The sequence below is a fragment of the Ruegeria sp. F12 genome (genome assembly GCF_056533885.1).
Map to the genome: position 1 here is coordinate 1 of NZ_JBQFOV010000006.1, position 109,569 is coordinate 109,569.

Sequence of the window (109,569 nt, forward strand, 5' to 3'; positions counted from 1 at the left end):
GGCCGATCTGGCCCAACCGGAAAAGGGCATTTCAATGCCCGTATGACGGGCGGGAGATTTACGCCTGCTTGTGAATCTCGACCGAATGCGGGTAAGGGATCGAAACGCCCTTGGCGTCGAATGCCTCTTTCACAGCTTTGGTCAGCTCGAATTTCACGTCCCAGTAATCTCCCGCGTCACACCATAGGCGCGCTGTCAGGTCGACCGAGCTATCGCCCAGATTTGTCACACGTACCCACGGCTCCGGGTCGCTGTGAATACGCTTATCGGCTTTGGCCACGTCCAGGATGATCTGCATCGCGGCATCCGCACTGTCGCCATAGTCGATCCCGAACACCAGATCGACGCGGCGCGTGTCATGGGCCGAGAAATTGGTGATCACGCTGCCCCAGGCCTGCCCATTGGGCACGATGATCTGGACGTTGTCAGGGGTGACCAGTTCCGTTGTGAACAGGTTCAGATCCTTCACCGTCCCGGCAGTACCGCCAATATCGACATACTGACCCAGCTTGTACGGCCGGAATACGACCAGCATCACCCCGGCCGCCAAATCGCTGAGCGTCCCCTGCAAGGCCAGACCAATGGCCAGCGAGGCGGCACCCAGAATAGCGACGATACTTGTGGCCTCGATCCCGAAAATGCCCAGAACAGCGACCAGCACCATCGCCAGGATCGCCCACTTCACCAGGCTGGCAACAAAATTCCCTAGCGTCGGATCGATTTGTGGGGTTGCGTTGATGCGACGCCGCACCACGCCCGCGATCATCCCAGCTACGGTCCAGCCCAATACCAGAACAACCAGTGCCTTCACGGCATTCATCACCAGCGGCGCAAAAGCACCGACCTGTGTAGCAACTTCATCCACGCGTTTCTCCTTCTACAAGCCATAAGAAAACCCGCGACGCGCGCGGAGATCACCAAACTGTGAGCGATAAATGCGCGTCAGTCTAGGTGCGGATTTCTCTGCTTTTCCCCGCCTGTTCCCGAATGCACAATATCTGACCAGTAACGCACAGCGCGCGCCACTGGTAGATCGGCACCGCAACACCTAACTGTGTTCGGAACCTTCATACAGGAGCCCCTATGCTGGACGCCGCAAACCACCCGATCACTGCCCGCTGGCCCGCACAGTCACCGGAAAAACTGCAACTCTATTCCTATCCCACGCCCAACGGCGTCAAAGTCTCGATCATGCTCGAAGAGATCGGCCTGCCCTATGAGGCGCACCTGGTCACGCTGGCGGACTCAGACGTAAAAAGCCTCGAATTCCTTTCGCTGAACCCCAACAACAAGATCCCGGCCATCATCGACCCGAACGGACCGGATGGCGAGCCGGTCTCATTGTTCGAAAGCGGTGCGATCCTGCTGTATCTGGCTGAGAAAAGCGGTCAGCTGATCGGAAAAACCGCGGCGGACAAAGCACGTGTGACCCAATGGTTGATGTTCCAGATGGGCGGGCTGGGTCCGATGTTCGGGCAGCTTGGCTATTTCCACAAATTCGCTGGCAGCGAGATCGAAGACCCTCGCCCGCGCGAGCGCTACATCAACGAGGCCAAGCGTCTGTTGAACGTCGTTAACACGCAGCTGGACGGGCAGGACTGGATCGCCGGGGACTACTCGATCGCTGATATCGCCATAGTCCCATGGCTGCGCGGGTTGGACTACTACGGCGTCAAAGACCTGCTCGGATGGTCGGATTTCGCCAATCTTCAGCCTTATGTGGACCGTTTCCTGGAACGTCCAGCAGTCCAGCGCGGATTAACTATACCTGCGACAAGCTAAGGCAGATCGGGGGCGAGGCATTGCCCCGCCCCGACGCCCGCTATCCGGGCAGTTGTCCGGTCAGAACATAGCGCAGCACCTCGACCACCTGAGCGGCGTGCTCGGCGACGGCCAGCGCTGCGGCGTCGACCTCTTTCAACGCGTGCTGATGATCGGAGCCGTGCAGCACGATCAGCGATTTACCCAACGCGGCGGCGTAACCCGCATCAAACGCGGCGTTCCACTGTTTATACTTGTCGCCAAACCGCACAACGACCACGTCGGCATCCGCAATACCCTTTCGGGTGCGAATGGCGTTGACCATCGCACCTTTGTGGTCGTGCCAGTATTTGTTCGACTCTGCCCCCAGAATGGCCACGCCGCAATCGTCGCTGGCGGCGTGATCGGTGACGGGGCTGTTGAAAGTGACATCCAGCCCCTTGGCGCCATCGATGATCTGTTCCCGCCAATCGGTATGGATTTCACCCGAGAGGTATACGTTCAGGCCCATAGTTAACTCCTTGTTATTTGTCTGCGACCCTAGTTAGAAATCGGCGGAAACCCAAGGGGCGTTCAGAAGCGCAACCGCCAGAAAATCGGCTGATCCTCTTTCACCGCCCGCCGGGCTGTACTGCGATGTTTGCTGCCCAGCATTGGGGGCATCTCGCGCGTTTGTTGGAACCCGAATGCACGCGGCAGTCGGGTATAGATCGAACGCGGCGGCAGCCGACCCCATGTAATCCCTTTCAGTTTAGCGCCAGACTCTGGCTGGTGCATCCAGACATCACGCACGGCAAACTCATCCCGCAGCAGCATCAGGACCGACAGCATCATCACATCGGCCCAGATTTTGGCGTATCTCTGCTGCAGGCTTTGCTCATAGTCGCTGGTCAGCCTCAATGCCCGCGACCGGGGCGCACGATGTTGCAACCGCCGCCGGGCGCGACCTACAAAACGCAGCCAATCGGACTGGATCTCTTCGATCAGGCAATGGCCGCTTTGCAGGTCCAGATCCAGACGACACCAAGCCAGTGTCGGGCGCCCGTGCCTGCGAACCGGGTGCAGGCTGCTTTGATAGGCGCCAACCTCAGCACGCTGTTCGAATTGCCACAGTAACGCCGCGTGTTCGCTTGGGAACCCAAGCTGAACCACCAGATTGTGGGCTTTACGTGTCGTCTGCTCGCCGGACCAGATGTCGAAGCTCAGGCAGAAATCCAGCCAATCGGATTGATACGCAACCTCCAGCCCCCTTGTCGCCGCCGGGCCCAAAGCCCCAAGCCGCATCGCGCGATCCGCATGGGCCACGGCCATTACATCGTGCCGCCGCAAGACCCCGCCACAAGACGCAACGATCGGCTGCACCAAAGGGCGCATCAGAAAGCGAGACAGTTCAGACTGTTTAAGGTCCGAAATCGGCATCTCAGCCGGCATCGACTGGCACAGCAACCACGGGCTTTGCCGGTCCGGGTAATAAGGAAAGGGCATCTCTGGCGGCAATATCTGCCGGATCATCGAGATGTCTTGACGTTTCATGACAGCTCTCCAACGGGAAACAAGGCCCGCCGGAATGCTGGCGGGCAATCAGAAAATGAAAGGCGCTTGGGCGCGTTTGGGATCTGACATCTGGCAGACTCCGGGGTTTGATTGCGATAGGAGGGCGTCAATAGGGTGGCTTGCCGATTCTGCTCAACCCCCTGAAAGGGCCCACAGCTTTCTGTTGCGACATGGCAACACCATCCCCAGAAACGAGAAAAGCGCGCCCGCAGGCGCGCTTTGCATTTGGATCAAGGCCGGTTTAACCGCGTAACACGCCGCCAGTGGCCTTGCCGACCTTGGCGATGATCTTCTGGCCAACCGCCTCGATATCTTCTTCCTTCAAGGTTTTGTCCGTCGGTTGCAAACGCACGGTAATGGCCAGAGATTTCTTGCCCTCACCCAAACTACCGCCGATGAATTCATCGAAAACACGCACATCCTCGATCAAGGCCTTATCCGCCCCCGCCGCTGCATTCACCAGCGTCAAAGCCTCGACATCCGCATCGACGACAAAGGCAAAGTCACGCTCGACCGCTTGCAAATCGCGCAGCTCCAATGCCGCACGGGTCGCCCCGGATTTGCGGGGCAGAGGTACCTCGTCCGGCCAGATGGTAAACGCCATCGCCGGGCCCCTGATGTCCATCGCCTGCAAAATACGCGGGTGCAGCTCACCGAACACACCCAGCACCTTTTTCGGCCCCAGGCAGATCTTTCCGTGCCGTCCCGGATGCCACCACGCATCACCATCGCGCTGGACCTGCACCTTGGCGGGCGCTCCGATGGCGGCCAGCACAGCCTCGACATCGGCCTTGACGTCGAACACATCCACGGCGCGCGCGGCCCCGTGCACATCCTTGGGGCCATCGCGGCCCACCAAGAGACCGGCAATCTGGGTTTTCTGATCGCCGGGCTCGCCATCATGGAAGACCGGACCAACCTCGAACAGAGCGACATCCGCAAAGCCGCGCGCCTGATTGCGGGCGGCCGCCTGCAGCAGACCGGGCAGCAGATCGGGACGCATGTGGCTCATTTCCGAGGAAATCGGGTTTTCCAGCTGCGTCGCGGCATCGCCACCCCCAAAAAGGGCGGCCGAGGCCTGATCAATGAAGGTATAGGACACACATTCATTGTACCCCAGCGCCGCGCAGGTCCGGCGCGCCATCGACTGACGGCGCTGCGTCGGTGTCATCACCGCCTTGGGGATGCCATCAGTCACACGCGGCAGCGGTTTGCCCTGCAGCTTGGTCAGGGAGGCGATCCGCGCGACCTCTTCCACCAGATCGGCCTCACCCATGATATCGGGACGCCAACTGGGCACATGGGCCATCTCACCCTCAAGACGGAAGCCCAGACGGGTCAGGGTCTGGCGCTGTTCGCTTTCGGGTATCTCCATCCCGACCAGAGACTGCACCCGCGCCGCATCCAACTTATAGGCACGCGCGTGGTTCGGAGCCTTCCCGGCCTCAACAACCGAAGACACTTCACCGCCGCAGATATCCAAAATCATCTGCGTCGCCTGCTCCAGCCCTTCACGGGTGAATTGCGGGTCAACGCCGCGTTCAAAGCGGTAACGCGCGTCCGAGTTAATCTTCAGCGCGCGGCCCGTCAGGGCGATCTGCACATGATCCCAGAAGGCGCTTTCGAGGAAGACATTGACCGTCTCATCGGTACAGCCGGTTTCCTCGCCGCCCATGATACCCGCGATGGATTCCGCGCCCTTGTCGTCCGAGATCACCATCATACCGCGCTGCAGAGTGTATTCCTTCTCATCCAGCGCCACCAGCGTTTCACCACCCTTGGCGCGGTGAACCCGCAGGTTGCCCTGCACCTTGTCGGCATCGAAGACGTGCAGCGGGCGGTTCTGGTCAAAGGTCATGTAGTTGGTGATATCCACCAACGCCGAAATGGGCCGCAGACCGATGGCCTTCAACTGATCCTGCAGCCACTGCGGGCTGGGACCGTTCTTGACGCCCCGGATCACACGACCGGTGAAATGCGGCGCGCCGTCCAGTGTGTCGTCATCAATCGTCACCTTGATGGGGCATTCGAAATCCCCCGGCACTGGCGCGTGGATATGCTCTTTCAGCGTGCCAACCCCACGCGCTGCCAGATCACGAGCGATGCCAACCACACCCAACGCATCGGGGCGGTTCGGCGTGATCGCAATCTCGATCATCGGGTCGATCTTGGACGGGTCATTCTCGGCCAGCCAGTCGACGAACGTGTCGCCGACCTCACCCGAAGGCAGCTCGATGATGCCGTCATGCTCATCCGACAGCTCCAGCTCGCGCTCCGAGGCCATCATGCCAAAGCTCTCAACGCCCCGGATCTTGCCGACACTGATGGTGATATCCAGACCGGGGATATACATGCCCGGCTTGCAGACCACGACGGTGATGCCTTCGCGCGCGTTGGGGGCACCGCAGATGATCTGCAGATCGCCTTCATCCGTCGCCACCGTGCAGACGCGCAGCTTGTCGGCGTCGGGGTGTTTCTCGGCCTGTTTCACATGGCCCAGCGTAAAGCCTGCCAGCCGGTCCGCCGGGTTCACGATCTCTTCGACCTCTAGCCCGAGGTCGGTCAGCGCCTCGGCGATCTCATCAACCGACGCGTCCGTGTCGAGGTGGTCTTTCAGCCAGGACAAAGTGAATTTCATTGCTCGGGGCCTTTTTTGGCAAACATCCAGTCGGCACAGGCAATGACAAAGAATGCGCCAAGGTGCAAGCGCTGCGGGTCAAGGATAGGTGGGGGTGCGGCCCGAAAGCTCGTCCAATTGCCGCCCGATCCAGCCATGGGGGATAAAATGCCCGCCCGGATGCGTGTCCAGCGTCACCTGCCCGCGTGCGCAATCGGTCCACTCGACCCGGCTGAGGGTCAGGATCGGCACCACACTCCAATCGCCGCGCGGGGTGGCATCGTGGCACTCATACGCCGCCCGCCACAGCGCCACCGGATAGGTCGTGTCGCCATTGGTGCCATAAGGGAAATCCATCACCGTATCGCTAAGGCCGTGCACATGGCGCGCCTCACGCGGGGCTTCGGGACAGTCCTCGGTCTGGCGGATGCTGCCCGCAACGGCCAACAGCGCGGCGACGTCATTTCCCGACTGGCACACATAGCGCCACGCCATCGCGCCACCGAAAGAATACCCCGAGACGTAGATACGTTCAGGATCAACCGGATAGCGCTTGGCCACATCCTCAAGCACCGCATCGGCAAAGGGCACATCGCGTGTGTCCGAGGTCCAGAAATCCCAGCTTTTGCCCAACCCGTTGGGGGCCACCAGCAACACGCCGCGCAGTTTTGTGGCCCCGGCGATGCGCTGATGGTTCACCACCACGGTGCCCTGCCGCGCCCAGCCGTGGAAGTGCAACAGAACGGGCAGAGGGGTCTCCCCGTCCCATTCCTCAGGCTCCAGCACATGGTACGAGCGGTCGCCGAGATCGCAGGCGGTGTCGCCATGGCAATCGGATTTCCATGGACCCATGGCAAAAGCAGGGGTGGCGGTCAGCAGCAGGAGAAGCAGACGGAAAATCATAGGCCGGAGCCTAGCCGCCTGACGCCAACTGTCACGTCACAACCGTGTGGGAAACTGTAACACGCGCACGTGCCGGCCCTTCGGACAGAGCACAAGCCGCGCTATCGCCAGACCGCGGGATGGCGATCCAAGGTTTGTGTTGGGCACTTTATGCCAACCAATTCCGCGCGCTGTTCGAGCGTTGCACTGGCGGAGACAAATCGCCAGCCCGTCCGGGCGGTCTGGCGATAGCGCGGCGGCCTATCGGCCTTTGCTCCGCGCATGGAGACCTATTCTGTGTCTTGTTCGGAACTTTTGGCAGATCTGCTGTAGAGTTCATCCACTTCCCACTGATGGCGCGCCAAGCGAAGAAATCTGAACTTCTTACCCACTCGCTCCAATCCCAGTTCTATTCGAAGGTCATGTCGCAACTGTTGAAGCAGCTCGGTAGTATCTGCACCGGAACTAGATCCCAATGCGTTCATTAATTCTTCGGCGAGAGTGATCTGCTTTGGACTTCCCATCAGAAATACGTCGGCCAAAGCCCTTTCAAAAGCAGTCTTATTGGGAATATTTGGCCAATTGGAACCCGCTTCAATTTCCCGATAAGCTTGGATTAGAAAGTCTACTCGCTTTGTCTTCCTAAGCTGTCGATCATGCAAATAGCTATTCAACGCCACAGCCAAAAGCGCCAACACCGTGGCTGTGAATAGGCTAATCGTATGATCGGCCCAAGGAATATCCATTACCGGCTCAAACCACCATGCAGGTTCGGCATATCTAGCGCCGCAAACCCATAGTGCCGCAGCCAGCGCAGATCGCTGTCAAAGAACGCCCGCAAATCCGGAATGCCGTATTTCAGCATCGCCAGACGGTCGATGCCGATCCCGAACGCGAAACCCTGATACACCTCGGGGTCGATGCCACCGGCGGCGATCACCTTCGGGTGGACCATGCCGGAACCCAGAATCTCCATCCAGTCGTCACCCTCACCGATCTTCAGCTGACCGTTATCCCAGGAACAGCGGATATCGACCTCGGCGGACGGCTCGGTGAAGGGGAAGTGCGAGGCGCGGAAGCGAAGTTCGACATCGTCGACCTCGAAGAACGCTTTCACGAACTCTTCCAGAACCCATTTCAGGTTCGCCATCGAGATGTCCTTGTCGATGGCCAGCCCCTCGACCTGATGGAACATCGGCGTGTGGGTCTGGTCATAGTCAGCACGGTACACGCCGCCCGGACAGATGACGCGGATCGGCGCGCCCTGTTTCTCCATCGAGCGAATCTGCACCGGAGACGTATGGGTACGCAGTACGTGTGGCGGGCGGTCGTCGCCTTCGGCGCGGTGCATGTAGAACGTGTCCATCTCGGCCCGCGCAGGGTGGTGGCCGGGGATGTTCAGGGCGTCAAAATTATACCAGTCGTCCTCGATCCGAGGCCCTTCGGCCACCGAGAAACCCAGTTCGGCAAAGATCGCGGTCAGTTCCTCGGTCGCCTGGCTGATCGGGTGGATCGAGCCCTGACGGCGCGAACGGGTCGGCAAGGTAACGTCCAGCCATTCGGTGCGCAGACGCTCATCCAGCGCGGCATCGGCCAGCGCGGCCTTCTTAGCGGCCAGCGCCGAGTTGATCTCATCCTTCAGGGCGTTCAGCGCGGGGCCTGCAATCTGGCGTTCCTCGGGGGTCATTTTGCCCAGCTCGCGCATCTTCAGCGCGACCTCGCCTTTTTTGCCCACGGCAGCGACGCGGATCGCCTCAAGCGCGTTTTCGTCACCGGCCTCGGCGATTTGGCCCAGATATTTTGCCTTAAGATCGTCCATGACGCCCTCTGAATTTGGTCGCCAACCTGCTATCGGGCCAGCCCTGCGAATGCAAGCGGGACGGTGCGGATCAATAGCTGTATTCGGGATAAATCCGGGTCAGATCGCCGTTCCAGTCGCCATTGTAGTGATCCAGCAACTCATCGGCGGGGACTTTCCCTGTGTCGATGCTTTCTTTCAGCGCGTTCAGGAAATGCGTCTCGTCCGGCACCAGACCACCTGCGCCGGGGAAGGCGCGGGATTTCAGACCGGCCTCGGAAATCGCCACGACCTCGCGCGCCAGATCGTGCATGTTGATAACGCCAACCTGCGCCTGAAGACCCTGAACGGCAGCCTGAACGCGCAGTTCTTCGCGGGTTTCCGCATCCCAGCCTTTGACCAGATCCCATGCCGCATCCAGCGCGCCTTGGTCATATGTCAGACCAACCCAGAAGGCAGGCAGTGCGCACAAACGCCGCCACGGGCCGCCATCCGCGCCGCGCATCTCCATGTATTTCTTGATGCGAGCCTCGGGGAAGGCGGTTGTCAGGTGGTCGGCCCAATCAGACAGCGTCGGGGTTTCACCGGGCAGCGCAGGCAGTTTGCCCTGCAGGAAATCGCGGAAAGACATGCCCAGCGCGTTAATATATTGACCGTCGCGGTAGACGAAATACATCGGCACATCGAGCGCGTACTGCACATAACGCTCGAACCCAAAGCCCTCTTCGAACACAAACGGCAGCATGCCCGTCCGCGCATCATCCAGATGCCGCCAGATATGGCTGCGCCAGCTTTTCTGGCCGTTGGGCTTGCCCTCAAAGAAAGGCGAATTGGCGAATAGCGCCGTCGCGACCGGCTGCAGCGCCAGCGCCACGCGCAGCTTCTGGACCATGTCGGCCTCGGACCCAAAGTCGATATTGACCTGAACCGTGCAGGTGCGCCGCATCATGGCGCGGCCCATGGTGCCGACCTTTTCCATATAGTCGTTCATCAGCCGATAGCGGCCCTTGGGCATCAACGGCATCTCGTCATGGGTCCAGATCGGAGCCGCGCCCAGTCCGATAAAGCCCACGCCGATCTCATCCGCGATATCCTTCACCTCGCGCAGGTGGGTGTTCACCTCATCGCAGGTCTCGTGGATCGTCTCCAGCGGAGCACCCGATAGTTCCAGCGCACCGCCGGGTTCCAGGCTGACATTCGCGCCGTCCTTTTCCAAACCGATCAGGTTGTCGCCCTCGCGCACCTCGGCCCAGCCATGGCGGTCGCGCAGACCTTCCAGCACAGCGACGATCGAGCGTTTACCCTCGAACGGCAGCGGTTTCAGCGTGTCCTTGCAATAACCGAACTTCTCATGCTCGGTCCCGATGCGCCAATCGGCTTTGGGCTTGCAGCCCGATTCCAGATATTCCGCTAGCTGTTCGTGGCGTTCGATCGGCCCGCCGCCGGACTGGGGGATGGACATGAACCGCTCTCCGATCCTGATGTGTCTGTCTTTGGGTGAGTCGTGGGGTGAAATGCCGCCAGTGTCAATGCAGCCGCAGATGCGCCGGTCGCATCGGGCGCTTTTCCCAGATCACCACGGGATGCACCGCACCGCCGTTCAATTCGGCCAGCATCTGTTCGGTTTTCAGCCCCGGCAGGTTCGAGAACACATCAAAAAGCGCCTCGGCCCCTTCGGCATTCACGGGAATGTGAAGCGTTGGCTGGCCCGGCTGAGACAGTACCCAATGCGCCGGGTTCGAGGTCGGGTCCAGTGCCAGCCGTTCGATCTCGCGCGTGGCGACCATGCCGCCGTCCAGCGGGCCCAGATAGGTGATTTGACCTTCGTCGATGGTGACAACGCCGGGGCCGCCTGCCCCAGTGCGAAATCGCGCGCGCTGAAAACCTATGACGGCCAGCGCCACGGCCACGGCAACCAGAACCCAGCCCATCCAGCCCAGCAGGCCACCGGGACCGCCAATCCAGCTCAGGCCAACCAGCAGGACGGCCACGGCAACCAGCACTTCGCGCCAGCGCCACAGGGTCAGTTTGGCTTCGGGTCGGATGAAACTCATGCCGGATCCTTCGGGTTCTTGAACAGGATCAGCGAGAACTGTCCTGCTGGTTTGAATCCGATTGCCATATAGGCACGCGCCGCCGAATTGGAAGCCGCAAACAGCACCGCGCGCGACACGCCGCTGGCATTTGCCTCGAGCAGATGCAAGGAAACAGCCAACCGCGCATAGCCGCGCCCGCGCAGCTTGGGCGGGGTATAGACCCCGCCGATCTGAACCACATCGGGCAGGCGCGCATTGAACCCTGTCATCGCCACGGGCTGACCATCGACCACAAGTACCCGGTGCGAATTTAGGTCCAGATAGGTCACATAGTCCTTGCGCGCTTGCTTCCGCGCGCGGTCAGGAGCGAAATCCATCGCCTCTATCAAATAGTCGCGTCGCCACTCTTCGGTGATGTCTCCGTTGAACCCACCCAAAGGCTCAAGCATCGCACCGGTGGTATCGGGCACCACAAGTTGGGTCAGGTCCAGAGTGAACCCCGGCTCGTCACTATTGAGTGTCGCGGGACGGCCCGCCCAGCCCGCAAGCTGCATGATCCGCCGCGCTTGGGTCGCCTCGGCTGCAATCCCGAACAGCGGCCTGCCGCGGATCAGGTCGATCGCGGCCAGCAGATCGTCGTCGGAACAATCGGGGCATTGTGGCAGAACCATACCTTCGTTGGTGATGGCAAAAACGGCCCACGGATCGTCACCCAACACCCAGGCACTCAGCGCGCGCGGGCTGGTTCCGCCCAAGCCGTATTCGCGCAGATTGGCCAGCGGAAACATCGAGGTCTGGACATGCCGCGACAGAAACCGGCGGATCGCAGGCACGTCCGTCGTATCAGCCGGTCGCCAGTTCATGACCAATCCCCCAAGGCCTGCTGCCACATGGTCAAGGCCGCCACCGCCGCCGTATCGGCCCGCAGGATGCGCGGCCCAAGACTGACGACATGGGAAAAGGACAACCCGGCCAGACGCGCGCGCTCTCGATCCGAAAACCCACCCTCGGGCCCGATCAAAATAGCCCAGGGCTGGCCCGACTCATGGGCAGCCAGACGCAAGGCCGAGCCGACCTCGGCCTCATCACAGAACATCAGCTGACGGTCCTCGGGCCATGCGTCCAACAGTCGGTCCAAACGTTGCAGATCGGCAACCTCTGGCACGTAGGTGCCGCCGCATTGCTCGGCTGCTTCGACCGCGTGGGCCTGAAGACGGTCTTGCCGGATACGCTCGGAATTGGTGAATTCGGTTTGTACCGGCAGAATGCGCGCAGCCCCCATCTCGGCCGCTTTTTCAACGATGAAATCAGTACGGGCCTTTTTGATCGGCGCGAATAGGAACCACAGATCGGGCGGCAGTTGCAGCGGCTTGGTCTGGCGGGCGCAAGTCAGCACACCGCCACGCTTGCCCGCCTCGGCAACGTCGGCCAGCCACTCGCCATCTTGGCCGTTGAACAAGGACACTTGTCCGCCGAAGGCCAGCCGCATGACGCCGAACAGGTAGTGGGCCTGATCACGCGTCAAAGGAACCGATTGCCCCGCACCCAAAGGGTGCTCTACATACAGTCTGATCTTTGCACTCATGAGACCTTAATATGCAAGGCAATGCCCCAACACCAGATGGTCAGGTCGCTGATGCCGTCAGCGGCAACTGGGTCGACACTCACGCGCCCGCCTTTACCCGCCCCTATCTGCGCCTCAGCCGCGCGGATCGACCCATCGGCACATGGCTGCTGCTGATCCCTTGCTGGTGGGGTCTGGTGCTGGCCATCCTCAGCGACGGCTCGCCCCGGTGGGAGGATCTGTGGATCGCCGCCGGATGCGCCATCGGCGCCTTCCTGATGCGCGGCGCGGGCTGCACATGGAATGACATCACCGACCGCGAATTCGATGCGCAGGTCGAGCGTACCCGCTCGCGGCCCATCCCCTCGGGTCAGGTCACGGTGCGGCAGGCGGTGGTCTGGATGGGGCTGCAATGCCTGTTGGCTTTGGGCATTCTGCTCAGCTTCAATCAGACGGCCATAGCAATGGGCGTCCTGTCGCTGCTGCCGGTCACGATCTATCCCTTCGCCAAACGGTTCACGTGGTGGCCGCAGGTGTTTCTGGGGCTGGCCTTCAATTGGGGTGTTCTGTTGGCCTGGGCCGCACATACCGGATCCATCGGTGTGCCTGCGATTTTGCTCTATCTGGCCGGGATTGCGTGGACGCTGTTCTATGACACGATCTATGCCCATCAGGACACCGAAGATGACGAACTGATCGGCATCAAATCCACCGCGCGTCTGTTCGGAAAGGACACGGCCAAGTGGCTGAAATACTTCCTTGTGGCCACCGTTTCCCTGATGGGTCTGGCGATTATTGACGCAATAACCACGCAGGCCTCGATCATGGCGCTGTTTGTTGCGTTGGCCGGGCCGTGGGCAATGGGCTGGCACATGGCGTGGCAATTGCGCGGGCTGGACACCGAGGACAACGCCAAGCTGCTGCAGCTGTTCCGCGCCAACCGCGACACCGGCCTTATTCCGCTGATCTTCCTGTGCGTGGCACTGTTGGTTTGATTGCACCTCGGCGCGGGGCTCTGTAAGAGTCCCCCCAACCACCCGAGGAGTCGTCTGCCCGCACATGCGCCTGCCCTATTTCTTAGCTGCTGCCCTGATTTTCCTCGTTTCGGCCGGGTTGTCCCTGCTGGCCGCTAGCTATGCGGTGACCGCGGTCGAGGAAGCATCGGAATTTGCCGTCCGCCGCGCGCTGGACCTGAAAGGCCATGACTGGGCCGAGGTCGAATCGGACGGGTTGCGCGTGGTGCTGACCGGTACCGCGCAGGACGAGGCCACCCGGTTCAGCGCCCTGACCGCCGCCGGGACCGAGGTTGATACCTCGCGCGTCATTGATGACATGGAGGTGGCGCCGACAACGCAGCTGGCCCCACCGAAATTCTCGGCCGAGATTTTGCGCAATGACAGTGGCATCTCGGTTATCGGCCTAATCCCCGCCACCCAAGATCGCGATGCGCTGATCGAGCGGTTGCGCCGCCTGGATGCCGACAACGTATCGGACCTGATGGAAACGGCCGACTATCCCACCCCTAAAGGTTGGGACGACGCGCTGGATTTTGCCATCGAAGCGCTGGTCCGCCTGCCCCGTGCCAAGATCTCGGCCAGTCCGGGGCTGGTCAAGATCACCGCCATCGCGGATAGTCGCCATGAAAAAGAGCGGCTGGAACAAGAGCTGACGCGCGCAGCCCCACCCAGCTTGCGGATAGGGCTTGCAATCTCGGCCCCGCGCCCGGTGATCACGCCCTTTACCCTGCGCTATTTGATCGGAGCCGAGGGTGGTCAGTTCGATGCCTGCTCGGCGCAGGATGAAGATGCCCGTACCACCATCATCGCCGCCGCGCAGGAAACCGGCATGACTGGGCCCTATAGTTGTACGATCGGACTGGGTGAGCCGTCTCCTCGGTGGTCCGAAGCAGCGATTCTCAGCATTCGGGCGCTGGCACAGATCGGTCAGGGTTCTGTCACCATGTCCGACGCGGATATCACGCTTGTGGCCGCAATGGGCACAGACCCAGGCACTTTTGATCGGGTAGTAGGCGAGCTTGAGACCGCCCTTCCCGACGTCTTTGCCCTGCATGCCGTGCTGCCCGAACCCGAAGAAGACGCCCCTGCTGACCCGCCCGAATTCTCGGCCACGCGCAGCCCCGAAGGTTTGGTCCAGATGCGCGGACGTCTGGGTGACGAAACCCTGCGCGACATGGTCGACAGCTTTGCCCGCGCGGCCTTTGGCTCGGAACAGGTCTATACCGCCACAAGGATCGCACCGGACCTGCCAGCCGACTGGCCCGTGCGCGTGCTGGCTGGGCTGGAAGCATTGGCGCAACTACACAACGGCGTTCTGACGGTGACACCTGATGACGTCGCCCTGAGCGGCGTCACCCATGACCCCGACACACGGGCCGGGATCACCAGCCTTTTGTCGGACAAGTTGGGCGACGCCCAGGAATTTAACCTGTCGATCACCTATCAGGCCCCACCCGAACCCGAGGACACACTTCCTGACCCCGAACAGTGCGAAGAACAGATCGCGCAGGTCCAGTCCTCCAGCAAAATCGCCTTTGAACCTGGGTCTGCCACTGTCGCCGCTGACTCGCGTGATACGGTCAACCAGATCGCCGAAATCCTGCGGGACTGCGGCCCAATCCGGATGGAGATTCAGGGCCATACCGACAGCCAGGGCCGCGAGGAAATGAACCAGCAGCTCAGCCAGGCACGGGCGCAATCCATCCTGAACGAGTTGCGCGGCCGCCGGGTTCCAACCTCAAGCTATACCGCTGTGGGCTATGGCGAAACGCAACCCATCTCCGATAATGACACCGAAGAAGGCCGCGAGGAAAACCGCCGGATCGAGTTTCGCCTGATCCGTCCTGAACCCGTCGCTGCGACGGAAACCGGGCTTGAGGCAATGGAAACGGACGCCGAACCGACAGAAGACGCCGTAGATACCGGCGCGGGGGACCAATAAGTTGAACAGACTGGAATTCATCATCGCCACGGCCATCATCCTGTTCGGCGCGTTCTGTATGGGATGGTTCGCCAATTGGCTGGCCCACCGTCTGTCCCGCGTGCGCCAAAGCGACGTGGCCGATCTGGACCGCATGAGCCAAGAGCTGCACGAGGCCGAGGAAACCCGCGATCAGGCCATAACCTATCTGCAGCAACGCGAGGCCGAGTTGACCAATCAACTGACCCAGACCGAGGCCGAGCTGTCCGCCGCAATGGAAGGCCTACGCGCTGCCCGGCAAGAGGCCGAGGAACTGCGCGGACGCATCAACAACGCGGATTAAGTCACCACCGGCTCAGCGCGTCTTCGTCTTCGTCCTTGGCGGCGACCCAATCGGCGCCTGCGTTGGTGATCTCTTTCTTCCAGAACGGCGCGCGGGATTTGAGGTAGTCCATCAGGTACTCGGCCGCCTCGAACGCATCTTTGCGGTGGGGCGAGGCGGTGGCCACCATCATGATCCGATCCCCCGGAGCCAACCGTCCGTGGCGGTGGATCACCAGCACATCGCCCAGCGACCAGCGCGATTGCGCCTCGGTCGCGATCTTGGTCAGGGCGTGTTCGGTCATGCCGGGGTAGTGTTCGATCTCCATCACGTCCAGATCGCCCGTGGCCAGGTCGCGCACAACGCCGGTAAAGGTCACGATGGCCCCGTTGGCAGCATCATCCCCAGCAGCAAAGGCGTTGGCTTCTGCCCCCATGTCAAACGGGGCTTCCTGTACGACGATCCGCATCTCAGCCGCCTGTCATGGGCGGAAAGAACGCAACCTCGCGCACGCCCGACAGAGGGGCGTCAAAGTCCGACAGTTCCTGATCCAGCGCCACGCGCAGGGCCGACAGATCCGCGAAGGCAGCAGCATAGCGGTCTTCGCGCGCGCTGAGTTCAGCGACCAGATCGCTGACCGTCGCGGCCTGCGTTTCGACCTTTTCCTTGGGCAGGCCGATGCGTTCGCGCACCCAGGCGAAATACAGCACGTCCATCGCTTAGCTCTCCTTCAGATGGGGCATGGCTTTACGTAGGTAGTCATAGCCCGTGATCAATGTCAGCGTCGCAGCAATCCACAGCAGCCACAGCCCAATACGGCCCGACCAGAACATGCCTTCCAAATGCCAACGGAGGTGGTTGTGGTCCTCGACCTCGCCAGTCAGGACCTGATCTATGATCGTGGGGTCCATGCCGAAAGTGGCCATGACGAAATAGTGCTCGAATATCCCCTGCGAGAACAGGATGGCAATCGCCACCATCTGCGCCGTGGTCTTCCACTTGGCCAACTTGGTCACTTTCAAAGTTCCGGCTACATCGCCCAGATACTCCCGCAGGCCCGAGACAAAAACCTCGCGGAACAGGATCACGGTAGCGGGCAAAACCAGCCAAGGCGTCCAGTGTTCTGTCGAATAGCCCACAAGGATCATCAGCGCGATCACTACCATCGCTTTGTCGGCAATCGGATCCAGCATTGCGCCAATCTTTGTTTCCTGCTTCCAAGCACGGGCCAAGTAGCCATCGAACCAGTCGGTGATGGCGGCGGACATGAACAGGATCAGGGCAAACCAATCGGCATAGGGCCGGGTGAAATACAAAAACATCACGGCCAGACCTGGCGCCGCCAATAGGCGAAGCACGGTCAGGATATTGGGCAGGTTCCACTTCATGGTTAAAACTTTACATCGCCGGTTCAGGACATGAAAGATGGCCCGTTGAAAATCTGCCCCGATCACAGGCGGTTGCAGTGATTGCGGTCAAAGGGTCGCAATCCCGTTTCCGCGACTTGGCGCGCACAGTGTTTGCGGCCAGATTGGCGACTGGTTCAGACAGAGCGAAACATGACAACCCACATTCAAACCGACCCACGATCGAACCTGATCGGCAGTGCATGGATGATCGCTGCGATGGCTCTGTTCGCGCTTGAGGACGCGCTGATCAAGGCCGCCTCGGCCGCAATTCCGATCTGGCAGGTGCTGGTGCTGTTCGGCGCAGGCGGCGCGGTGATCTATGCGGTGGTGGCCCTGCTGCGCGGCACGCGACTGTTTCAGCCGGATGTGTTGTCGCGCCCAATGAAAGTGCGCGTGGTGTTCGAAATACTCGGACGGTTGTTCTATGTGTTGGCCATCGCACTGACCCCACTATCCTCGGCTACGGTGATATTGCAGGCCACGCCTCTGGTCGTTGTTGCTGGCGCTGCTCTGGTCTTTGGCGAAACCGTCGGCTGGCGCAGGTGGAGCGCCATTCTGATCGGCCTTGTCGGCGTCGTCATTATCATCCAACCAACCGGAGACAGCTTCTCGGCCCTGTCCATCCTTGCGGTGCTGGGAATGTTGGGGTTCGCAGGCCGCGATCTGGCCAGCCGCGCCGCGCCCGCGTCACTGGGGACCGAGGTGCTGGGGTTCTACGGTTTCCTCTGCATCATCGTCGCCGGGCTGGCCTATCGGTTCTGGGAGGGCACACCGATGCAGCCCCTAAGCACGCAAGTCAGCCTGCACATGGCCGGTGCAATCGTGATGGGCGTTATGGCCTATGCCTCGCTGATGAAGGCGATGCGCACGGGTGAGGTCTCATCAGTCACGCCTTTCCGCTATTCCCGACTGCTATTCGGGATCGGGTTGGGCGTGGTCATGTTTGGTGAGCGGCTGGACCAGACCATGTGGATCGGGTCGGCGCTGATCGTGGCCTCGGGGCTGTATATCCTGTGGCGCGGGCGGCGGGCCTAGCCCTTGTCGTGGAAGAAATCATAGACCTTCTGCGCCAACCCGGCTGAGATCCCGTCCACCGCTCTCAGATCCGCCAGATTGGCCCGGCTGACCGCCTTGGCGCTGCCGAAATGGGTCAGCAAAGCGCGTTTGCGCGCCGCGCCCACGCCGGGGATTTCATCCAGAGGCGTCGCCCCAACCGCCTTGGCCCGTTTGGCGCGATGGGTGCCGATGGCGAACCTGTGCGCCTCATCCCGCAGGCGTTGAATGAAATACAGCACCGGATCGTTGCGCTTCAGCGCAAAGGCGCGTTGGCCGATACGGTGGAATTCCTCTTTGCCGTGGTCGCGGTCCACACCCTTGGCGACACCGACCATCGGGATGTCTTCGACGCCATGTTCGACCATGATCTCATGCACCGCACTCACCTGCCCTGCGCCGCCGTCGATCAGCAGCAGGTCGGGCCACAGCCCCTTGTCACGGTCGGGGTCTTCTTTCAACAGGCGGGTGAAACGGCGGGTCAGGACCTCTTTCATCATGCCAAAATCGTCGCCCGGTGTCAGGTCATCGCCCCGGATGTTGAACTTGCGATAGGCGTTTTTCATGAACCCCTCGGGACCGGCCACGATCATGCCGCCCACCGCGTTGGTGCCTTGGATATGGCTGTTGTCGTAGACCTCAATCCGCTCGGGTGGCGTGTCCAGATCAAACGCCTCGGCCACGCCGCGCAACAGCTTGGCCTGCGTGGCGCTTTCCGACATGCGCCGTGCCAGTGACTCGCGTGCGTTGCGCAGGGCTCCGGCGACCAGTTCTTGTTTCTCGCCCCGTTGAGGGACAAGAATTTCAACCTTGCGCCCGGCTTTTTCCGACAGCGCATCCTGCATCAGATCAGCGTTCTCGATCCCATCTGACAGGATCAACTGACGCGGCGGTTCCTTGTTGTCGTAGAACTGACCGAGGAAAGCCTCCATCACCTCGGCCGGTGACACATCCGCCCCGACCCGAGGGTAAAAGTCCTTGTTGCCCCAGTTCTGGTTGGCCCGGATAAAGAACACCTGCACACAGGCCTGCCCGTTGTCCAGATAGAGTCCGATCACATCCGCCTCGGCCACGCCGCGCGGGTTGATGCCTTGGGACGTCTGCACCTGCGTCAGCGCGCGAATACGGTCGCGCAGGCTGGCGGCGCGTTCGAACTCCATCGCCTCGGACGCGGCCATCATCTGTTTGGCCAGTTCTTCCTGCACCTTGGTTGACCGGCCCGACAAGAACCGTTCCGCATCCTTGACGCTTTCGCCGTAATCGCTTTCCGAGATCAACCCAACACACGGCCCAGAACAGCGCTTAATCTGATACAGCAGACAGGGCCGCGTCCGGCTGTCGAACATGGAATCCGAGCAGTTACGCAGCAGGAACGCTTTTTGCAGCTGGTTCAGCGTCCGGTTCACCGCTCCGGCGCTGGCGAATGGGCCAAAATAGGCGCCCTTTTCTTTCTTCGCCCCACGATGTTTCTTGATCTGCGGAAACCCATGATCCTTGGCGACCAGAATGTTCGGAAAACTCTTATCGTCGCGCAGCAGCACATTGTACTTGGGCTTGAGCTGCTTGATCAGGTTCTGCTCCAGCAGCAGCGCCTCGGTCTCGGTCCGCGTGGTCAGAAACATCATCGAAACCGTCGCGGCGATCATCTTCTCGATCCGCCCCGAATGTCCGGGCCGCGTATAGTTCGATACCCGCGCCTTCAGGTTTCGCGCCTTGCCCACGTACAGAACCCGACTGTCCGCATCCAACATCCGGTACACACCGGGCGAGCTGTCCAGCGTTTTCACATATCGCTGTATACATTCGTATCCAACGCTTTGGGTTTCGGAGTTCGATTCGTTCTGGACGGTCATGTGCCTGAAATATGATTCCCTCACCATGGCTGCAATCTTGAGCGCCTCAGATCAAGAGAAAACAAATCCACGGTTTCTGTGGATAAGTATGAAGATAAGTTTCCGGGTATCGCGATTTTCCCTTAATTCATTAAGGATTCCTTGATTTGCACAAAAAATAGGCAGTAGACTAACTGTTTGTTTTTAATTGATATTTTTTCATACACAGGACAAGTGCATGAAAAACAATACATTTTTGTAACGCGTTGGTAACAGAAATGAGAGCGGTGCAAAACTTATCTGAGAATTACCTATTCAACGCCCAAAACATCCGGTGTTTGCCAACCAAGATGCTGCCCGCCATCCACGCATAAAAGCTGTCCGGTGACGGCGTGGGCATCCAGAAAATAGCCCAGCGCAGCGGTGATATCAGACGGGTTTGCGCCGCGTTCCAACACTGTGTTTCTTCGCTGCGCGCTAAAGTGATCGGCGCTTTGACGATGTCCCTGCATCGTCGGGCCTGGACCAATCGCATTGACGCGGATAGCCGGGGTCAGCGCCTGCGCAGCGGTACGAGTCAGCGCCCAGAGACCCATCTTAGCGATAGTGTAGGACATAAATTCGGGCGTCAGCTTACGCACGCGCATATCCACCATGTTGACGATCAGGCCGGTCGCCACTGGTTCTCCTGCATCGTCTTTCTCAGGCTCCAACCCTTGTTCGGCCAACGCCTGTGTCAGAACGAAGGGCGCGCGAAGGTTGCTGTCCATGTGGCGGTCCCAGCTTGTGCGGGTGGCCGTCTGGATGTTGTCATATTCAAAGATCGACGCATTGTTGACCAGACAGGTGATCGGTCCGCCCAACGCCTCGGCCGCGCGGGGCAACAAGGTCTGAACCTGCGCCTCATCCAGAAGATCGGCCTGTAGGGCGATCGCGCTGCGACCCATAGCCTGAGCCTCGGCCACGACATCCAGCGCCGGTTGTTCCGAGGTCGCATAGTGGATGGCCACATCATACCCGCGCTGTGCCAAATACAGGGCCATAGCCCGGCCAAGGCGAATGCCTGCTCCGGTTACGAGGGCACGGGTCATGATTGGGTCTCCGTAAGGTTAGGCCAGCAATGTGACGATGTAGACCACATACAGCAGGGTCAACAACAGGCCCCACCCGCGGGTGATATCTTTCTTGAAAAAGACGAAGGGGATCAGCAGCAGCGAGGCCGCCAGCATCACCCACAAATCGAAGTGCAAGAATTCGGGATCGACCGGGATGCGCCCGACAAGCGTGGCAATCCCCACAATGGCCAGCAGGTTGAACATGTTCGACCCGATGACGTTCCCCAAAGCAACATCCGCCTGACGGCGCAGCGCCGCCATCACGGTCGTCGCCAGTTCGGGCAGAGACGTCCCGACCGCCACCAGCGTCAACCCGATCACTGTTTCGCTGACCCCATAGGTGCGGGCAATGACCGTCGCGTTGTCGACCAGCAGATGCGCGCCCATCGGTAGTCCGATCAGACCCAGCACAAGATAGATCGAGATTTTCCAATAGGGCATATTCGGATCAGCCTCTTCCAGGCCGTCCAGATCATCATCGTCTGCGCAGGCGTCACCACAGGCTTTGCGGTGTGCATGCGCCTCGCGGAACGCGTTCCACAAGACTAAAGCCAGCGCCGTCAACAGGATGGCCCCGCTGAGCAAGTTGAACACGCCGCAAAAGGCCAACCCGATGAACAGCACCGTTGCCATGATCATGAAGACATAGTTCTTGCGGCTGTCACATTCGCTGGTGTGCAACGTGGCCAGCAGCGCAGGCAGGCCCAGCACCAACAGGATATTGGCCGTGTTTGAACCGACCACATTGCCAAGCGCGATCCCCGGTGCGTTTTCCTGAATCGCGCTGATCGCAATCAACAATTCAGGCGCCGAAGTGCCAAAAGCCACAATGGTCAGGCTGACGATCAGAGCAGGCACGCCCAAGCGCAGGCTGAGGTTCACGGCCCCACGCACAAGCGCATCACCCGCCAGCAGCAGGATCAGCAGCCCGAGCCCCGAAAGCAGCCATGCCGTCATGTACGGCCTCCTTTTTCGCAGGCGCAGGGGCCTTTGCCGATCCTGAACCGCCCGCAGCGCGGACACCGGGATGATTGCAGCCTCTTTTGACCCGGAAAGCGCAGCTTGCCGAACATGGCCAGCACGCCCATGGCAATCAGGAAGAGTGTGACAATCTTGATGATCACGTCACAGACCAAAACGCGCATAGGCCGCGCGCTCCTCAAGCCCTGCAATCGCGTCTTGCGCCACCGACGCACCAACCCGCGACAATAGCGGCTTGCGCAGGCCATAGCGGCGGAATTTGACCTTGTCGCCGAACCGCTCCTGCATCTTGGGTTTCAGATGCGCAATGCCGTCGATCAGACCCAATTCCTGTGCCCGCCGCGCCAGCCAGATCTCGCCAGTAAACAGGTCCTGGCTTTCGTCCAGCTTCCCGTCCCGCCGGGTTTTCACATGGGTGATGAAATTTTCGTGAATGTCGCCTAACAGACGTTCTAGACGAGCCACATCTTCTTTCTTTTCGGGCGAGAACGGGTCGAGCATGGACTTCGACGCCCCGGCTGTATGAACCCGCCGTTCGATCCCCTGCCGTTTTAGCAGCACATGCGCGCCAAAACCGGATGAAATCACGCCAATCGAGCCCAGCACCGAACTGTCGTCGGCATAAATTTCATCTGCAGCTGCCGCCAGCCAATACCCACCCGAGGCGGCGACATCTTCGACAAACGCTATGACAGGAACGTTCAATTCCTCAGATAATCGCCGAATCCGCGCCCCGATCAGTGAGCTTTGAACGGGCGATCCACCGGGCGAATTGACCTCAAGCGCGACGGCTGCCGGTTTGCCTTTTCGAAACGCTTTCTCAAGAACCGGCGCTAGCGAGGTGTCGGACATCGAGCCGCGCCCCGTCATTCCGATGGCGCCAGACAGGCGAATAACGGCCACACAGGGTTGTTTTTTGACGAAGGGCAGGCGCAGTTTCATGGGAGCCGATGTAGAGTGCGGCCCACCGGTAAACAAGGGACGGTTTGAACCTTGGATGCGGGAGGGTCACATTTCTCGGCGTCGATGGGCAAAAATGCAACGTCGATCATTGGCTAGCTCCGGATGCGCCAACCGGTTTTGAAAATCCACCAAATGATGCCAAGGCAAATACCTGTGAAGGCAAGAATGGCCAGCAGACTGAACACGATCGGAACGTCAGCCAAACCGTAGAACGACCACCTGAACCCCGAGATCAGATAGACCACCGGATTAAACAACGTGATCGTTTGCCACACCGGCGGCAGCATCGAGATCGAATAGAACGTCCCTCCCAGAAAGATCAGCGGCGTGACCACCAGTTGCGGCACCAGCGACATCTGCTCGAAGTTACTGGCCCAGATGCCGATGATGAACCCCAAGAGCGAGAAACTAAGGCAGGTCAGCACCAAAAAGGCCACCATGGCCAGCGGGTGTTCGATCCGTAAGTCCACAAAGAACGTCGCGGTGATCAAAATCACCACACCCACGAACAACGCCTTGGTTGCAGCCGCTCCCACATATCCGATCACGATCTCGATGAAATTCACCGGGGCCGAGAGCAGCTCATAAATCGTGCCAAGGAATTTGGGGAAGTAGATGCCGAATGACGCGTTCGATATACACAGCATCACCACTGACAGCATGATCAGCCCCGGCACGATGAACGCCCCGTAGGACACGCCCTCGACCTCTTGAATACGACTGCCGATGGCGGTGCCGAAAACCACGAAATACAACGAGGTCGACAGGACCGGTGACAGAAAACTCTGCGCCAGAGTGCGGAAAAACCGGGCCATTTCGAACCGGTAGATGGCGGCGATGGCGGTCCAGTTCATGCAGGATCTCCTGACACAAGATTGACGAAAATCTCTTCCAGGCTCGATTGCCGGGTCTGCACGTCACGTAACACCAACCCCGCCTCGGCCACGTCGTTCAACAAGGTAGTGATCCCGGTACGGTCGGCATTGGTATCATAGGTATAGACCAGCGAGTCCCCATTGCCATTCAGCGTCAGGTTATGCGCGGCCAGACAATCTGGGATGGCCTCAATGGGTGCGGTCAGCATCACCTCGATCTGTTTCTTGCCCATCTGAGCCATCAAGGTTGCCTTGTCCTGCACCAGCAGAAGCTCGCCCTTGTCAATTACACCGACACGGTCGGCAATGGCCTCAGCCTCTTCAATGTAATGGGTAGTCAGGATGATTGTCACACCCGCTTGCTTCAACTCGGCCACGATCTCCCACATGTCTTTGCGCAGCTCGACATCGACGCCTGCGGTGGGTTCGTCCAGAAACAGCACGCGCGGCTCGTGGGCCAGCGCCTTGGCGATCAGCACCCGGCGTTTCATACCGCCCGATAATTCCTTGATGGCGCTTTTACGTTTGTCCCACAGCGACAGCTTGCGCAGAATTTCCTCAATCCGGGCATTGTCGGTGCCATAGCCAAACAGCCCGCGCGAAAACCGCACGGTGTTCCAAACCTTTTCAAACGGCTCCAGCGCGATCTCTTGCGGTACAAGGCCAATCATCCGACGCGCGGCGCGGAAATCCGTTTGAATGTCGTGACCGCCAACCGTCACACTGCCCGAGGTTGGAGTGGTGATTCCACAGACGGTGGAGATCAGCGTCGTCTTACCGGCCCCGTTGGGGCCCAACAGCGCCAGAATCTCGCCCTGCTCGATATCCAGTGACACGCCTTTCAGCGCCTCAAACCCTCCGGCATAGGATTTCCGCAAATCCCGGATCGACAGAATTGGTGTCATACATATTCCCCGTTCTGGCAGGGACAGTATCGCGCTGCGCCGGAACAGAACAGAGCCATTTCACAAGCGAGGTACAACCCTGCCCGCTCAAAATCCGCCTTGCAATTCTGCCCAGCCCCGGAAACCCTGCCCTGAAAGGGAAAACACCATGCTGACCGGAACACGCATCATCGAAATCGAAGGACTCGGCCCCGCCCCTTTCGCCGCCATGCTTCTGGCCGATCTGGGCGCCGACGTCATCACCATCCACCGCAAAGGCGGCGCAGTAACGCCAGGTATGCCCGAACAATCGCTTTTGGATCGGGGCAAGCGATCCATTGCGCTGGACTTAAAGGACCCCAACGACCTGAGCACCGCCAAAGGCCTGATTGCCACGGCCGATGCCCTGATCGAAGGCTTCCGCCCCGGCGTGATGGAGAAGCTGGGCCTCGGCCCCGAACCCTGCCACGAGACGAACCCTAAGCTGGTCTATGGTCGCATGACCGGCTGGGGCCAGAACAGCCCTCTAGCGCAGACGGCCGGACACGACCTGAACTACATCGCCCTGTCCGGCGCGCTCTGGTATGCATCCTCCCCCGGCGACGCACCGCAAACACCAGCCACCCTTGTGGGCGATATCGGCGGCGGCGCCATGTATCTGGTAGCGGGTCTTCTGGCCGGGCTGTTGAATGCGCAGAAAACCGGGCAAGGCACGGTCGTTGACGCCGCCATCTACGACGGCTCGGCCCATATGATGAACCTGCTCATGAGCTTGCGGCAGACCGGCAACCTGCATGACACGCGGGGGCAAAGCCTGCTGGACGGCCCACATTGGAGCCGCACATACGCGTGCTCGGACGCAGGATTCGTCACCGTCCAATGCCTGGAGCCCAAATTCTACGCCGAATTCTTGCGCAAACTGAACCTGTCTGACGACCCGGATTTCCAACAGCAATACAACAGCGAACTCTGGCCAATGCTCACCAATCGCCTGACCGACATTTTCGCCCAACACCCACGCGATCACTGGGCACACCTGTTACATGGCTCCGACGCCTGCGTCGCCCCGGTCCTCAGCCCCGAACAAGCGCTCGACCATCCCATGAACCAAAGCCGCCAAACATGGACTGCGCAAGACGGCACGCTGCAAGCCACGGCCGCACCACGGTTTTCAACCCATGATTGGCGCCTCAGACCCAGCCCCAAACGCGGCGAACACAATGACGAAATCCGCGCCGAGATCGAAACACAGCCCGAATCCGCCCCTTCATCTGGCTAAAAATATCCCGGGGGATGAATTGGTCAAAGGTCAAGAAGGGGGCTGGCCCCCTCCCTCCTGGCTTACCGCGCGCGCACCGTATCAATCATCAACTGAACATTCTCAGGATTCGCATCCGGCGTGATCCCGTGCCCAAGGTTGAAAATGTGCGGTCCCTTGGAAAACGCCTCTACGATCTTTCGCGTCTCATCCACCAAAACCTGCCCACCCGTCACCATATGAGACGAGGCCAGATTGCCCTGCACGCAGCCATCCACTTGCACATTGGCCGCCGCCCAATCTGGCGCGACCGAGTTGTCCAGCGCCACACAATCCACGCCGGTGGCCCTGGCAAACCCAACATAGCCCTCTCCGGCCTCGCGCGGGAAACCGATGACCGGAATCCCGGGATGGCGTTCTTTGATGGCCTGCGCGATCACCCGGCACGGCTCAACGGCATATTTCTGAAACTCCTCGCCCTTCAGTGACCCGGCCCAACTGTCAAATATCTTGACCACCTCGGCCCCGGCCTCGATCTGGGCCGACAGATACTCGATCGTCGCCAGCGTGATCCGCTCGAGCAACGCCTCGAACAATGCCACATTCCCCTCGCGCAGCGCATGGGCCGGGCCTTGGTCCGGCGTGCCGCGCCCGGCGATCATATAGGTGGCCACCGTCCAGGGCGCGCCTGCAAAACCGATCAAAGTCGTCTCGGACGGCAATTCCCGCGACAGGATACACACGGTTTCATAGACCGGCGACAAAGTCTCATGAATCGCATCCACGGGTTTCAGCGCATCAAACTCGGCCTGCTGGGTGATGGTCGACAAGCGCGGCCCCTCACCGGTGACAAACCACAAATCCGCGCCCAGCGCCTGTGGCACTAGAAGAATATCGGCAAACAGAATCGCCGCATCGAACCCATAGCGGCGGATCGGCTGCAACGTGACCTCGGCCGCCAGTTCGGGGTTATAGCACAGCGACAGGAAATCCCCCGCCTGCGCCCGCGTCGCGCGGTATTCGGGCAGGTACCGCCCGGCCTGACGCATCATCCAGATCGGCGGCACATCCTGCACTTCACCTGCCAATGCGCGCAGTATCTTCTTTGTCTCGGCCATCTTTGCCCCCAATCATCCGGTTTGCGCCACGGGTCGGCCCTCAGTGGCAATTTGTCAAGCTCTGCCCCCATTGTCAGGGCAATGTGACGCGATTAAAGCTTGCGCCATGACACTGACCCTGCCCTCCCCCGACTCACCGCTCAAGATCGGAACACGCGGATCGCCGCTGGCGCTGGCGCAAGCCCATGAGACCCGCCACAGGCTGGGCACCGCATTTGATCTGTCCGAAGAGGCGTTCGAGATCGTGGTGATCAAGACCACCGGCGACAACCGCGCGATGATCGACGCGGACCGCCCGTTGAAAGAGATCGGCAACAAGGGGCTGTTCACCAAGGAAATCGAAGAGGCAATGCTGCGCGGCGATATCGACATCGCGGTGCATTCCACCAAGGACATGCCGGTGGAACAGCCCGCAGGTCTGGTGCTGGACACGTTCCTCCCGCGCGAGGATGTGCGCGACGCCTTCATCTCGCCAAGTTTGAATTCAATTCACGACCTGCCGCAGGGTGCGACCGTCGGCACCTCGTCCCTGCGCCGCCGGGCCCAATTGCTGAACCGCCGCCCCGACCTGAACGTGGTTGAATTCCGAGGCAACGTGCAAACGCGACTGAAAAAACTGGCAGACGGCGTGGCTGATTGCACCTTTCTGGCCATGGCCGGCATCCGCCGCCTGAACATGGAGGACGTCCCCGCCACCGCCATCGCGCCCGAGGACATGCTGCCTGCCATCGCCCAAGGCACGATCGGTATCGAGCGTCGCAGCGACGATTCCCGCACAGCGTGTATGCTTGAGGCGATCCACGACGCCGAAACCGGACAACGTCTGGCGGCTGAGCGCGCGCTACTCGCGGCGTTGGACGGGTCCTGCGAAACGCCCATCGCGGGTCTGGCCGAACTTCAAGGCGGCCAATTGCGCCTGCGCGGCGAGGTGCTGCGCCCCGATGGATCCGAGGCAATTGCCGAGGAGATCTCCGGCGCGGTGGAGGACGGGGCCGAAATGGGCCGCGCCATGGCAAGTACGCTGCTTCAAAGGGCTGGCCCTGGTTTCTTCGACTGGAAAAATTGAGGAAAAATAGCGGTATGTGATCTAGTTCACTGCCAGCGCGCAGAAATCCGCGCATATTGGGATCACACCGATTGAGAGGTCGGGTTGGTCTCGAATAAGTCGAAGTTTTTTGTAAGTCTGTCCATTTTAAGTGGTATTCGAGGGGGCGAGACGCAACCCTGATATCCGATCAGTTAGGGCCGTTGTCAGCGATGACAGCGGCCCGTTTCCGTTCCATTAACCCGCGCGAAGGATCACCTCGACCGCCTTTCGCACCGCATCGCGTGTCAGCTCAAGATCGGCATCTGTCACGGCCAAAGACGGGTAAAGCTTACCCGGTGACTTGAAGACACCACTCGCCCTTAAACTGTTATTGTAGAGCGCGTTGCGCTGGGGGTCATCGTGACGGGCACTGCGATAATCACGGCAGGGGCTATCGGTGAAATAGATGTCGAAAAGGGTTTCATCCCCGCAGATCTGATGTGGAATCTCCGCGTCGGTCAGGGCATCTGTCTGCATTTGCTGCAGGACAGCACCGGTCGCGCGCAGTTGGTCATAGACGCCGTCGCGCCGCAGTACCTCCATCGTTTTCAACCCTGCAACCGAGGCCACCGGGTTGCCCGACAACGTGCCCAACTGCATCAGCCAGCCACCCTCGCCCACCTGATCCTTGTCGAAATGCTTCATGATCTCGGTGCTTGCACCCAGCGCGGCCAGGGGGAAGCCGCCGCCGATGATCTTGCCCATGGTGCAGATGTCGGGGGTGACGCCATATCTCTCCTGCGCGCCGCCGTAGGCTAGACGAAAACCGGTGACGATCTCATCAAAGATCAGCAGGACATTGTGTTTGTCACACAGGTCGCGCAGCCCTTGCAGATAGCCCGGCAGAGGCGGGATGATCCGTTGCAGCGGCTCGACCATGATAGCGGCGATGTCATCATGTTCGCCCAGCAACGCCGCGACAGCGTCCAAGTCGTTGAAGGGCGCGATCAGCATCTGCTCGGCCACGCCAGCAGGAATACCCGCGCTGTCGGGCACTGCTTGCGGGAAGTTGACCTGTCGACTGGGGGCGAGGCTCATTTGCGCCTCGGCGCTCATGCCGTGATAGCCGCCTTCGAATTTCAGAATCTTGTCGCGCCCGGTATAGGCGCGAGCCAAGCGGATGGCGTACATGTCAGCCTCGCCGCCCGAGGCGACAAAACGCACCTGTTCGCAGCACGGCACCGCGTCGATGATCGCCTCAGCCAGTTCGATACCTTTGACGTTGTTGGCGAAAAAAGTCATGCCTTTGGGCAGTTGTTCCAGAACCGCCTCCATCACCTCGGGGTGACCGTGACCCAGCAGCATGGGGCCAGAACCGATCAGATAGTCGACATATTCGTTGCCGTCCTCATCCCAGACACGGCTGCCTTCGCCACGGGCGATGATGATGCCGGGGTCGAAATTGCCAAATCCCCCGGCGGGCAAGGCGGCGTTGGCGCGGGCGATCCATTCGGATTGAGTGTTGATCTTGAGCATCTCAGGCAATCTCCAAAATCGGGGAACCAAGGATTTCCGGGTCGGGCGTCACGCCCAGACCCGGGCCTTCGGGCGGGGCGATGCGACCGTCTTTGCGACTGGGGGCATCCGGGCAGAGGCGCGGGCCCACGTATGAGGACAGATCGCAGGTGTTCATCAGCGAGCCATTCGGGGTTGAAGCCGCGAAATGCAACACGGCGGCGGTGACGATATCGGACCCCCAAGTGCATTCGGCGCAGATCTCGGCCCCCAGATGCACGGTCAGATCGCGTGCGCGGCGCATTGCTGACAGACCGCCGAACTTGGACAGTTTCAACGCCACCGCATCCATGCAGCCCAGTTCATGCGCGCGGAGCAGCGAGGCCAAATCATGCGCGTTTTCGTCGATCTTCATCGGCAGGCCAGTGGCTTGCCGGACGGCGGCGCAATCCTCCAGCGTTTTGCAAGGCTGCTCCAACATCACATCCAGATGCGCCACGGCGCGGCCCGTGCGTGTGGCCTGCAAGCGCGATGCGCCGCAGTTCCAGTCTCCGTAAACGATAGGCCCTGCCCCCACAGCCTCGCGCACTTTGGTCAGGCGTTCGACATCGGCCTGCCAGTCGGCTTCAACACCCAGCTTGACCTGAAACTGGCGAATACCGGTCTGATAGGCGGTCTGCGCGATGCGGGCCATCTCATCGGGGTCTATGCAGGTAATCGAGTGATAGAGCGGCATGTCCTTGCGCGTGCGCCCGCCCAGCAGCGCATAGACCGGCTGGCCTGTGGCCTGGCCGAACAGATCCCATAGGGCAAGATCGACGGCGGATTTTGCGTAGCGGTGGCCCTGTAGAAACCCGTCGAGCTTGCGCATCGGGGCATCGGCCCCGAAGGGCGACATTCCGAGGATTTCCGGGGCCATTTCGGTGATCGCCGCTGGGACGCCATCGGCATAGGCGGGCAGATAGTGGGGAATCGGGCAGACCTCGCCCCATCCTTTAAGGCCAGTATCGGTTTCAAGGCAAAGCACATGGGTTTTGACGGTGGCGCAGGTTTTGCCCTCGGCCATGTGGTAGGTTTCGTGGCTGGTGAGGTCGACGGACCAGAGGGTGATGGCGGTGATTTTCATTCAGGCCGTCCTTGGGGTGTTGATGTCGTGCAGTCTGAGGGGCCAGCCCCTCTCTTGGCCTTCGGCCAATTCACACCCCGAGATATTTCTAGCCAGATGAAGGGGCGGATCATAGCGGGGCCTCGTAGGTTGCGATTGGGAGACCGAGGGTATCTTCGTCGGGGTGGACGCCAAGGCCCGGGGTTTCGGGCAGGTGGAGATGTCCGTTATTGTTGCGGGGACCGCGACCGTTGGCGATGTCGACGGTGATCATATCCTGGCAGGCCCAGACGGCATGGCAGTTCTGATCTGGGATGGTGGCGGCCAAATGCAGGGCCTCGGTATCGGCAAGAACGGTGCCTCCGGTGGCCATGACGAACATGTCGATCCCGTGGGCCAGGGCGATATCGCGCATTCGGGCTGCCTTGGTCAGGCCGCCGACGCGGTTGAGCTTGATGCCAAAGACCTCGGCCAGCCCGTCGCGGGCGATGCGGGCGGCGTCTTGCAGAGTGACGAGGCTTTCGTCCACCGACACCGGCGACGCGTGGCGGGGTGCGATCGCAGCGATGTCATCGAGGGATTCGCAAGGCTGTTCGAAGATCACCTGCAAAGGCTCGCAGGCCTTCATCACGCGCAGCGCCTGTTGGCGAGTCCAGCCCCGGTTCACGTCATAAAGGACAATTTCGCCGGGGCGGCGGAAGCTTTCAACATCTTGAACGCGGGCTATGTCGCGTTCGACGTCTCCGCCGATTTTGACCGAATGGGCGATGTAACCACGGTCGCGGTAGCGGGTCATCACCTCGCGCGTTTCTTCAGCGGTTTTGGCACCGACGGACGAGGCAATCGGGCGCGGGGTACGGGACCCGCCGCCCATCAGGTCGGCAATTGGCAGGCCCGCAGCCTGCCCGGCAATATCCCAACAGGCCATGTCGATAGGGCTTTTGGCATAGAGATGGCCGGGGAGCGCCGTATCCATGGCGCGTTCCACATCCAACACGCGACGTGGATCGAGGCCCATAATAAAGGGGGCCATGGTTTCAATCCCGGCACGGATGCCTGGGCCGTGGGCGGGGACGTAGGTATGGCCCCAGGGCGTGCCCTCGCCCCAGCCGATCAAGCCAGTATCGGTTTCAATCTTCACCAGCGTTGCGTCCAGCGTTTCGAATTTCAAACGCCCGCCAGACAACCAATAGGGATGCTCAAGCGGCAGGTCGATTTGGTAGACGGTGATGGTTTTGATCTTCATAGAGTGTACTCCGCCACGGGCGCGCCGAGGCTTTTGAAATCCGGGGTGACACCCAAACCTGGCGCATCTGGCGCGTAGAGTTTGCCGTTTCGCGACACAGCCCCGCCGCATCCGGTCGAGCGGGTGTTGTAGTTCATCAGGTCTGTGGTGTTTTGCAGGTATTCCTCGGGCGTGGAGGCGGCAAAATGGGCGACGGTGGCAGTGGTGATTTCACCGCCCCATGTATCCTCGGCCACCACTGGAATACGGTTTTCAATCAGAAAATCGCGCACCCGCCGAGCCTTGCTGAGCCCGCCGAGATTGGAAAGCTTCAGGCAGCAGATCTCGGCCCCCTGATCCGCGACGATCCGCTGCGCCATGTGCATTCCTGTCAGGCATTCATCCAGCTTCATCGGCTGTTCGGCCACGCGGCGGACCTGCTGGCATTCCTCGTACGTTCTGCAGGGTTGTTCGAGGATAAAGTCCAGGTCGCGCGTCGCCCGAGCCACCTGGATCGCGTTATCCACGCGCCAGCCCTGATTGGCGTCGGCCATGGCGATCTCACCCGGTTGCAGCAAAGGGACCGTGGCCCTGATGCGGTCGATATCCGTGGTCCAATCTACGCCCACCTTGATTTGGAACTGACGGTAACCCTGATCGCGATAGGTGTTCATCTCGGCCACGGTCTCATCCACTGCCTTCTGAGGTGCCACCCGATACATCGGGGCACCGTCCGTCAGCTTGCCACCCAGCAACATCCAAACGGGCTGCGAGCAGGCCTGCCCCAGAATATCCCAGCACGCCGCATCAAACGACGCCTTGGCATAGCCGTGCCCCTGCACCAGATGGTCCATCAACCGTTCGATCCGCCCAATCTGACGCGGGTCCTCACCCAGCAGAGATGGGGCCACCAAACGCGCCAGCGCGGGCACGCCTTGGGAATGCGCGACCATGTAGTTTTCGCCGCAAGGTGTGAACTCACCGCAACCCTGCAACCCTGCATCGGTGTCGATCACCACAATCGAGGCGATGGCGGTCTCAATCGCGTTGCCCGCACCCCAAACATAGGCCCCGCCGACATAGGGCAGCCCGGTCTGATAGATGCGGATGCGGGTGATTTTCATGCGGCGTCCATTCGGGGCAAGGCGTCCAGCCCTTCGCCGCGCCACAGCACGTAGGTCAGGATGGGGCTGTCGGTGGTCGTCATGGCGTGGCTTTGCCAACTGGTGTGCAGACGAGTTTGGTTGGGTGTTAGTTCGGCGTCATTGCCAGCGACGTGAAACCTCGCACGGCCGGCGGCGATTAGGTACAGTTCTTCGGCCTGATGGCTGTGCCAATCATAGGCTAATCCCTCACCCCAAAAAGCCACGTAACCCCGCAGCTTTGTCGAGTGGAAATGGCCCGTGGGACCGAACAGTTCATAGGAGCCAAAACGGTTCAGGAAGTCGGCACCGACTTCGTCTTCGGTGTAAGTCAGCTTCCAATTGGCGAGATGCGCGGTTGCGCAGATCGCCTTCGTAAGGGCTTGGGTCGGCCCGGCATCGGACTGGATCGCCTGCACGAGAGGAACCGCCGGGATCGCGTTTGGCGACACGTCAACAGCGCACAGATCATCTGGCCAATCACCGAACGCAGCCAGATCAGGATGCGTTTGGTGCAGCTGTCGCGCGGCGTTCAGCACATCAATCAAAGTCATGGGATCACCACGATATTGCCCGTGTGCTGCTTGGCGATGAAAGCTGCTTGCGCCTCGCGCAGCTCCTCCAGAGGATAAGTCGCGGCAAGAGCCGGTTTGATCTCACCCGCCTCGATATATTTCACGAGGTTCTGCATGACCTGCGGGTCAATCACGGTCGAGCCGGTAAAGGTCAGGTCGCGCAGATAGAAGGTGCGCAAGTCGAACTCAACCATCGGGCCCGCGATGGCTCCGGAGCAGGTGTACCTTCCGCCGCGCTCGAGGATGTCGATCAGGGTCGGCCAGTAGGGGCCACCGACCACATCTGCGACCACCGTGATCTGTTCACCGTCCAGCACTTTGCGCAGGTTTTCCGGTGCGCGCGGCAGGATCATGTCAGGACCAAGCTCGGTGACGTCGGCATGTTTCGCCTCGGACGCCATTGCGATAACGCGCGCGCCGCGCCGTTTGGCCAGTTGCACCAAGGCACCGCCGACACCGCCCGAGGCTCCGGGCACCAGAACCGTGTCTTTCTCGGTGACATTGGCGCGGGTCAGCATCCCTTCGGCGGTTGAGTAGGAGCAAGAAAACGTCGCCAGTTCCGCATCCGACAGATCAGAGGTAATCGGCACTGCATTCACGGCCAGAGTGGTGGCGTATTCGGCAAACCCTCCGTCCCGTTCCGAGCCGTAGTAGCCGGTTTTGTCCTTGTTGCCGGGATCATCCGGGTCCCGTAACCAGCCATCGGTGATTACGCGCTGACCGATACGGGCGGGGTCGACACCTGCACCCACGGCTACGATATAGCCACAGATATCCGCCCCCTGGATGCGCGGGAAGGTGATCGGGTTGCCGCCCCAGGTGGGGTCTTCCTCTCCCACCTCATCAAACGCGCCGCCGGTTGTCGCGTCGGTGACTGTCTTGGAATACCAACCCGACCGCGTGTTGACGTCCGTGTTGTTCAGACCGCAGGCGGCGACCTTGATCAATACTTCATGAGCCGCAGGTTCAGGGCGAGGCCAGTCTGGGTGCAGTACCATCTGCTCCAGCCCGCCATGACCCATCGTGACCATGGCTTTCATTGTATCAGGCAGAGTCATTGTGCGGCCTCCAGTACGGCGTCGGTTCGTGGCAGCAGGCTTTGCGGATCATAGGCTGACTCACCCAATACGCGGGCCGCACGGGGTTGACCGTGGATCACGACCTGCAATGCGGTGCCGGGCGTGGCGGCCTCGGGCTTGATGTAGGTAAAGGCGAGGATCTTGCCGACGGTATGCCCATAGACCACTGAAGCGGTCGAGCCGACCACGCGACCATTCAGCATCACTGCCTCACCGCCATGGCCGTCGATCTCACCATCCGGTTCGATTTCCAGATAGGCGCAAATCCACGGAAGGTCGGTGTTCAGGGTCATGTCCTTGCCCAGATACTCCTTGTCGGTGCGCGCAAAGCGCAGCACGTCCGCCTCGGCCAATGTGACTTCATTGGTTAGTTCACCCGCGCCTTTGAAGCCTTTCTCCATCCGCATCACGTTCATGGCAAAGCTGCCGTAGTCGGCGATGCCATGCGGCTCACCCGCACCCCAAAGTGCGTTGTAAACGTCGAGGCAAGCGGCGTTGGGCATGTGCAACTCCCAGCCCAGTTCCCCGGCATAGGACATGCGGAACGCCCAGACCTTGTGGCCTGCGATTGTGATTTCCTGCGCGGACAACCAGCGGAACCCGACATTGGTCAAATCGGCATCGGTGCAGCGCGCCAGTACGTCCCGCGATCGGGGACCGTTCAGCGACAAGGCTGACCAATCGGACGAGAGGGCGGTAATCTGAACATCCTCATCCGTCCGCTGTTGCGTCAGGTGATCCAGCAAGCGCTGTTCGAAGAACGCGGCGCATACCAGATAGAAGCGATCTTCAGCCATGCGGACAATCGTGGTCTCCAACTCGATCCGGCCCCGGCGGTTCAGCATATGGGTCAGCGTGATCGAGCCCACTTTTTGCGGCATCCGGTTGGCCGTCAGCCGATCCAGCAGGGCGTAGGCATCCGGCCCCGAAACCTCGACCTTAGTAAAGGCGGTGACATCCATGATGCCGACGCGTTCGCGCACCGCTTTGACCTCGGCCGCGACCATGTCGTCGGCGGGCGTGCGGCGGAATGAATAATGGTCGCGCTGTTCAACCCCATCGCGGGCGAACCAGCGGGGGCGCTCGAACCCATAGACTTCCTCATGCACCGCGCCCTTGGATTTCAGCAATTCATACAGGGGCGATGGCTTGATCGGACGCCCTTCGAGACGGTTGAAATGCGGAAAGGGGATTTCGTGGCGCAGGCAGTAATCTTCCTCGGCCTTAATCACCTGCCAGTCCTTCGTGGCATAGCTGCCGAACCGGCGCGGATCGAACTCGCGCATAGAGATTTCGGCGGCCCCATGCACCATCCAGCGCGCCAACTCACGCGTCAGACCCGGCCCCCAACCAATGCCGATCTGCGTACCGCAGCAGCACCAGTAGTTCTGCACACCCGGCGCAGGCCCGATCAGCGGGTTGCCGTCCGGCGGGTGCGAGATCGCGCCGTGAACGTCACGCTGAATGCCCAGTTCGGCAAAGATCGGCATACGGTTCAGGCTTTCCTCAAGCCACGGCATCACCCGTTCGTAATCCGCGTCGAACAGCCAGTTCTCGTATTCCCACGGGCAATGATCATGCCAGACCGAGTTTGGGTTCTCTTTCTCGTAAATCCCGATCAGCCCGCGCTGTTGCTCCATCCGGATATAACCAGAGACCTTACGGTCGTCGCGGATCACCGGCAGTTCCTTGTCCAGATTCTGGAACTCGGGCACAGGCTCGGTCACGAAGTAATGGTGCGTCATCGAGGTCATTGGCAGTTGCAGCCCCGACCATTCACCCATCTGACGGGCGTAAGTGCCGCCTGCGTTCACCACATGCTCGCAGGTTATGGTGCCCAACTCGGTCTCAACTACCCACCCGCCATTCTCGGCCTGCGTGATATTGGTAGCGCGGCAGTTGCGGAAGATGCGGACGCCTTTTTGGCGCGCGCCCGTCGCCATCGCCATTGTCACATTGGTTGGGTCCACATGGCCGTCATCTGGTGTGTGCAGCGCGCCCAACACACCGTCGAGATTGTAGAACGGGTGCAGTTCGGCCACCTTCTCGGGGCCCACCAATTCGATGTTGAAGCCAAGCGAGCGGCCCACGGACAGGGTGTGGCGCAGCCAGTCCATCTCATCCTCGGTATAGGCCAAGCGGAACGAGCCGCAGCCGTGCCATGTGACCGGCTGGCCGGTTTCAGCCTCCAACGCGCCGGAATAGAGACCGATATTGTAGTCCACGCATTTGCCCAGCCCAAAGCTTGAGGTCGAATGCGTGATCTGGCCCGCCGCGTGCCACGTGCTGCCGCTGGTCAGCTCGGCCTTTTCCAGCAGGACGGTGTCATCGCCCCACCCCTCATGCGCCAGATGATAGGCCAGACCGACCCCCATGACGCCGCCTCCAACAATGACCACGCGGGCGTCGGTGGGCAATTTCTTCTCGGACATGACATTTCCTCTTCCCGAGTCGCTTTTCTGCTCGACAGGCTAATTCCACATTTGTACCATCGTCAATCATGAATGACACAAATGTATCATCAATCGTTCTCGACCGCCTCACGGAGGAATGGGAGGCCCTGACGCCCGAGGCGCAAAAGGCCGCACGCTACGTGTTGGAAAACCCCACGGATGTTGGGGTTTCGACCGTGCGCGAGATCGCCGAGGCGGCAAAAGTAAAGCCCAACACTTTTGTCCGCATGGCCCGGCAGGTGGGGTTCGAAGGATACGAAGATTTCCGCGCGCCCTTCCGTGATGCGATTCGCCGGGGCGGCGTCTCGTTCCCCGACCGTGCACGTTGGCTGCAGGATATCGGCAAGTCGGGCGAGTTGGGCGGGCTCTATGCAGACATGATCGGTGCCGCGATCCGCAATATCGAAGAGACCTTTGCCGGAATTGACGCCGCCAACCTAAAGGCGGCGGCCGAGGATATCTGGACCTGTCGCCAGATTTTCACGCTGGGCGTGGGCGTTAATAACGCGAACGCACGGAACTTCACCTATCTAGCGTCAACGGGGATGAAGCAATTCCACGCTATTCCCCGCCCCGGATCAACCCCTGTGGACGATCTAGCCTGGGCTGATGAACAGGACGTGCTGATTGCCATCACATGCCATCCCTACCGGACCGAGGTGATCGACGCCATCAAACTGGCTCGGCAACAGGGAATGACTGTCGTAGGAATCTCGGACAGCCCGGCCAGCCCGGTCATTCTGAACGCGCAGCACGGCTTTGTCGTGGCAGCTGATACACCGCAATTCTTCCCCTCCTCCGTCTCGACCATCGCCTTGCTGGAAACGCTGCTGTCCTTTGTGGTGGCCGTCTCCAGCGACGAAATCGTCGAGAGGGTTGAGCGGTTTCATCAACGCAGACACCAACTTGGCCTCTACGCGGAGGAGCCCGAATGAACGCCCCCCTGACCCATTCACTGGACGCGCGATACTATACCGACCCCGCGATTTTCGCGCAGGAGCTGCAGGGGCTGCTGGCCCGAACCTGGCAATTCGCGGGCCACGTGGCGCAGGTGCGCGAACCGGGTGATTACTTTGCGTTCGAGATCGCGGGGCAAAACCTCTTCTGCATTCGGGGTCGCGACGGGGAAATCCGCACATTCTACAATGTGTGCCAACACCGCGCGCACGAGATGGTCAGTGGCGCGGGTAATACCCGCGTGGTCGTCTGCCCCTATCACTCTTGGAGCTATGAACTGACGGGCCAATTGCGCGCCGGACCGAATATCAAATCGGTTCCCGGTTTCGACCGCAGCGCGATCTGCCTGACCTCGGTCCGGACAGAGGTGTTCAACGGTTTCATCTTCGTCAACCTCGACGATGACGCCGCACCCATGGACGACTGGTACCCTGGCGTGCGCGAGGAAATCCGCGCGTTTGTGCCGCATATCGACGCTCTGGAACCGCTGGAATGGGTCGAGATTCCGGAAAACTGCAACTGGAAGGTCAGTATCGAGAATTACTCGGAATGCTATCACTGCCCAACCAACCACCCGACCTTTGCCGAAGGTGTGGTCAAGCCCGAGACCTACGACATCCAGCCCGATGCCAGCGGCGGCTATGTCCTGCGCCACACGACCGAGTGCCAGAGCCTCGACAAGATGACCTACCCCATCGACCTGTCAGTGCCCCACGCGGGCGACTACCAGTCGTGGTTCCTGTGGCCCATGTTCTCGTTCCAGTGCTATCCTGGCAACGTGCTGAACACCTATCACTGGCGCGCCCTCGACGCCGATCGCTGCACCGTCTGGCGCGGATGGTATACCGAGGGCGGATCGGAAAGCGCCGTCATCCGCCAACTGGCCGTGCAAGACCGCGAGACAACGGTCGAAGAGGATATCCGTCTGGTCGAATCCGTCCACCGCGGCCTGAAGTCCCGCGGATACCGCCCCGGCCCGCTGGTGTTGGACCCCGGTTGCGGCGTGATGTCGGAACATTCAATCGCGCGCTTGCAACACTGGATGCGCGAAGCCATTGATGACTGACCTACCCGAAGGCGAAGAAAATTCGACGAATTTTCTCGGCTCAACACACAACAATTGTCCACGACTCCCGAGGTGAAAATGTCAGACCTGTTCAACGAAAACTTGTTTCTAAAAGGACTGGAACAACGCAAGAGCACTCTTGGCGCAGAATATGTGGAAAAGAACCTCGCGGCTGCTGACGACTTCACCCGCCCGTTCCAAGAAGCGATGACAGCCTGGTGCTGGGGTTTTGGATGGGGCGATGATGTCATCGACGCCAAAACACGGTCGATGATGAACCTGTCGATGATCGGCGCCTTGGGCAAGATGCATGAATGGGAGATTCACTGCAAAGGCGCGATCAACAACGGCGTTACGCCCGAAGAGATCCGCGCCATCATCCATGTGATCGGAATCTACTGTGGCGTACCCCAAGCCCTTGAATGTTTCCGCGTGGCGCGCAAAGTTCTGGGGCATACGTAAATCACGCCCCAAGCCCATGCGGATCCGAGCACGCGATGACCGACGAACCCCTGCCACCCGTCCTTTTGCTGACCGGAACAAATGCCGCTGCCTGGACGATGGCGCCCGTCCGCCAAGTCTTCGAACAAGCGGGTTATAGCTGTCACAGCCTGACCTATCGCCACCACGATCTGCCTCCGGGCCCGGATCGGGACGCCAAGCTGATCGGGCTTAGCATTGCCGACTATGTCGAAGATGCACGACGCGCCATCAATGAGATCGGACAAACCCCGATTGTCGTTGGCCATTCGCTCGGAGGCGTGGTCGCTCAGCTTTTGGCGGCACAAGGTCTGATACGTGCCGGAGTTCTGCTGAACAGCAGTATCGTCAATGGTGTCCTGCCCACCACCGACAGAGAGCGCGATCTTGGAAAACTGTTCATCTGTGCCGGAGCTTTCTGGGATCAAGCCTTGGGTCAGGATTTCGAGCTTTTGGCAACCTACGGGTTGAACACTCTGCCAGAGGCGCTGCAACACGACATCCACCAGCGGTTAGGCACCGAGTCCGGTCGGGTGCTGTTCGAATTCGTGTTCTGGATGTATGACAGCGCGCAAACGACCCTGATCGACCCGCACAATGTGACATGCCCGCTCTTGTTCGTTTCTGGCACGGAAGACAAGGCCGTGGCGACCAGCACGGCCAAGGCGATGGCGAACCGCTATGACTCAGCCGAGTTCATGCCCGTCGAGGGGGCCTGCCACTATATACAGTTTGACGCTCAATGGAACAAAACGGCGCAAACTGTGGTGGATTGGGTCGGGCAACTTGACGGAATTAAATGACTCTTTTCTCAGTAAGATGTTTTGTGTGCCGCACACCAACGCGTAACCGGACTCCGGTAATCCGGTGCAACCCCAAATCGCTGACCAAAGGTATTTTTGGCCCCAATGTAAACAAATGGCGGAGACGAAGGGATTCGAACCCTCGAGACGGTTTCCCGCCTACTCCCTTAGCAGGGGAGCGCCTTCGACCACTCGGCCACGTCTCCGCTGGCCGGTATATCCTTGCCGGACGGCCAGATACAAGGCGATTTTCAAAGGGTTTCGCATTTTTCTTCCCAGCACCATCCGATTGCCGGGAACGACGACGAAAACCCAACCGCTCTGGGGTTGGGGTGGGTGCACAGACGACCCAGGATCCCCCCCCTCACCAACATCAATTTTAGAAAACTTGCCAAACATGTGCTGTTTAAGGCATATTTGATCAGACATAAACTTAATAAATTTAATATTTTGAATATGTAGGGGGCACAAAACCGGGCAGTGAGCAATTTGCTCACCATACGAGCTATGGGGGAATGGAAGCTTGGCCTGGTTAAGAGTGCTATTCGTTTTAATGTGTCTATTGCTGGTGCCTGCACAGGTGCTGGCCAATATTGGAAAGGTGATTGGTGTCAAGCCAGGCGCGGAAATCACCCGAGGTGGAAAATCACAACCGTTGCAAGCCGGAATGGATGTCGCGTCGGGGGATTCGATCTCGACCGACGGGAATGGGCTGGTGCAACTGGTCTTTGTCGATGAAACCAAAATCGCCATCGGGCCGAATGCCAGTATGGTCCTGGACGTGACGATGCTGCGCGGCAATCGCAAGGCAAAATCATTTGCGGTGCAGGCATTGGGCGGCAGTTTCCGCTTCATTTCAGGCAAAAGCAAAAAGCGGGCCTATTCGATCAAGACCCCGACGGCGACGATGGCCGTGCGCGGGACAACGTTTGACATGTGGGTCATTCCGGGCGCTCAGAGCGCCATGTTGGTGCTCGAAGGCACGGTCCGCATGTGCGGAAATGGCGGTTTTTGCCACTCGGCAGGCAGACAGTGCAGTTTGTTTGCAACCAACCAGCGGGGTGGAGTCGGGCGTCCGGTGGATCAGGCACAATATGATCTGGCGCTACAAACCGGATTTCCCTTTATCCAATCTCAACAGGACCTGCTGAGCCCTCTGCAGGTCGGTATTGGTGGGTGCGCGGGCGAAGCGGCCCCCTTGCCCGTGCCCAAATCCGATCCGCCGCAGCCACCACAATTCGTGCAAGAATCAACGCCTCAACCGGTTGTGCTGCCTGAACCCCCGGCTCCCGAGCCACCCGTCCCGGATCCAGAACCGGATCCAGAGCCTGAACCTGAACCGGAACCTGAACCCGACGTGAAAGGCAACCGTTCCGGTCAGGCCGACGGTTCCAATCCCGGCGGGCAGAGCGGCAACACGGATGGGTTTGACAATCCGGGGAAAGCCAAAGGTAAAGGTAAAGGCCGAGGCAAGGGCAAACGCGCCTGAATAGAAACGACGCCAGATTTAGTCGGAGGCCGACTTGCGTTTGAAATCCAAAGAGAGAACGGGACGGCGACGGGCGTTTCGCCTGGTCGGGCTTGGCCTGATTCTGTTTGGATGCTTCATCCGGATCATGGACCCTTACCCAGTGCGGATGTCGCGGATGATCTATTTCGATTTGCTGCAACGGATGTCGCCCCGCGAATACACACCTGACCTGCCGGTGCGAGTCGTGGATATTGACGAAGAGTCTCTGGCCAATTGGGGCCAATGGCCCTGGCCACGCACATTGCTGGCGCAGATGGTCCAGAACCTGGGTGAGAATGGCGCAGCGGCTATTGCTTTTGACATGCTGTTTGTCGAACCGGACCGATACTCACCCGCCCGGTTGCTCAACGACCCTGCGCTGGACGGCGTTCTGACCGTGGAACGTCATGCACAGAAGGTGGACTATGACGTGCTTTTCGGGCTCGAAGCCGCCCATTGGCCGGTGGTGATGGGCACGGCGGCTCGTATCTCGCAGGAGGGCAGCAATGTTGCCCCCAAGGCCGGGATCATCGAGATCGGAGAAGCACCGACCTCCGGATTGATCTCAGTCCCTCATTGGACCCCGATCGCGCCTCCCTTGGATCGCAGCGCTGCGGGGATTGGCGGGGTAAACGTCTCGCCACTGGGTGGTACCGGGATCATTAGACGCGTCCCAGTTTTGTGGGGCGGCCCGAACGGTCCGATGCCCGGTTTGGGGATCGAAGCGCTGAGGGTCGCGCTGGACGCACCGTTCATTCTGGCCGAGGGCTCGGCAGATGAGGAGGGGATCATGCTCGCGGTTGAGCTGGGAGATTTCCGCCTGCCGACCACCGAAAACGGTGAGGTCTGGGTCAGGTATCGACATGACCAGCCGGACCTTTACCTATCGGCCGACAGGGTCATGCAAACCCCAGGTGATCCCGCACTCAGGGCGGAGATCGAAGGACGGATTATCCTTGTCGGTACCTCGGCGGCGGGTCTGTTCGACATGCATCAGACCGCGCTGGGCGAGTCGGTGCCGGGCGTGTCGATCCACGCGCAGTTGCTGGAGCAGATTTTTACAGGTGAAATGCTAAACCGGTCGGATGTGACGGCAGCGCTGGAGCTGGTGTCTTTCGTATTGCTAGGCCTGATCGTGATTGCAGTGATGTCCAGTTTTGGCGCGGTCGCCTCATTCGTTGCTGGCGGGGTGGCAGCGGCCGCGGTTTTGGGCACCAGCTGGCTTGCTTTTCAGAACCAGCTCACCCTGTTTGACGTGACCTTTCCGCTGCTGGGTGGAATGGCCAATTTCGGCTTACTGGCGGGGTACCTATTTGTCACGACCGAGCGGGAAAAGCGGGAAATCCGGCAGGTGTTCTCACACTACGTTGCCCCGGAAATTCTGGATGAGATGGAGGTTTCGGGCCATCGCCTGCAACTGGGTGGCGAGACGCAGGAAATCACCGTCATGTTCTCGGACATCAGAGGGTTTACGCCGCTGTCTGAATCCGTGTCGGCCACTGATCTGGTGGCATTGCTGAATGAGCTGTTCTCACAGGTCGGAGATCAGATCCTGCACGAACGGGGAACCATCGACAAGTTCATTGGCGATGCGGTCATGGCGTTTTGGAACGCGCCGCTGCCAGTCGAGGATCATCCCTGCCGCGCCGCCCATTCAGCGCTGTTGATGCGGCAGGCCTTGATCCGGTTCAACGCCTCCGATGTCATGAAGGGTCGCCCACCGATCGCATTGGCGACAGGATGCGCCACCGGTCTGGCTTGTGTGGGCAATATCGGATCGCGCAGCCGGTTCAACTATACGGTCATTGGCGATGTGGTGAATGTGGCCGCTCGGATCGAACAAAGCTGCCGCCACGTGGAATATGACATCCTCGTTTCCAGCTCCGTCTACAAGGCCGCGCGGCAGGATCTGGCGATGCTCGAAGCTGGATTTGTCGATCTGAAGGGCAAGTCCGAGCTTGAGGCTGTTTTTCTTCTGGTTGGTAACACTACGCTGCGCACTTCGCCTAGGTTTATGGAACTCGCGGCGGCGCATGGCGATATGATCGCAGCCATTCGACAGCGGCAATCCTATGTGCAGATCAAGAAGCACTGCAACCTGTGCGCAACGCTGGCGACCGAGGTCGAACCGGGGCTTCGCCCGTTCTATCAAGCTGTTCCGGGTCGGGCGGCTGATTTCCGGTCAGATGTACAATCGGACCAGATCATGTTCAGCCACCGCGCACAGGCGAACCTGCCTTCGGCTTAGATCCGACCTGGTTACATCAGGTCGTTTTCCACATCCTCGGCGGAAATGCCCAAAGCGTCCAAACCGTTTTCCAGATGATCCGACAGATGTGGCGTTCCGATCAGGTAATCCGCGCAGGGGGTCGAGGCCTCGGACTTGGCGGTGGCGATGGCTTCGGCCAGATCTTCGGCGAAAAAGCTTTCGCGCCCGATCCACATGACCGCAACCAATTCGGCCTGCTCATCTTCGCCCATCCGGTCGATGAAAGCGCGCAGCTCGCCCTCGGCCCGGTCCAACTCACGTCCCATCATGGCGACCTGAGCGATTTTTCTTGCCGAGATTTCCAACATGTCCCAACTCCTCGTGTTCGCGGTCTCTATAGTACCACAACCACCCTCGCCGGGCTGAGTCTTTGATCTTACGCAAACTAGGGCCAGGAGCCATTAATCTTGCGCCATTGGTTTGACTGATTTTGGTTCTGACAAGGCACATCCTTGCTGGAATAGTGGTTCTATTTCTAAAGGATGTAACGCAGCTCAGAGGCAAAATCAGTCAAATCCTTCGGACGCATGAACAGCTGCAAAGCAGCGGCTTTGATCGCTTGAAATTGACACCGCCAGTCCCTGCGCGCCCAAAAGCACTGCCTATTTGCCGTTCGCGCGCCAGTGGCGCAAGATTAATGGCTCCTGACCCTAGGGTTCGCGAATGCGCGAAACCGGATGATTGGGCACGGGTGCATGGCGGAACGGACGAAAACGCGCCTTCTTCAACTTAAGCTTCAACGCCTGCCAAAGGATCAGGAAAAACGCGCGCCGCGCGCCGAAGGGACGCCGGACTAAGGACCAAAGGATTGTCCGATCCGACAGCGGTGCGCGTGGGCCGCTGAGGGTCGCAATCAACCCGCCTTTCTTGCGGCCATAATCGATCCAGACACCCACCTTGTCAGGCCGATAGTCGAAGCGAAACGTATAAGATCCTTCGATTTTCTGGAACGGTGATACATGCATCAACTTGTCCGCCACGATCCGGTCCGAGGGCTGAATGGGCGCGAAATTCGGGTTGTGGCACAGATAACTGTGTCGCGTGCCAAAGGTATTCGTTACCTCGGCCACTACAGCGTAAAGCTGATCATCCTCATCGAAACAGAACCAGAAGCTGACCGGGTTGAATACGTGACCCAGCACGCGCGGCTGCGTCAGCAGGGTCAGGGTTGCGGGTTGTGACACACCCAACTGTGTGAACTGGTCGCGCAGCCAAGCCGCCCCCTGGCCTTTCCCCGGCGCACCGCCGTGATCGCGTTTGCGCCAGTTGACGATGTTCGCGCGGTCCAATGAAAACAAACGTGGCGTCTGAACCTCGGCCTCGGGGTTCAGCAGGATATAGTCGACCGAGTATCGGAAGGCATTTTCAATCGCCCCCTTCCGGCCATGATAAGTGTGGCCTGCGATATGGTCGATCCGGTTCATGCCACTTTTTCCAATCTGCCTGTAAACCGTTCAATCGGCGCTGTTTTCGCCCGTCCTTGGATATTCACATTACGCTGAAAACACTGCAACGGATTAAAATTATCTGTGAGAGTGATCCGACTTGGGACCTTCCACGTAATATGGTTATGTTTACCGAGAGCGATACCGCGCGCTTGGATGAACCGGTGGCCGATGGGCCCGTAGTGAGGCCATTGCGCGTCAAGCGACGCATCAAGGGACGACCGGTGAACCACGCAAACGGCAGTTGTGAGACCAGAACCGAATGGGTGGGCCATGTGGCCCGCATCCGGGACGCGCAGGATCAGGCGGCTTTTGCCGAGCTGTTTCAGCATTTTGCGCCTCGGGTTAAAGCGTTCCTGATCAAGTCGGGGTCGGATGCGGCCATGGCCGAGGAATGCGCTCAAGAGGTGATGGCGACCTTGTGGCACAAGGCGCATCTGTTCGACCCAACTCGGGCGACCGTGGCCACATGGGTGTTCACGATTGCACGGAACAAGCGCATCGATGTGCTGCGCAGGCAACGCCGCCCCGAGCCCGAAGATCTGGGATGGGGTCCCGAGGCCGAGCCGGATCAGCACGACGTCATGGCGCTGCAACAGGAAACCGCGCAGCTGCGCGACGCGTTGACCGCGTTGCCCGAGGCGCAAAGAGAGTTGATTGAAAAGGCCTATTTTGGCGACCTGAGTCATCGCGAGATCGCCTCGCAGACCGGATTGCCGCTGGGCACGATCAAATCACGTATTCGGCTGGCGCTGGACCGCTTGCGCCATGCTATGAACTGAGATGACGATGATGAGCAACAAGATCAAACATCACCTGACTGACGACCTGCTGATGGCCTATGCGGCAGGCACCCTTCCCGAGGCGTTCGACCTGATGGTCGCCACGCATCTGACCCTGTGCGACCATTGCCGCGCGCGGGCTGAAAGCTTTGATGCGGTGGGCGGGTGCGTGTTGCAGGAACAGGACGCCACCGTCAGCATGAACGACGGGTCGCTGGCCGCGACTATGGCGATGATCGCCCAAGGTGCCCCTGTTGCCAAGCCGGTGCGTCCGGGCTGTTCGGTCCTGCCGACTCCGTTGCAGGATTATGTAGGCGGCAACGTCAATGACATCAAATGGCGATCGATCGGCATGGGCGTGAAACAGGCGATTCTGCCGACCACCCATGAGGCGACTGCGCGTTTGTTGTTCATTCCCGCCGGGGCTGCCGTGCCGGATCACAGCCACAATGGCATGGAATTGACGATGGTGCTGCAGGGCGCATTTTCGGATGAGGTCGACCATTTCGCACGTGGCGACGTGGAAATCGCAGATGAAGACCTGCACCACACGCCGACTGCAGATATTTCTGAGGATTGCATTTGTCTGGCCGTGACCGATGCGCCACTGAAATTCAACAAGCTGATGCCGCGCCTGTTCCAGCCGTTTCTACGGATCTGAAGATAGGTGTGCATCGTGCTCAACTGACCTTGCTGAACGGAGGGTTCTTGTATGATGAAACACCTGATCTTTGTCGCAGCGACCTTGGGGCTGACCTTCCCGGTCTCGGCCCAGAGTGTTGCCGAGGTCAAATTCCAACCCGGCAACTATGGCACGATGGTAAGCGGCACCATCACCGGGAATGAATATTTCGACTATTTGCTCGGCGCGCAGGCCGGGCAGGAGATGTTTGCCGAACTCAATGTCAGCGACACAAATGGCAACGGCGTGATCTATTTCAACATCCTGCCGCCGGGCAGCGAGGGTGAGGCGATTTATATCGGTTCCATCGACGGCAACACGGCGCGTATCGATCTGCCTCAAAACGGAAACTATACGATCCGGGTCTACCTGATGGGCAATGACCGCGATACCGGCAAGACAGTTGGCTATAATCTGGATCTGTCGATCCAGTAGCGCCTACCCCTCGGTCTTACCCAGGGGCACCACGTTGGTGTGATCGTCCGGAGCCAGTTCCTCGAAATCGAAATTGTCCAGCCGCTGCGCCCTGCGGCCAGCCTTTTCGGCGCTTATTTTGATCTCTGAGATATCCTTGGCGGCCTGCCCGAAGTGTCGATCAAGGTTCGAGACGCGGTCGCCCAGACGTTCGACATCCTTGTGTAGCATGCCCAGCTCCTTGCGAATGGCACCGGCCTGCTCGCGCATCCTGGCGTCTTTCAGGATCGCGCGCATGGTGTTCAGCGTGGCCATGCAGGTGGTAGGTGACACGATCCAGACCCGTTTGCTGAAACTCTCCTGCACCAATTCGGGGAACTTTGCGTGCAACTCGGCATAGACTGCCTCGGACGGCAGGAACATCAGCGCGCCATCGGCGGTTTCGCCGTCCAAGATGTATTTCTCGGCAATGTCGTTGATATGTTTGCGCACGGTGCTTCGGAACATCTGCACCGCCGCTTTTAACTCGGCATCATTGGTGGACCCGATCAGCGCCTCATAAGCCTCAAGCGGGAATTTGCTGTCGATCACGATGGGACCCGGCGGGTTCGGCAGGTTTATCAGGCAATCGGCGCGCCGCCCGTTCGACAGCGTGGCCTGCAATTGGAAACTGTCCGAGGGCAGCGCCTTTGAGACGATGTCGTTCAGCTGAATTTCCCCAAACGCGCCGCGGGTCTGCTTGTTCGACAGGATATCCTGCAAGCTCAACACATCGCCCGACAGTTTGGTGATATTGTCCTGCGCCTTGTCGATGGCGGCGAGGCGCTCCTGCAATTGCGTCAGCGAGGTAGCGGTCTGTTTCGACGAGCCATGCAGCGACTCCTTCATCCGCTCCTGCATTTCGGCCAGCGCACGGGCAGATTTCATCGCGTTATCCGCCAACCGGTCATTCATCTGCTGCTGGACTGAGGACAGGCGCGACTCAACCGTTTGAATCACCTGCACCTGCGCATTGGCCTGCGTGTCTGACACATGCTGGAGCCCCCCGCGCAATTGTTCCTGCCCCTGCCCCAATTGCTGCACATGCTGACCCAAATGCGCCATCTGCCGCGCCAGCGGCTCGGCCAAGCGTGCCGACCGCTGCGCCGCCCGCAGTGACAGAAACAGCAGCAGCAGGATCAGCGCCACCACGCCGCCCCCGATCAAGATCACGGGGTCGTTCAGGGCGATTTGGGTGCCAGCAATCTCAATCATGTCGCCTCGGATGTTCTTGTTTTATTCTTCATATCGCGCGCATGCGGCGGGATCAACTGCGCCCGAACAGACGTTCGATATCAGACAATTTCAGTTCCACATAAGTCGGCCGCCCATGGTTGCATTGACCGGAATGGGGCGTCGCCTCCATCTCGCGCAGCAAGGCGTTCATTTCCTCGGCTCGCATCCGACGGCCCGACCGGACCGAGCCATGACAGGCCACCCGGCTGAGGATCGCCTCGATCCGCGCCTGCACAGTCTGGCTTTCGCCCTGATCAGCCAGCTCATCAAGGATATCCAGGATCATCGCGCGGGCGTCGACTTCGCCCAGAATGGCCGGGGTTTCACGCACGGCGATGGCCCCGCCGCCGAAGGGTTCCAACGTCAGGCCAAGTCGGGTCAGGTCGTCGGCCACGGCCAGCAGCCGCGCGCAGTCGCCGTCGGACAGTTCCACGATCTCGGGGATCAGCAGCGCCTGCGCGGCGACGCCGTTCTCAGCCATCTGGTGTTTGAGCTTCTCATAGACCAAGCGTTCATGCGCCGCGTGTTGATCGACGATCACCATGCCATCGGCGGTTTGGGCGATGATGTAATTTTCGTGCACCTGCCCGCGGGCCGCGCCCAAGGGCAAGTCCTGTGCCGGAGGTTCCTCCGCGGCGACCGGAGCGGGTTCGACAATGCTGCCGCTGTAATCCTGCGACAGTTCCGCAAAGCCCGGCGCCTGGGCCCGGTAGGCCGTGTGCCGCGCCGCTGCTGAGGGTCGATCCATTTGATACACTCGCGCCGGAACGGGCTGCGCAGGCTGCGCCGCTTCCGGCCGCATCGCGCCCAAAGTCGCGTTTGCCACGGTCGAGGAAGCACGATGCCCTGCCTCGGCCAGCGCGTGGCGCAGGGCCGAGACGATCAGCCCCCGCGCTACGCCGGGATCGCGAAACCGGACCTCGGACTTCGCCGGATGCACGTTCACATCCACCAGCGTCGGGTCACAGTCTATGAACAGCGCCGCCGCCGGGTAGCGGTCACGGCTCAGGAAATCGAAATACGCCGCCCGCAGCGCCCCGGTCAGTATCTTGTCCCGCACCGGACGGCCATTGACGAACTGGTACTGCGCCACCGCAGCACCCCGCGAATAGGTCGGCAAGGCGGCGAATCCGTACAGCCTGATCCCCTCACGCGAAGCGTCGATCTGCAACGCGTTCTCGGCAAACTCGCGCCCGATCACGCGAGCCAGACGGGCGTGCAAGGCATCGAACAGATCGCCATTCTCTCGGTCGGCGCGGAAGGTCACGCGCCCCTCTCCCCCGCCCGAGACATCGCGCAGGGTGAAGGTGATCGCGGGCTCTGCCATCGCCAGACGTTTCACGGTGTCGGTGATCGCCTGTGCCTCGGCCCGGTCGGTGCGCATGAATTTCAGCCGGGCGGGCGTGGCAAAGAACAAGTCGCGCAGCTCGACCACCGTGCCCGCGCGCAAGGCTGCGGGTTTCACCGCCTCCATTCTGCCACCCGAGACGTGAACCGACGCGGCCTCGGCCCCCGGCACGCGACTGGTAATGGTTAGTCGACCTACGGCCCCCAGCGAGGGCAGCGCCTCGCCCCGGAACCCAAATGTGTGGATGTTCAGCAGGTCCGAACCGTCGATTTTCGAGGTCGCGTGCCGCGACAAGGCCAGCGGCAGATCATCCGCCGCAATCCCGCAGCCATCATCGGTGACGCGAATCAGCGTCTTGCCGCCATCGGCAATATCAATGGCAATTCGGGTCGATCCCGCATCAATCGCATTCTCGACCAGCTCTTTCACAGCCGAAGCGGGGCGCTCAACAACTTCACCCGCCGCGATACGGTTGATCGCTGCGTCGTCCAATTGCCGAATTACGGGACGGGAATCGCTGATATTGGGGTTTACCTGCGCCATACCCCCAGACCTAGCACAGGCACGCACGATTCTACCACTGGTTTGCAGAGGTCAATTTTCTGATTGAGGGGGCGTTCGGACAATCGTCGTGTCACCCAACAAAGCAACACAGAGGCAACGATTGTCCGAACGGTCCAATGTGAGTGGTGGTCGTTCGCTTGATGCGGCGTTCGTAGCACGAAACGGCTATTGAGGCTTGCGAACTCTGGCCAGTCAGTGGTGTTGGGCAAAGTTCAGCCGACATAAGCGCGCGTTTACGCCGATCCCGGCGCCCCGGCGCGCGTCCGGCATGGCCCCCAGATTGCCGCCACGGCCAGGAACAGCCCAGCTACCGTTGCGATCATGCCAGCCGCACTGACGGCATCCGCCATACCCAACCACAGGGGGCCATATCCGGCCAGCACATAGCCCAGCACGGCCGAGGTCACTGCAAAGGCGACGGACCAGGCGATTTGCGTTTCCAGCCGATTGGTCATCATCCGCGCGGCTGCGGGTGGGCAGATAAACATGGCGATCACGATGATCGACCCCACCGCATCAAACGCTGCTACGGCAGCGATGGCAGCGGTGATCACCAGCGCAAACCCAAGCGGGCCGGTCCGGATACCGATGGTGCGGGCAAAGCCCTCGTCGAAGGTAGAGATCTTGAGCGGCCGCCAGAACAGCCATGTAAACACAGACACCGCAGCCAGCGTCAGTGCGATGCGCAACAGTTCAGGCGGCAGGCCCGCCAGTGCGTCAATATCCAAAAGCGACGACCAACCCACTGCGTCCAGCCAGATCAGGCTTTCCAGATTGCCGTAAAGCGCATGTTCCACGTCCAGATGCACGGTCGAAGTATCGGTCTGCTCCAGCAATAGCACCCCGGCGGCGAACATAGTGGTAAAGACCACACCCATCGCGGCACCGGATTCGATCTGGCCCAGCCTCCGGATCGCCTCGATCATCACCACGGCGACAACCGCGGCCCCTGCCGCACCCAGCATCATGGGCCAGGTCGAGATCGCTCCGGTCAGGATAAAGGCCACCACAATTCCCGGCAGCACCACATGGCTGATCGCATCGCCAATCAGCGCCTGTTTGCGCAGCACCAGAAAGTTGCCCGGTAACGCGCAGGCAATCGCCGCAAAAGTGCCAATCAGCAAGGGCGTTAAGGACAGGGGTACAAACTCTTCACCGCTCATGCCACCACCCCCTGCGGGCCGCCGATCTGGCGATCGATCTCAGCGATCTGGTCGCGGGTCAAGACGGTCTCAATATCGCGCAACCCGTCATAGAGCGCGGCTGTCGCCTCATGCGCCTGATCGGCGCGGACGATTTCCCAGCGTTTTTCATCCCGCAGGGCCTTGGCCGCGCGGGCCTTGCCAGCCTCGGTCGCGACCCCATCGGCGCGGGCCAGGCCTGCGCGTTTCAACAGGCGCAGGGTCAGAGGTTCGTAGATCTTCTGCCCCTGCGCCAACGCCAGCAGGCCTTGACGAATATGAACCCGGCGCTGAAAGCGCAGATGACGCAGCACGGCGGCCAGAACGCCACGCACCGGAGCAAGCAACAGCGACAGGGCAAACAGGGCAAAGCTGACCAGCACGATGATCGGACCCGTCGGCAGGTTCGGGGCCGAGGCCGACAGCGCCGCGCCGACATAGCCCGAGACCCCTCCGGCGACCCCGGCCAACAGGACCACCCGGTCGGACCGTTCAGTCCAAAACCGTGCCGTGACGGCAGGGATGATCAACAATGCCACGATCAGGATCAGTCCGACGATTTTCAAGCCGACCACAGTGACGGCCATCACCAGCCCCATCATCGCAAGGTCGATGCGATGCGCCGGCAGCCCTCGGGCGGCAGCATATTCAGGGTCAAAGGCCACCATCGTCATGGGTCGGCGCAGGATCATCACCAGTACCAGCGTCGCAGCGCCTCCGACAGCGATGATCAGTGCATCCGCCCACAGCATCCCGGCGGTCGAGCCCAACAGGAACCCTTCCAACCCCGCCTGACGACCCACGCCCATAGTCTGGATCACAGTCAGCAGTACGATACCGAAGCCAAAGAACACCGACAGAACCGCGCCGATCGCAGCATCCTCGGCCAACCGCGTGTGGCGGGTCAACCAGTTCATGCACAGCAGGCCCACCCAAGCCGACAGGGCCGAACCAGCCAGCAGTCCCAGCAGGTTGCGTCCGTCGCCGCCAAAGGCAACCAGCACCATGAAGGCCAGACACACACCGGGCAGCGTTGCATGGCTGATCGCATCGCTGACCAGCGCGCGTTTGCGAAGAAACAGGAACGTGCCCGTCACCCCCGCCGACACGCCCAGCAGCGCAGCCCCAATGGTAACAAGCGAGGCGTTATAGCCCAGCTGAAGGGTCAGAGCGTCCCAAAGCATAGATTATCCCAGCGCGCGCGAAATCTGGTCGATCTGAGCGGTGGCCAGACGGCCCCCATAGGCGGCCTGCAAAGTCTCGGCTGTGAAAGCCTGATTCACAGGACCTTCCGCCACCTTGCTGGTATTGATCAGGAAGACATGGTCGAAATAGTCGGTGACGGTGGCCAGATCGTGATGCACGACGACCACGGTCTTCCCAGCCTCTTTCAGCGCTTTCAGCACTGCAATGATGGCCTTTTCGGTGGCCGCATCGACCCCGGCAAAGGGTTCGTCCAATAGGTACAGATCAGCATCCTGCGCCAGAGCGCGCGCCAGAAACACCCGCTGTTGCTGACCGCCCGAAAGCTGACCGATCTGACGGTCCGCGAAATCACGCATGCCGACACGGTTCAGGCAATCCATCGCACAAGCCATATGCCGAGCACGAACACGGCCCAACAGACCCAACTGACGCGACAGACCCATCAGGACCACGTCAATCACGCGGGCCGGGAAATCCCAATCCACGCTGGCGCGCTGCGGGACATAGGCGATGCGAGCGCGCTGTTTCTCAAGCGCGTCGCCGTAAACCGTCACCTGGCCCGACAGCGCGGGCACAATTCCCAACGCAGCCTTCAACAGAGTCGACTTACCAGCGCCGTTCGGCCCAATAATCGCAGTCATAGCGCCAGGCTGCACGGTCATATCCACCGAGAACACCGCCGGCTTCTGGCCGTAGGACACGGTCAGCCCGCGAATGGCCAGAGGGCTACTGCCCAGCCCGTTTTCCTGAACCGAAACTCCGTGATTTGCGGCCAGTTCAAGTGTCATCTCAGAACCCCGCCGACAATTTGCCATTCATGCCCAGTGCCGGTGCATCCGCACCCAGCGCGCTGGCAATGACAGTGATATTGTGATCCAGCATTCCGATATAGGTGCCCTCATACGTGCCGGGTTCGCCCATCGCGTCCGAATACAACTCACCACCCACGGCCACCTGATGCCCCTTAGCCGCGGCACCTTCGATCAGCGCGCGAATGGATCGGTCCGAAACCGAGCTTTCCACGAACACCGCCGTCAATTTCTGATCAACCAGCGTATCGACCAGTTCGCCGATCCGGTTCAGACCAGCCTCGGACTGGGTCGAGATGCCCTGAATGCCCAGCACCGCATAGCCGTATTCCGCACCGAAATAGCCAAATGCGTCGTGGGCCGTCACCAGAATGCGATTGTCCTTTGGGACGGCGGCCAGCATCTGTTTCCCATAGGCTTCCAACTGAGCAATCTCGGCCAGATGGGCCTGGGCATTGGCCGCGAAAATTTCGGCCGCTTCTGGGCGGGTGTCGGTCAGCGCATTTTGCACCTGAGCCACCACGTCGCGCCACAGGGCCGGGCTCATCCACACATGCGGGTCGAATTTGTCGGCGTAATCATCATGGGCGCGCAGCTTGGACGTGTCGATCCCTTCGGCAACGGCCACCACGTTGCGCTTGCGAGACAGGTCGTGGAAGAAATCCTCCATTTGCGCTTCAAGATACAGGCCGTGCCATAGGATAAGATCTGCGCGGGTCATTGCGACGATATCGCTGCGGGTCTGGCGATAAGCGTGCGGGTCTACACCGGGGCCCATCAGGCCCTTGACCTCGACCTGGTCCCCACCGACCTGACGCACGGCATCTGCAATCATACCGGTTGTCGCCACCACTTTAAGCGGCGCTTCGGCCAGCGCCGAGATAGGCAGAGCAACGGCAAAAGCCAGCGCTGCAAGAAAGCTACGACGAATCATGTCAGACCCCGATCTGATATCCCCATGACCGTTAATATGCGAACCATTCGCAACTTAGTCAATGCTATTGCGAATTATTCGCAAAAAAGGCGACAATATTTGTCCATTTGGTCAAAAAAATGACTGAAACGCACTCGCTTGCCCTTTTCTTTAGACGCAACCCATGCGATTTTGGCTCAAATCTCCCAAAGGACGCGATGATGGAAACGCAGAGCCCCGTGCGCACCGCGCATCTGCCGCAAGTGACCGAACCCCGCAATCCGGGTATGGATCTGGATTTGGACTGGGTGCGCGCCGTGCAGGCCAACACCTCAGCCATTGAACGCCGTGCCGCCACCCTGCCCGGTCGTCGTTCTGTAAAGAAAGATTATCAGGCCGCTTGGCTGCTGAAGGCAATCACGATGATCGACCTGACCACTTTGTCGGGCGATGACACGGTGGGCCGCGTGCGCCGCTTGTGCGCCAAGGCGCGTCAGCCTGTAGCCCCCGCGCTATTGCAAGCGATGGACATGCCGCCGATCACCACGGGTGCGGTTTGTGTCTATCACGACATGATCGAACCAGCTGTTGCGGCGCTAAAAGGCACTGGCATTCCGGTGGCTGCTGTCTCAACCGGGTTCCCTGCGGGTCTGTCCCCCTTCCATCTGCGCGTGGCCGAGATCGAAGAAAGCGTAAAGGCTGGGGCCGAGGAAATCGACATCGTGATCTCGCGCCGTCACGTGCTGTCAGGCGACTGGCAGGCTCTGTATGACGAGATGAAGGCTTTCCGTGCCGCCTGTGGCGACGCCCATGTCAAAGCCATTCTGGCGACCGGAGAATTGGGCAGCCTGCGCAATGTCGCTCGCGCCTCGGTCGTGTGCATGATGGCGGGGGCGGATTTCATCAAGACCTCGACCGGCAAGGAAAGCGTTAACGCCACCCTGCCCGTCTCTCTGGTGATGATCCGCGCTATCCGCGACTACTATGACCTCACAGGATACCGCGTCGGCTACAAACCTGCGGGCGGGATTTCCAAAGCCAAGGATGCGCTGGTCTATCTGTCGCTGATCAAGGACGAGCTGGGCGATCGCTGGCTGGAGCCGGACCTGTTCCGCTTTGGTGCGTCCTCGCTGCTTGGCGATATCGAGCGGCAGTTGGAACATTATGTCACCGGGGCGTACTCGGCTGGCTACCGTCACTCCATGGGCTGAGGACAAGAACAATGACAGTCAAAGAGATTTTCGAAACCATGGACTACGGCCCCGCCCCCGAAAGCGCAGCCGAGGCGCTGGCTTGGCTGGTCGATCAGGGTGACAAATTCGGCCACTATATCGACGGGGCCTTTACCAAACCCGGCAAAGGGTTTGACAGCCGTAACCCGGCGACCGGAGAAGTGTTGGCCAAGCTGACTCAAGCCAAACAGGCCGACGTGGACGCCGCAGTGGCCGCAGCCCGCAAGGCGCAACCCAAGTGGGAGAAGCTGGGAGGCGCGGGACGGGCGCGGTATCTCTATGCCATTGCGCGGCTGTTGCAGAAACATTCGCGTTTGTTTGCGGTGCTGGAAAGCCTCGACAACGGCAAACCGATCCGCGAATCGCGGGACATCGACATCCCCTTAGCCCAGCGGCATTTCTATTACCACGCAGGCATGGCGCAGTTGATGGAGAGCGAGTTGCCTGATGCACAAGCTTTGGGCGTGTGCGGACAGATCATCCCGTGGAACTTCCCGCTGCTGATGCTGGCGTGGAAGATCGCGCCAGCGCTGGCGATGGGAAATACGGTGGTCCTGAAACCTGCCGAGTATACCTCGCTGACAGCCCTGCTGTTTGCCGATATCTGCACGCAGGCTGGGTTGCCCAAGGGTGTGGTCAATATCGTCACCGGTGATGGCGCGGTGGGTGAGATGATCGTAAACGCTGATGTGGACAAGATTGCCTTTACCGGCTCGACCGCCGTGGGGCGGCACATCCGCGAGGCAACCGCTGGATCCGGCAAGGAACTGACGTTGGAGCTGGGCGGCAAGTCCGCCTATATCGTGTTCGACGATGCCGATATCGATTCAGCTATCGAGGGGCTGGTCGATGCGATCTGGTTCAATCAGGGTCAGGTCTGCTGTGCAGGCTCGCGCCTGTTGGTACAAGAAGGTATTGCCGACAGGTTCCACGCCAAGCTGCGCGCACGGATGGATGGCTTGCGCATCGGCGATCCGCTGGACAAATGCATCGACGTGGGCGCAGTTGTGGACCCGATCCAGTTGCAGACGATCAAAGGCATGGTCGACAGCAACACCGCAGGTGAGGTTTATCAGGCGGCCTGCGCACTGCCCGAAAATGGCTGTTTTTACCCGCCTACACTGATTTCCGGCCTCGAAACCTCGGACCCTCTGATGCAGGAGGAAATCTTTGGCCCGGTTCTGGTCTCGTCGACCTTCCGCACCCCAGCCGAAGCGCTCGAGTTGGCCAACAACACCCGCTATGGGTTGGCCGCGACGGTCTGGACCGAGAATGTGAACCTCGCGCTGGATATCGCGCCCAAGCTGGTTGCGGGCGTGGTCTGGGTGAATGCCACCAACCTGTTCGACGCAGCCGCCGGTTTCGGAGGCGTGCGCGAAAGCGGATTTGGCCGTGAAGGCGGCTGGGAAGGACTGGCCGCCTATACCAAACCCAAAGGCAAGACCAAGCCGCTGGCCAAGGTCGAGGCTGCAATGGGCCAAGGCGCGCCGGTTGATCCTATTGATCGCACCGCCAAAATGTATGTGGGCGGCAAGCAAGCGCGACCGGACGGAGGCTATTCGAAACCCGTCTGGGGCAAATCAGGCCTTCTGGGTCATGTGGGTCTGGCCAACCGCAAAGACGTGCGCAACGCGGTAGAAGCCGCGGCGGGCGCGAAAGGCTGGGCCAAGACCACCGGCCATCTGCGGGCGCAGATCCTGTATTATATCGGCGAAAACCTCTCGGCCCGCGCAGATGAATTCGCCGCGCGGATCGACGCCATGACCGGCGGCAAGACCGGCGCGGCTGAGATTGAGACCTCGATCCAGCGCCTGTTCACCGCCGCTGCATGGGCCGACAAATATGACGGTCAGGTGCATGGCGTTCCGATCCGGGGTGTTGCCCTTGCGATGAAGGAACCCGTTGGTGTGATTGGCGCGCTGTGCGCGGATGAGGCGCCTTTGCTGGGCCTGATCTCGGCCATGGCCCCGGCGATTGCGATGGGCAACCGGGTGGTGCTGGCGGCCTCCGAGCCCTATCCGCTGGCAGCAACGGATTTCTACCAGATCCTCGAAACTTCGGACGTGCCTGCGGGCGTGGTCAATATCCTGACCGGCAGCCACGCGGAGCTGGCCAAACCCCTGGCCTCGCATCTGAATGTGGATGCGGTCTGGTCATTCTCATCGACCGATCTGTCGGCCGAGATTCAGAAAGCCTCGGCGGGGAATCTCAAGCGGACATGGGTCAACAATGGGGCCGCGACAGACTGGAACGCGGATCAGACGCGCCGCTTCCTGCAAGCCGCGACCGAGGTCAAAAACATCTGGGTACCCTACGGGGAATAGGCCCCCAGAACCAAACCCAGTGGTGCATATGCGCGAAAACACGCGCATATCACCGATTAACATGTGAATTCGTTCATATACAGATAACCCCACGTCCCTCAGCGTGGACCCATTCCAGATGAGGGTGGGCCGATCATGCTGAATATCCCGTTTGAAATTCCTGACTACATACAACTGACCACAATGGTCGGTGTCTTCGGCGCGGGGCTTTATATCCTGAACTATTTTCTGCTTCAGATGGGCATCGTGCGCGGCACTGGTGTGACCTATCCGGTGCTGGTGATTGTCGCTGCCAGTTGCGTGCTGATCAGCATGATGCGCGAGTTCAATCTGGCAGGCTCGATCATCCAGATGGCCTATATCTCGATCTCAGTTCTAGGCTTGCTGCGCGGGTACCTGTCACGTCATCTGGTGCGTTTTTCCGACGCCGAACGACAGTTCATCGCGCATCATCTGGAGACGTTGAAACCGCATCAAGCCCGGCGGCTGCTGAACACCGCAACTATTCAGGAGTTCCCGGCGGGCAGCAAGCTGATCGAAGAGGGCAAGACCACCGATTTTCTGGGTTTCGTCCTCAGCGGACAAACAACCATCCTGAAGGACGATCAGGTGATCAACCGCTGCGGGGCTGACGAAATACTGGGCGAGTTGACATTTAGCCTGGGATTGCCCGCAACGGCCACAGTAAAGGCCACCGAGCCCACCACCTGCCTGGTATTCGACAATATCCAACTCACGCGCCTGCTGCGCCGGAACCGCCATATCGACGATGCGTTGAAAGCCGCGCATTTCAGACATGCGCGGCAAAAACTGCTGAGCAGCAACAAACACACCCTTCGGGCGCAGAACAGCTCGGTCGCAGCCTAGGCGTTAGCCATCCAGACCTTCGGGCTTACCGACGATGGTGAAATGCAGCCCCTCCGGGTCCAGCAGTTCCGAGGCAACACGGTTCACCTCTTCCAGCGTCACTGCATTCACCTGATCATTGCGGGTGGCAATATAGTCGATGGGCAAATCCTCCATCTGCATCCCGACCATGATCCCTGCGATCTGGCTATTGCCATCGAACCGCAAAGGATAGGCGCCCGTCAGATAGGTCTTGGCATCGTCCAGCTCTTTCTGGGTGAAGCCTTCATTGGCCGCACGCGCCCATTCATCCCGGATGACGGACACCGCGTCCGCGATCCGGTCATTCGAAGATGAGACCGAACCCAGATAGACCGAGGCCAGATCCTTGGGCACCAAGAAGGTCGACACCCCATAGGTCAACCCGCGTTTTTCGCGCACTTCCTGCATCAGACGGCTTTCGAACCCACCGCCGCCCAGCATGTGATTGAGGATGAAGGCTGCAAAGAAATCGGGATCGTCACGATCGATACCCGCATGGCCAAACAGAGCCACAGATTGCGGCGTGTCAAACTCGACAACACTGACCCCGCCGGGGATGTTGACTTGCGCCGGTCCGGGGATCGGTTTGCCTGTTTCGGGCAGATCGGCCAGCAGGTGATCCAGCAACCTGCCGAGTTCTTCGGGCGTGATATCGCCCACAGCCCCTACATAGAGCCGATCTTTGGCAAAGACGTTCTCATAGGCATCAACCACGTCGTCTCGGGTCAGGGCGGTCACGCTTTCGATCGTTCCCTTGCCCTCGGTTCCATAGGGGTGATCCCCATAAGCCATTCGCGCAAAATTGCGTCCGGCGATATCGTTCGGGCTGGTCTGATCCGACCGCAAGCCGGACAGAACCTGCGCCCGCACACGATCCACCGCGTCCTGATCGAAACGCGGCTCGTGCAGGGTCACACGCAGCAGGTCGATCACTTCGTCCCGGTTTTCAGTCAGGAACTGCGCCGAGACCGAGACGGTATCGTCACTGGCGTTATAGCCAAACGATGCCGCCAGCGATTCAAGCTCACGCGCATAGGTTCGGGAATCCATGTCGCCCGCGCCTTCTTCGATCAGGCCGCTCATCAGATACACGGCCCCCCGCTTGTCAGGGTCGTCCAGCGAGGTTCCGCCACGGAACCGCAATTCCAATGCGGTGAAGGGGATCGAGTGATCCTCAACCAGCCACGCGGCGATACCATCAGGCGATGTCACCTCCTGAATTTCGATCTCAGCCCAGGCGGGCAATGCGATCACGAATGCAATCAGGGTCGCGAAAATTCGTTTCATTGCGTCACCTCATCGTCGCGCATCAGCCAGCCTGTGACCGAGGTTTCCAGCTGTAGAACCTCGCGGGCGGCAGCGATGATTTCTTCCCCGGTTACGGCCTGCAGGACATCCGGCCAGGCCTGCACGTCCTCGACCGTCAATCCGCTGGTCAGGGCCCGGCCATAGCGATTGCCGATCCCGTCCACATTGTCGCGCGCATAGGTTTGCGAAGCGCGAAGCTGCATCTTGATCCGGTCCAGATCCTCTTGGTTAACACCGTCGGCAATGAACCCGGCCACGGCTGCATCCATGGCTTCTTCGGCCTCTTGCAGGGAAACGCCCTGCGCCGGAACGATAAATAGATCAAAGGTCGTGTCATCCAACGACACGCCGCGATAGAACGCCCCGGTGTAAACGGCTTTCTGTTGCTCGAATTGCAGTTTTTCGGTCAGGTATGACGTGTTCCCACCACCCAGCAATTCGGCCAACATGAACAGGGCTGCGGCCTTTTCCTGTTCGCCCGCGTTGCGTTCAGGCGCCAGATAGCTGCGCTGCACGTAGGGCTGCGATACGCGTGCGTCCTTGAAGGTCAGCCTCCGCGCGGCCGTCTGCGGCGGCTCTTGCGAACGGATGCGCTCGGGCAGGTCCGGGTTGGCGGGGATCACGCCATAGTATTTTTCGGCCAGCGCCTTGACCTCATCGGGCTCGACATCGCCTGTCACAACCAGAATGGCGTTATTGGGCGCGTAGTGCGTCTGGTAGAAGGACAGAGCGTCCTCCATGTCCAGCGTCTCCATCTCGTGCCGCCAGCCGATGATCGGAACCCCGTAGCGGTGGTTGAGGTATTGCGACGCGTTCATCTGTTCGCCGAACAGGGCGCGGGGGTTATTGTCGGTGCGCTGGTTGCGTTCCTCAAGGATCACATCACGCTCGGTCACGATATCATCCTCGGACAGGCGGATATTGCGCATCCGGTCCGCCTCCATTCGCATCATCAGTTCCAGCCGGTCGGCGGCGACGCGTTGGAAATAGGCGGTGTAGTCATACGAAGTGAATGCGTTGTCATTGCCGCCATTGGCCGCCACCGTGGCCGAGAACTCACCCGGTGCCAGCGTATCGGTTCCTTTGAACAGCAAGTGTTCCAGAAAATGCGCCACACCGGACGATCCGACGGGTTCATCCGCCGAACCTGCGCGATACCAGACCATATGCTGCACGACAGGGGCGCGGTGATCCTCGACCACGACGACATCCATGCCGTTTTCCAGCGTGAAGGTTGTGACCGCCTCCTGGCCATCTTCGGCAAAGACCGGGGTGGCAGCAATCAGGGCAGCCGACAGGGCAAGGGCCCGAACCATGGGGCATCCTCCGTTTGTTGTCTGAGTTTCAAACTACGGTGGCGCGGCGCAGGTTCAAGTGTGATGACGAAAAGTTAAGGATTATTCACCTGGCGGCGGAGCCGACGGAGTTTCGACCCCAGCCTGCCGTGCCTGTTCATTTACCTGCGACGAATCCAGCGCCCATCGTTTGTAAACCTGCGAATAGCGGTCCACGTTAAACAGACGCAGTCGGGTAAAACGGCTTTGCTTGCGGCGGAACTCAGCGTCTTCGGCATCGACCACCTGACGAGCATTCTCGGTCACGCCATACCGGCTCGAGGCCGTCACCAATGCGCCATCCGCCGCGGGAATCGCCGTGTTAGGATTCAGTGCATCTGGGTTGCCGCCCAGTGCCGCAATCGCATCCCCCTTGGGGGTCGGGTCGGTTAGATTCCCTGCGCCCGGTGTCGGCGCGGGCAGGAATTGATAATCTTCGGGCTGTGTCAGCGGCTTGACCGGCAGGACCGAGAATTCATCCGGTCCCGGACCCGGCGCCTGAAGGTGGCGCAGACCGATATCGGAACATCCCGCCACCGTGAAGGCAAGCGTCACTGCAAAAATGGAACGCGGCAACCGCATCGTAGTCTCCAGCCTGTTTGAGGCGCTTTTATCGCATTTCCACCGGCGCGTCACGAGGGCTTTTTGCCGTCGAATAGGATCAACCCGATGGCACCGGCGAAAATAAACACATCGGCCAGATTGAAGACAAACGGGTTGTTGATACCGCAACAGGACATGTTCAGGAAATCCAGAACATAGCCGTAAAGCACCCGGTCCAGAACATTACCCAGCGCGCCGCCGATCAAAAGCCCGCCCGAAAGCAGCATGATTTTCGAGGGCGCTGACCGCACCAGCCAGACCAGCACAGCCGCCGAGATCGCAATGGACACGCCGATCAGAACCCAACGTGCCGCCTCGGTATTGCCCTGAAACAAGCCAAAGTTGATGCCGCGATTCTCGCCATATTTGAAGACAAGCAAGGGTGGCAGGACGTCGATATCGCCTTCGGCCACGCGCATGATGTGAACGACCAGAACTTTGCTGATCTGGTCGATCGCAAACGCCGCCATCGCAGCCCAAATGAGCAAGCGATAGCGCATCAGTGGCGGAAGTGCCGCATGCCGGTGAAGACCATGGCCAGATCGGCCTCGTCCGCCGCTGCGATCACTTCATCATCACGCATTGAACCACCGGGCTGGATCACACAGGTGGCACCGGCCTCAGCGGCCTCCATCAGACCGTCGGGGAAGGGGAAGAACGCGTCCGATGCTACGGCCGAGCCGATGGTCAACGGTTGAGCCAAGCCCAACACATCGGCCATACGTTCAGCTTTCTTGGCTGCGATCAGCGCAGAGTCCACGCGGCTCATCTGTCCAGCACCCACGCCTACGGTCGCGCCATCTTTGACGTAGACGATGGCATTGGACTTGACGTGTTTCGCCACTTTCCACGCGAACAGCAAATCGCGCATTTGATCTTCGGTCGGAGCCTTTTTGGTGACGACCTTCAGGTCATCCATACCGATAAAACCATTGTCCTTGTCCTGTACCAACAAACCTCCGGCAACCTGACGGACGGTTTTACCACCGGCCATTACATCAGGTAAGCTGTCGGTGGTCAGCAGGCGCAGGTTTTTCTTGGCGGCGAAAATGGCTTTCGCCTCATCGGACGCGCCTGGGGCGATCACGACCTCGGTGAAGATGCCAGTGATTTCCTGCGCGGTTTCGGCATCCAACGGTTGGTTCAGCGCCACGATCCCGCCAAATGCCGAGGTGCGATCGCAGTCGAACGCCGCCTTATAGGCCTCGATCAGCGTGGCACCTGTCGCTACACCGCAGGGGTTGGCGTGTTTGATGATGGCACAGGCAGCACCCTGCGCCGGATCGAACTCGGCCACCAACTCAAACGCGGCGTCGGTGTCGTTGATGTTGTTGTAGCTCAGTTCTTTGCCCTGATGCTGCACGGCGGTGGCGACACCCGGACGATTTGTGCCATCGGTATAGAACGCTGCCTGCTGGTGGCTGTTCTCACCATAGCGCAGGGTCTGTTTCAACTCTCCTGCAAAAGCGCGACGCTTCGGAGCCTCTAGCTGCAGCGCGTCAGCCATCCAATTCGACACAGCCGTGTCGTAGGCCGCGGTGCGAGCATACGCCTTTTGGGCAAGCCATTGTCGGAAACCATACGACGTCTTTCCGTAATTCTCCTCCAACTGGTCCAGCAGTGAGGAGTAGTCTTCGACATCCACCACTACGTTTACAAAGGCGTGGTTCTTGGACCCCGCCCGGATCATCGCCGGACCACCGATGTCGATATTCTCGATGCATTCGTCATAGCTTGCACCTTTGGCGACTGTGGCCTCGAACGGGTAGAGGTTCACCACCAGAAGGTCGATCGCGCCGATGCCATGTTCGGTCATTGCGGCAACGTGAGTGTCGTTGTCACGCAGCGCCAACAAGCCACCATGCACCATGGGGTGCAGGGTTTTTACGCGGCCGTCCATCATTTCGGGAAAACCGGTAATCTCGCTGACATCCTTCACATCCAGCCCCGCCTCGCGCAGCGCCTTTGCGGTACCACCTGTGGACAACAGCTCGACCCCGCGCTCGGCCAGCGCCTTGCCCAAGTCGATCAATCCGGTCTTGTCGGATACGGAAAGCAGCGCGCGGCGCACGGGGTGAAAGTCGGTCATGGGTCCAAAGGTCCTTTTGGCGTCAGTCGAAATCGGGCTCGTCCCGGTGCACATCGCGCACGGCATAGGCTGTATCCTGCGCCTTGCTCAACGTCCACCGGATGCGCGTCGCATACTCCATTGCGCGGCCAGATAGAACGATCTGTTTTGTCGCGCGCGGCTTTAGCCGCCCTTTTTCAAGGTAAACGCTTGGCTCGACACCCAATTTTCCAACGCCATCATGGCGAAACACCCAGATTTCACCGCTTTTGAGCGCCATCGACACCGCCGCACCGCCCAAATCCAGCGCCGCATCTACGTCGGGGTGCAGGTGAAAGCGGATATCAAAGCCCAGACCTTTCAACCCCGAGGCATCCATCGCCCGGTCAAACTGCCGCTTGGCCTTGTCACTTGTGGCCAGCAGAATATCTTCGCCGGTCAGTTCACGGCCATCAAAGCGCAGCTCGAAGGTACGGGCATGGGTCAGACCGAAAACCTTGGCATAGCCGTCATGCCCAGCCATGAAGCGCGCGCCTTCGAACGCCTCTTCAAACTCATTGGGTACCTCGCGCGGGGCATCCATCAGCGCCTCTTTCTCAGTCCCCGGAACCGGGTCCGCCAGCCGCGCGCTGGAATAACCGTCCAGGCACAGGGTCGAATGCGATGGGGTTGCCCGCCCTGCCCGACGCCACTCGACCCCGAATGTCTCACCCGATCCGCAATTCACGACCAATGGCCGCCGCCCCGAGGTCAGCTCGAAAGCCAGCGTCGATGCGTGGGCGTTGTAAGAATTGGCCCCCTTCGGCGGCGTAGCGGCGTCGATAATCACACTGGTCCGGGCCGCGTAAAGACGCCCGAACCCCATCGACAACCCCTTGGCGCGTTGCGGTTTTACCCCGCTTTGGGCAAGGGCCTGATCCAGCCGCCCTTCAACTCCGCGTCCGCCGCCGTGAAACCGGGCCAAACCGCCATCCGTGTGGCGCAAACTGCGCAGCGCCGGGGCGATGCGCTTGATCGCATTGGCCTGCGCGCCGGGCGTCCCCCGCCCCAGATCGCTGAGCGCAGCCGACGTCCAGGCCAACAAGGTGAAAACTTCCAGCAGTTCTTCGGGATTGCGCGTGGGAATGCCGCCTTGTGCGTCGATTTGGCTGTCGCATTCGCGGGCCAAAGCACGCAGGGCCGGGTCGGCCAATTGTTCGAGCCCCTGCAACGCCAGACCGGCCTGCACCAGACCAGCCAGTGCCTCGAACCGGGGCAAGCCGGGAGTGGCAGCTTTCCACCGCTTGGACAGAAACCATGTCTGCTGCGCCAGCGAACGAAAGAAGAGCTGAGACTGCTTTTCATCCATTCCGCGCAGCAAAAAGGACGCGTGATTGATCCAGCGCATCACCCGCCGTCCGGTCAGATCGGGCACCCAGCCCGGCCCCTGCCCGCGGCCATGCGCCTCGATCCAGCCCCAGACCCATCGCTGGGCCTTGTCGCGTGCGCGCATATCACCAACAGCGGCCAGATCGTCCAGCCAGGCAAAGCCGTGGCGTTCGTGGTCAAAACCGGCGCTCGGGGCAGTCACGTCCCAAAGGCCGGTATCCTGCGCCTCGACCAGAAAACCGGCAAACAGCAGATTTCCCGCCACCAACTGCCGCCCACGTGCGAATGAACCAACCGTGCGCGGCTCGGGCTCTTTCACGAATCCCGCTGCCGCCTTGCGACGCTGGCTCAGCCGCGCATAAAGACGGTTCTGGAACCGGGTCCACCGGCTTGTCATGGAATCGGAGTTAGACATTGCGCTCGTTACTCTGCCCCTTGCGCTCTGTTGGCGCCTGAGACCCAACGATAGACCGCGCCGCACGTCAAGTCACCGAAAAGCGTTGGATTATTCCGATTTGTTCAGACAGGCGATGTAGAAGCCATCCATACCACCGCGATCAGACCAATAATCGGGCCGCAGCCGCAACCCGCCCTCTTCAGTGATCCAGCCCTTTTCAACGCCGGTCACGGCCAGAGCCTGCCGGTTTACCTGCATGTCGGGGAACATAATCAGCGCCTCTTCGATCTGCACTTCGCCCTCATCCGGCAGCAAGGAACAGGTGCAATAGACCAGCCGCCCGCCAGGTTTAAGCAGACCCCACGCATGGGCCAGCATCTGCGCCTGCAATTCGATCAGCCCACCGAATTCCGAGCCATCCTTGGCATAGGGCAGGTCCGGGTGGCGGCGAATAGTGCCCGTGGCCGAACAGGGCGCGTCCAGCAGGATGGCGTCGTATTGGCCCTGATGGTCCAATGCGTCGCCTGCGATGACCTGCGCCGTCAGCCCCGTGCGAGCAAGGTTCTCGCGCACCCGTTCCAGCCGCGATTCCGAGATGTCCAACGCCGTGACCTGTGCTCCGGCGGCCGCCAGTTGCAGCGTCTTGCCCCCCGGTGCGGCACAGAGGTCGAGTATATTCTCTCCGGCCTTCGGGGCCAGCACCTGCACCGGCAGCGCCGCCGCCGCGTCCTGCACCCACCAATCGCCCGCATCGAATCCCGGCAGGGCCGAGACCTGCCCCGCATCCTGCACCCGGCGCGAGCCCGTAGGCAGCGCCTCGCCGGGACCATTGGCACCGGATTTGACGGTAATATCCAGCGGCGCGCCTGCGAAATGGGCTTGTTCAATACCCGTGATCGCATCCGCGCCCCAGGCCATAGTCAGCGGGTCGCGCAGCCATTCGGGCAGGCGCGGCACGCGCATCTTGGGCCACGCATCCGGCCCTTCGGCGGCCACTTTGCGCAGCACCGCATTGACCAACCCCTTGAGGCGACCATGCTTGCGGGACCGGCCGACGATCTCGACCATCGAGTTCACTACACCATGCGCGGCCTCTCCGTGGCACAACTCAACCGCGCCGAGACGCAGAGCATTGTGGACGGTCAGCGCGGGCGTGCGGTTCAGGTGATTGTCCAGCAGACGGTCGGCGCGTTCCAACCCGCGCAGGGTTTCCAGCGTCAGGCGTTGCGCCCGCGCGCGGTCTTCGCGGTCCAACCGATCCAATGCGCCAGCCGCCAGGCATTCGGACAAAAGCCGCCCTTCGCCCAGAATCTGATCCAACAGATAGATCGCGCTGCGTCGCGCTGCTGTTGCGTTGTCGGACATGGAACCGCCTTTGATGTGACCCTCGCCCGCATTGCCAAACGCGGACGGGGGCGTATATCAAGCCATGGAACGGAAAGGAACCCGATCTCATGAGCGACCAGCGCAAAGACCTGCCGCCCGCCGCCCAACGCGCCCTGGCCGAGGCCGAGGACCGTCGCCGCAAGGCCGAGGCTGAGGCAAAGGAACAGCCCAAAGAACTGGGCGGGCGTGATGGCCCTGACCCCGCCCGCTACGGTGATTGGGAAAAGAAGGGCATCGCAATCGACTTCTGATCACTCAGCCCCGCAGCGCGGTCAGGAAATCGGCAATTAACGCGCGCTGTTTTTTGGATTTCGCCCGATCCTCGGGCCATGTCAGCCAATAGCCGTCTTTTGTTTTCAACTCGGGAAGATCCAGACGCCGTAAGCGCCCGGCCTGTAAATCGGCCTGCGCCAGAGGTTCAGACCCCAGCGCCACACCCATCCCTTGCCGCGCCGCCGACAGGGCGTGTTCCATCGAATCAAAGCTGATCACCGAAGGCGGCAGATCGTCATGACCCGTCTTGCGCGCCCAGTCGCGCCAGGCGGGCCGCTCCCCACGCAGCTCGATCAGGGGCGCTCCCCACTCCACGCCCGGGGCGGCCAAGGGCACCAGAACCTCGGGCGCGATCCGTTCAGCCTCGCGCCCCGACCACGTGCCGCGCCCATAGCGGATTTGCAGCCAAGTCCGCTCTTCATCCAGCGATGACCGTCGCGCGACCGAATCCGTCACTACCCGCACTTTCGGGTGCATCCGCTGGAACCGGGATATCGCCGGAACCACAAGCGCATGGATGTTCGACGACAGCCCCGCAACGCGCAACTCACGCGGAGATTTGCCAAACAGATCCTCGGTATTTCGTTCCAGCGCCTGTAAGCTGTCCTGCACCAGCGGCAAATAGCTTTCGCCTTCGACCGTCAACGACACGCCACGTGCTTCGCGCACAAACAGGGTCCGGCCCAGCCAGGATTCCAGGTTTCCAATCCGCTGACTGACGGCCGCTTGTGTCAAGCCGAACTCGCGCGCGGCAGCGGAAAACCCGCCCAGCCGACCGGCGGCCTCGAACACCCGTAGCCAGTCCAGAGGCGGCAATCCGATCTTCTTCTTAGCCATAAGATTTTCCAGCCCTCAGTCGCAATAAGGTTTAATTGTGGTAATGCCACGAGGCGCGTATCACCTCAAGCATAGCTCGCGCCGAACAGGAGAAGCCCCATGTTGCGCACTGCCACTCACACGGCCCAGATCGTGACTGTCGAATTTGCCGATGGCACCCAATCCCGATTTCACTCCATCTGGCTGCGCGACAACGCGTTGGACCCCGACACCCGCGCGCCGAGCAATGGTCAGCGCCTGATTACCATCGGTGACATTCCCGTCGATACCACGATCAGCGCCGCTGAGATGGAAGAGGGCGATCTTCGCGTCACCTTTCAGCCCGAAGACAAGACGGTCACCTTTCCCGCCGACTGGCTTGCCGCACACAGCTATGACCGCACCCAAAGTGCCGAGTTTGGACGCCTCGCCCCCGGCATCACCACGTGGGCGCAGAGCATCGAAGCCCCCGCCGGAGATTGGACGCAGGTTCATTCCAATCCCACTGCCAAGCGCAACTGGCTGGCCGCCGTCGCCGAATATGGCTTCGCCAAGCTGACAAACGGCCCGACCGAGCCGGAATCGCTACTGCAAGTGGCCGACCTGTTCGGCTATGTGCGCGAGACCAATTATGGCCCTTATTTCGAGGTTCGGACTGAGGTGAACCCCACCAACCTTGCCTTTACCGGGCTCGGTTTGCAGGCGCATACCGACAACCCTTATCGCGACCCGGTGCCAACGCTGCAAATTCTCTACTGCCTTGAAAACAGCGCCGAAGGTGGCGAGTCAATCGTGGTCGATGGCTTCCGCGCAGCCGAAAAACTGCGTGATCAAAACCCCGAGGGCTTTGCCCTGCTGACCGGATACCCGGCGCGGTTTGAATACAAGGGCGAAGACGGGGTTTGCCTGCGGTCCCGCCGCCCGATGATCGAACTGTCGCCCGATGGCGAGTTGATTGGCATCCGGTTCAACAATCGGTCGTCTGCGCCGTTTGTTGACATCCCCTTTGACCAGATGGAGGCCTACTATGCCGCCTACCGTCAGTTGGGAGCCATCATCGACGACCCGGCCATGGGCGTGTCGTTCAAGCTGGAACCGGGTGAAAGCTTTATCGTCGACAACACCCGCGTGCTGCATGCGCGGCTGGGCTATTCCGGGGCCGGGTCGCGGTGGCTGCAAGGCTGCTACGCCGACAAGGACGGGCTGCTGTCCACGCTGGCGGCAATGGATGCCCCTCAGCCGGAGGCGGCGGAATGAAACCCGATTTCTCGACCCTGAACCGCGACAATATCGTGGCCTTCATCGGCGACATCTTCGACCGCCGCGGCGGTGAGGAATATCTGGGCGAACCCGTCACCATGGCCGAACATATGCTGCAAGGGGCCACGATTGCTGAACAGAACGGCATGCCCGAGGAAATCATCGTCGGCGCCCTGCTGCACGATATCGGCCACTTTACGTCCGAGTTCGGCACCTATCACCCCGACGACACCGAAGACCGCCACCACGAGGATGCAGGTGCCGAAGTGCTGGAGCAGTTCTTCCCGTCCGTCATCACCGATTGCTGCCGGTATCACGTGGCGGCCAAGCGCTATCTCTGCGCCACCAAGCCCGAGTATTTCAACCGGCTGTCCACCGCCTCGGTCCACACATTGGAGTTGCAGGGCGGCCCGATGAACCCCGAAGAGGTGGCCGCGTTCGAGGCCAACCCGAACCTGAAAGAGATCATTCAGGTCCGCTATCTGGACGAGGCTGGCAAACGCGCGGGCATGGAAACCCCCGATTTCGCCCATTTCGCCCCGATGGTGCAGCGCATGGTCGATAAGCATATGGAGGCCGCATGACCGCGCCTGAGTACATCTTTGAAGCCAGCACCAAGCCGTCCCTGCCGTGGCACGAGGTGCCCCTGATCCGAGCCACCGATGCATCCGTCAAAGGCTACGGTTGTCTGGTCGATGACCCTCAAGGGTTCGAGATCGAGATCACCTGCTGGCCGCAGCAAGGCTGGCGGCCCATCGACGAGGGCACCGGTGACGAAGGCGGCTGGGTTGAAGGCACGTTCAAATGCGACTGGCAAGGCGACGTGCTCTATGGCGAGAACGAGGCGGTCAAAGGCCACTATGTTCTGGGCTGGTCCGCCGATCCGCAGCAGGCGCAAAAGGCACGCCAAACCGCGCCTCGTGATCAGGTCCTGCTGTGGCACATGAACTATCACCCGGATGGCGGTCAGATGTTCTGGCCCCTGGACAACAAGCCCTTCATCGTTCCTGCTGCCCTGCCCGGCGACAACCTGACGCCCGAGAAGGTCGTGGCCTTCTGGTGTGACGGCTCACGCGGGCTCTATATTCATCCCGGCATCTGGCACGAGGGAATTTTCCCGGTCGAAGACAGCCAGCGGTTTCTTGACCGTCAGGGCGCAGTTCATGCGCGCGTCAGCGCCGATATCGGGAAAGAGTTCGGCGTCTACCTGTCTTGCCCGTTGCGCGCGGACAAGATTAAGGACGTGTAGGCAAAGCCCCAGTATGCGCCCGTTGCTTGCGGGTGATCCATAGCTGAACGGCCATCAGATATGGCACGTAGAACGCAAAGTTTTGCACAAGGTCAAACGGGCCCGAGAAATCGGGCTCGGACCCCAGCCCACCGGTCAACAGATACCAGATCGTGTAGTGCACCCGATAAAGCCACGATCCCAGCGCCAGCCAGAACAGGCGCAGGCCCCAAGCCCAATGACCGGCACGGTCTTTGTTCAACGCCATACGCGCCACCATCAGCGCTGCCGTGAACAGGCAAAGCCCATAAAGGAAAAAGGCCGCCGACATGACCGACCCACCGATCGTGCCACGCAGGGGGATATAGGTCATTCCGGCCAAACCCGTGAACAACGCCAATGCGACCAGCACTCTGCCCAGCTGACGATGAAAGCCGGTGAACGTGCGCCGCACCCCTTTCAGCAGTTGCAAAGGAACAAGCGCGACCAAAACAGTTCCGGCGCAAATATGCAGCACCATCGCCAAATTGCCGATAGGCTGCCCATCTGCAAACAAATGGCTTTGCTGCGCAGCGGCTGCGGACAATCCGATACCGATCATACCTACGCCGTGTACAACGAAAGGCAGCAGAGTCAGATAGAACCCAATCAGCAACAGGCCCAAAAGTACTCGAGATCTTACGGTCTGCATAAGCTGACCATAGGGCCGTCGGTTAGCACGTCTATAGCTCAGAGCCCCAGAACATCCACCATATCATACTGACCGGGGGCTTTGCCCTGCCCCCACAGCGCCGCTTTCAGCGCGCCGCGGGCGAAGATGACGCGGTCGGTGGCCAAATGGCGCAGCACGATACGTTCGCCCGGAGCTGCGAACAAAACATCGTGTTCGCCCACGATGTCTCCGCCGCGAATGGCGTGGAAGCCGATATCGCCGCGTTTGCGCGCGCCCGTGATGCCGTCGCGGGCGCGATCGGATACGTCCGCCAGATTGACCCCGCGCCCTTCGGCTGCGGCCTCACCCAGCATCAAGGCAGTGCCCGAGGGCGCATCGACCTTGTGGTGGTGATGACCTTCGATCACTTCGATATCGAAATCCTCATCCAGCGCGGCGGCAACTTTCTTGGTCAGCTGCACAAGCAGATTGACGCCGAGGCTCATATTGCCCGCCCGCACGATCACTGCATGGCGCGCGGCAGGTTCCAGCGCGGCAATCTGCTCATCCGTCATACCGGTGGTGCCAATCACATGTACACAGCGCGCTTGTGCGGCCAGCTCGGCAAATTCCAGCGTCGCCTCGGGCGCGGTGAAGTCTATCACCGCCTGCGCCTGCGCGAATGCTTCCAGTGGGTCATCTGTGACAGTGACGCCCAACGCGGGGCCGCCCATCGCCGTGCCCACATCCTGACCGATCCAGTCATGGTCCGCACGTTCAACAACGCCGACCAGACGCGCCTGATCGCTCTCAGACACGGTCTTGATCAGCATCTGCCCCATACGGCCCGAAGCTCCTGTGATGACGATCCCCGGAATATGGGTCATGGCTTGCTTCCCTCATTGCAATCGGCTCAAAGCCTCCTACCCGGTTCGCGCCCGCTTGGCAAAGGTGGGATTTGGGCTTAGATCGAAGTCATGGCAAAGAACAAATTCCACGATGGCCCCGGCCCGTCCCAACGACAGCTGCGTGTCGGCGAACTGATCCGTCGCACCCTGTCCGAGGTTCTGGCGCGCGGAGATGTCCACGACCCCGACTTGAACCGTATGTCAATCACCGTGGGTGAGGTGCGCACCTCGCCCGATCTCAAGATAGCCACCGCCTATGTGCTGCCCTTGGGCGGGAAGGGGCAGGAGGACGTGATCGATCTGTTGGCCCGCAACAAGGGCGAGCTGCGCCGCATGATCGGCAAGAAGCTGAACCTGAAATTCTCGCCCGATCTGCGGTTCCGTCTGGATGACACGTTTGACCGTCTGGACGACACCCGCCGCATGTTCGAACAGGACGCGGTGCGCCGCGATCTGGACGAGTGATCCGCACGCTGGCCACATTGGGCGCGCTCCTATGGGCCGCGCAAGCCGGTGCGGTGAGCTGTGAAAAAGTCACCCACGACGCCAAGCGATATACTGTGTGCGAAGTGGACGCGGCCAATGAAGACCTGCGCCTGTTTCTGAACGACGACAACGGCGATCTGCTGGGGCATTTCTCCTCGGTGAATGAGGCGTTGGCTCCCGGCGGCGAACGTCTGGCCTTTGCGATGAACGCGGGCATGTATCACGACGACCGTTCACCCGTGGGCCATTATGTCGAGGACGGGCAGGAAAAGATGCGCGTCATCTCCAACCCCGGCCCCGGTAATTTCGGCCTTCTACCCAATGGGGTATTCTGTATCCGCGACGGCCGCGCTGACGTGTTTGAGACGCTAGATTTCGTCGATCAAGCGCCGGACTGCCGCTTTGCCACTCAATCCGGCCCCATGTTGGTGATCGACGGAGAGCTGCACCCGCGTTTTCTGCCCGACTCGACCTCGCTGTTCGTGCGCAACGGGGTGGGCACCAGCGCCGATGGCACCCGCGCGGTGTTTGCGATCTCGGACGATTACGTCACCTTCCACGAATTCGGCAGCCTGTTTCGGGACGTGCTGAAAACCCCCAACGCACTGTTCTTCGACGGGAATATTTCACGCATGTATGACCGGGCCGGGGGCCGCTCAGATATCGGCTTTTCACTGGGGCCCATCGTGGGTGTGGTCGAAATCGCACCTGTAAATTGACAGCGCCCATGTGATCCGCTACCCCGCGCGCCTCAGCATGAATCAAGGTGTAATATGGGACGCAAACGCAAGGGCCGCGACATTTCCGGTTGGCTGGTGGTGGACAAGCCTGCGGGCATGACCTCGACCGCCGTGGTCAACAAGGTGCGGTGGGCGATGGATGCGAAAAAGGCGGGCCACGCGGGTACGCTGGACCCCGAGGCGACCGGCGTTCTGGCCGTGGCGCTGGGTGAGGCGACCAAGACCGTTCCCTACATCACCGACGCCTTGAAAGCCTACACCTTCACCGTGCGTCTGGGTCAGGCCACCAATACCGACGATGCCGAGGGGGAGGTGATCGCCTCCAGCGATGCGCGCCCTTCGGACGACGACATCAAACAGGCGCTAACCCCGTTTCTGGGGGACATCATGCAGGTGCCGCCCAAGTTTTCCGCCGTGAAGATCGACGGACAGCGCGCCTATAAACTGGCCCGCGATGGCGAGGATGTGGAGCTGTCCGCCCGGCCACTGTGGGTTGAGGAGCTGATCCTTGTCGACCGCCTGGATGACGATCATGTGGTGCTGGAAATGACCTGCGGAAAAGGTGGCTATGTGCGCTCTATCGCCCGCGATCTGGGTGCCGCGCTGGGATGTCACGGCCACGTCAAAGAACTACGCCGCATCTGGTCCGGTCCGTTCGAGGTCGAAGATGGACTGTCCGTCGACCAGATCGACGAAATGGCAAAGACCGAAGCTCTGGATGACTACCTCCACCCGCTGGAGACCGGCCTCGCCGACCTGCCCGAGTTGAAATGTACCCCCGAGGGCGCCACCCGTCTGCGCAATGGCAATCCGGGCATGGTGCTGGCCAGCGACGTGGAATATGGCGACGAGGCTTGGGCCTCACTTGACGGCAAAGCTGTGGCCGTGGGCATCTATAAATCCGGCGAATTGCATCCCAGCCGGGTGTTCGTCGCCTGAACGCCGTGCTAGGCGGGGGCATGATCACCCGAACGCACACCAAGGGCGACGCGCCCTCGACCGCCGTCTATTCCGATTGCGAGAAGTATCGCTATAGCCTGACCCGCGTGTGGGATGCGGGCGGGCGCAAGGCGCTGTTTGTGATGCTCAACCCTTCGACCGCGACCGAGGTGCAGAACGATCCCACCGTCGAACGCTGTGAACGGCGGGCGCGGGCGCTGGGGTTTGGCGCGTTTCAAGTGACGAACATCTTTGCCTGGCGCGACACCGACCCCCGCAAGATGCGCGCTGCCACCGATCCGGTGGGCCCTGCGAATGACGCGGCCATTCTCGACGGTGTCGAATGGGCCGATCAGGTCATCGCCGCATGGGGCACGCATGGAGAACATCTGAACCGCGGCCCGGCGGTCGAGACCCTGCTGCGCGGCACCGGGCATCCTCTGTTCCATCTGGGACTTACCAAGGCGGGCCACCCGAAACACCCGCTCTACATCGCCTATACCCAGCAACCCGAGCTATGGTGACAAAGGGTTAACCACAACCCCAAGCAGTCTTTGACCAACCACCTGAACGCATGGGATAAATCATCCTCGGGGCAATGCGTTCGCGGAGGGGTTCCATGTTCATGATCGGGTTTCTCAGCATCGCAGCACTGGGTGGCGCGGCCTATGCGATCAGCGACATTTTTGAACCCGAGGACGAGCCCGAAGAAGACGAAGTCATTGAAGATGACGCCGAAGAGATCTCGGAAGGCAATCTGCTTGAGATTGACGATGTGCCAGACGCACCGTCAACCGGAACTGTCATTTTCGAACACGAAGGCAATCTGATCCTTGCCGGTACTGAAGAGCAGGACATTCTGACCGGTCAGGAGGGCGACGACCAGATCAACGGCTATGCCGGGGATGACACCGTGATTGGCGGCGCGGGCGATGATACCCTGCATGGCGGGGACGGGGACGACACGGTCTTGGGTGGGTTGGACGATGACATTCTGCATGGCGAGGATGGCGATGACCTTCTGACCGGAGAGGACGGGGATGACACGCTCTACGGTTATTTCGGCGTGGATAGTTTGGAGGGTGGCGTCGGAGACGACGATCTTTATGGCGGTCAGGACGACGACAGGCTGAGCGGGGGTGACGGGGATGACGCACTGCATGGCGGCTATGGCAACGACACGCTGAACGGCGGCGCGGGTGAGGATGCGCTGTTCGGGGACGACGGCGACGATGTTCTATTCGGACAAGACGCCGAAGGCGAGGATGAGGTCGATTTCCTCAACGGTGGCGAAGGGGATGACACCATTCTGGCCGACGGGGGTGACATTGTGACTGGCGGCAATGGCACGGATGAAATCATCGTTACCCCGGAAGAAGGCGACGACCCGGTCACAGTGATGGATTTCCAGCCCGGTCAAGACAAGCTGCTGATCTCGTGGACCGGCGAGGAAGACCCCGACATTCAGGTTGAACCCGATGCCGAAGATGACAACCTGACAAATGTCGTGATCAACGGGCAGACCACCGTGCAACTGCTGGCAGCCGAAGGATTGACCGCCGAGGATATCCAACTGATTGGCGAGGGCGCGCTGGCGCAATTGAACGCGCTGGGCTGATCGGGCAGAATCCCTTTGCTATCCGCCGAAAATCCGCTTATACGCGCGCATCCGCATCGGAATCGGTGCGGTTTTCTCCATGGGCCTGTGCTGGACGACATCCCGGCCTGCGCCATTAACCTCAACCTTTTTACAAGGAGACCCCGATGTCGATTACTGCCGCTGAAAAAGCACGCGTCATGAAAGAATTCGCAACCAAAGAAGGCGACACCGGTTCGCCTGAAGTCCAGGTTGCCATCCTGACCTCGCGCATCACCACCCTGACCGAGCACTTCAAGACCCACAAAAAAGACAACCACGGTCGTCGCGGTCTGCTGAAAATGGTCGCCCAGCGCCGTAAACTGCTGGACTACCTGAAGGGCAAGGAAGAAGCACGCTATCAGGACCTGATCAAAAAGCTGGGCATCCGCCGCTAAGCGCTTTTTCGTTCAATTCGAAACGCCCGCCAATTTGGTGGGCGTTTTTTGTTCGGGACGATCTATCGAAGCTATTGTGCTGTCAGTCCGAAGCGGCGCGATCATATTCCATGCGCGCGGTCTTAACCTGATCCATCTGTTCGTGCGACCAGTAGACGAGCGGCCTGAGCAGTTCCAACAAGCTGCGGCCCTGAGGTGTGAGTGCATAAGACACAGCGACAGGCGGACCGGGATCGACAGTACGCGTCAAATATCCATCCCGCTGTAGCCCCCGCAGATTTTCGGTCAGCACCCTTTGCGTGACGTCACCGATACATCGCTTGAGCTCTCCGAACCGCTTCGGCTCGTCTTCTAGCGCCAGAATGATGATCATCCGCCACTTGCCTGTGACATTGGACAAAACGGATCGGATCGAACAGTTCGACGCTTCGGCTTTACTACTAACGCCAATGGGAAGCATAACACCCTCAAGTTCATTATGAATACCAGAAACGACTACAATACCTTATAGCACAAATGCAACATTCTGTTTTTGCTATAGTATCATAAAAGTAACCCGGTGACTTTAAGGTGCGTAATTGCCCTTTGGTGCGTTTTAGATACCTACTATCAACGCAACACGAATCATCAGGAATTCACCATGACCCCCAAAGATCTTGTCCTCGCACTTTTTTCTGCCGCTTTCCTGGACCATGACCCCGAAGCTGCGCGTCAGATGGTAAGCACCGACTATGTTCAGCACAATCCGCAGGTACCGACCGGGGCCGAAGGACTGATGGGCCTGATCTCGTTGGTCGGTCAGGCTGGTATGACCGCGACCACCCATCGCGTGATCACCGAAGGTGATCTGGTCGTACTGCACAACACCTATGACAATGCCGACGCGTTCGGCGCGTCCTCGCTCGCTGCGTTTGACATCTTTCGCGTAGAAGACGGGAAAGTGGTTGAACATTGGGACAACTTGCAACCTATCCCCGAAACCACCGCGTCAGGGCGCGGCATGACGGATGGTGCGGTTGAGATCACCGATCTCGACAAGACCCAAGAAAACAAAGCCTTGGTTCTGGGTTTTGTACGCGACGTGTTGGGCGGGGCAGCACCAGAGAATGTCTCGAAATACATGGACCCCGAAGTTTACATGCAACACAACCCGTCAATCGAAGACGGCCTGTCGGGATTGATGGCCGCGATCGAAGCATTTGCTGCACAGGGAATGGTAATCACCAAGTTTGAGCCTCAATTCGCCGTGGCCGAGGGCAATTTCGTCTTTGTCGCGACCGATGCTGTCATGGGCGGCGAACCCTGGGCCTTCTTCGATCTGTGGCGCGTGGAAGATGGCAAGATCGTAGAGCACTGGGACGTCGTCTCACCTATCCCGTCCGAAATGGCACATGGGAACGGCAAGTTCTGAGTAAGCTTGACCGCCCCTGAAGCGCCATGAGAAAGCGCCCGTCAAACCTGCGGGCGTTTTCCGCTTTCTTCAATCAGGAAGACCCGCATTCCGCCACCCGGCGCGCCAATTTTCCGAAGCATTTGTCATCGAAAACACAGGCAGTTTGGCTTGTTCGGTAGATGCGGTGATATCGGGCCGAAGCGCATTAAGGTCATTGACCGCAGACTTCGCCGCGGCTGTATCCGGCAGTTGCCCCAACGCGGCAATCAGCATCAAGTGGCTCATGACAAAACCGGACCGAACGGCCAGAGCCTCACGCGCTGCGGCGGCGGCTTCTTCGTACCGGGCAAGCTGGAACAAAGCGCTGCATCGGGCAATATGCGCGGCGTGTCGCATTGGGTCCTTGGGGCTGAGTTCAACGGATTGCGTCGCATGATCCAGTGCCTCGTCCGGTCGATTTAGCATGCACAGGTTGATCGAAGCCAGCATATGAACACTCGCGGCATTCGGATTCTCGGCCAGCGCCTGTTTGAAAGCAGACCGTGCGCGCGGTAAATCCCGCGCCAGCATCGAGATCGAGTGCGCCGCATAGGCCATTGCGATTCCGTCAGCCCGGTCGCTCATCAACACGCGTTCGGCGGCAGCTACGGCGGCCTTGGGGCCTTTGCCCACAGGTTCCAGACCCTGCACAAGGCGCTGGATGTGCAGCCATGCCAACAATCCGGCTGCGGCTGCGTAGTCAGCGTCGCGCTCCAGTGCCAGAGTGGTAAGCCGGATCGCTTCGCGATTGTCTTCATCGGTCAGCAAATGGAAATGCGACAGAGCCTGTAAATACAGCTCATACGCCTCCAGACTTTCGGTTGGCTTGGCGCGCGAGCGGGTGGTTTCAGCGTGACGCAGTGACGGCTCGATTGCTGTCACCACCTCTTGCGTGACCTTGTCCTGAAGATCGAAAATATCGTCCAACACACCATCAAACCGATCTGCCCAAAGGTGGCTGCCGTTTTCCGCATCAATCAACTGCCCGGTAATCCGAACACGTTGGCCCGCCCGACGGACCGACCCTTCCAGCACATAGCGAACGCCCAGGCTACGCCCGACCTCGCGGATATCAGTGCTTTTTCCTTTGAAAATAAAAGATGAATTGCGCGCCACTACCATCAGCCACCGAAACCGCGACAGCTCGGTGATGATGTCCTCGGTCATGCCGTCGGCAAAAAACTCCTGCTCGGGGTCGCCGGACATATTGTCAAAGGGCAGCACGGCGATCCCGGGGCGCGTGTCGGCCGAGGTCGACAGATTGGCCGACGTCCCCTTGGGCCAGCACCAGACACCGATGCGGCGCGTGATGTTTTTCAACTCGGTCTGCTCGCCCCCGTCGAACTGGGCCGCATCACCCCGGTCCAGGCTGTTGTGCGACGTGTCCGAGATCAGGATCTGGTCGGGTTCAGCCAATGCCTCAAGCCGCGCGGCGATGTTGATCCCATCACCGAAGATATCGTCGCCATCCGAGATCACCTCGCCCGTGTGGATACCGATACGCAGCCGAATGGTGTCTGCCTTCGGTGCAGATTGGACCGCAATCGCGCAATCGGCGGCGTCAGATGTCGAGGGGAATTCGGCAATCCACCCGTCCCCCATGCTTTTGATCAGGCGCCCCTTATGCGCCCCAAGCAAGGACTTAAACGTGTCTTCACGAAAGGACCTGAGCGCGGCCAACGTGCCCTGCCGGTCCTGATCCATCAGCGCCGAGTATCCAACGACATCTGCCGCCAGCACCGTCGTAAGTCGTCTTTTCATTGACAGCCCCCCCCAACAAAGGCAACTTACCGCGCGGGAGACCGTCTGTCAGGTTATTTGCGCAGGACATCCGCGAAGTTTGTCCGTAGCCTTGGCACATTTCGCTTTCGTTCCAACCTGATTTCACGCGCGCGGTGTCAACTCCCAGTTTGACAAGCATGCAACTAAAGGTCGGTGCTTCGGTTTCGCTTCCCTTCCCCTTCAAACTCATGTATGCGCGCGAGTATCTGAGACGTTGTGCCCTGACCCTGGCACTCGAATGGAAGATAAATGGGGTCGGCGGCAATGGGGCCGCCATGCAAACCGGAGACCCGCAGGGGCGGGAGTGCTCCGTTCTAGGATACGCATATGTTTGATGTAACAAAGAAATCGATTCAGTGGGGCGAAGAGACGCTGACACTGGAAACCGGCAAGGTTGCCCGTCAGGCGGACGGCACCGTGATTGCCACGCTGGGCGAAACCAGCGTCATGGCCAACGTGACCTTTGCCAAAAGCCAAAAGCCCGGTCAGGATTTTTTCCCGCTGACCGTCCACTATCAAGAGAAATACTATGCTGCCGGTAAAGTTCCGGGTGGCTTTTTCAAGCGCGAGGCGCGCCCGACCGAAAAAGAGACGCTGACCGCGCGTCTGATCGACCGTCCGATCCGCCCGCTGTTCGTCGATGGCTTCAAAAACGAAGTCCTGGTCATGTGCACCGTGCTGAGCCATGATCTGGTCAACGATCCCGACATCGTTGCAATGATTGCTGCGTCGGCTGCTCTGACTATTTCCGGCGCGCCGTTCATGGGTCCGATCGCCGGTGCCCGCGTTGGTTTCGTGGATGGCGAATACGTCCTGAACCCGACCGTAGACGACATGCAGGACCTGCGCCTGAACCCTGAACAGCGTCTGGATCTGGTTGTCGCCGGCACCAAAGATGCCGTGATGATGGTGGAATCGGAAGCTTACGAGCTGTCAGAAGCCGAAATGCTGGGCGCCGTGACCTTCGCGCATGAACAAATTCAGCCGGTTATCGACCTGATCATCAGCTTGGCCGAAGAAGCTGCGAAAGAGCCGTTCGAGTTCGAAGCGCCCGATTACTCGGATCTCTATGCCGCTGTTGCCGCAGCCGGTGAAGAGCAGATGCGCGCCGCCTTCGCGATCACCGACAAGCAAGAGCGCACCACCGCCGTTGCCGCGGCCCGCGAAGCAATCAAAGAAGCGTTGACCGAAGAACAGCTAGAAGACGGCAACCTCGGTTCCGCGATGAAAAAGCTGGAAGCCGGCATCCTGCGAGGCGACGTCGTCAAAGGCGGCAAGCGGATTGACGGTCGCTCGACCACCGACATCCGTTCGATCGTTGCTGAAACTTCGATGCTGCCCCGGACCCATGGTTCCGCCCTGTTCACCCGTGGTGAGACTCAGGCACTGGCCGTAACCACGCTGGGCACCGGTGATGATGAGCAGTTCATCGACGCGCTGCACGGCAACTTCAAATCGAACTTCCTGCTGCACTACAACTTCCCCCCCTATTCGGTTGGTGAAGTTGGCCGCGTGGGTGGCCCCGGACGTCGTGAGATCGGCCACGGCAAGCTGGCATGGCGCGCCCTGCAGGCGGTTCTGCCTGCGGCGACCGACTTCCCCTACACGATCCGTATCGTGTCCGAGATCACCGAATCCAACGGATCGTCCTCGATGGCGTCGGTCTGCGGCGGCTCGCTGTCGATGATGGATGCGGGCGTTCCGCTGAAAGCACCTGTTGCCGGTGTGGCCATGGGTCTGATCCTGGAAGATGACGGCAACTATGCCATCCTGTCCGACATTTTGGGTGACGAAGACCACCTGGGCGACATGGACTTCAAGGTTGCGGGTACCGAAAACGGCATCACCTCGCTGCAGATGGACATCAAGGTTGCGGGCATCACGCCCGAGATCATGGAGAAAGCCCTGGCCCAGGCCAAGGACGGCCGGATGCACATCCTGGGCGAGATGGGCAAAGCCCTGTCCGAGACCAACGAATTCTCGGTCCACGCCCCGCGCATCGAAACCATGAACATCCCGACCGACAAGATCCGCGAAGTGATCGGCTCGGGTGGTAAGGTCATCCGCGAAATCGTCGAGGTTTCGGGCGCCAAGGTCGACATCAACGATGACGGCGTGATCAAGATCGCCTCGCCGGACGGAGAGTCGATCAAGAAGGCTTACGAGATGATCCACTCGATCGTCGCAGAGCCCGAAGAAGGCCAGATCTACACTGGTAAAGTGGTCAAGATCGTCGACTTCGGTGCCTTCGTGAACTTCTTTGGCAAGCGCGACGGTCTGGTCCACGTTTCCCAGATCGAAAACCGCCGCCTGAACCATCCGTCGGATGTTCTGAAGGAAGGTCAGGAAGTGAAGGTCAAACTGCTGGGCTTTGATGATCGCGGCAAGGTTCGCCTGTCGATGAAAGTGGTCGATCAGGAAACCGGCGAAGAGATTGTTCCCGAGAAGAAAGAAAAGAAAGAAGACGCCGAATAATCAGCGCCTCTTTTCGAATTACCAAAGACCCCGGTTCTGGCCGGGGTCTTTTTTTTCGTGACCCTACAAGTCCTTGGCAAAGTAATGCAGATGCGGCCGCAACATCGGTTGGTCCCTGTAGGTTGTTGTCTCAATCGGTGTGTCCAGTTCCACAAACCCAAGCTTCGGATACAGGCTGCGCATCTCAACATTCGGGGTCAACGTATCGGCCACCAGCCGTTTCAACCCCATCTGTCTTGCGGCATTCTCTCGCGCCACGATCAACGCGCGCCCGGTTCCGGTGCCACGGGCACTTTCGGTGACAAAAACGCGCTTTAACTCACCGGTCTCTTGATCCAGACGCTTCAGCATCCCGCACCCCACAATCGCGGACTTCCCATCCCGCGCCACGACCAGGCAACCATTGGGTGGCAGGTAATCCTCGGGGCGCGCCCAGAATTCGGCTAAGGCGCTTTCCGGGGCGGATGGATCAATCTCGAACCCCATGGCGCCCATGCGCTCGACGATCAGGTCGTAATATTGCGACAGGATGCCATTCAGCTGATCCTTAGGCGGCAGCGCGGCACAGTGTTCAATTTCAATCATCGGGTCACAGCTCACGGATCAGTTGACCCTGCTGCGGGTGTGAGCACAAGCCATTATTCAATGCGCCACCCCGGACGGTCCGTGTTTCATCACATGCCATTGCCCATAGCTGTCGTTCAGATCCAGCTTGATCGCCGCGTTTGCCGTGGTCGAGGCGCTGCCGATCTCGGCCAGTGTGAATTCGATCCCGCCGGGAATGTCGATCCGAACGCGATGCTCGCCGCCGCCATGCGGGGCCTGAATTGGACGCCCCGTAGATTGCAGCACATCGCCCACTGTGACCTTGGCTTTACGCCCTTCTATGTCGATGTCGAAATCAATTGGCAGATACAGGGTCTCGTGTACGGTTTTGCACATGGCACGGAAGACGAACCAATGGGTAGCCATTTCATCCGTTTCCTCACCGTGAAAGACCTTTTCCAACGCATCGCGCTGCGCATCCGAGGCGCTGGGGTCAATGATCACCTGCATCTCTCCGCCACCTTCGAAAATCGGACCGGGCCACGCGTAGATCAGGGCCGCTTTGGTGCCTGCCAGATCAGTGTCGCCGAAATGCCCCTTGGAGACCTCCAGCACTTCGAAACCCCTGCAATTGCCATTGGTGGGTAATTCTTCGAACTGACAGGGGCAGGCGTAGCCGCAGTTGCAATTCCCGAAGGCTTCGCCCTCAACGTACCAATCTGTGAATGCCATCGTAACTCTCCTGATGTGAAAGCCCGATACCTGTCATCACCCGCCCCAATCCCGGCACCATAGCATATTTGCGCCAAATCCCGAACCGCTGCGGAAAATCGAACAGGAAAGACGCGCGAATGTGTCGAACTTCACAGTCAGAAGGCTTTCGGCATGACAATTTGCGCAAGGGTCGAAAGACCCGCGACCGAGCATGCAGGGCCGACGTCGCACAACCAATAAGTGTGTGCGAAGGAATGGGCCATGACATTAAGATCGTTCAGGGAACGAGTCATCCAAACATGTAGTTTCGAGGTGGTGGGAATCGCGTTCGTCTCGCCGGTTTATGCATATATCGCGGGGGCGTCGATGGTGCATGGGTTTGCGCTGATTTCCCTGCTGTCCATCGTCATTTTGATCTGGTCGCCCATTTTCAACACGTCGTTCGACTGGATAGAGCGGCACCGAACCCGCCGCCTGGCAAGCGCCCGCCCCCACCGGTTGCGGATCGTCCACGCGGTGCTGCATGAGGTCACCGCGATTATTATTACATGCCCGTTGCTGATGTATTTTGGCGGCCATTCCCTGCAGGCCGCACTGGCTTTCAATCTTGGTCTGACGATCACCTATTCGATCTACACCTATGTTTTTCATATCATTTATGACCGGTTACGCCCCGTAAGACCTGTCTCTGCGGTCGAGGGCACACCGCAATGCGATCCCGGCGCGGCGGTCTGCAATAACATCTGAACAAACCCGCGCTGCTTGTTCGATCACTCCACCCCAATAAGCTGTGAATCGAAGTGAAGCTCGCCTGTCTTTCATTTGCGGCGAGTTTGTCCACATGTGGGTTCATAACCATTTGGAACAAAGGACATGGACATGGTTAAGCGAATTATTCTCGCCTCGGCGGTGCTGGGCCTCAGCGCGTCAGCACCGGTTGCGCAAAGCCTCACAGATGACCTCTACGTCCACGGATTTGCTGGCTACAGCAATTTGCAGGACAGCGATTTCACCGGCACCGTCAATGGTGGCCCGGAGTCCGTCGATACCGATTTTGACGGTGGGTTTGGACTGGGTATTGCCATCGGCAAAGAAATCCCACAGTGGAGCAATGACAGCATCGCCACTCGGGTCGAACTTGAACTTTCTTTTCGAGACAATGACGTAGACGGAGTGAATTTTTCTGGCAACGGGCCCGCAAGCGAAGTCAACGTTTCGGGTGATGTGACCCAGACTTCCTTGTTTGCCAATGTTCTGGTCGACTTCAAAACCGCCAGCGCGCTCACGCCCTATGTCGGCTTGGGTCTGGGTGTCGCCTACACCGATCTGGATTTCTCATACGGACCGGGTGTGGAGTTGGATGACAGTGACACCAACTTTGCCGCTCAGATCATCGCAGGCGTTGCCTATGATGTCAGCGAAAACACGGCCCTGACACTGGATACGCGCTATTCGCGCGCCTTCGACGTTTCCTCGGACCGTCTGGCCCCGAACGGCGCGTTGACCGGCACCGTCGAAGATGACATCGACGCGTTCAGCATCAATTTCGGCGTGCGCCAAAGATTTTGATCGAATAGGGGAAGTGTTTCTCTCCGGTTTCCCTTCCCCCGCATGTCCGCGTGCTCTATGCACGAGGACATGCGATCTTTCGTCATCCATATGTCCTCTAGTGCCGCGCGGCGACCCAATGCCGAGAAACTTTGCAGCGACCTTCCGAACGCGGAATTATTCGAAGCGGTAAACGGTCGCGACCCGGCGCAGATCGCCGATGTTGCGCTGTTTCCCGGCAATTTGCACCATCCAGAATACCCGTTTAAATTGCGCCCTGCGGAGATCGGGGTGTTCGAAAGCCATCGTCGTCTTTGGCGCAAACTGGTGGACGAAAAGATCGATATGGCCATCATCACCGAAGATGACCTGCGCATTGACCCCATTCGCATGGCCAAAGCGCTAAAGATGTTGGCGGCCTTTGCTACGCCCGAGCACTATATCCGCATTCCCGTAAAACAACGCGAAGTTGCGGCGCAAGTGCTGGCCAAAACCAATGATCAGCGTCTGATCCTGCCAAAGGTGATCGGGTTGCAATGTGTGTGCCAGCTTGTCGGGCGCCGCGCGGCAGAACGGCTTTTGGCCGCAACTGACAAGATCGACCGCCCTGTGGATACGTTCCTGCAAATGCACTGGCTAACCGGCCAACCAATCCTGTCGCTTCAGGGCAGTGGCAATCAGGAAGTGGCTGGCGAAATCGGTGGGTCCACAATCCAGACTCGTCCTCCGCTGAGCGACAAACTGACCCGCGAGTTCAAGCGCGCAGCTTATCGCGCCTATCTGCACAGCCATCCGCAAAAGCCGGCTTGCTGAACGAAAAAGCGGGGCCTGATGCCCCGCTTTGTTGTTTCTTAGCTCGGCGCTTTGGTTTTGCGCAGATAAGGGAAGATCGTTTCGAACTCGCCAAATTTCTCCTTGGCCTCCTCGTTCGACACCGCAGGCGGGATGATCACGTCTTCACCGGGCACCCAGTTGGCCGGCGTTGCGACGCCCTTGCTGCTCATTTGCAGACCGTCCAGCGCGCGTAGGATTTCCGCAAAATTGCGACCCACGGTCATCGGATAGGTCATCGACAGCTTCAACTGCTTGTCCGGGCCGATGATGAACACAGAACGCACGGTGGCACTGTCCGCCGGGGTGCGGCCATCGGGCAGATAAGCTTCGGCAGGCAACATGTCGAAGGCTTTCGAGACCGCAAGTCCGTCGTCGGCAATGATCGGGAAACCGGGATTGGCATTGCCATAGGCCTCGATGTCTTTCTTCCACTTCTTGTGGTCTTCCACACCATCGACCGACACGCCCAAAACCTTGGTGTTGCGTGCCGCCCATTCGTCATTCAGTTGCGCCACGGCAGAAAACTCGGTGGTGCAGACAGGAGTGAAGTCCTTGGGGTGCGAGAACAGAATAGCCCAGCTGTCACCGATCCAGTCGTGGAACTGAATGGTGCCCTGATCCGTTTCTGCGGTGAAATTTGGGACGGTGTCGTTGATGCGCAAGCCCATAATGCGTCTCCTTCTCCTGTTGGTCAGCCTGGCAGGCTGATGCGAATTTAATCACTTTGTGTGTAAGTTAAACCGTTCTTTGAGGGATCGCTCAAAATTCACGTATCACGATATTATCCTGAAATTCAGGAATTCGCCCCAACAAAAACGCGGCGCGCCTGTCTCAAGCCTCGGCCTGCGCGGCCTCATAAGCCAGCATGGCGCGCTTGACGGGCAGGCCCCAATGATAGCCCCCTAGCCCGCCAGACTTGCGCAACGCCCGGTGGCATGGGATCAACCAACTGACCGGGTTGCGCCCAACGGCCGTACCCACGGCCCGCACCGCCTGCGGGGACCCCACCCGCTGCGCGATCTCGGAATAGGTCGTGACTTGCCCCGAAGGAATGTGCATCAGCGCCTCCCACACTTTGATCTGCAGCGGGGAACCGATCAGGTGCAGCGGGGTTTCAGACCGGGTCGCGCCAAACGACGCCTCGACCCATGGGCGCAGCTTTTCGGCGTTCTCGATGTAGCTGGCTTTGGGCCAACGCGAGGTCATATCCTCCATTGCCGCCGCTTCGCCGGTTTCTGCGCCAAAGGCCATACCGCAAATCCCTTTGTCGGTGCCCATCACCAACGTCGGGCCGAAGGGGCAATCGAACCAGCCCCAGTAAATCGTCAGGCCCGCGCCTTTGCGGGCGTATTCGCCGGGGCTCATGGATTCCCATTTCAGGAACAGGTCATGCAGACGGCCGCTTCCGGACAGCCCCACGTTATGCGCGGTCTCCAGCGTGGTGAACCGCTCGTGCAGCAAGGCCTTGGCGTGGCCCAGCGTCAGATATTGCTGATAGCGTTTCGGCGATACCCCGGTCCAGCGTGAGAACAGGCGTTGAAAATGCGCGGGGCTCATGTCCATCTGGCGGGCCAGTTCGTCCAGCGACAGGGATTCGCCGCCCTGATCAATCAGCTCGATCGCGCGGCGCATGACGTTGTAGTGGTATCCGCTTTCGGGGGTCTGGACGTTCATAACTCACCTCATCTGCTACCCCGGACCATATCCCGCGCGCCACGCCACCGCGACCCGAAACATGCGCATTGGTTTTGGGCTTGTGTCATGCGCCTGCGGGCGGCATTAAGGCCCGGATGGCAAAGCAACTCGATTACCACACGATCCGCGAGATCTTTACGCGTTTTCAGGACGCCGACCCTGAACCCAAGGGCGAGCTGGATCATGTGAACGTCTATACTCTGGTCGTGGCCGTGGCGCTATCGGCGCAGGCCACCGATGCGGGCGTTAACAAAGCCACGCGCGAGCTGTTCAAAATCGCCGACACACCGCAAAAGATGCTGGATTTGGGCGAAGAGGGCCTGACCGAGCATATCAAGACCATTGGCCTGTTCCGCCAGAAGGCCAAGAACGTCATCAAACTCAGCCGCATTCTGGTCGAAGACTATGGCGGCGAAGTGCCCAATTCCCGTGCCGCGCTACAATCGCTGCCCGGTGTCGGGCGCAAGACGGCCAATGTGGTTCTGAACATGTGGTGGCGGCAACCGGCGCAGGCGGTCGACACCCATATCTTCCGCGTCGGCAACCGCACCGGCATTTGTCCCGGCAAAACCGTAGATGCCGTCGAGCGCGCCATCGAAGACAATATTCCCGCCGATTTCCAACTGCACGCGCATCACTGGCTGATCCTGCATGGTCGCTATCACTGCAAGGCGCGCAAACCCCAATGCGGAACCTGTATCATCCGCGATCTCTGTCAATTCGAGGACAAGACCCTATGAAAACCTACCAGCTCACCGGTATTGGAAATGCCGTTGTGGACGTGATCTCTCAGGCCGATGACAGCTTTCTGGAACTGATGGGCATCGAAAAAGGTATCATGCAACTGATCGAGCAGGAGCGCGGCGAAGTGCTGTATGCCTCGATGGAGGGGCGCGTGCAGACGCCCGGGGGCTCGGTCGCGAATACCATCGCGGGTGCCGGGGCACTGGGACTGGATGCGGCATTCATTGGCCGGGTGCATGACGACGCGCTGGGGCGGTTCTATGCGGATGCGATGAACGAGGACGGCGTCGATTTCGTCAACCCGCCGGTGCCGGGTGGCGAGCTGCCGACCTCACGCTCGATGATCTTTGTCTCGCCCGACGGCGAACGGTCAATGAACACCTATCTGGGCATTTCCTCGGAACTGTCATCACAGGACGTGTCCGAGGATGTGTCAGGCAACAGCCAAATCATGTTCCTTGAGGGGTATCTGTTCGACAAGGAAAAGGGCAAAGCCGCGTTTCTTGAGGCCGCGCGCACCTGTCACAAGGGCGGCGGCAAGGCGGGGATCGCCATTTCCGACCCGTTCTGCGTGGAACGTCACCGGGTCGATTTCCTGCTGCTGATCGAGAACGAGCTGGATTTCGTGATCGGCAACGAGGCCGAGATCAAATCGCTGTTCGAAACCGATGATCTCGAGGATGCTCTGGCCAAAACCGCCGCGATTTGCCCTCTGGTCGTATGCACCCGGTCGGGTGATGGCGTCTCGGTTTTGTTCGATGGTCAGCGGGTGGACGTGCCGGTGGAAAAGGTTGTGCCCGTGGACGCCACCGGCGCGGGCGATCAATTCGCCGCTGGGTTCCTGTTCGGTATGGCCACAGGGCGCGATTACGAGACCTGCGCCAAGATCGGAAATGTCTGCGCCCGCGAAGTGATCAGCCATATCGGCCCAAGGCCAGAAGCGAATATGCAGGAATTGCTGCGCGCCGAAGGCTTGCTGTAAGTCGCTGAGTAGCGCCGAGGGCGCCCAGATGACCTTGGCGCAGCTTTTTTACGACCCCGCCGCCGCGTCGTTCAGTGCCCAGTCATAACTATAGGCACTGACACGGGACACATCTTGCAGCCGCGCTTCCAGATCGGGGTCGGCGACCGTTCGGACATAGGTTAGAACCGCCTGTTCGTTCGGTCCGAAATCCTCTCGGAACCAGATGAAGATCTTGGACAGGATCGGCCCGCCATTGTCATTGAACCGCACGCCACGCGGGTCGTTGATATAAGCGTGTTCGGCGGCGGCAAAGTCACGCTCCAGCGTCTCGGCCTGCCAGGCGCGGTCCATGAGGTTGGGGCAGCCCACAGCGGCACAGTTCAGGGCATAGTGAATGCGCGGCTCGTTGAATTCAGGGCGGATGATGCGGTGTTCGATCTCGTTCAGGGTTAAGCTCTGCCCGGCGACCGTCACTATGGGCCGGTTCCACGGCCCGATTGACAGCGGCCCGTCCTTGATGTCGCGGATCGAGGCGACGGGGTAGTTCTCAAGGATCACATCCACCGTCACCGCGTTATACATGTTGATCCAATAGGCCAGCTGTTGATCACGGGTCAGCGCCGCAGGGTCAACTGCTTGCAAATCTTCGATATACCCGTCCAAACGTGCCTTGTCGTCGGCCGAGACCTGCCCGTAAGCCATCCGGTTCACCCCCTGCGCATCAGGCGCGACATAGCGGTTCAGAAAGGTGGTCCAGTCGCGGTGATCAACACGCTCTCCGGGCGGTTGGGCGACGCGGGTCAGGGCGCTGTTCGCCAAAGGTTCGGGCGCGGGAAGGGCCAGTCGTTCGACACTGGCACAAGCCGCAAGCAGGGGCAGCAACAGCAGGATCAGCAGACGTCTCATGAGGCATCCTTTCGGGACTGGCGCAGGGCGCGCATCTGCCCTTTCAGCCGTTTCATCGGAGCAAGCGCCGGATCGCTCAGTTCGGGCAGGTCCGGGCCATTGGACAGACGCGGAACGGCAGCGTTCCACCAGCTTGGACCGGTCGGCCCGTCAATCCGGTCAGGGCTGGTCAGATGCATGTCGCGCTGCGCGTTATGGACACACATCGAAAGCGGCCCGTTCGCCGTAGCCACCATGAACACGCACGAGGCGCAGCGGTCTTCGTCCAACTGATCTGCCGCCATGAAATTGTGAATAAACACCGCTTGCCGCCGCACCGGGCCACGCAGCACGCCAGTACCCAGACGAGCGACGCTCAGCCCAAGTTGCCCCAATGCGCGCAGGGCCAGCAGCGGATGTCGTCGGATCATGCGCCCAACCTTGGGGCGAATACGGATATGGGCGTCCTGATTGTCGTCCACCCCTTCCAGCGCTGTCATCACCCGATGCACCAAGCTTTGGTTAGACAATAGCGAGACCGCGCGCCCTCCGGCCGTCAGGACGCTGGCGTAACGGTTGCATTTGGAATGGCCCACAGCCGCCGTGCCGAAATGCAGCGGCGTCCCATAGCCTTCCTCGACCGCGCGCGCGACACTGTCCTGCGTGATCATCTCGGGCCGTTCGCGCAACACGCCGCGCCCGGTATCGGCCTGCATCTGGAACGAGACAAACGCCACCTCGGGTCGATCCCGCAGATACCGCGCCAGCATGGGCAGTTCGTCGAAATTGCCGGCAAACACCGTGGTGTTGAACAGAATACGCAGCCCCAATCCCCGCGCCCGGCGGATATAGGCGCGGCGGACGGTGTTCAGCTCTTCTTCCGAGGTGAACCCCTTACGCTCTTGCGTCATGTCCACATGAAAGGCCACGTCGTTCAGCCCCGCCGCTGCCAACCGCATCAACTTGGCGCGGCTGGCGCGAATCCCGTTTGTCATCAGACAGGACCGCATACCCAAACGGCGGATTTCCCGGCACAGCGCCTCAAGATCCTCGATCTTGCGCAGGGTCGGATCACCGCCAGTCAACTGCACCGAGACACCGGTGCCGTAGTGGCTTTGAATTGTCTTCAACCGAGCAAACAGAACCGACAGAGGAGGGTCATAGGTAATCTCGGCCCGGTCCGAGAGGTAACACAGCGTGCAATCCAGATTGCACCTTTGCGTGACCTCCAGCGCAACGCAAGCGATGGGATAGAACCGCCCCGCCGTTTGCCCGGCATGGTATTCGCCACAGCCTTGCAAACCCTCGCGCAGAGGCGCGCGGCGGTCAGAACCGATGAACTTGCGACCTGCAGGGACGATGGCGGGGGGGCTGTGCGCGGTATCTCTCATGCGGACCAAGCTAGAGATGCCGTGTGGCCCGAACTATGCCCCCTCACGGCAAGTTGTCGCAGGGTGAGGGGATACAAGATGCGCCCAAGTTTCGCCCCTATACGGTTCTATCAAAATCAGATTGAAACAAGGAATTTCAAGGAAAGATGACAAAGCGAGTTGCCGTATTGGTCGATGGCGACAACCTCAGCGCCGATCACAGTGACGCCATCCGAAAGATCGGGCTTCAGGCTGGCCGAGTCGACGTGGCAAGGGTTTACATGAATGCAAGGCGCAGCTCGTCCTGGCACGAGGCCAGCGCCTATCACCCGGTACACAGCGGCAGTGGTAAGAACGCAACCGACCTGTTACTGGCCATCGACGCAATGGATCTGGCGCTTCGACAGGATATGGACGTCATCGTCATCGCCAGCTCTGACGGAGATTTCGTTCACCTGCACCGCAAATTGCGCGAGCTTGGCGTGACCACAATCGGTACAGGTGAGGCTAAAACCCCTAAAAGCACCCGCGCCTCCTCTGGTCAGTTCTTCGAATTGAAACCCCTGGAACCTGAAACACCTCCAGCCCCGCCCGACGAAGATATGGATTGCCAAATTCGCGGGATCATCGCTGCAAACAGCAAGAATGGGATAGGCATACGCCTGACCATTCTGGGGGTTAAAATGCACCGGCAACATGGGGTCCAAATTAGTACCCACCCCGAGAAAACCTGGCGCCGTTACCTGCAATCGAAACCTGACCTTTACGATCTGGACCCGGCCGGTCAGAACGCGCATGTGCGCTTTAAACCGCACGGGTTTGCCGAATAGTTTTAGCTCAGATAATCCGCAAATGCGTCTATCACCTGCTCATAGACATCGCGCTTGAAGGGTACGATTTCTTCAACCAAGCGTGAGGGCTCCTGCCATTTCCAGCGGGTGAACTCGGGATGATCGGTGTCGATATTGATCTGATCGTCACGGCCCGTGAAACGCAGCAGGAACCATTTCTGCTCTTGCCCGCGATAGCGGCCTTTCCAAATCTTGGGCACGATGTCATGAGGCAGATCGTAGGGCAGCCAGCCGGGAGTTTCGGCCACGACCTCGACCAGATCAGCGGTCACACCCGTCTCTTCCCACAGCTCTCGCAGGGCCGCATCGCGCGGGTCTTCGCCTTTGTCTACCCCACCCTGCGGCATCTGCCAGGCATCGGCGTGGCGGTCATTGCGCTGGCCGACAAAGATATGACCTTGAGCGTTCATCAGCATTAGCCCGACGCAGGGCCGATAGGGCAGTTTGGCGATTTCATCGGGGGTCATGCGCGGCCTCTTTTTCCTGTCACGCCTTGTCTGTATCAAGTGCTGTCAGGACAGCAAAGACCGTGACGCAAGGTTTCGCGTGACAATGTTGACGCAAACGTCAATCTAACGACAAAGAATTCGGGAGGGAGAGTTACCATGACTGCGTACCCAAACATGCTGGCCCCGCTGGATCTGGGCTTTACCACTCTGAAAAACCGGGTCCTGATGGGCTCGATGCATACCGGTCTGGAAGAGACCGGCGACTGGAACCGCGTGGCAGAATTCTATGCTGACCGTGCCCGCGGCGAAGTAGGGCTGATGGTGACGGGCGGGATTGGCCCGAACCTCGAAGGCTCGGTCTTGCCCGGCGCGTCGATGATGACCACCGAGAAGGACGTCGAAAACCACTCCATCGTGACCCAGCGTGTGCATGAGGCAGGCGGCAAGATCGCCATGCAGATCCTGCATGCGGGTCGCTATGCCTATGGCCCCAAATGCGTGGCGCCCAGCCCGGTGAAATCACCCATCTCGCCCTTCCCGCCCAATGAGCTGGACGAAGACGGGATCGAGAAACAGATCAGCGACATCGTCAACGCCGCCAAGCTGGCCCAAAAGGCGGGCTATGACGGGGTCGAAATCATGGGATCGGAAGGCTATTTCATTAACCAGTTCCTCGTGACCCACACCAACAAGCGCGAAGATCGCTGGGGCGGCTCGTATGAGAACCGGATGCGCCTGCCGATTGAAATCGTGCGCCGCACGCGCGAGGCCGTGGGCCGTGATTTCATTATCATCTACCGCCTGTCGATGATCGACCTTGTGCCCAATGGCTCCACCCATGATGAGGTTGTCGAACTGGCGAAACGGGTTGAACAAGCGGGAGCCACGATCATCAACACCGGCATCGGCTGGCATGAGGCGCGGATTCCGACCATCGCCACATCCGTGCCGCGCGCAGCTTTTGCGTGGGTTACTAAAAAGCTGATGGGCAAGGTGAGCATTCCGGTGATTACCTCGAACCGGATCAACACGCCCGAAGTCGCCGAAGAGGTTCTGTCCACCGGCTGCGCCGACATGGTGTCACTGGCGCGCCCGATGCTGGCGGATGCGGATTTCGTCGCCAAGGCGATGGACGGCAAATCGGCACAGATCGCGCCCTGTATTGCCTGTAACCAAGCCTGTCTGGACCACACATTCGGCGGCAAGCTGACCTCGTGTCTGGTGAACCCGCGCGCCTGCCACGAGACCGAGTTGGTGATTGGCAAGGCCGACACACCAAAAACCGTGGCCATCGTTGGCGCGGGCCCTGCGGGTCTGTCCACTGCCATGACCGCCGCCCAGCGCGGCCATGACGTGACTCTATTTGACCGCGCATCTGAGATCGGTGGCCAGCTGAACATGGCCAAACAGGTGCCCGGCAAGGAAGAGTTCTGGGGGCTGGTCGACTGGTTCCGCACCGTGATAGCCGATCTGGGCGTGAAGGTTGAACTGAACCGCGAGGTAACGGCTGACGACCTGACCGGCTTTGACGAGGTGGTCATTGCCACAGGCGTCACCCCGCGCGATCCGCAGATTCCGGGGCAGGATCGGGAAAATGTCATCGACTATATCGACGTGCTGCGCCACAAGGCCGAGGTCGGCAAATCCGTCGCCGTGATTGGCGCGGGTGGTATCGGGTTCGACGTGTCCGAATTCCTGCTGGAGGACGGCCACAGCATTACCACTGACCTGCCTGCATGGATGAAGGAATGGGGCGTCACCGACCCGGCCGAGCATCGCTCGGGCCTTGCCCCCGAGGGCCCCCAACCGGCGGCACCCGCGCGCGACGTTACGCTGTTGCAGCGCAAGAAACAGGCGCATGGCAAGGGTCTGGGTAAAACAACAGGCTGGATTCACCGCGCTACGCTGAAGATGAAAGACGTCAATTTCGTCGGCGGTGTGAACTATGAACGCATCGACGATGACGGCCTACATGTCAGCTTTGGCGAAGAGCGCGCCGACCCAACCGTGATTGCGGCGGACACGATTGTTCTATGCTCGGGTCAGGTTTCCGAACGCAGCCTCGCGGATGCGCTGATCGAACGCGGTATAACTCCGCACGTGATCGGCGGGGCGGATGTGGCGGCAGAGTTGGACGCCAAACGCGCAATTAATCAAGGCACGCGTCTGGCGGCGACTTTTTGAGGCATCGGGCCCGGTTCGCGCCGGGCCTGCTCTACAACGAAAAAATGGCTTTGGTGACACGTTCAACGGTCACAAATTTGCCATCCTCAGATTAACATATGTGTAATGCTGCCGGTAAAACCCCATAGTTTTCGGGTTTGTGGCAAATTTAGAAACCACCGTTTCCACGTTTCCTATCCGCAAACGATCCAGATTAAATCCCTGATATTATCCCATGTCTGCCCAGTTTCCGCCCAGATTGAGCGCCAAGGTCAGTCAACGAACCAAGACTTGGGGTACGAGTATGGACAGACTGACCGAAATGGAAGCCTTTGCCAATGTGGTGGACCAAGGTGGCTTCACAGATGCGGCCAAGAAAATGGGCATCTCCAAATCGGCCGTGTCCAAGCACGTCTCGAGCCTCGAGGCGCGTCTGGGCGCCCGTCTTTTGAACCGCACAACGCGACGCGTGTCGCCTACGGAAATCGGTTTGGCCTATTATGACCGAGCGCGCCGTGTGCTGAATGACGCAGGCGAGGCTGATGCGCTGGTGACGTCGATGCAATCCGCGCCTTCGGGCCTGTTGCGCATCAGTGTGGCCACGGATTTTGGCGTGAATCATCTGTCTCCGGTCCTGTCAGAATTCCTGTCAGCCTATCCCGATATCACCGTGAACATGGTGCTGAACAACCGGTATGTTGAGCTGATCTCGGAAGGGTTCGACGTGGCCGTGCGTATTGGTGAGTTGGAAGACAGCACCCTGCGCGCCCGCAAACTGACCGAAACCGTGAAACGGATGGTCGCGGCCCCCAGTTACATTGACAAATATGGCCGCCCCCAAAAGATCGACGATCTGAACGAGCACAAGCTGCTGCATTACTCCAGCCAATCTTCCGGCAACGTGTGGAAACTGACCGCGCCATCGGGCGAAAAGCGTCAGGTCCGTACCGCCGGCTGGCTGAGCGTGAATGACGGGCAGTCCCTGCTGAACGCAGCGATCTCGGGCCTTGGGATCGCGCATCTGCCCAGCTATCTGTACGCTGACGCGCTGAAGAGCGGCAAGGTTCTGGATGCGATGCCGTCGCTGCCTGATGAGTTGCAGGGCGTCTATGCAGTGTACCCTCCGGGCCGTTTCACACAGCCCAAGGTGCGCGCATTCATTGATTTTCTGGTCGAGTCCTTCAACGACAAGGGCCCGATGGATTGGTAATTTCTCCCCGGTGAAGACTGAACGGCCCGCACACAATTGTGCGGGTCTTTTTTTATTCCATGAAGACCGACAGCCCCATGCCCTTGGCAACGGTGCGCAGGGATTGGATCAGGATGTTTTGTCCGGGCAGGGCGGCTTCCCCGCGCCGCGACAACAGCGCGATATCGCGGTTGGCGTTGGGGATCGTCAAAGGGCGCAGACGCACCTCGTCTCGGTAAATACCCTGCCGCCTTGCATAGAGATCGGGCAAAACCGCAGCCCCCACCCCCGAGGCTGCCATTAGCACGATAGAATCCAGTGTCGTGCCCTCGTATTCATCGGATACCACGCCTCCGCATTCCGCCGCCAGCGCATAGACGATCCGGGACAGACGGTGGCTTTGGTCCAAAGTCAGGATCAGACGGTCGCGCAAATCCTCGGCTGTGACCCCGTGCAGATCGCGCGCCAGTACGTCGTCCACGGCCACCCCAATCCAGAGCGTTTCGTTGAACAGGCGTTGTTGCAGCGTATTGGGGTGATCTTCGGGGGTTGAAATGATCATGTCGAACCGGCCGGATTTCAATCCCTGCTCAAGGTCTCGGGTGTTTTCTTCGCGCACGACCATGCGCAATCCAGGCCGTTCCTGGTGCACATGCTTGATGACTTGCGGCAACAGGTAGGGCCCAATCGACGGCAACACGCCCAAACGCAAACGCCCGCCGACAGGGGTGTCGCTGGTCATCGCATGACGCAGGTCCTGCACCTCGGCCAGGATTTTCTGAGCGCGGGCAATGAACTCCTCGCCCCGCGCTGTAACCTGTACCCCGCCCCGGTCCCGTTCAAAGATACGCAAGCCAAGCTCTTGTTCTACCGTCGCAATTTGCGTCGAGAGGCTGGGTTGACTGACATTGAGAACGTCAGCAGCCAGCCCGAACCTGCCCAAGCGACTGACCGTGACGATATATTCCAGCTGGCGCAGGGTGGGTCGCATTTCATAGTTCCAAACTATTCAGTTGTTAGAAAGATAATATTGGGCTGATTCAATTCTGCAAGGCACTAGGCCCCGGACCGCCGGAAAAGGAGCCGTAAATGCCCAGCGTACTAGAAACTCTGTCCAGCAATCTGCTGGTGCCCACCATTTTGTTTTTTGCCTTGGGGCTGGTGGCCGCGTTTGTGCGCAGTGATCTGTCCATCCCGGCGGGCGCGGCCAAGTTCATGTCGCTCTACCTGCTTCTTGCCATCGGGTTCAAAGGCGGAAGCAACCTAGCCGAGCACGGCATCCACATGGACCTGTTCCTGACGCTTCTGGGCGGGGTGGCGCTGTCCTTTGCCATCCCCTTCGTCGCTTTCGGGCTGTTGCGAGTGATGACACGGTTGGACAGCCTGAACGCAGCCGCGGTTGCAGGGCATTACGGCTCGATCTCGATCGTGACCTTCGTAACCGCGACCAGCCTGTTGGACCTTGTCGGGTTAAGTCATGACGGGTTCATGGTCGCCGTCGCCGCCGCGATGGAGGTTCCGGCCATCCTGTCCGCCCTTTGGCTGGCACACCGGTCCAATGGCAATGGCGTAAAGGATGACGGGTTGTGGCGTGACCTACTGGCCAACGGCTCCATCGTTCTGCTGACCGGAGCGTTCCTGATCGGGGCTATCACCGGCGGTCAGGGGATGCAGATGATTGCGCCCTTCATCGTGACGCCATTTACCGGGATTTTGTGCCTGTTCCTGCTTGATATGGGTCTGTCGGCGGGGCGCAGCCTGCTGAGCAATCGCGACAAGCTGTCGGTCGGCCTGTTCGCCTTTGGGGTCCTGATGCCCCTGATCGGCGCGATGATGGCCTGGGCCGTGGGCGCGCTGATCGGTCTGTCCGAAGGCAGCCTGTTCCTGCTGATGGTTCTGTCCGCCTCGGCCTCATATATAGCGGTGCCTGCGGCCATGAAAATCGCCCTGCCCAAGGCGGAATCCGGGATTTACCTGACCCTGTCTCTGGGCGTGTCCTTCCCGTTCAACATCACCGTTGGCCTGCCGCTTTATCTTTGGTGGGTGATGTAGGCAGGTCAGTTCACCAGCAGAACCGCCTCAACCCGGCGGTTCTGGTCGCGGCCCTCGGGCGTGGCATTTGAGGTCATGGGGGCCAGATAGCCAATGCCGCGCGCCTCAAGACGGTTTCCGGCAACGCCGTGCTGTTCGATCAACCGCACGCGCACAGCCTGCGCACGCCCCGTACTGACCGAAATGTTCGCCTCGAGCGTACCCGTATCGTCGGTATTGCCCACCAGCGCCAATCGGACGTTGGGATTGTCGGCCATATAGGACGCGATCAGCGCCAGCGAAGGAAACGGGCCTTCGCCCAGCGTGATCTCACCGGTTCTGAAATGCAGGTCTTCAAGGATAACGTGGCCATTCTGTTCCAGTGCGTCCAGTAGCCCGTCTGTCTGCTTCACCGTTTCCTCAACGACCAGAGGCGGCGGTTCGGGCGCGTCCACGGGCGTGACACGGATCATCTGCACATATCCGTCGGGCGGATTGCGGCTGACCAGCAGGCTCAGCGCCTCATCCCCACGGGTGGCCGAGAGAAAGCGATAGTCCTGAATGGCCACGTACATATCCGGGGTGGGCACGACCTCGGTTCCAAAACGGAAGTCGAAACCGCCGCAGGTGATCGCCTCGCATTCGAAGATGATGTCAAAGCCCTGATCCATGATCTGTTGACGCAGTGGGGCCAATAGCTGCAACGTGGTGCTGGACCCTGATTGCAGGCGCCATGTCAGGCGCTCGACGCGGCCCTCGACTGTGAGGGCAGGGACTTTGCCAGTCGCGAATCCGCCGGTGGGCAAGTCATAGCTGTCCAGCGGACTGACTCGTTCGCTGACCAGTCGCGAACCCGACGGCAAGGCCACATCCTGCGCCAACGCAGAACCAGCCAGACATAGCGATATCAGGCCCGCGCGCAGGATCATCGGGCCTGCGCGAAATAGGCGTCGTTTGGCACCATCGCCGTGGCGCTGGCGACCCGGTTCGACATGTTGAAAAAGCCGGCCACATTGACAATGTCCCAGATATCACGGTCGCTGAAACCCGCATCACGCAGGTTTTGGCGGTCCGGTTCTTCAATCTCAGCGCTGGCATGGGTCATCTTGGCCGCGAAATCCAGCATCGCCCGCTGCCGCGCATCCAGTGGGGCGACGCGATAGTTCATCGCCAACATCTCACCCAGTTGGGGATCACCCGACATCTGCCGCACGGCTGCCCCATGCGCCACAAGGCAATAAAAGCACTTGTTGATGGCCGAGACGACAACCGCGATCATCTCACGTTCCAGCTTGGTGATGCCGCTCTCGGCCAGCATCAGATCGTTGTACATGGTGGTAAAGGCGTTCAGCTTGTCGATGTCAAAGGCATAGGCCCGCAACACATTGGGCACAAAGCCCAGCTTCTCCACACAGATATCGAAATACCGCTGGGTTTCCGCTGGTAGGGGATCGACCATCGGCAGGTTCAATGCAGTCGGCAGAGAGGGATCGGTCACGTCAGGTTTTTCTCCTTAGATAAGCTGACGGTAATGGTATTCTCCGGCGATCTCCATCCCCAGCGCATGATAGAGACCATTGGCCCCATCATTGACCTTGGTGCAAATCACACTGAGCGTCCGCGCCCCCTGTTCTTGCGCCCAGAAGGCCGCCGCTCGCATCGCCCATTGACCCAGCCCGTGACGGCGGTGTTCCGGCAGGATTTCCAGCGCGTGGACCATGGCGACACCGTCGTGGATAGCGACAAACGCCGTCCCGGCCGGTTTATCCACGCGGCGCATCAGCAGGCCAGTTTTCGGCCCCGACGCGCGTTCCATCACCGCAAGCCGTTCCGGGCCGATGCCGCCTTTGGCCCAGATCTCGACCATGATGGCCAGCGGATCCCAGATGGCAAAGGCAGTCACCCGCGGAACAGGGATGTCGGTCAGATGCGCCACCGGGCAGGTGTAGATGTTGACCGGGTCCAGCACGTCATACCCCCGATCCGAGAGCTGCTGATCCAGCGCCTCGTCCCCCGGTCGCAGGCAAAAGATGCGTTTCTGCCCCATCGCCAGCATCGCGGCTTCGGCAGCGTCGATCTGTGCTTCGGTCGCGGGTCCTCGCGCGCTGGCCGCCGACACGCGTGATCCACCGCCCTGCCCTTGGCGCAATTGGAATGGGCCCTGCTTCGTGTACTGCGCGGCAGGCCATGTGCCATCGACGATGTTGGCCCAATCGGTCAAAGCTCGAACTCTTTCGCCAACCGTGTGACCGCTGCATCAACTTGCGCCCCGTCGGTACCGCGCACCACGATATTCGCGCCAAAGGCCCCGTTGATCTGAAACGGATAGCTGCCAATGGCCAGATCGGGAAAATCCGCAGCCAACGCTGCCAGCGGCCCCGCGATATCGCCCTCGCCCCGATGCACGCGCAGGGTCTGCGACAAAAGCGGGCTGCCGCCGGTCAGGCCGGGCAGCACACTGGCCACCATCGCCTGAAAGACCGAAGGAACCCCGGCCATGACATGCACATTCGCAATCGTGAACCCCGGTGCGGTCGAGACCGGGTTGTCGATCAGCGTGGCCCCATCCGGGATGCGCGCCATGCGCAGGCGGGCCGGGTTCAACTCTAACCCGGAATTCTTGTAGTGCGCTTCAAGCAAAGCGCGCGCGTCGGCACGGATATCAATGGCCGCGTCAAAGGCACGCGCGATGCAATCGGCGGTGATGTCGTCATGGGTCGGCCCGATACCACCGCTGGTGAACACATGGTCATGCGCTTGGGACAGCGCCTTAACGGCGGCTTCAATCGCCGGGGCGTCATCGCTGACGATACGCACCTCTTTCAGGTCGATGCCCTGCTTGGTCAGCTCACCCGCCAGAAAATGCATATTGGCATCGCGCGTGCGGCCCGACAGGATTTCATCTCCGATCACCAGCATTGCAGCGGTTGGATTGGCCATGGCGCATACCCCCTCTTGATCGACCGTTGGGGCAGGTATAGGCCCTAGGCCATGCGATTTGAAACCCCTCTTGTCCCCGCCCACCTGATCCGGCGCTACAAACGCTTTCTGGCCGATTGCACGCTGGAGGACGGGCGCGAGGTAACCGCCCATTGCGCCAATCCCGGCTCAATGATGGGTCTGGCCGAACCAGGCCAGAAAATCTGGTTGGAGCCCAATGACGACCCCAAGAAAAAGCTGAAATATGGCTGGCGGCTGGTCGACCACGAAAATGGGCATTTTACCGGGGTAGACACATCGCTACCAAACAAGGCCCTGCGCGCGGCGTTACTAGGGCGTGAAATCCCGGCGCTGGCCGCCTATGAAACCATCCGGCCCGAGGTCAAGTACGGCGAAAACAGCCGCATCGACTTTTTGCTGACCCAACCCGGCCTGCCCGATGCCTATGTCGAGGTCAAAAGTGTCACCCTGTCCCGCCAACCCGGTCTGGCCGAATTTCCCGACAGCGTGACCGCGCGCGGCACCAAACATCTGGGAGAGCTGGCTGCAACGGCAGCGCAAGGCCACCGGGCGATCATGCTGTATCTGGTGCAACGCACCGACTGCGACCGCTTTGCTCTGGCTGCCGATATCGACCCCGCCTATGCAGCCGCGTTCGAGGCCGCACAAGGGGTCGAGCGGCTGATCTGCGGTACCACGATCACGCCCGAAGGGGTCTGGGTCGACACCGACAAGATCTGGCACGTCGACGGTCGCCCTTAGTCAAGAATTTGGAAGTCGCCCAGATAAGACCCCGTGTCGGGGCTGAACGCCTGATAACCACCGCTTTCTGTCCGGCCCACCGTCGCGCACAGCTTTTCCCCCTGCCGGAACGCGGCCCATTGACTGCATATTGCATCGCCTTCCAGCCACCACGCGCCTGTGTCTTGCCCTAGCCGAGGCACCAGCACCGCGAACTGGCCATCGCGGCCAATCCGCGCCGAGCCCGAGATGTGAAACCGTTCGAATGTGATCCTACGATCCTGCGCCAAAAGCGCGGCCAAATCGGTCGCGGACAGCGTCTGAACCTCTTCCCGACATCCCACAAGGGTCAAAACTGCAAGGATCAGACCCTTTTTCATATTCACCATCCTTTACGCGCCACACATGTCTGTACCGGCTTTCTGCACTTGCGCAGATCACAAGATCGCGCGCAAATTTACTTTTGACACGCTATGATTTAAGATCATAACCCATACTGAAGGTTGAATTTCCAGGCTTTGCGCCTCATCTGAACCATCGATCCCGCCGCGACCGGACGCCCTCTGGTACTTTCTGCACAAGCAGCGTAAAAGGAGCGCTGCGCGAAACATTTGGAGCCTCGCACCGATGAAAGAACATCGTGGCCGTCTGACCAAGGACGGTATCCGCATTTACGAACAGGGTGACTTTGCCGGGATGCACGCGGCAGGGGCCTTGGCTGCGCGGATATTGGATGACATCGCTCCGCATGTCTTTCCCGGCCAAACCACAGGCGCGATTGACGGGCTGATCACTCAGATGGTCGAAGACGCGGGCGCGACCTCGGCAACCATCGGCTACAAGGGCTATCAGCACGCCAGCTGTATCAGCGTCAATCACGTGGTCTGCCACGGCATTCCCGGTGACAAGCGTCTGAAAGAGGGCGATATCCTGAATATCGACGTCACAGTTATCGTGGATGGCTGGTTCGGTGACACCTCGCGCATGTATGTGGCCGGAAAGCTGCCCCGCAAGGCCGAGCGTCTGATCCAAGTGACCCATGATGCCCTGTTCAAGGGGATCGAGATGGTTAAACCCGGCAACACTTTCGGTGATATCGGCCACGCTATTCAGGCCTATGTCGAGGCACACCGCATGAGCGTTGTACGCGATTTCTGCGGTCACGGTTTGGGACGTGTGTTCCACGCACCGCCCAACGTGCTGCATTACGGCCGCCCCGGCACCGGCGCTGTGCTGGAAGAGGGCATGTTCTTCACTATCGAACCCATGGTCAATCTGGGCCGCCCAGAGACCAAGACGCTGGCCGATGACTGGACAGCTGTAACCCGCGACAAGTCTCTGTCGGCGCAGTTCGAACATTCGGTTGGCGTGACGGCAAACGGGGTTGAGATTTTCACCCTGTCGCCGGGTGATATGTTCCACCCGACCTATTCGTCCTGATCTTTGGCCTGATCGCGTAGAAGCTTGAGCAACAGGGTCTCGTCCCGCCACGGAATGACGGCGTCATGGATGAAAACCGGCGCGCGCAGCGGTTTACGCTCGGGGCCGGTGGCCGAGTCTGGGGCAGCATCCTGCTTGGGCGCCCAGAACAATGGGGGTAATGCGCGATCCATGCGGCAAGCCTAGCATGTTTTGCGATCAGAGTCCCAAAAGCTCGGGCAGTTGTGACATCTGCGTGAACACCTCGGCGCCCAAGGCGGACAATCCCGCGCCGTCATCATGGGCGGCATAGGCCAGACAGCGCATCTCGGCCCGGATCGCGGCGGTGACGCCATTTTCGCTGTCTTCGATGACAACCGGGCGGACAGCACCAAAATGCTGCGCTGCGGTCAGAAATAGGGTCGGGTCCGGCTTGGCGGTCCCCATTACCTGGGCCGAGAACATGACGTCCTTGAATCGATCCCAAAGCCCGTTCTGGCCCAGCGTGATCTGCATTTTCTCTGGGCGGCCATTCGAGGCCACGCAATAGGGAACACCGGCGGCATCCAAACGCTCCAACACGTCCCGAACACCGGGCACCAGAGGCGTTCCGGCGCGCAAAGCGGCGTAGACCTCGGTATAGATTTGCTCCACCCAGTCGTCGGGCAGGTCCGCCCCAAGGCTGCGCGCCTGCTGGTGGACGCCGCTCATGGTGCCGCCTACGAACAGAGACATGCATTCCGACAACGACACATGCAGATCGTAACGTGCAAGGTTGTCGACCAGAACCTGATTGGTCAGCCTTTCGCTGTCCACCAGAACGCCGTCACAATCGAAGATGACCAGATCATGCATCGGCGCGGTCCTTCCACATCAGAGTGATATGCGTGTCGCCGTATTTGCGGGCGTCTTGCAGGGTGAACCCCTCGGGCGGTTGCATCGGCGCGTTCTCCTCCCACACAATCAGCGCGTCGTCCGCGATCCACCCTTGGGTCAGAGCCGCGATGGCCTTCTGGCCCATCGACTTGCCATAGGGCGGGTCGAGGAAGATCAAATCATAAGCCGCGTCGGTGTTTTCACCCAGCCGGGTCGCGTCGCGTCGGATTAAGTGAGTGCGGTCTGCGCTGCGGGTCAGCTCGATATTCTTTCGGATCAGACCCTGCGCCACGCGCCCGTCATCCACGAAGGTCACATGGGAAGCACCACGCGACAGTGCCTCAAGCCCCAGCGCACCAGTGCCAGCAAATACGTCCAGCACGCGCAGCCCGTCAAAATCAATCTGATGGCTGAGGACGTTGAACAGGCTTTCGCGCACCCGGTCCGTGGTAGGCCGCAGATGCGCGCCCATGTCGCCTTTGCCGACCGAGGCCAGGGCTCGGCCTCGGAAATCTCCGGCGATAATCCTCACGCTTTGAGCAGCGGTTTCAGGTCCGCAGTCGGGTCGGCTACCACGGCGGGATCAGCGGTCTTGCCCGCGTCGATCAGGCGTTTGCCGACCATATAAGCACGAGGGTCGTTCATCGCGTCCACCGCAATCAGTTGATCGCCTTTGTAGTACCAGAAGGACACGGTTGCGCCCTCACCTTGCCGGGTCACGACGCGGTCATAGCCCGTGTTCAGACCCGCGATCTGCAGCTTGACGTCATACTGGTCGGACCAGAACCACGGTGTTGCAGTGTAATCCTTGGCCGCGCCCAGCATGTTCTGGGCCACGATCTCGGCCTGATCAATGGCGTTGGGCACGCTTTCCAAACGAATGCGCCCTTCGCCATGCGGGAAAGACGCACAATCGCCTGCCGCCCAAATCGACGGATTGGATGTGCGACCATGGGCGTCGGTTTTGATGCCGTTATCAAGTTCCAGCCCCGCCATCTCGGCCAGTTGGGTCGCGGGCGCGATGCCCACTCCGACCACGACGAAATCAACGGCAATCTCGGTGCCATCGGTCAGAACCGCGCGCACCACATTGCCATCCTCACCCAGCAGACGGTCCAGCCCGACGCCTTCACGGATATCGGCCCCGTATCCGGAATGCAGCGCGCGGAAATAATCGCTGGTCTCAGGTGCGGCGACCCGTTGCAGGATGCGGTCGGCCATCTCGACCAAGGTCACCTTGACCCCACGCTTGGCGCAGACCGCAGCCGCCTCAAGCCCGATATAGCCGCCCCCAACGATCAACGCGCGGGCGCCGTCAGTCACGCGCGGCTCCATCTCGTCGATATGGGCCAGATCGCGCACCACATGCACGCCTGCCAGATCGCCACCAATCGAGGCAGGCAAGCGGCGGGGGTCAGACCCGGTGGTCAGGGCCAGTTCGTCATAGGAAATGACTTCATCACCCAGCCACACGGTCTTGGCTTGCGGATCAATCGCGGTCACACGCTGACCCAGACGCAGGGTGATGTTGTTCTCGGCATAAAAGCTCTCGGGGCGCAGGAACAGGCGCTCCAGCTCCATCTCGCCCAGCAGGTAAGCCTTGGACAAGGGCGGGCGCTGATAAGGCAGATGCGGCTCGGCCCCGATCAGGGTGATATCGCCCTCAAACCCGTCTTTGCGCAGCCGCGCCACCAGCGATGCACCCGCCTGCCCGGCACCGATCACGACAATATGGCTCATCTTCCCCTCACCCTGTCGAATTCCCGTGGTCTCCTCCACGCGACCACCTATATTGCGGCTAAGCCCGACTCTGCAAATCCAAACGACAGGAGCACAAAAATGATTTCAACAGGTGATACGCTGCCCGACGCTACACTGACCCAGATCGGTGCGGAAGGCCCCGAGGAGGTCCGGATTTCCGATAAAACAAACGGGCGCAAAGTGGTGATATTTGCCGTCCCCGGCGCGTTCACGCCCACCTGCCATTCAGCCCATGTGCCCAGCTTCATGCGCACCAAGGATCAGTTCGATGCCAAAGGCGTGGACGAAATCATCTGCCTGTCGGTCAACGACCCCTTCGTGATGAAAGCCTGGGGCGAGGCCACCGGCGCGTCAGATGCGGGCCTGACCATGCTGGCAGATGCCGCGTCCGAATTCACCAAGGCCATCGGCATGGATTTCGACGCTCCGCCGGCCGGGCTGATCGCGCGCTCGAAACGCTATGCAATGCTGGTCGAGGATGGCAAAGTCACCGCGCTGAACCTGGAAGAAAGCCCCGGCGCGTGCGAAATCTCTGCTGGTGAGGGCCTTTTGGACGTCATCTGATCCAGTTTGGCCCCGGTTCTGTCGGGGCCTTTGCCCTATTTAACTTGATAGATAACTCTGAACGGCAAATACTCGGCCTAGTTGTTCAGGGAGTCCTTTTATGAAGCTCAAGTCCATTACCCTATGTCTGGGCACAGCAGGCGCACTGGCCGCGTGCGGCCCGGCCCCCACACCACAACAACAAGCCGCCCGCCAACATGAGATCGCCTGCCTTAGCGGCACGGTCGGCGGCGCGCTATTGGGTGGCGTCATCGGCAATCAGTTTGGCGGCGGGTCCGGCAAGACGATCCTGACAGCAGCAGGGGCTGCCGTCGGCGGGATCGAAGGTCAGAAATTCGCGTGCTGAGGGGGACATCATGAAACTTGGGATTTTGACACTTGGCCTGACCCTTTTGGCTGGGTCCGTTGCGGCCGAAACGGTAGCAGAGCTGCATGAGAATGAATTGAAAGCCATCGACGCCAACAACGATGGATTTCTGTCAAAGGATGAGTTCAACGCTTTTTCCGACTATGCGTTTCAGGCGATGGACGAAGACAAGAACGGCACTCTGGGGTTAGACGAAGCCAAGCCCTTTCTGGACATAAAGCAATTCCAAAGCGTTGACCGCAATCAGGATAACATTATCTCTCGGTCAGAGTTCGATGCGCAGATGAACGACGACTTCACGTCTGCCGACAAAGACGGGAACGGCCAGTTGGACTAGGGCCGCCCGAACCCGACAGGAGCGTATGATGAACAAATGGATATCGCTGGGTGTTCTGGGTCTGCTAGCGGCTTGCGACGTGCCGCAGGCGCCGATTGTGACAGGACCAGACGGCCAGCAACGGATTCAGATCAATACCAGCGGGATGACCTGCTATGATACGCGCTGTCTGTATATTGACCCAGCGGCGCGGTCGGTGCGGTCGAACGGCCTGCGCACGACGCGCATCCCCGGCAATATCGACGTCAGCAGCGGCACCGTCACGCCGGATGAGTTCCGTCAAATGGGCGTTGCCGCCTCGCTGGCGGGTGGCGTCGGCTCGGCAAGCGACCGGGGTTAAACCAGACTGTCCATCTTGCGGGCCAGCTTGGCGTCCAGCGCCGACAAACCGCCCACATCATGGGTGGACAGTGTCACCTCGACCCTGTTGTAGACATTGAACCATTCGGGGTGATGGTTCCATTTCTCAGCAAAGATGGCCACTTGGGTCATCCAGCCGAAGGCCTGGACAAAATTCTTGAACGTGAAGGTCTTGGTGATCGCATCCCGGCCTTCAACCATGGTCCAGCCGGTTTGAAACAACGGGTCCAGAAGGGGGCCGCGCGTTTCGGTCGACAAAAGTTCGGTCATTGCTGTTCCTCCGGGTTCGCTTTTCTGAACGGGCCGTAATCCGTCAGAATCTCGATCTCTTCTCCCACTGCGTGGGCCTCGGCGTCCAGATATTTTCGGATCGCGTCGGCAAAGCCAGGGTCGTTGACCCAGTGCAGGCTGTGCGTGCGCGTTGGCAGATAACCGCGGGCCAGCTTGTGTTCCCCTTGCGCCCCGGCCTCGACCCGAGACAAACCCTGCGCGATGGCGAAGTCGATCGCCCTATAATAGCACAGTTCGAAATGAAGACAGGCATGGTGCTCGACGCAGCCCCAATAGCGGCCATAAAGCGTCTCACGCCCGATGAAGTTCAACGCGCCTGCAATCGGGTATTCGTCACGCTCGGCCAGAACCAGCGCCATGTCGTCGGCCATGGTTTCATGGGCAATGTCAAAGAATTGACGTGTCAGGTATGGCATCCCCCATTTGCGCGAGCCGGTGTCCTGATAGAACCGCCAAAACGCGTCCCAATGTTCGGGCCGCAAGTCGTCACCGGTGAGCGCGCGGATTTCTCCACCAAACCCACAGGCCTGCGCGCGCTCCTTGCGGATATTCTTGCGTTTGCGCGACGAGAGCGCCGCCAGAAACCCGTCGAATTCGGAGTAGCCATCATTCAGCCAGTGAAACTGCTGCGAATGGCGCACCATCAGACCCATTTCTTCACCCGCTTCGGCCTCGGCCTCGGTGCAGAAGGTCGCGTGGATGGATGAGACCTGATTATCCGCCGCCAGTTGCACCGCACCTTGTACGAGGGCCGACAGGCCGACGCCCTCGTACCCAGGCCGCACCAGAAACCGTCGCCCCGTGGCGGGTGTGAAGGGCACTGCGATTTGCAGCTTGGGGTAATAGCGCCCACCCGCATTTTCGTAGGCATGCGCCCAGTTGTGGTCAAAGATATACTCGCCTTGCGAATGTGACTTGGCGTACATCGGTGCCGCCGCGATCAGCATCCCGTCCAGATAAGCGGTCAGATATTGCGGCTGCCAACCCGTGCCCCGCCCGACCGAGCCGCTATTTTCCAGCGCCAACAAAAACCGATGCGTGGTAAACGGGTCCATTGGACGACCACCATCCGCAGCCTCGGGGCAGGCACAGCTGTCCCACTCTGCCGCAGGGATTTGCGAGAGCGACCCCAGTACCCGAACCTCGATTTGCGCCTGATCCATGTGCCCTCCGCGTCTTGTCTTTATCTGTGACGGATGGGGTGGGGTTCAAC

The 109,569-nt window shown here is 60.1% G+C and carries 115 protein-coding genes and 1 tRNA gene (1 of these 116 only partly in view); 46 read left to right on the top strand and 70 right to left on the bottom strand.

Going from position 1 to position 109,569, the window contains the following annotated elements; genetic code table 11:
- Positions 1 to 58 precede the first annotated feature (58 nt).
- Complete coding sequence (locus tag ACR0CA_RS10165) at positions 59 to 820, bottom strand: mechanosensitive ion channel family protein (protein ID WP_480504545.1); 762 nt, start codon at positions 818 to 820, stop codon at positions 59 to 61.
- Between the two features lie 263 nt (positions 821 to 1,083).
- Here ACR0CA_RS10165 and ACR0CA_RS10170 point away from each other — a divergent pair, with 263 nt between their 5' ends.
- The gene (locus tag ACR0CA_RS10170; protein WP_480550339.1) at positions 1,084 to 1,782 is read left to right on the top strand and encodes a glutathione S-transferase family protein; all 699 of its coding nucleotides are present in this window, start codon (positions 1,084 to 1,086) and stop codon (positions 1,780 to 1,782) included.
- A gap of 40 nt (positions 1,783 to 1,822) precedes the next feature.
- Here the strand turns inward: ACR0CA_RS10170 and ACR0CA_RS10175 are convergent, their stop codons facing one another.
- From ACR0CA_RS10175 to ACR0CA_RS10220, 10 genes are all read right to left on the bottom strand, one after another.
- Positions 1,823 to 2,272, bottom strand: a complete 450-nt coding sequence (locus ACR0CA_RS10175; protein WP_480550337.1) for a YtoQ family protein — start codon at positions 2,270 to 2,272, stop codon at positions 1,823 to 1,825.
- 62 nt (positions 2,273 to 2,334) lie between these two features.
- Entirely contained in the window at positions 2,335 to 3,294 is a 960-nt protein-coding gene (locus ACR0CA_RS10180) for a hypothetical protein (RefSeq protein WP_480550335.1), read from the bottom strand.
- 262 nt (positions 3,295 to 3,556) lie between these two features.
- A complete protein-coding gene (gene pheT, locus ACR0CA_RS10185; RefSeq protein ID WP_480898780.1) occupies positions 3,557 to 5,953 on the bottom strand; it encodes a phenylalanine--tRNA ligase subunit beta in 2,397 nt (798 codons plus the stop codon).
- A gap of 78 nt (positions 5,954 to 6,031) precedes the next feature.
- The gene (locus tag ACR0CA_RS10190; RefSeq protein WP_480898783.1) at positions 6,032 to 6,835 is read right to left on the bottom strand and encodes a CE1 family esterase; all 804 of its coding nucleotides are present in this window, start codon (positions 6,833 to 6,835) and stop codon (positions 6,032 to 6,034) included.
- A gap of 269 nt (positions 6,836 to 7,104) precedes the next feature.
- A complete protein-coding gene (locus tag ACR0CA_RS10195; protein ID WP_480898786.1) occupies positions 7,105 to 7,560 on the bottom strand; it encodes a hypothetical protein in 456 nt (151 codons plus the stop codon).
- On the bottom strand, positions 7,560 to 8,633 hold the full coding sequence (gene pheS / locus ACR0CA_RS10200) for a phenylalanine--tRNA ligase subunit alpha (RefSeq protein ID WP_480898788.1): 1,074 nt from the start codon (positions 8,631 to 8,633) through the stop codon (positions 7,560 to 7,562). Before pheS ends, ACR0CA_RS10195 begins: the two co-directional genes overlap by 1 nt.
- A gap of 70 nt (positions 8,634 to 8,703) precedes the next feature.
- Positions 8,704 to 10,074 carry a glutamate--cysteine ligase gene (locus ACR0CA_RS10205; RefSeq protein ID WP_170772705.1) on the bottom strand — a complete coding sequence of 457 codons (1,371 nt, stop codon included), beginning with the start codon at positions 10,072 to 10,074 and terminating at the stop codon, positions 8,704 to 8,706.
- Positions 10,075 to 10,138: 64 nt separating this feature from the next.
- Positions 10,139 to 10,666, bottom strand: a complete 528-nt coding sequence (locus ACR0CA_RS10210) for a hypothetical protein (protein ID WP_170772706.1) — start codon at positions 10,664 to 10,666, stop codon at positions 10,139 to 10,141.
- Positions 10,663 to 11,511, bottom strand: coding sequence for a GNAT family N-acetyltransferase (locus tag ACR0CA_RS10215; protein WP_480898792.1), 849 nt, complete (start codon positions 11,509 to 11,511; stop codon positions 10,663 to 10,665). The genes ACR0CA_RS10210 and ACR0CA_RS10215 overlap by 4 nt, the downstream gene beginning before the upstream one ends.
- Positions 11,508 to 12,233: a 16S rRNA (uracil(1498)-N(3))-methyltransferase gene (locus tag ACR0CA_RS10220; RefSeq protein WP_170785038.1), complete on the bottom strand. Its 726-nt coding sequence runs from the start codon at positions 12,231 to 12,233 to the stop codon at positions 11,508 to 11,510. The genes ACR0CA_RS10215 and ACR0CA_RS10220 overlap by 4 nt, the downstream gene beginning before the upstream one ends.
- A gap of 11 nt (positions 12,234 to 12,244) precedes the next feature.
- Here ACR0CA_RS10220 and ubiA point away from each other — a divergent pair, with 11 nt between their 5' ends.
- The 3 genes from ubiA (at position 12,245) to ACR0CA_RS10235 (ending at position 15,492) form a co-directional block, all read left to right on the top strand.
- Entirely contained in the window at positions 12,245 to 13,207 is a 963-nt protein-coding gene (ubiA, locus tag ACR0CA_RS10225; protein WP_170785040.1) for a 4-hydroxybenzoate octaprenyltransferase, read from the top strand.
- A gap of 64 nt (positions 13,208 to 13,271) precedes the next feature.
- A complete protein-coding gene (locus ACR0CA_RS10230; RefSeq protein WP_480898794.1) occupies positions 13,272 to 15,170 on the top strand; it encodes an OmpA family protein in 1,899 nt (632 codons plus the stop codon).
- A gap of 1 nt (position 15,171) precedes the next feature.
- A complete protein-coding gene (locus tag ACR0CA_RS10235; RefSeq protein WP_170772712.1) occupies positions 15,172 to 15,492 on the top strand; it encodes a hypothetical protein in 321 nt (106 codons plus the stop codon).
- 1 nt (position 15,493) lies between these two features.
- Here ACR0CA_RS10235 and ACR0CA_RS10240 read toward each other — a convergent pair whose 3' ends face one another.
- From ACR0CA_RS10240 to pgsA, 3 genes are read right to left on the bottom strand one after another with little or no spacing between them, the layout of a single operon-like run.
- Positions 15,494 to 15,940, bottom strand: coding sequence for a molybdenum cofactor biosynthesis protein MoaE (locus tag ACR0CA_RS10240; RefSeq protein WP_480898797.1), 447 nt, complete (start codon positions 15,938 to 15,940; stop codon positions 15,494 to 15,496).
- 1 nt (position 15,941) lies between these two features.
- Positions 15,942 to 16,187 carry a molybdopterin converting factor subunit 1 gene (gene moaD, locus ACR0CA_RS10245; RefSeq protein WP_170772714.1) on the bottom strand — a complete coding sequence of 82 codons (246 nt, stop codon included), beginning with the start codon at positions 16,185 to 16,187 and terminating at the stop codon, positions 15,942 to 15,944.
- 3 nt (positions 16,188 to 16,190) lie between these two features.
- Complete coding sequence (gene pgsA / locus ACR0CA_RS10250) at positions 16,191 to 16,859, bottom strand: CDP-diacylglycerol--glycerol-3-phosphate 3-phosphatidyltransferase (protein WP_170772715.1); 669 nt, start codon at positions 16,857 to 16,859, stop codon at positions 16,191 to 16,193.
- Positions 16,860 to 17,030: 171 nt separating this feature from the next.
- On the opposite strand from pgsA, the gene ACR0CA_RS10255 reads away from it, so the two are divergent.
- Positions 17,031 to 17,915, top strand: coding sequence for a DMT family transporter (locus ACR0CA_RS10255; protein WP_480898801.1), 885 nt, complete (start codon positions 17,031 to 17,033; stop codon positions 17,913 to 17,915).
- Here the strand turns inward: ACR0CA_RS10255 and uvrC are convergent.
- The 7 genes from uvrC to ACR0CA_RS10290 form a co-directional block, all read right to left on the bottom strand.
- Entirely contained in the window at positions 17,912 to 19,786 is a 1,875-nt protein-coding gene (gene uvrC / locus ACR0CA_RS10260) for an excinuclease ABC subunit UvrC (protein WP_480898803.1), read from the bottom strand. The genes ACR0CA_RS10255 and uvrC overlap by 4 nt on opposite strands.
- A gap of 290 nt (positions 19,787 to 20,076) precedes the next feature.
- Entirely contained in the window at positions 20,077 to 20,856 is a 780-nt protein-coding gene (locus tag ACR0CA_RS10265; RefSeq protein WP_480550310.1) for an SDR family oxidoreductase, read from the bottom strand.
- Between the two features lie 18 nt (positions 20,857 to 20,874).
- Positions 20,875 to 21,837 (bottom strand): calcium/sodium antiporter, encoded by a 963-nt coding sequence (locus ACR0CA_RS10270; RefSeq protein WP_170772722.1) that lies wholly within the window; start codon positions 21,835 to 21,837, stop codon positions 20,875 to 20,877.
- Positions 21,834 to 22,025, bottom strand: coding sequence for a hypothetical protein (locus tag ACR0CA_RS10275; protein WP_170789458.1), 192 nt, complete (start codon positions 22,023 to 22,025; stop codon positions 21,834 to 21,836). Before ACR0CA_RS10275 ends, ACR0CA_RS10270 begins: the two co-directional genes overlap by 4 nt.
- On the bottom strand, positions 22,006 to 22,803 hold the full coding sequence (locus ACR0CA_RS10280) for a S49 family peptidase (protein WP_170789636.1): 798 nt from the start codon (positions 22,801 to 22,803) through the stop codon (positions 22,006 to 22,008). Before ACR0CA_RS10280 ends, ACR0CA_RS10275 begins: the two co-directional genes overlap by 20 nt.
- A gap of 113 nt (positions 22,804 to 22,916) precedes the next feature.
- Positions 22,917 to 23,678, bottom strand: a complete 762-nt coding sequence (locus ACR0CA_RS10285) for an ABC transporter permease (protein WP_170772727.1) — start codon at positions 23,676 to 23,678, stop codon at positions 22,917 to 22,919.
- Entirely contained in the window at positions 23,675 to 24,604 is a 930-nt protein-coding gene (locus tag ACR0CA_RS10290) for an ABC transporter ATP-binding protein (protein WP_480504430.1), read from the bottom strand. Before ACR0CA_RS10290 ends, ACR0CA_RS10285 begins: the two co-directional genes overlap by 4 nt.
- Positions 24,605 to 24,752: 148 nt before the next feature.
- On the opposite strand from ACR0CA_RS10290, the gene ACR0CA_RS10295 reads away from it, so the two are divergent.
- Positions 24,753 to 25,862, top strand: a complete 1,110-nt coding sequence (locus ACR0CA_RS10295) for a CaiB/BaiF CoA transferase family protein (RefSeq protein WP_480898808.1) — start codon at positions 24,753 to 24,755, stop codon at positions 25,860 to 25,862.
- A gap of 62 nt (positions 25,863 to 25,924) precedes the next feature.
- Here the strand turns inward: ACR0CA_RS10295 and hemE are convergent, their stop codons facing one another.
- Positions 25,925 to 26,959 (bottom strand): uroporphyrinogen decarboxylase, encoded by a 1,035-nt coding sequence (gene hemE / locus ACR0CA_RS10300; RefSeq protein WP_480898809.1) that lies wholly within the window; start codon positions 26,957 to 26,959, stop codon positions 25,925 to 25,927.
- Between the two features lie 106 nt (positions 26,960 to 27,065).
- On the opposite strand from hemE, the gene hemC reads away from it, so the two are divergent.
- Positions 27,066 to 28,025 (top strand): hydroxymethylbilane synthase, encoded by a 960-nt coding sequence (gene hemC, locus ACR0CA_RS10305; RefSeq protein WP_480898812.1) that lies wholly within the window; start codon positions 27,066 to 27,068, stop codon positions 28,023 to 28,025.
- A 216-nt stretch (positions 28,026 to 28,241) separates the two neighbouring features.
- On the opposite strand, the gene ACR0CA_RS10310 is transcribed toward hemC, so the two are convergent.
- From ACR0CA_RS10310 to ACR0CA_RS10340, 7 genes are all read right to left on the bottom strand, one after another.
- On the bottom strand, positions 28,242 to 29,522 hold the full coding sequence (locus ACR0CA_RS10310) for an aspartate aminotransferase family protein (protein WP_480898814.1): 1,281 nt from the start codon (positions 29,520 to 29,522) through the stop codon (positions 28,242 to 28,244).
- Between the two features lies 1 nt (position 29,523).
- Entirely contained in the window at positions 29,524 to 30,627 is a 1,104-nt protein-coding gene (locus ACR0CA_RS10315; protein WP_480898817.1) for a mandelate racemase/muconate lactonizing enzyme family protein, read from the bottom strand.
- A gap of 109 nt (positions 30,628 to 30,736) precedes the next feature.
- Positions 30,737 to 31,852: a mandelate racemase/muconate lactonizing enzyme family protein gene (locus ACR0CA_RS10320; RefSeq protein WP_480898820.1), complete on the bottom strand. Its 1,116-nt coding sequence runs from the start codon at positions 31,850 to 31,852 to the stop codon at positions 30,737 to 30,739.
- Positions 31,849 to 32,955, bottom strand: a complete 1,107-nt coding sequence (locus tag ACR0CA_RS10325; protein ID WP_480898823.1) for a mandelate racemase/muconate lactonizing enzyme family protein — start codon at positions 32,953 to 32,955, stop codon at positions 31,849 to 31,851. The genes ACR0CA_RS10320 and ACR0CA_RS10325 overlap by 4 nt, the downstream gene beginning before the upstream one ends.
- A complete protein-coding gene (locus tag ACR0CA_RS10330) occupies positions 32,952 to 33,527 on the bottom strand; it encodes a dimethylsulfonioproprionate lyase family protein (protein WP_480898825.1) in 576 nt (191 codons plus the stop codon). Before ACR0CA_RS10330 ends, ACR0CA_RS10325 begins: the two co-directional genes overlap by 4 nt.
- Positions 33,524 to 34,606, bottom strand: a complete 1,083-nt coding sequence (locus tag ACR0CA_RS10335) for an alcohol dehydrogenase family protein (protein WP_480898828.1) — start codon at positions 34,604 to 34,606, stop codon at positions 33,524 to 33,526. The genes ACR0CA_RS10330 and ACR0CA_RS10335 overlap by 4 nt, the downstream gene beginning before the upstream one ends.
- Entirely contained in the window at positions 34,603 to 37,059 is a 2,457-nt protein-coding gene (locus ACR0CA_RS10340; protein WP_480898830.1) for an FAD-dependent oxidoreductase, read from the bottom strand. Before ACR0CA_RS10340 ends, ACR0CA_RS10335 begins: the two co-directional genes overlap by 4 nt.
- 68 nt (positions 37,060 to 37,127) lie before the next feature.
- Between ACR0CA_RS10340 and ACR0CA_RS10345 the strand changes: the two genes are divergently transcribed.
- The 4 genes from ACR0CA_RS10345 to ACR0CA_RS10360 all read left to right on the top strand — a co-directional run bounded on the left by ACR0CA_RS10345 (position 37,128) and on the right by ACR0CA_RS10360 (position 40,386).
- Positions 37,128 to 38,015, top strand: coding sequence for a MurR/RpiR family transcriptional regulator (locus tag ACR0CA_RS10345; RefSeq protein ID WP_170772749.1), 888 nt, complete (start codon positions 37,128 to 37,130; stop codon positions 38,013 to 38,015).
- The gene (locus tag ACR0CA_RS10350) at positions 38,012 to 39,103 is read left to right on the top strand and encodes an aromatic ring-hydroxylating oxygenase subunit alpha (RefSeq protein ID WP_480898833.1); all 1,092 of its coding nucleotides are present in this window, start codon (positions 38,012 to 38,014) and stop codon (positions 39,101 to 39,103) included. The genes ACR0CA_RS10345 and ACR0CA_RS10350 overlap by 4 nt, the downstream gene beginning before the upstream one ends.
- 78 nt (positions 39,104 to 39,181) lie before the next feature.
- Positions 39,182 to 39,565, top strand: coding sequence for a carboxymuconolactone decarboxylase family protein (locus ACR0CA_RS10355; protein ID WP_170789624.1), 384 nt, complete (start codon positions 39,182 to 39,184; stop codon positions 39,563 to 39,565).
- Between the two features lie 35 nt (positions 39,566 to 39,600).
- The gene (locus ACR0CA_RS10360; protein ID WP_480898836.1) at positions 39,601 to 40,386 is read left to right on the top strand and encodes an alpha/beta hydrolase; all 786 of its coding nucleotides are present in this window, start codon (positions 39,601 to 39,603) and stop codon (positions 40,384 to 40,386) included.
- Between the two features lie 116 nt (positions 40,387 to 40,502).
- On the opposite strand, the gene ACR0CA_RS10365 is transcribed toward ACR0CA_RS10360, so the two are convergent.
- A tRNA-Ser gene (locus ACR0CA_RS10365) sits at positions 40,503 to 40,592 on the bottom strand.
- 347 nt (positions 40,593 to 40,939) lie between these two features.
- Here ACR0CA_RS10365 and ACR0CA_RS10370 point away from each other — a divergent pair.
- Both ACR0CA_RS10370 and ACR0CA_RS10375 read left to right on the top strand, forming a co-directional pair.
- On the top strand, positions 40,940 to 41,875 hold the full coding sequence (locus tag ACR0CA_RS10370; RefSeq protein WP_480898839.1) for a FecR family protein: 936 nt from the start codon (positions 40,940 to 40,942) through the stop codon (positions 41,873 to 41,875).
- A 127-nt stretch (positions 41,876 to 42,002) separates the two neighbouring features.
- Positions 42,003 to 44,144, top strand: coding sequence for a CHASE2 domain-containing protein (locus ACR0CA_RS10375; RefSeq protein WP_480898842.1), 2,142 nt, complete (start codon positions 42,003 to 42,005; stop codon positions 44,142 to 44,144).
- Between the two features lie 11 nt (positions 44,145 to 44,155).
- On the opposite strand, the gene ACR0CA_RS10380 is transcribed toward ACR0CA_RS10375, so the two are convergent.
- Both ACR0CA_RS10380 and ACR0CA_RS10385 read right to left on the bottom strand, forming a co-directional pair.
- Complete coding sequence (locus ACR0CA_RS10380; RefSeq protein WP_170408475.1) at positions 44,156 to 44,473, bottom strand: DUF3775 domain-containing protein; 318 nt, start codon at positions 44,471 to 44,473, stop codon at positions 44,156 to 44,158.
- A gap of 342 nt (positions 44,474 to 44,815) precedes the next feature.
- Positions 44,816 to 45,589, bottom strand: a complete 774-nt coding sequence (locus ACR0CA_RS10385) for a DUF1365 domain-containing protein (RefSeq protein WP_480898845.1) — start codon at positions 45,587 to 45,589, stop codon at positions 44,816 to 44,818.
- 146 nt (positions 45,590 to 45,735) lie between these two features.
- Here ACR0CA_RS10385 and ACR0CA_RS10390 point away from each other — a divergent pair, with 146 nt between their 5' ends.
- From ACR0CA_RS10390 to ACR0CA_RS10400, 3 genes are read left to right on the top strand one after another with little or no spacing between them, the layout of a single operon-like run.
- On the top strand, positions 45,736 to 46,392 hold the full coding sequence (locus ACR0CA_RS10390; protein WP_170773067.1) for a sigma-70 family RNA polymerase sigma factor: 657 nt from the start codon (positions 45,736 to 45,738) through the stop codon (positions 46,390 to 46,392).
- Positions 46,393 to 46,402: 10 nt separating this feature from the next.
- Positions 46,403 to 47,053: a ChrR family anti-sigma-E factor gene (locus ACR0CA_RS10395; protein WP_170789584.1), complete on the top strand. Its 651-nt coding sequence runs from the start codon at positions 46,403 to 46,405 to the stop codon at positions 47,051 to 47,053.
- Between the two features lie 54 nt (positions 47,054 to 47,107).
- On the top strand, positions 47,108 to 47,509 hold the full coding sequence (locus ACR0CA_RS10400; RefSeq protein WP_480898847.1) for a hypothetical protein: 402 nt from the start codon (positions 47,108 to 47,110) through the stop codon (positions 47,507 to 47,509).
- A gap of 3 nt (positions 47,510 to 47,512) precedes the next feature.
- Here the strand turns inward: ACR0CA_RS10400 and ACR0CA_RS10405 are convergent, their stop codons facing one another.
- The 6 genes from ACR0CA_RS10405 to ACR0CA_RS10430 form a co-directional block, all read right to left on the bottom strand.
- Entirely contained in the window at positions 47,513 to 48,742 is a 1,230-nt protein-coding gene (locus ACR0CA_RS10405; protein WP_480898849.1) for a DNA recombination protein RmuC, read from the bottom strand.
- A gap of 52 nt (positions 48,743 to 48,794) precedes the next feature.
- Complete coding sequence (gene mutL / locus ACR0CA_RS10410; RefSeq protein WP_480898852.1) at positions 48,795 to 50,654, bottom strand: DNA mismatch repair endonuclease MutL; 1,860 nt, start codon at positions 50,652 to 50,654, stop codon at positions 48,795 to 48,797.
- Between the two features lie 254 nt (positions 50,655 to 50,908).
- Positions 50,909 to 51,838: a metal ABC transporter permease gene (locus tag ACR0CA_RS10415; RefSeq protein ID WP_480898854.1), complete on the bottom strand. Its 930-nt coding sequence runs from the start codon at positions 51,836 to 51,838 to the stop codon at positions 50,909 to 50,911.
- Positions 51,835 to 53,040, bottom strand: a complete 1,206-nt coding sequence (locus tag ACR0CA_RS10420) for a metal ABC transporter permease (RefSeq protein ID WP_480898856.1) — start codon at positions 53,038 to 53,040, stop codon at positions 51,835 to 51,837. The genes ACR0CA_RS10415 and ACR0CA_RS10420 overlap by 4 nt, the downstream gene beginning before the upstream one ends.
- A 3-nt stretch (positions 53,041 to 53,043) precedes the next feature.
- Positions 53,044 to 53,850: a metal ABC transporter ATP-binding protein gene (locus ACR0CA_RS10425; RefSeq protein ID WP_480898859.1), complete on the bottom strand. Its 807-nt coding sequence runs from the start codon at positions 53,848 to 53,850 to the stop codon at positions 53,044 to 53,046.
- Position 53,851: 1 nt separating this feature from the next.
- Entirely contained in the window at positions 53,852 to 54,805 is a 954-nt protein-coding gene (locus ACR0CA_RS10430; RefSeq protein WP_480898861.1) for a metal ABC transporter solute-binding protein, Zn/Mn family, read from the bottom strand.
- 200 nt (positions 54,806 to 55,005) lie between these two features.
- Between ACR0CA_RS10430 and deoC the strand changes: the two genes are divergently transcribed.
- The 3 genes from deoC to ACR0CA_RS10445 all read left to right on the top strand — a co-directional run bounded on the left by deoC (position 55,006) and on the right by ACR0CA_RS10445 (position 59,207).
- Positions 55,006 to 55,995: a deoxyribose-phosphate aldolase gene (deoC, locus tag ACR0CA_RS10435; RefSeq protein ID WP_480503408.1), complete on the top strand. Its 990-nt coding sequence runs from the start codon at positions 55,006 to 55,008 to the stop codon at positions 55,993 to 55,995.
- 11 nt (positions 55,996 to 56,006) lie between these two features.
- On the top strand, positions 56,007 to 58,340 hold the full coding sequence (locus tag ACR0CA_RS10440) for an aldehyde dehydrogenase family protein (protein ID WP_480898864.1): 2,334 nt from the start codon (positions 56,007 to 56,009) through the stop codon (positions 58,338 to 58,340).
- A gap of 135 nt (positions 58,341 to 58,475) precedes the next feature.
- Complete coding sequence (locus ACR0CA_RS10445) at positions 58,476 to 59,207, top strand: cyclic nucleotide-binding domain-containing protein (protein WP_170789576.1); 732 nt, start codon at positions 58,476 to 58,478, stop codon at positions 59,205 to 59,207.
- A 3-nt stretch (positions 59,208 to 59,210) separates the two neighbouring features.
- On the opposite strand, the gene ACR0CA_RS10450 is transcribed toward ACR0CA_RS10445, so the two are convergent.
- From ACR0CA_RS10450 to ACR0CA_RS10480, 7 genes are all read right to left on the bottom strand, one after another.
- A complete protein-coding gene (locus ACR0CA_RS10450) occupies positions 59,211 to 60,515 on the bottom strand; it encodes a M16 family metallopeptidase (RefSeq protein WP_480898867.1) in 1,305 nt (434 codons plus the stop codon).
- Positions 60,512 to 61,852, bottom strand: coding sequence for a M16 family metallopeptidase (locus tag ACR0CA_RS10455; protein ID WP_170789575.1), 1,341 nt, complete (start codon positions 61,850 to 61,852; stop codon positions 60,512 to 60,514). The genes ACR0CA_RS10450 and ACR0CA_RS10455 overlap by 4 nt, the downstream gene beginning before the upstream one ends.
- Before the next feature lie 81 nt (positions 61,853 to 61,933).
- Positions 61,934 to 62,452, bottom strand: a complete 519-nt coding sequence (locus tag ACR0CA_RS10460; RefSeq protein WP_170789574.1) for a DUF3035 domain-containing protein — start codon at positions 62,450 to 62,452, stop codon at positions 61,934 to 61,936.
- A 50-nt stretch (positions 62,453 to 62,502) separates the two neighbouring features.
- Positions 62,503 to 62,973 carry a signal peptidase II gene (gene lspA, locus ACR0CA_RS10465; protein WP_480898870.1) on the bottom strand — a complete coding sequence of 157 codons (471 nt, stop codon included), beginning with the start codon at positions 62,971 to 62,973 and terminating at the stop codon, positions 62,503 to 62,505.
- Positions 62,973 to 64,562 carry a bifunctional phosphoribosylaminoimidazolecarboxamide formyltransferase/IMP cyclohydrolase gene (purH, locus tag ACR0CA_RS10470; protein WP_480898872.1) on the bottom strand — a complete coding sequence of 530 codons (1,590 nt, stop codon included), beginning with the start codon at positions 64,560 to 64,562 and terminating at the stop codon, positions 62,973 to 62,975. The genes lspA and purH overlap by 1 nt, the downstream gene beginning before the upstream one ends.
- Before the next feature lie 22 nt (positions 64,563 to 64,584).
- Positions 64,585 to 66,324, bottom strand: coding sequence for a heparinase II/III family protein (locus tag ACR0CA_RS10475; protein WP_480858130.1), 1,740 nt, complete (start codon positions 66,322 to 66,324; stop codon positions 64,585 to 64,587).
- A 90-nt stretch (positions 66,325 to 66,414) separates the two neighbouring features.
- On the bottom strand, positions 66,415 to 67,671 hold the full coding sequence (locus tag ACR0CA_RS10480) for an RsmB/NOP family class I SAM-dependent RNA methyltransferase (protein ID WP_170789571.1): 1,257 nt from the start codon (positions 67,669 to 67,671) through the stop codon (positions 66,415 to 66,417).
- Between the two features lie 89 nt (positions 67,672 to 67,760).
- On the opposite strand from ACR0CA_RS10480, the gene ACR0CA_RS10485 reads away from it, so the two are divergent.
- Entirely contained in the window at positions 67,761 to 67,943 is a 183-nt protein-coding gene (locus ACR0CA_RS10485) for a DUF1674 domain-containing protein (protein ID WP_170789570.1), read from the top strand.
- A 4-nt stretch (positions 67,944 to 67,947) separates the two neighbouring features.
- Here ACR0CA_RS10485 and ACR0CA_RS10490 read toward each other — a convergent pair whose 3' ends face one another.
- Positions 67,948 to 68,802, bottom strand: a complete 855-nt coding sequence (locus ACR0CA_RS10490; protein WP_170789569.1) for a LysR substrate-binding domain-containing protein — start codon at positions 68,800 to 68,802, stop codon at positions 67,948 to 67,950.
- Between the two features lie 99 nt (positions 68,803 to 68,901).
- Here ACR0CA_RS10490 and tmpA point away from each other — a divergent pair, with 99 nt between their 5' ends.
- From tmpA to ACR0CA_RS10505, 3 genes are read left to right on the top strand one after another with little or no spacing between them, the layout of a single operon-like run.
- On the top strand, positions 68,902 to 70,038 hold the full coding sequence (tmpA, locus tag ACR0CA_RS10495; RefSeq protein WP_170789568.1) for a 2-trimethylaminoethylphosphonate dioxygenase: 1,137 nt from the start codon (positions 68,902 to 68,904) through the stop codon (positions 70,036 to 70,038).
- On the top strand, positions 70,035 to 70,625 hold the full coding sequence (gene tmpB / locus ACR0CA_RS10500) for a (R)-1-hydroxy-2-trimethylaminoethylphosphonate oxygenase (protein WP_170772794.1): 591 nt from the start codon (positions 70,035 to 70,037) through the stop codon (positions 70,623 to 70,625). The genes tmpA and tmpB overlap by 4 nt, the downstream gene beginning before the upstream one ends.
- Positions 70,622 to 71,290 (top strand): ureidoglycolate lyase, encoded by a 669-nt coding sequence (locus ACR0CA_RS10505; protein WP_170772796.1) that lies wholly within the window; start codon positions 70,622 to 70,624, stop codon positions 71,288 to 71,290. The genes tmpB and ACR0CA_RS10505 overlap by 4 nt, the downstream gene beginning before the upstream one ends.
- Here the strand turns inward: ACR0CA_RS10505 and ACR0CA_RS10510 are convergent.
- Both ACR0CA_RS10510 and dapB read right to left on the bottom strand, forming a co-directional pair.
- A complete protein-coding gene (locus ACR0CA_RS10510; RefSeq protein WP_480898880.1) occupies positions 71,277 to 71,960 on the bottom strand; it encodes a DUF2306 domain-containing protein in 684 nt (227 codons plus the stop codon). The two genes, ACR0CA_RS10505 and ACR0CA_RS10510, sit on opposite strands and share 14 nt — an antisense overlap.
- Before the next feature lie 38 nt (positions 71,961 to 71,998).
- Positions 71,999 to 72,808 (bottom strand): 4-hydroxy-tetrahydrodipicolinate reductase, encoded by an 810-nt coding sequence (gene dapB / locus ACR0CA_RS10515; RefSeq protein ID WP_480898883.1) that lies wholly within the window; start codon positions 72,806 to 72,808, stop codon positions 71,999 to 72,001.
- 90 nt (positions 72,809 to 72,898) lie between these two features.
- On the opposite strand from dapB, the gene rbfA reads away from it, so the two are divergent.
- From rbfA to rpsO, 6 genes are all read left to right on the top strand, one after another.
- A complete protein-coding gene (gene rbfA, locus ACR0CA_RS10520; protein ID WP_170379347.1) occupies positions 72,899 to 73,294 on the top strand; it encodes a 30S ribosome-binding factor RbfA in 396 nt (131 codons plus the stop codon).
- Positions 73,291 to 74,034, top strand: a complete 744-nt coding sequence (locus tag ACR0CA_RS10525; RefSeq protein WP_480898886.1) for a phosphodiester glycosidase family protein — start codon at positions 73,291 to 73,293, stop codon at positions 74,032 to 74,034. Before rbfA ends, ACR0CA_RS10525 begins: the two co-directional genes overlap by 4 nt.
- A gap of 54 nt (positions 74,035 to 74,088) precedes the next feature.
- Positions 74,089 to 74,994, top strand: coding sequence for a tRNA pseudouridine(55) synthase TruB (gene truB / locus ACR0CA_RS10530; protein ID WP_170772804.1), 906 nt, complete (start codon positions 74,089 to 74,091; stop codon positions 74,992 to 74,994).
- Between the two features lie 20 nt (positions 74,995 to 75,014).
- Positions 75,015 to 75,518, top strand: a complete 504-nt coding sequence (locus tag ACR0CA_RS10535; RefSeq protein WP_170789565.1) for a DUF1643 domain-containing protein — start codon at positions 75,015 to 75,017, stop codon at positions 75,516 to 75,518.
- A gap of 95 nt (positions 75,519 to 75,613) precedes the next feature.
- Positions 75,614 to 76,612 carry a calcium-binding protein gene (locus ACR0CA_RS10540; protein ID WP_480898890.1) on the top strand — a complete coding sequence of 333 codons (999 nt, stop codon included), beginning with the start codon at positions 75,614 to 75,616 and terminating at the stop codon, positions 76,610 to 76,612.
- A 146-nt stretch (positions 76,613 to 76,758) separates the two neighbouring features.
- Positions 76,759 to 77,028, top strand: coding sequence for a 30S ribosomal protein S15 (gene rpsO, locus ACR0CA_RS10545; protein WP_039528663.1), 270 nt, complete (start codon positions 76,759 to 76,761; stop codon positions 77,026 to 77,028).
- Between the two features lie 82 nt (positions 77,029 to 77,110).
- On the opposite strand, the gene ACR0CA_RS10550 is transcribed toward rpsO, so the two are convergent.
- A complete protein-coding gene (locus ACR0CA_RS10550) occupies positions 77,111 to 77,488 on the bottom strand; it encodes a winged helix-turn-helix transcriptional regulator (RefSeq protein WP_480898891.1) in 378 nt (125 codons plus the stop codon).
- Between the two features lie 180 nt (positions 77,489 to 77,668).
- On the opposite strand from ACR0CA_RS10550, the gene ACR0CA_RS10555 reads away from it, so the two are divergent.
- The gene (locus tag ACR0CA_RS10555) at positions 77,669 to 78,439 is read left to right on the top strand and encodes a nuclear transport factor 2 family protein (RefSeq protein ID WP_170772812.1); all 771 of its coding nucleotides are present in this window, start codon (positions 77,669 to 77,671) and stop codon (positions 78,437 to 78,439) included.
- A 69-nt stretch (positions 78,440 to 78,508) separates the two neighbouring features.
- Here the strand turns inward: ACR0CA_RS10555 and ACR0CA_RS10560 are convergent, their stop codons facing one another.
- A complete protein-coding gene (locus ACR0CA_RS10560; protein ID WP_480898893.1) occupies positions 78,509 to 80,221 on the bottom strand; it encodes an adenylate/guanylate cyclase domain-containing protein in 1,713 nt (570 codons plus the stop codon).
- A 348-nt stretch (positions 80,222 to 80,569) separates the two neighbouring features.
- On the opposite strand from ACR0CA_RS10560, the gene pnp reads away from it, so the two are divergent.
- Positions 80,570 to 82,717, top strand: a complete 2,148-nt coding sequence (gene pnp / locus ACR0CA_RS10565; protein ID WP_480503432.1) for a polyribonucleotide nucleotidyltransferase — start codon at positions 80,570 to 80,572, stop codon at positions 82,715 to 82,717.
- Between the two features lie 63 nt (positions 82,718 to 82,780).
- Here the strand turns inward: pnp and ACR0CA_RS10570 are convergent, their stop codons facing one another.
- Both ACR0CA_RS10570 and ACR0CA_RS10575 read right to left on the bottom strand, forming a co-directional pair.
- Positions 82,781 to 83,302, bottom strand: a complete 522-nt coding sequence (locus tag ACR0CA_RS10570; protein ID WP_170789561.1) for a GNAT family N-acetyltransferase — start codon at positions 83,300 to 83,302, stop codon at positions 82,781 to 82,783.
- Positions 83,303 to 83,359: 57 nt separating this feature from the next.
- Entirely contained in the window at positions 83,360 to 83,995 is a 636-nt protein-coding gene (locus tag ACR0CA_RS10575; protein ID WP_170789560.1) for a DUF1326 domain-containing protein, read from the bottom strand.
- A 243-nt stretch (positions 83,996 to 84,238) separates the two neighbouring features.
- Between ACR0CA_RS10575 and ACR0CA_RS10580 the strand changes: the two genes are divergently transcribed.
- The 3 genes from ACR0CA_RS10580 (at position 84,239) to ACR0CA_RS10590 (ending at position 86,338) form a co-directional block, all read left to right on the top strand.
- Positions 84,239 to 84,724, top strand: a complete 486-nt coding sequence (locus tag ACR0CA_RS10580) for a PACE efflux transporter (RefSeq protein ID WP_170789559.1) — start codon at positions 84,239 to 84,241, stop codon at positions 84,722 to 84,724.
- Positions 84,725 to 84,856: 132 nt separating this feature from the next.
- Complete coding sequence (locus tag ACR0CA_RS10585; RefSeq protein WP_170789558.1) at positions 84,857 to 85,546, top strand: outer membrane protein; 690 nt, start codon at positions 84,857 to 84,859, stop codon at positions 85,544 to 85,546.
- A gap of 69 nt (positions 85,547 to 85,615) precedes the next feature.
- Positions 85,616 to 86,338, top strand: coding sequence for a glycosyltransferase family 25 protein (locus tag ACR0CA_RS10590; protein ID WP_170789557.1), 723 nt, complete (start codon positions 85,616 to 85,618; stop codon positions 86,336 to 86,338).
- 38 nt (positions 86,339 to 86,376) lie between these two features.
- Here the strand turns inward: ACR0CA_RS10590 and ACR0CA_RS10595 are convergent, their stop codons facing one another.
- The gene (locus ACR0CA_RS10595; RefSeq protein ID WP_170355987.1) at positions 86,377 to 87,027 is read right to left on the bottom strand and encodes a peroxiredoxin; all 651 of its coding nucleotides are present in this window, start codon (positions 87,025 to 87,027) and stop codon (positions 86,377 to 86,379) included.
- A 163-nt stretch (positions 87,028 to 87,190) separates the two neighbouring features.
- Positions 87,191 to 88,033, bottom strand: coding sequence for a bifunctional helix-turn-helix domain-containing protein/methylated-DNA--[protein]-cysteine S-methyltransferase (locus tag ACR0CA_RS10600; RefSeq protein WP_170789556.1), 843 nt, complete (start codon positions 88,031 to 88,033; stop codon positions 87,191 to 87,193).
- A gap of 116 nt (positions 88,034 to 88,149) precedes the next feature.
- Between ACR0CA_RS10600 and nth the strand changes: the two genes are divergently transcribed.
- Both nth and ACR0CA_RS10610 read left to right on the top strand, forming a co-directional pair.
- The gene (gene nth, locus ACR0CA_RS10605; RefSeq protein WP_480898896.1) at positions 88,150 to 88,794 is read left to right on the top strand and encodes an endonuclease III; all 645 of its coding nucleotides are present in this window, start codon (positions 88,150 to 88,152) and stop codon (positions 88,792 to 88,794) included.
- Entirely contained in the window at positions 88,791 to 89,780 is a 990-nt protein-coding gene (locus tag ACR0CA_RS10610) for an adenosine kinase (protein ID WP_480550149.1), read from the top strand. Before nth ends, ACR0CA_RS10610 begins: the two co-directional genes overlap by 4 nt.
- Positions 89,781 to 89,828: 48 nt before the next feature.
- Here ACR0CA_RS10610 and ACR0CA_RS10615 read toward each other — a convergent pair whose 3' ends face one another.
- Both ACR0CA_RS10615 and ACR0CA_RS10620 read right to left on the bottom strand, forming a co-directional pair.
- On the bottom strand, positions 89,829 to 90,668 hold the full coding sequence (locus ACR0CA_RS10615) for a DUF547 domain-containing protein (RefSeq protein WP_480898899.1): 840 nt from the start codon (positions 90,666 to 90,668) through the stop codon (positions 89,829 to 89,831).
- Entirely contained in the window at positions 90,665 to 92,038 is a 1,374-nt protein-coding gene (locus tag ACR0CA_RS10620; RefSeq protein WP_480898902.1) for a radical SAM protein, read from the bottom strand. Before ACR0CA_RS10620 ends, ACR0CA_RS10615 begins: the two co-directional genes overlap by 4 nt.
- 146 nt (positions 92,039 to 92,184) lie before the next feature.
- Between ACR0CA_RS10620 and ACR0CA_RS10625 the strand changes: the two genes are divergently transcribed.
- A complete protein-coding gene (locus ACR0CA_RS10625; protein ID WP_480898905.1) occupies positions 92,185 to 92,847 on the top strand; it encodes an NYN domain-containing protein in 663 nt (220 codons plus the stop codon).
- Between the two features lie 2 nt (positions 92,848 to 92,849).
- Here ACR0CA_RS10625 and ACR0CA_RS10630 read toward each other — a convergent pair whose 3' ends face one another.
- Entirely contained in the window at positions 92,850 to 93,335 is a 486-nt protein-coding gene (locus tag ACR0CA_RS10630; protein ID WP_480898908.1) for an RNA pyrophosphohydrolase, read from the bottom strand.
- A 138-nt stretch (positions 93,336 to 93,473) separates the two neighbouring features.
- Between ACR0CA_RS10630 and ACR0CA_RS10635 the strand changes: the two genes are divergently transcribed.
- Together ACR0CA_RS10635 and ACR0CA_RS10640 are read left to right on the top strand one after the other, a co-directional pair.
- A complete protein-coding gene (locus ACR0CA_RS10635; protein WP_480898910.1) occupies positions 93,474 to 95,501 on the top strand; it encodes a 2,4-dienoyl-CoA reductase FMN-binding domain-containing protein in 2,028 nt (675 codons plus the stop codon).
- 283 nt (positions 95,502 to 95,784) lie between these two features.
- A complete protein-coding gene (locus ACR0CA_RS10640; RefSeq protein ID WP_170772843.1) occupies positions 95,785 to 96,690 on the top strand; it encodes a LysR family transcriptional regulator in 906 nt (301 codons plus the stop codon).
- A gap of 52 nt (positions 96,691 to 96,742) precedes the next feature.
- Here the strand turns inward: ACR0CA_RS10640 and ACR0CA_RS10645 are convergent, their stop codons facing one another.
- Positions 96,743 to 97,660 carry a hydrogen peroxide-inducible genes activator gene (locus tag ACR0CA_RS10645; RefSeq protein ID WP_480898912.1) on the bottom strand — a complete coding sequence of 306 codons (918 nt, stop codon included), beginning with the start codon at positions 97,658 to 97,660 and terminating at the stop codon, positions 96,743 to 96,745.
- A 98-nt stretch (positions 97,661 to 97,758) separates the two neighbouring features.
- Here ACR0CA_RS10645 and ACR0CA_RS10650 point away from each other — a divergent pair, with 98 nt between their 5' ends.
- On the top strand, positions 97,759 to 98,721 hold the full coding sequence (locus tag ACR0CA_RS10650; RefSeq protein ID WP_170785158.1) for a sodium-dependent bicarbonate transport family permease: 963 nt from the start codon (positions 97,759 to 97,761) through the stop codon (positions 98,719 to 98,721).
- Positions 98,722 to 98,726: 5 nt separating this feature from the next.
- Here the strand turns inward: ACR0CA_RS10650 and ACR0CA_RS10655 are convergent, their stop codons facing one another.
- The 4 genes from ACR0CA_RS10655 to ACR0CA_RS10670 are packed head-to-tail and all read right to left on the bottom strand — an operon-like array spanning position 98,727 to position 101,640.
- Positions 98,727 to 99,629: an OmpA family protein gene (locus ACR0CA_RS10655; RefSeq protein WP_170785160.1), complete on the bottom strand. Its 903-nt coding sequence runs from the start codon at positions 99,627 to 99,629 to the stop codon at positions 98,727 to 98,729.
- Complete coding sequence (locus ACR0CA_RS10660) at positions 99,626 to 100,198, bottom strand: peroxidase-related enzyme (protein ID WP_170785162.1); 573 nt, start codon at positions 100,196 to 100,198, stop codon at positions 99,626 to 99,628. The genes ACR0CA_RS10655 and ACR0CA_RS10660 overlap by 4 nt, the downstream gene beginning before the upstream one ends.
- Positions 100,199 to 100,213: 15 nt before the next feature.
- Positions 100,214 to 100,921 carry a GNAT family N-acetyltransferase gene (locus ACR0CA_RS10665; protein ID WP_480858099.1) on the bottom strand — a complete coding sequence of 236 codons (708 nt, stop codon included), beginning with the start codon at positions 100,919 to 100,921 and terminating at the stop codon, positions 100,214 to 100,216.
- Entirely contained in the window at positions 100,918 to 101,640 is a 723-nt protein-coding gene (locus tag ACR0CA_RS10670) for a competence/damage-inducible protein A (RefSeq protein ID WP_170785166.1), read from the bottom strand. The genes ACR0CA_RS10665 and ACR0CA_RS10670 overlap by 4 nt, the downstream gene beginning before the upstream one ends.
- A gap of 51 nt (positions 101,641 to 101,691) precedes the next feature.
- On the opposite strand from ACR0CA_RS10670, the gene sfsA reads away from it, so the two are divergent.
- A complete protein-coding gene (gene sfsA / locus ACR0CA_RS10675; RefSeq protein ID WP_480898916.1) occupies positions 101,692 to 102,402 on the top strand; it encodes a DNA/RNA nuclease SfsA in 711 nt (236 codons plus the stop codon).
- Here the strand turns inward: sfsA and ACR0CA_RS10680 are convergent.
- Complete coding sequence (locus tag ACR0CA_RS10680; protein ID WP_480898919.1) at positions 102,399 to 102,761, bottom strand: hypothetical protein; 363 nt, start codon at positions 102,759 to 102,761, stop codon at positions 102,399 to 102,401. The two genes, sfsA and ACR0CA_RS10680, sit on opposite strands and share 4 nt — an antisense overlap.
- A 247-nt stretch (positions 102,762 to 103,008) precedes the next feature.
- On the opposite strand from ACR0CA_RS10680, the gene map reads away from it, so the two are divergent.
- Entirely contained in the window at positions 103,009 to 103,821 is an 813-nt protein-coding gene (gene map / locus ACR0CA_RS10685; protein ID WP_170772862.1) for a type I methionyl aminopeptidase, read from the top strand.
- Here map and ACR0CA_RS10690 read toward each other — a convergent pair.
- From ACR0CA_RS10690 to ACR0CA_RS10705, 4 genes are read right to left on the bottom strand one after another with little or no spacing between them, the layout of a single operon-like run.
- Positions 103,809 to 103,994 carry a hypothetical protein gene (locus ACR0CA_RS10690; protein WP_480898921.1) on the bottom strand — a complete coding sequence of 62 codons (186 nt, stop codon included), beginning with the start codon at positions 103,992 to 103,994 and terminating at the stop codon, positions 103,809 to 103,811. The genes map and ACR0CA_RS10690 overlap by 13 nt on opposite strands.
- A gap of 25 nt (positions 103,995 to 104,019) precedes the next feature.
- Entirely contained in the window at positions 104,020 to 104,655 is a 636-nt protein-coding gene (locus ACR0CA_RS10695; protein ID WP_480898924.1) for an HAD family hydrolase, read from the bottom strand.
- Positions 104,648 to 105,208: a 16S rRNA (guanine(966)-N(2))-methyltransferase RsmD gene (gene rsmD / locus ACR0CA_RS10700; protein WP_480898925.1), complete on the bottom strand. Its 561-nt coding sequence runs from the start codon at positions 105,206 to 105,208 to the stop codon at positions 104,648 to 104,650. Before rsmD ends, ACR0CA_RS10695 begins: the two co-directional genes overlap by 8 nt.
- The gene (locus tag ACR0CA_RS10705) at positions 105,205 to 106,416 is read right to left on the bottom strand and encodes an NAD(P)/FAD-dependent oxidoreductase (protein WP_480898926.1); all 1,212 of its coding nucleotides are present in this window, start codon (positions 106,414 to 106,416) and stop codon (positions 105,205 to 105,207) included. The genes rsmD and ACR0CA_RS10705 overlap by 4 nt, the downstream gene beginning before the upstream one ends.
- A gap of 99 nt (positions 106,417 to 106,515) precedes the next feature.
- On the opposite strand from ACR0CA_RS10705, the gene ACR0CA_RS10710 reads away from it, so the two are divergent.
- The 4 genes from ACR0CA_RS10710 to ACR0CA_RS10725 all read left to right on the top strand — a co-directional run bounded on the left by ACR0CA_RS10710 (position 106,516) and on the right by ACR0CA_RS10725 (position 108,045).
- Positions 106,516 to 107,001 carry a peroxiredoxin gene (locus ACR0CA_RS10710; protein ID WP_170755218.1) on the top strand — a complete coding sequence of 162 codons (486 nt, stop codon included), beginning with the start codon at positions 106,516 to 106,518 and terminating at the stop codon, positions 106,999 to 107,001.
- A gap of 100 nt (positions 107,002 to 107,101) precedes the next feature.
- Positions 107,102 to 107,347, top strand: coding sequence for a glycine zipper 2TM domain-containing protein (locus ACR0CA_RS10715; RefSeq protein WP_170772870.1), 246 nt, complete (start codon positions 107,102 to 107,104; stop codon positions 107,345 to 107,347).
- A 10-nt stretch (positions 107,348 to 107,357) separates the two neighbouring features.
- Entirely contained in the window at positions 107,358 to 107,705 is a 348-nt protein-coding gene (locus ACR0CA_RS10720; protein WP_170789538.1) for an EF-hand domain-containing protein, read from the top strand.
- 28 nt (positions 107,706 to 107,733) lie between these two features.
- Complete coding sequence (locus ACR0CA_RS10725) at positions 107,734 to 108,045, top strand: hypothetical protein (RefSeq protein WP_170772872.1); 312 nt, start codon at positions 107,734 to 107,736, stop codon at positions 108,043 to 108,045.
- Here the strand turns inward: ACR0CA_RS10725 and ACR0CA_RS10730 are convergent.
- The 3 genes in view from ACR0CA_RS10730 to ACR0CA_RS10740 are tightly spaced (at most 45 nt apart) and all read right to left on the bottom strand, a layout consistent with a single transcriptional unit that may run on beyond the window.
- A complete protein-coding gene (locus ACR0CA_RS10730; RefSeq protein ID WP_170785182.1) occupies positions 108,042 to 108,335 on the bottom strand; it encodes a 4a-hydroxytetrahydrobiopterin dehydratase in 294 nt (97 codons plus the stop codon). The two genes, ACR0CA_RS10725 and ACR0CA_RS10730, sit on opposite strands and share 4 nt — an antisense overlap.
- On the bottom strand, positions 108,332 to 109,519 hold the full coding sequence (locus ACR0CA_RS10735) for a GNAT family N-acetyltransferase (RefSeq protein WP_480898927.1): 1,188 nt from the start codon (positions 109,517 to 109,519) through the stop codon (positions 108,332 to 108,334). Before ACR0CA_RS10735 ends, ACR0CA_RS10730 begins: the two co-directional genes overlap by 4 nt.
- Before the next feature lie 45 nt (positions 109,520 to 109,564).
- On the bottom strand, positions 109,565 to 109,569 hold the final stretch of the coding sequence (locus ACR0CA_RS10740) for a glycerophosphodiester phosphodiesterase family protein (protein ID WP_480898928.1). 763 nt of this gene lie beyond the right edge of the window; only the last 5 of its 768 coding nucleotides appear in the window; the start codon falls outside the window, past its right edge; it ends in the stop codon at positions 109,565 to 109,567.

What these genes read in the sequence shown, in the direction of transcription:
- ACR0CA_RS10215 (WP_480898792.1), bottom strand. Translation starts at nt 11,511, where the DNA reads ATGAACTGGCGACCGGCTGATACGACGGACGTGCCTGCGATCCGCCGG.
- ACR0CA_RS10655 (WP_170785160.1), bottom strand. Translation starts at nt 99,629, where the DNA reads ATGATCCTGCGCGCGGGCCTGATATCGCTATGTCTGGCTGGTTCTGCG.
- ACR0CA_RS10430 (WP_480898861.1), bottom strand. Translation starts at nt 54,805, where the DNA reads ATGATTCGTCGTAGCTTTCTTGCAGCGCTGGCTTTTGCCGTTGCTCTG.
- ACR0CA_RS10450 (WP_480898867.1), bottom strand. Translation starts at nt 60,515, where the DNA reads ATGAAACGAATTTTCGCGACCCTGATTGCATTCGTGATCGCATTGCCC.
- ACR0CA_RS10380 (WP_170408475.1), bottom strand. Translation starts at nt 44,473, where the DNA reads ATGTTGGAAATCTCGGCAAGAAAAATCGCTCAGGTCGCCATGATGGGA.
- ACR0CA_RS10610 (WP_480550149.1), top strand. Translation starts at nt 88,791, where the DNA reads ATGAAAACCTACCAGCTCACCGGTATTGGAAATGCCGTTGTGGACGTG.
- nth (WP_480898896.1), top strand. Translation starts at nt 88,150, where the DNA reads ATGGCAAAGCAACTCGATTACCACACGATCCGCGAGATCTTTACGCGT.
- ACR0CA_RS10540 (WP_480898890.1), top strand. Translation starts at nt 75,614, where the DNA reads ATGTTCATGATCGGGTTTCTCAGCATCGCAGCACTGGGTGGCGCGGCC.
- ACR0CA_RS10595 (WP_170355987.1), bottom strand. Translation starts at nt 87,027, where the DNA reads ATGGGCTTGCGCATCAACGACACCGTCCCAAATTTCACCGCAGAAACG.
- hemE (WP_480898809.1), bottom strand. Translation starts at nt 26,959, where the DNA reads ATGGCCGAGACAAAGAAGATACTGCGCGCATTGGCAGGTGAAGTGCAG.
- ACR0CA_RS10690 (WP_480898921.1), bottom strand. Translation starts at nt 103,994, where the DNA reads ATGGATCGCGCATTACCCCCATTGTTCTGGGCGCCCAAGCAGGATGCT.
- ACR0CA_RS10350 (WP_480898833.1), top strand. Translation starts at nt 38,012, where the DNA reads ATGAACGCCCCCCTGACCCATTCACTGGACGCGCGATACTATACCGAC.
- ACR0CA_RS10340 (WP_480898830.1), bottom strand. Translation starts at nt 37,059, where the DNA reads ATGTCCGAGAAGAAATTGCCCACCGACGCCCGCGTGGTCATTGTTGGA.
- ACR0CA_RS10730 (WP_170785182.1), bottom strand. Translation starts at nt 108,335, where the DNA reads ATGACCGAACTTTTGTCGACCGAAACGCGCGGCCCCCTTCTGGACCCG.
- ACR0CA_RS10620 (WP_480898902.1), bottom strand. Translation starts at nt 92,038, where the DNA reads ATGAGAGATACCGCGCACAGCCCCCCCGCCATCGTCCCTGCAGGTCGC.
- deoC (WP_480503408.1), top strand. Translation starts at nt 55,006, where the DNA reads ATGGAAACGCAGAGCCCCGTGCGCACCGCGCATCTGCCGCAAGTGACC.
- ACR0CA_RS10270 (WP_170772722.1), bottom strand. Translation starts at nt 21,837, where the DNA reads ATGACGGCATGGCTGCTTTCGGGGCTCGGGCTGCTGATCCTGCTGCTG.
- ACR0CA_RS10275 (WP_170789458.1), bottom strand. Translation starts at nt 22,025, where the DNA reads ATGCGCGTTTTGGTCTGTGACGTGATCATCAAGATTGTCACACTCTTC.
- ACR0CA_RS10170 (WP_480550339.1), top strand. Translation starts at nt 1,084, where the DNA reads ATGCTGGACGCCGCAAACCACCCGATCACTGCCCGCTGGCCCGCACAG.
- ACR0CA_RS10345 (WP_170772749.1), top strand. Translation starts at nt 37,128, where the DNA reads ATGAATGACACAAATGTATCATCAATCGTTCTCGACCGCCTCACGGAG.
- ACR0CA_RS10575 (WP_170789560.1), bottom strand. Translation starts at nt 83,995, where the DNA reads ATGGCATTCACAGATTGGTACGTTGAGGGCGAAGCCTTCGGGAATTGC.
- pheS (WP_480898788.1), bottom strand. Translation starts at nt 8,633, where the DNA reads ATGGACGATCTTAAGGCAAAATATCTGGGCCAAATCGCCGAGGCCGGT.
- ACR0CA_RS10285 (WP_170772727.1), bottom strand. Translation starts at nt 23,678, where the DNA reads ATGAACTGGACCGCCATCGCCGCCATCTACCGGTTCGAAATGGCCCGG.
- purH (WP_480898872.1), bottom strand. Translation starts at nt 64,562, where the DNA reads ATGACCGACTTTCACCCCGTGCGCCGCGCGCTGCTTTCCGTATCCGAC.
- ACR0CA_RS10550 (WP_480898891.1), bottom strand. Translation starts at nt 77,488, where the DNA reads ATGCTTCCCATTGGCGTTAGTAGTAAAGCCGAAGCGTCGAACTGTTCG.
- ACR0CA_RS10480 (WP_170789571.1), bottom strand. Translation starts at nt 67,671, where the DNA reads ATGTCCGACAACGCAACAGCAGCGCGACGCAGCGCGATCTATCTGTTG.
- sfsA (WP_480898916.1), top strand. Translation starts at nt 101,692, where the DNA reads ATGCGATTTGAAACCCCTCTTGTCCCCGCCCACCTGATCCGGCGCTAC.
- ACR0CA_RS10375 (WP_480898842.1), top strand. Translation starts at nt 42,003, where the DNA reads ATGGACCCTTACCCAGTGCGGATGTCGCGGATGATCTATTTCGATTTG.
- ACR0CA_RS10580 (WP_170789559.1), top strand. Translation starts at nt 84,239, where the DNA reads ATGACATTAAGATCGTTCAGGGAACGAGTCATCCAAACATGTAGTTTC.
- ACR0CA_RS10710 (WP_170755218.1), top strand. Translation starts at nt 106,516, where the DNA reads ATGATTTCAACAGGTGATACGCTGCCCGACGCTACACTGACCCAGATC.
- ACR0CA_RS10485 (WP_170789570.1), top strand. Translation starts at nt 67,761, where the DNA reads ATGAGCGACCAGCGCAAAGACCTGCCGCCCGCCGCCCAACGCGCCCTG.
- ACR0CA_RS10415 (WP_480898854.1), bottom strand. Translation starts at nt 51,838, where the DNA reads ATGAGCGGTGAAGAGTTTGTACCCCTGTCCTTAACGCCCTTGCTGATT.
- ACR0CA_RS10585 (WP_170789558.1), top strand. Translation starts at nt 84,857, where the DNA reads ATGGTTAAGCGAATTATTCTCGCCTCGGCGGTGCTGGGCCTCAGCGCG.
- ACR0CA_RS10695 (WP_480898924.1), bottom strand. Translation starts at nt 104,655, where the DNA reads ATGCATGATCTGGTCATCTTCGATTGTGACGGCGTTCTGGTGGACAGC.
- ACR0CA_RS10425 (WP_480898859.1), bottom strand. Translation starts at nt 53,850, where the DNA reads ATGACACTTGAACTGGCCGCAAATCACGGAGTTTCGGTTCAGGAAAAC.
- pheT (WP_480898780.1), bottom strand. Translation starts at nt 5,953, where the DNA reads ATGAAATTCACTTTGTCCTGGCTGAAAGACCACCTCGACACGGACGCG.
- ACR0CA_RS10635 (WP_480898910.1), top strand. Translation starts at nt 93,474, where the DNA reads ATGACTGCGTACCCAAACATGCTGGCCCCGCTGGATCTGGGCTTTACC.
- ACR0CA_RS10355 (WP_170789624.1), top strand. Translation starts at nt 39,182, where the DNA reads ATGTCAGACCTGTTCAACGAAAACTTGTTTCTAAAAGGACTGGAACAA.
- dapB (WP_480898883.1), bottom strand. Translation starts at nt 72,808, where the DNA reads ATGACCCATATTCCGGGGATCGTCATCACAGGAGCTTCGGGCCGTATG.
- ACR0CA_RS10475 (WP_480858130.1), bottom strand. Translation starts at nt 66,324, where the DNA reads ATGTCTAACTCCGATTCCATGACAAGCCGGTGGACCCGGTTCCAGAAC.
- rpsO (WP_039528663.1), top strand. Translation starts at nt 76,759, where the DNA reads ATGTCGATTACTGCCGCTGAAAAAGCACGCGTCATGAAAGAATTCGCA.
- ACR0CA_RS10725 (WP_170772872.1), top strand. Translation starts at nt 107,734, where the DNA reads ATGAACAAATGGATATCGCTGGGTGTTCTGGGTCTGCTAGCGGCTTGC.
- ACR0CA_RS10360 (WP_480898836.1), top strand. Translation starts at nt 39,601, where the DNA reads ATGACCGACGAACCCCTGCCACCCGTCCTTTTGCTGACCGGAACAAAT.
- ACR0CA_RS10535 (WP_170789565.1), top strand. Translation starts at nt 75,015, where the DNA reads ATGATCACCCGAACGCACACCAAGGGCGACGCGCCCTCGACCGCCGTC.
- map (WP_170772862.1), top strand. Translation starts at nt 103,009, where the DNA reads ATGAAAGAACATCGTGGCCGTCTGACCAAGGACGGTATCCGCATTTAC.
- hemC (WP_480898812.1), top strand. Translation starts at nt 27,066, where the DNA reads ATGACACTGACCCTGCCCTCCCCCGACTCACCGCTCAAGATCGGAACA.
- ACR0CA_RS10705 (WP_480898926.1), bottom strand. Translation starts at nt 106,416, where the DNA reads ATGAGCCATATTGTCGTGATCGGTGCCGGGCAGGCGGGTGCATCGCTG.
- ACR0CA_RS10315 (WP_480898817.1), bottom strand. Translation starts at nt 30,627, where the DNA reads ATGAAAATCACCGCCATCACCCTCTGGTCCGTCGACCTCACCAGCCAC.
- rbfA (WP_170379347.1), top strand. Translation starts at nt 72,899, where the DNA reads ATGGCAAAGAACAAATTCCACGATGGCCCCGGCCCGTCCCAACGACAG.
- ACR0CA_RS10325 (WP_480898823.1), bottom strand. Translation starts at nt 32,955, where the DNA reads ATGAAAATCACCCGCATCCGCATCTATCAGACCGGGCTGCCCTATGTC.
- ACR0CA_RS10630 (WP_480898908.1), bottom strand. Translation starts at nt 93,335, where the DNA reads ATGACCCCCGATGAAATCGCCAAACTGCCCTATCGGCCCTGCGTCGGG.
- ACR0CA_RS10290 (WP_480504430.1), bottom strand. Translation starts at nt 24,604, where the DNA reads ATGACACCAATTCTGTCGATCCGGGATTTGCGGAAATCCTATGCCGGA.
- ACR0CA_RS10400 (WP_480898847.1), top strand. Translation starts at nt 47,108, where the DNA reads ATGAAACACCTGATCTTTGTCGCAGCGACCTTGGGGCTGACCTTCCCG.
- ACR0CA_RS10390 (WP_170773067.1), top strand. Translation starts at nt 45,736, where the DNA reads ATGTTTACCGAGAGCGATACCGCGCGCTTGGATGAACCGGTGGCCGAT.
- ACR0CA_RS10445 (WP_170789576.1), top strand. Translation starts at nt 58,476, where the DNA reads ATGCTGAATATCCCGTTTGAAATTCCTGACTACATACAACTGACCACA.
- ACR0CA_RS10490 (WP_170789569.1), bottom strand. Translation starts at nt 68,802, where the DNA reads ATGGCTAAGAAGAAGATCGGATTGCCGCCTCTGGACTGGCTACGGGTG.
- ACR0CA_RS10455 (WP_170789575.1), bottom strand. Translation starts at nt 61,852, where the DNA reads ATGGTTCGGGCCCTTGCCCTGTCGGCTGCCCTGATTGCTGCCACCCCG.
- ACR0CA_RS10310 (WP_480898814.1), bottom strand. Translation starts at nt 29,522, where the DNA reads ATGCTCAAGATCAACACTCAATCCGAATGGATCGCCCGCGCCAACGCC.
- ACR0CA_RS10670 (WP_170785166.1), bottom strand. Translation starts at nt 101,640, where the DNA reads ATGGCCAATCCAACCGCTGCAATGCTGGTGATCGGAGATGAAATCCTG.
- ACR0CA_RS10295 (WP_480898808.1), top strand. Translation starts at nt 24,753, where the DNA reads ATGCTGACCGGAACACGCATCATCGAAATCGAAGGACTCGGCCCCGCC.
- ACR0CA_RS10265 (WP_480550310.1), bottom strand. Translation starts at nt 20,856, where the DNA reads ATGACCCGTGCCCTCGTAACCGGAGCAGGCATTCGCCTTGGCCGGGCT.
- ACR0CA_RS10210 (WP_170772706.1), bottom strand. Translation starts at nt 10,666, where the DNA reads ATGAGTTTCATCCGACCCGAAGCCAAACTGACCCTGTGGCGCTGGCGC.
- ACR0CA_RS10220 (WP_170785038.1), bottom strand. Translation starts at nt 12,233, where the DNA reads ATGAGTGCAAAGATCAGACTGTATGTAGAGCACCCTTTGGGTGCGGGG.
- uvrC (WP_480898803.1), bottom strand. Translation starts at nt 19,786, where the DNA reads ATGACCGTCCAGAACGAATCGAACTCCGAAACCCAAAGCGTTGGATAC.
- ACR0CA_RS10420 (WP_480898856.1), bottom strand. Translation starts at nt 53,040, where the DNA reads ATGCTTTGGGACGCTCTGACCCTTCAGCTGGGCTATAACGCCTCGCTT.
- ACR0CA_RS10615 (WP_480898899.1), bottom strand. Translation starts at nt 90,668, where the DNA reads ATGAGACGTCTGCTGATCCTGCTGTTGCTGCCCCTGCTTGCGGCTTGT.
- ACR0CA_RS10720 (WP_170789538.1), top strand. Translation starts at nt 107,358, where the DNA reads ATGAAACTTGGGATTTTGACACTTGGCCTGACCCTTTTGGCTGGGTCC.
- moaD (WP_170772714.1), bottom strand. Translation starts at nt 16,187, where the DNA reads ATGGACGTGCTGTATTTCGCCTGGGTGCGCGAACGCATCGGCCTGCCC.
- tmpA (WP_170789568.1), top strand. Translation starts at nt 68,902, where the DNA reads ATGTTGCGCACTGCCACTCACACGGCCCAGATCGTGACTGTCGAATTT.
- lspA (WP_480898870.1), bottom strand. Translation starts at nt 62,973, where the DNA reads ATGCGCTATCGCTTGCTCATTTGGGCTGCGATGGCGGCGTTTGCGATC.
- ACR0CA_RS10590 (WP_170789557.1), top strand. Translation starts at nt 85,616, where the DNA reads ATGCGATCTTTCGTCATCCATATGTCCTCTAGTGCCGCGCGGCGACCC.
- ACR0CA_RS10405 (WP_480898849.1), bottom strand. Translation starts at nt 48,742, where the DNA reads ATGATTGAGATTGCTGGCACCCAAATCGCCCTGAACGACCCCGTGATC.
- ACR0CA_RS10680 (WP_480898919.1), bottom strand. Translation starts at nt 102,761, where the DNA reads ATGAAAAAGGGTCTGATCCTTGCAGTTTTGACCCTTGTGGGATGTCGG.
- ACR0CA_RS10640 (WP_170772843.1), top strand. Translation starts at nt 95,785, where the DNA reads ATGGACAGACTGACCGAAATGGAAGCCTTTGCCAATGTGGTGGACCAA.
- ACR0CA_RS10625 (WP_480898905.1), top strand. Translation starts at nt 92,185, where the DNA reads ATGACAAAGCGAGTTGCCGTATTGGTCGATGGCGACAACCTCAGCGCC.
- pgsA (WP_170772715.1), bottom strand. Translation starts at nt 16,859, where the DNA reads ATGAAGTGGAACCTGCCCAATATCCTGACCGTGCTTCGCCTATTGGCG.
- ACR0CA_RS10460 (WP_170789574.1), bottom strand. Translation starts at nt 62,452, where the DNA reads ATGCGGTTGCCGCGTTCCATTTTTGCAGTGACGCTTGCCTTCACGGTG.
- tmpB (WP_170772794.1), top strand. Translation starts at nt 70,035, where the DNA reads ATGAAACCCGATTTCTCGACCCTGAACCGCGACAATATCGTGGCCTTC.
- ACR0CA_RS10555 (WP_170772812.1), top strand. Translation starts at nt 77,669, where the DNA reads ATGACCCCCAAAGATCTTGTCCTCGCACTTTTTTCTGCCGCTTTCCTG.
- pnp (WP_480503432.1), top strand. Translation starts at nt 80,570, where the DNA reads ATGTTTGATGTAACAAAGAAATCGATTCAGTGGGGCGAAGAGACGCTG.
- mutL (WP_480898852.1), bottom strand. Translation starts at nt 50,654, where the DNA reads ATGGCGCAGGTAAACCCCAATATCAGCGATTCCCGTCCCGTAATTCGG.
- ACR0CA_RS10645 (WP_480898912.1), bottom strand. Translation starts at nt 97,660, where the DNA reads ATGCGACCCACCCTGCGCCAGCTGGAATATATCGTCACGGTCAGTCGC.
- ACR0CA_RS10395 (WP_170789584.1), top strand. Translation starts at nt 46,403, where the DNA reads ATGAGCAACAAGATCAAACATCACCTGACTGACGACCTGCTGATGGCC.
- ACR0CA_RS10505 (WP_170772796.1), top strand. Translation starts at nt 70,622, where the DNA reads ATGACCGCGCCTGAGTACATCTTTGAAGCCAGCACCAAGCCGTCCCTG.
- truB (WP_170772804.1), top strand. Translation starts at nt 74,089, where the DNA reads ATGGGACGCAAACGCAAGGGCCGCGACATTTCCGGTTGGCTGGTGGTG.
- ACR0CA_RS10735 (WP_480898927.1), bottom strand. Translation starts at nt 109,519, where the DNA reads ATGGATCAGGCGCAAATCGAGGTTCGGGTACTGGGGTCGCTCTCGCAA.
- ACR0CA_RS10560 (WP_480898893.1), bottom strand. Translation starts at nt 80,221, where the DNA reads ATGAAAAGACGACTTACGACGGTGCTGGCGGCAGATGTCGTTGGATAC.
- ACR0CA_RS10330 (WP_480898825.1), bottom strand. Translation starts at nt 33,527, where the DNA reads ATGACTTTGATTGATGTGCTGAACGCCGCGCGACAGCTGCACCAAACG.
- ACR0CA_RS10335 (WP_480898828.1), bottom strand. Translation starts at nt 34,606, where the DNA reads ATGACTCTGCCTGATACAATGAAAGCCATGGTCACGATGGGTCATGGC.
- ACR0CA_RS10370 (WP_480898839.1), top strand. Translation starts at nt 40,940, where the DNA reads ATGTGTCTATTGCTGGTGCCTGCACAGGTGCTGGCCAATATTGGAAAG.
- ACR0CA_RS10280 (WP_170789636.1), bottom strand. Translation starts at nt 22,803, where the DNA reads ATGAAACTGCGCCTGCCCTTCGTCAAAAAACAACCCTGTGTGGCCGTT.
- ACR0CA_RS10715 (WP_170772870.1), top strand. Translation starts at nt 107,102, where the DNA reads ATGAAGCTCAAGTCCATTACCCTATGTCTGGGCACAGCAGGCGCACTG.
- ACR0CA_RS10195 (WP_480898786.1), bottom strand. Translation starts at nt 7,560, where the DNA reads ATGGATATTCCTTGGGCCGATCATACGATTAGCCTATTCACAGCCACG.
- ACR0CA_RS10190 (WP_480898783.1), bottom strand. Translation starts at nt 6,835, where the DNA reads ATGATTTTCCGTCTGCTTCTCCTGCTGCTGACCGCCACCCCTGCTTTT.
- ACR0CA_RS10240 (WP_480898797.1), bottom strand. Translation starts at nt 15,940, where the DNA reads ATGCGGATCGTCGTACAGGAAGCCCCGTTTGACATGGGGGCAGAAGCC.
- ubiA (WP_170785040.1), top strand. Translation starts at nt 12,245, where the DNA reads ATGCAAGGCAATGCCCCAACACCAGATGGTCAGGTCGCTGATGCCGTC.
- ACR0CA_RS10510 (WP_480898880.1), bottom strand. Translation starts at nt 71,960, where the DNA reads ATGCAGACCGTAAGATCTCGAGTACTTTTGGGCCTGTTGCTGATTGGG.
- ACR0CA_RS10385 (WP_480898845.1), bottom strand. Translation starts at nt 45,589, where the DNA reads ATGAACCGGATCGACCATATCGCAGGCCACACTTATCATGGCCGGAAG.
- ACR0CA_RS10165 (WP_480504545.1), bottom strand. Translation starts at nt 820, where the DNA reads ATGAATGCCGTGAAGGCACTGGTTGTTCTGGTATTGGGCTGGACCGTA.
- ACR0CA_RS10205 (WP_170772705.1), bottom strand. Translation starts at nt 10,074, where the DNA reads ATGTCCATCCCCCAGTCCGGCGGCGGGCCGATCGAACGCCACGAACAG.
- ACR0CA_RS10175 (WP_480550337.1), bottom strand. Translation starts at nt 2,272, where the DNA reads ATGGGCCTGAACGTATACCTCTCGGGTGAAATCCATACCGATTGGCGG.
- ACR0CA_RS10320 (WP_480898820.1), bottom strand. Translation starts at nt 31,852, where the DNA reads ATGAAGATCAAAACCATCACCGTCTACCAAATCGACCTGCCGCTTGAG.
- ACR0CA_RS10600 (WP_170789556.1), bottom strand. Translation starts at nt 88,033, where the DNA reads ATGAACGTCCAGACCCCCGAAAGCGGATACCACTACAACGTCATGCGC.
- ACR0CA_RS10650 (WP_170785158.1), top strand. Translation starts at nt 97,759, where the DNA reads ATGCCCAGCGTACTAGAAACTCTGTCCAGCAATCTGCTGGTGCCCACC.
- ACR0CA_RS10440 (WP_480898864.1), top strand. Translation starts at nt 56,007, where the DNA reads ATGACAGTCAAAGAGATTTTCGAAACCATGGACTACGGCCCCGCCCCC.
- ACR0CA_RS10230 (WP_480898794.1), top strand. Translation starts at nt 13,272, where the DNA reads ATGCGCCTGCCCTATTTCTTAGCTGCTGCCCTGATTTTCCTCGTTTCG.
- ACR0CA_RS10180 (WP_480550335.1), bottom strand. Translation starts at nt 3,294, where the DNA reads ATGAAACGTCAAGACATCTCGATGATCCGGCAGATATTGCCGCCAGAG.
- ACR0CA_RS10570 (WP_170789561.1), bottom strand. Translation starts at nt 83,302, where the DNA reads ATGATTGAAATTGAACACTGTGCCGCGCTGCCGCCTAAGGATCAGCTG.
- ACR0CA_RS10255 (WP_480898801.1), top strand. Translation starts at nt 17,031, where the DNA reads ATGACAACCCACATTCAAACCGACCCACGATCGAACCTGATCGGCAGT.